Source organism: Gordonia sp. JH63 (genome assembly GCF_009856645.1).
Lineage (GTDB): Bacteria > Actinomycetota > Actinomycetes > Mycobacteriales > Mycobacteriaceae > Gordonia > Gordonia hongkongensis.
Genome location: NZ_CP047235.1, coordinates 4,718,284 through 4,833,626 on the forward strand (window position 1 = coordinate 4,718,284; position 115,343 = coordinate 4,833,626).

The 115,343-nt window shown below is 68.0% G+C and carries 106 protein-coding genes (1 of these 106 running past the window's edge); 41 read left to right on the top strand and 65 right to left on the bottom strand.

All coding sequences use genetic code 11. The features are described 5' to 3' along the window. A protein-coding gene (locus GR168_RS20905; RefSeq protein WP_058252230.1) for a CoA ester lyase crosses the window boundary here: on the top strand, positions 1-248 show its final stretch. Its footprint begins 691 nt before the window's first position; 248 of the gene's 939 nt are visible here — the last part of the coding sequence; its start codon lies beyond the left edge, outside the window; the stop codon is at positions 246-248. A gap of 13 nt (positions 249-261) precedes the next feature. Next, positions 262-2,193, top strand: coding sequence for a hypothetical protein (locus tag GR168_RS20910; protein WP_159371604.1), 1,932 nt, complete (start codon positions 262-264; stop codon positions 2,191-2,193). Here the strand turns inward: GR168_RS20910 and GR168_RS20915 are convergent. After that, positions 2,150-3,310, bottom strand: a complete 1,161-nt coding sequence (locus GR168_RS20915; protein WP_159371605.1) for a glycosyltransferase family 4 protein — start codon at positions 3,308-3,310, stop codon at positions 2,150-2,152. The genes GR168_RS20910 and GR168_RS20915 overlap by 44 nt on opposite strands. Before the next feature lie 103 nt (positions 3,311-3,413). Between GR168_RS20915 and GR168_RS20920 the strand changes: the two genes are divergently transcribed. After that, positions 3,414-4,181, top strand: coding sequence for a class I SAM-dependent methyltransferase (locus GR168_RS20920; RefSeq protein WP_159371606.1), 768 nt, complete (start codon positions 3,414-3,416; stop codon positions 4,179-4,181). Positions 4,182-4,286: 105 nt separating this feature from the next. Here GR168_RS20920 and GR168_RS20925 read toward each other — a convergent pair whose 3' ends face one another. From GR168_RS20925 to GR168_RS20960, 8 genes are all read right to left on the bottom strand, one after another. Continuing rightward, complete coding sequence (locus GR168_RS20925) at positions 4,287-5,108, bottom strand: hypothetical protein (RefSeq protein WP_159371607.1); 822 nt, start codon at positions 5,106-5,108, stop codon at positions 4,287-4,289. Between the two features lie 55 nt (positions 5,109-5,163). Next, positions 5,164-7,710, bottom strand: a complete 2,547-nt coding sequence (locus GR168_RS20930) for an ABC transporter permease (protein ID WP_159371992.1) — start codon at positions 7,708-7,710, stop codon at positions 5,164-5,166. A gap of 21 nt (positions 7,711-7,731) precedes the next feature. Next, positions 7,732-8,547, bottom strand: a complete 816-nt coding sequence (locus tag GR168_RS20935) for an ABC transporter ATP-binding protein (RefSeq protein ID WP_058252235.1) — start codon at positions 8,545-8,547, stop codon at positions 7,732-7,734. Positions 8,548-8,686: 139 nt separating this feature from the next. Further along, the gene (locus GR168_RS20940) at positions 8,687-9,694 is read right to left on the bottom strand and encodes an esterase-like activity of phytase family protein (RefSeq protein ID WP_159371608.1); all 1,008 of its coding nucleotides are present in this window, start codon (positions 9,692-9,694) and stop codon (positions 8,687-8,689) included. A gap of 75 nt (positions 9,695-9,769) precedes the next feature. Further along, complete coding sequence (locus tag GR168_RS20945; RefSeq protein ID WP_078113257.1) at positions 9,770-11,596, bottom strand: phosphoenolpyruvate carboxykinase (GTP); 1,827 nt, start codon at positions 11,594-11,596, stop codon at positions 9,770-9,772. A 211-nt stretch (positions 11,597-11,807) separates the two neighbouring features. After that, positions 11,808-12,203 carry a DUF6802 family protein gene (locus GR168_RS20950; protein WP_078113301.1) on the bottom strand — a complete coding sequence of 132 codons (396 nt, stop codon included), beginning with the start codon at positions 12,201-12,203 and terminating at the stop codon, positions 11,808-11,810. Positions 12,204-12,208: 5 nt separating this feature from the next. Beyond that, complete coding sequence (locus GR168_RS20955) at positions 12,209-13,756, bottom strand: hypothetical protein (RefSeq protein ID WP_159371609.1); 1,548 nt, start codon at positions 13,754-13,756, stop codon at positions 12,209-12,211. Then, positions 13,753-14,631: a hypothetical protein gene (locus GR168_RS20960; RefSeq protein ID WP_159371610.1), complete on the bottom strand. Its 879-nt coding sequence runs from the start codon at positions 14,629-14,631 to the stop codon at positions 13,753-13,755. Before GR168_RS20960 ends, GR168_RS20955 begins: the two co-directional genes overlap by 4 nt. A gap of 223 nt (positions 14,632-14,854) precedes the next feature. Between GR168_RS20960 and trmB the strand changes: the two genes are divergently transcribed. From trmB to GR168_RS20975, 3 genes are all read left to right on the top strand, one after another. Next, positions 14,855-15,646, top strand: a complete 792-nt coding sequence (gene trmB / locus GR168_RS20965; protein WP_058252240.1) for a tRNA (guanosine(46)-N7)-methyltransferase TrmB — start codon at positions 14,855-14,857, stop codon at positions 15,644-15,646. After that, positions 15,639-16,310, top strand: coding sequence for an NYN domain-containing protein (locus GR168_RS20970; protein ID WP_058252241.1), 672 nt, complete (start codon positions 15,639-15,641; stop codon positions 16,308-16,310). The genes trmB and GR168_RS20970 overlap by 8 nt, the downstream gene beginning before the upstream one ends. A 219-nt stretch (positions 16,311-16,529) precedes the next feature. Next, a complete protein-coding gene (locus GR168_RS20975; RefSeq protein ID WP_058252242.1) occupies positions 16,530-19,790 on the top strand; it encodes an MMPL family transporter in 3,261 nt (1,086 codons plus the stop codon). Positions 19,791-19,969: 179 nt separating this feature from the next. Here GR168_RS20975 and GR168_RS20980 read toward each other — a convergent pair whose 3' ends face one another. The 3 genes from GR168_RS20980 to GR168_RS20990 are packed head-to-tail and all read right to left on the bottom strand — an operon-like array spanning position 19,970 to position 23,203. Further along, entirely contained in the window at positions 19,970-20,647 is a 678-nt protein-coding gene (locus GR168_RS20980) for a response regulator transcription factor (RefSeq protein ID WP_058252243.1), read from the bottom strand. 22 nt (positions 20,648-20,669) lie between these two features. Beyond that, the gene (locus GR168_RS20985; protein WP_159371611.1) at positions 20,670-21,881 is read right to left on the bottom strand and encodes an ATP-binding protein; all 1,212 of its coding nucleotides are present in this window, start codon (positions 21,879-21,881) and stop codon (positions 20,670-20,672) included. Beyond that, positions 21,878-23,203 carry an AI-2E family transporter gene (locus tag GR168_RS20990; protein WP_078113260.1) on the bottom strand — a complete coding sequence of 442 codons (1,326 nt, stop codon included), beginning with the start codon at positions 23,201-23,203 and terminating at the stop codon, positions 21,878-21,880. The genes GR168_RS20985 and GR168_RS20990 overlap by 4 nt, the downstream gene beginning before the upstream one ends. 115 nt (positions 23,204-23,318) lie before the next feature. Between GR168_RS20990 and GR168_RS20995 the strand changes: the two genes are divergently transcribed. Beyond that, positions 23,319-24,584: a YbhN family protein gene (locus GR168_RS20995; RefSeq protein WP_159371612.1), complete on the top strand. Its 1,266-nt coding sequence runs from the start codon at positions 23,319-23,321 to the stop codon at positions 24,582-24,584. A 6-nt stretch (positions 24,585-24,590) separates the two neighbouring features. Continuing rightward, entirely contained in the window at positions 24,591-25,058 is a 468-nt protein-coding gene (locus tag GR168_RS21000) for a DUF3054 domain-containing protein (RefSeq protein WP_058252246.1), read from the top strand. Between the two features lie 27 nt (positions 25,059-25,085). On the opposite strand, the gene GR168_RS21005 is transcribed toward GR168_RS21000, so the two are convergent. Next, positions 25,086-26,723 carry an NTF2-like N-terminal transpeptidase domain-containing protein gene (locus GR168_RS21005; RefSeq protein WP_058252247.1) on the bottom strand — a complete coding sequence of 546 codons (1,638 nt, stop codon included), beginning with the start codon at positions 26,721-26,723 and terminating at the stop codon, positions 25,086-25,088. 203 nt (positions 26,724-26,926) lie between these two features. Between GR168_RS21005 and GR168_RS21010 the strand changes: the two genes are divergently transcribed. Both GR168_RS21010 and GR168_RS21015 read left to right on the top strand, forming a co-directional pair. Next, positions 26,927-27,691, top strand: a complete 765-nt coding sequence (locus GR168_RS21010; RefSeq protein WP_159371613.1) for a pirin-like bicupin family protein — start codon at positions 26,927-26,929, stop codon at positions 27,689-27,691. Positions 27,692-27,800: 109 nt separating this feature from the next. After that, on the top strand, positions 27,801-28,370 hold the full coding sequence (locus tag GR168_RS21015) for a hypothetical protein (protein WP_238994960.1): 570 nt from the start codon (positions 27,801-27,803) through the stop codon (positions 28,368-28,370). Here the strand turns inward: GR168_RS21015 and GR168_RS21020 are convergent, their stop codons facing one another. The 3 genes from GR168_RS21020 to GR168_RS21030 all read right to left on the bottom strand — a co-directional run bounded on the left by GR168_RS21020 (position 28,371) and on the right by GR168_RS21030 (position 30,848). Next, entirely contained in the window at positions 28,371-29,294 is a 924-nt protein-coding gene (locus GR168_RS21020; RefSeq protein WP_159371614.1) for an NAD(P)-dependent oxidoreductase, read from the bottom strand. Positions 29,295-29,369: 75 nt separating this feature from the next. Next, positions 29,370-30,089, bottom strand: a complete 720-nt coding sequence (locus tag GR168_RS21025; RefSeq protein WP_159371993.1) for a sterol desaturase family protein — start codon at positions 30,087-30,089, stop codon at positions 29,370-29,372. 15 nt (positions 30,090-30,104) lie between these two features. Beyond that, the gene (locus tag GR168_RS21030; RefSeq protein ID WP_159371615.1) at positions 30,105-30,848 is read right to left on the bottom strand and encodes a GntR family transcriptional regulator; all 744 of its coding nucleotides are present in this window, start codon (positions 30,846-30,848) and stop codon (positions 30,105-30,107) included. Positions 30,849-30,941: 93 nt separating this feature from the next. Here GR168_RS21030 and GR168_RS21035 point away from each other — a divergent pair, with 93 nt between their 5' ends. Then, a complete protein-coding gene (locus GR168_RS21035; RefSeq protein ID WP_058252251.1) occupies positions 30,942-31,388 on the top strand; it encodes a pyridoxamine 5'-phosphate oxidase family protein in 447 nt (148 codons plus the stop codon). Positions 31,389-31,424: 36 nt separating this feature from the next. Here GR168_RS21035 and GR168_RS21040 read toward each other — a convergent pair whose 3' ends face one another. After that, entirely contained in the window at positions 31,425-32,876 is a 1,452-nt protein-coding gene (locus tag GR168_RS21040; RefSeq protein WP_159371616.1) for an NAD(P)/FAD-dependent oxidoreductase, read from the bottom strand. Between the two features lie 400 nt (positions 32,877-33,276). Here GR168_RS21040 and GR168_RS21045 point away from each other — a divergent pair, with 400 nt between their 5' ends. Continuing rightward, positions 33,277-35,274 carry a M13 family metallopeptidase gene (locus GR168_RS21045; protein ID WP_058252253.1) on the top strand — a complete coding sequence of 666 codons (1,998 nt, stop codon included), beginning with the start codon at positions 33,277-33,279 and terminating at the stop codon, positions 35,272-35,274. After that, the gene (locus GR168_RS21050; RefSeq protein ID WP_058252254.1) at positions 35,271-35,840 is read left to right on the top strand and encodes a potassium channel family protein; all 570 of its coding nucleotides are present in this window, start codon (positions 35,271-35,273) and stop codon (positions 35,838-35,840) included. The genes GR168_RS21045 and GR168_RS21050 overlap by 4 nt, the downstream gene beginning before the upstream one ends. Positions 35,841-35,864: 24 nt before the next feature. On the opposite strand, the gene GR168_RS21055 is transcribed toward GR168_RS21050, so the two are convergent. Further along, positions 35,865-36,992: an NDMA-dependent alcohol dehydrogenase gene (locus GR168_RS21055; protein ID WP_058252255.1), complete on the bottom strand. Its 1,128-nt coding sequence runs from the start codon at positions 36,990-36,992 to the stop codon at positions 35,865-35,867. A 402-nt stretch (positions 36,993-37,394) separates the two neighbouring features. Between GR168_RS21055 and GR168_RS21060 the strand changes: the two genes are divergently transcribed. After that, complete coding sequence (locus GR168_RS21060) at positions 37,395-38,351, top strand: R2-like ligand-binding oxidase (protein ID WP_159371617.1); 957 nt, start codon at positions 37,395-37,397, stop codon at positions 38,349-38,351. Between the two features lie 150 nt (positions 38,352-38,501). Here the strand turns inward: GR168_RS21060 and GR168_RS21065 are convergent, their stop codons facing one another. From GR168_RS21065 to GR168_RS21085, 5 genes are all read right to left on the bottom strand, one after another. Continuing rightward, positions 38,502-39,119 (bottom strand): ATP-binding cassette domain-containing protein, encoded by a 618-nt coding sequence (locus GR168_RS21065; RefSeq protein ID WP_159371618.1) that lies wholly within the window; start codon positions 39,117-39,119, stop codon positions 38,502-38,504. Then, complete coding sequence (locus GR168_RS21070; RefSeq protein WP_159371619.1) at positions 39,116-39,892, bottom strand: ATP-binding cassette domain-containing protein; 777 nt, start codon at positions 39,890-39,892, stop codon at positions 39,116-39,118. Before GR168_RS21070 ends, GR168_RS21065 begins: the two co-directional genes overlap by 4 nt. After that, positions 39,889-40,656, bottom strand: a complete 768-nt coding sequence (locus GR168_RS21075) for an ABC transporter permease (protein ID WP_238995107.1) — start codon at positions 40,654-40,656, stop codon at positions 39,889-39,891. Before GR168_RS21075 ends, GR168_RS21070 begins: the two co-directional genes overlap by 4 nt. A gap of 95 nt (positions 40,657-40,751) precedes the next feature. Further along, complete coding sequence (locus GR168_RS21080) at positions 40,752-41,681, bottom strand: ABC transporter permease (RefSeq protein ID WP_238994961.1); 930 nt, start codon at positions 41,679-41,681, stop codon at positions 40,752-40,754. A 211-nt stretch (positions 41,682-41,892) separates the two neighbouring features. Next, positions 41,893-43,524, bottom strand: coding sequence for an ABC transporter substrate-binding protein (locus GR168_RS21085; RefSeq protein ID WP_082652944.1), 1,632 nt, complete (start codon positions 43,522-43,524; stop codon positions 41,893-41,895). Positions 43,525-43,619: 95 nt separating this feature from the next. On the opposite strand from GR168_RS21085, the gene GR168_RS21090 reads away from it, so the two are divergent. The 4 genes from GR168_RS21090 (at position 43,620) to GR168_RS21105 (ending at position 46,339) form a co-directional block, all read left to right on the top strand. After that, positions 43,620-43,952 (top strand): metalloregulator ArsR/SmtB family transcription factor, encoded by a 333-nt coding sequence (locus GR168_RS21090; RefSeq protein ID WP_058252260.1) that lies wholly within the window; start codon positions 43,620-43,622, stop codon positions 43,950-43,952. 22 nt (positions 43,953-43,974) lie between these two features. Then, positions 43,975-44,832: an alpha/beta fold hydrolase gene (locus tag GR168_RS21095; protein ID WP_159371622.1), complete on the top strand. Its 858-nt coding sequence runs from the start codon at positions 43,975-43,977 to the stop codon at positions 44,830-44,832. A gap of 99 nt (positions 44,833-44,931) precedes the next feature. Next, complete coding sequence (locus GR168_RS21100) at positions 44,932-45,117, top strand: hypothetical protein (protein WP_159371623.1); 186 nt, start codon at positions 44,932-44,934, stop codon at positions 45,115-45,117. A 547-nt stretch (positions 45,118-45,664) separates the two neighbouring features. Further along, positions 45,665-46,339, top strand: coding sequence for a slipin family protein (locus GR168_RS21105; RefSeq protein ID WP_159371624.1), 675 nt, complete (start codon positions 45,665-45,667; stop codon positions 46,337-46,339). A 150-nt stretch (positions 46,340-46,489) separates the two neighbouring features. On the opposite strand, the gene GR168_RS21110 is transcribed toward GR168_RS21105, so the two are convergent. After that, positions 46,490-48,691, bottom strand: a complete 2,202-nt coding sequence (locus tag GR168_RS21110) for a 3-hydroxyacyl-CoA dehydrogenase NAD-binding domain-containing protein (RefSeq protein WP_159371625.1) — start codon at positions 48,689-48,691, stop codon at positions 46,490-46,492. 47 nt (positions 48,692-48,738) lie between these two features. Continuing rightward, a complete protein-coding gene (locus GR168_RS21115) occupies positions 48,739-49,950 on the bottom strand; it encodes an acetyl-CoA C-acetyltransferase (protein ID WP_058252264.1) in 1,212 nt (403 codons plus the stop codon). A gap of 129 nt (positions 49,951-50,079) precedes the next feature. Here GR168_RS21115 and GR168_RS21120 point away from each other — a divergent pair, with 129 nt between their 5' ends. The 6 genes from GR168_RS21120 (at position 50,080) to GR168_RS21145 (ending at position 55,414) form a co-directional block, all read left to right on the top strand. Then, entirely contained in the window at positions 50,080-51,252 is a 1,173-nt protein-coding gene (locus GR168_RS21120) for a TetR/AcrR family transcriptional regulator (RefSeq protein ID WP_159371626.1), read from the top strand. A 90-nt stretch (positions 51,253-51,342) separates the two neighbouring features. After that, positions 51,343-51,996, top strand: coding sequence for a TetR/AcrR family transcriptional regulator (locus GR168_RS21125; protein WP_065630311.1), 654 nt, complete (start codon positions 51,343-51,345; stop codon positions 51,994-51,996). 29 nt (positions 51,997-52,025) lie between these two features. Beyond that, the gene (locus tag GR168_RS21130) at positions 52,026-52,949 is read left to right on the top strand and encodes an adenylate/guanylate cyclase domain-containing protein (RefSeq protein ID WP_137810911.1); all 924 of its coding nucleotides are present in this window, start codon (positions 52,026-52,028) and stop codon (positions 52,947-52,949) included. A 183-nt stretch (positions 52,950-53,132) separates the two neighbouring features. Then, on the top strand, positions 53,133-53,519 hold the full coding sequence (locus GR168_RS21135) for a hypothetical protein (protein WP_238994962.1): 387 nt from the start codon (positions 53,133-53,135) through the stop codon (positions 53,517-53,519). A 27-nt stretch (positions 53,520-53,546) separates the two neighbouring features. After that, a complete protein-coding gene (locus GR168_RS21140; RefSeq protein WP_238994963.1) occupies positions 53,547-54,689 on the top strand; it encodes a hypothetical protein in 1,143 nt (380 codons plus the stop codon). Positions 54,690-54,880: 191 nt separating this feature from the next. Further along, entirely contained in the window at positions 54,881-55,414 is a 534-nt protein-coding gene (locus GR168_RS21145) for an acetyltransferase (protein WP_137810908.1), read from the top strand. Positions 55,415-55,828: 414 nt separating this feature from the next. Here GR168_RS21145 and GR168_RS21150 read toward each other — a convergent pair whose 3' ends face one another. From GR168_RS21150 to GR168_RS21165, 4 genes are read right to left on the bottom strand one after another with little or no spacing between them, the layout of a single operon-like run. Beyond that, positions 55,829-56,917, bottom strand: a complete 1,089-nt coding sequence (locus GR168_RS21150) for an ATP-binding cassette domain-containing protein (protein WP_058252268.1) — start codon at positions 56,915-56,917, stop codon at positions 55,829-55,831. Further along, positions 56,914-57,729, bottom strand: a complete 816-nt coding sequence (locus tag GR168_RS21155; RefSeq protein WP_082652945.1) for an ABC transporter permease — start codon at positions 57,727-57,729, stop codon at positions 56,914-56,916. Before GR168_RS21155 ends, GR168_RS21150 begins: the two co-directional genes overlap by 4 nt. Continuing rightward, positions 57,726-58,481, bottom strand: a complete 756-nt coding sequence (modA, locus tag GR168_RS21160) for a molybdate ABC transporter substrate-binding protein (protein WP_058252270.1) — start codon at positions 58,479-58,481, stop codon at positions 57,726-57,728. The genes GR168_RS21155 and modA overlap by 4 nt, the downstream gene beginning before the upstream one ends. After that, on the bottom strand, positions 58,478-58,879 hold the full coding sequence (locus tag GR168_RS21165; RefSeq protein WP_137810905.1) for a TOBE domain-containing protein: 402 nt from the start codon (positions 58,877-58,879) through the stop codon (positions 58,478-58,480). Before GR168_RS21165 ends, modA begins: the two co-directional genes overlap by 4 nt. A 281-nt stretch (positions 58,880-59,160) precedes the next feature. Between GR168_RS21165 and GR168_RS21170 the strand changes: the two genes are divergently transcribed. Beyond that, positions 59,161-60,195 (top strand): ATP-binding cassette domain-containing protein, encoded by a 1,035-nt coding sequence (locus GR168_RS21170; protein ID WP_058252272.1) that lies wholly within the window; start codon positions 59,161-59,163, stop codon positions 60,193-60,195. Further along, a complete protein-coding gene (locus GR168_RS21175) occupies positions 60,195-61,040 on the top strand; it encodes an ABC transporter permease (RefSeq protein WP_058252273.1) in 846 nt (281 codons plus the stop codon). Before GR168_RS21170 ends, GR168_RS21175 begins: the two co-directional genes overlap by 1 nt. A gap of 36 nt (positions 61,041-61,076) precedes the next feature. On the opposite strand, the gene GR168_RS21180 is transcribed toward GR168_RS21175, so the two are convergent. Next, positions 61,077-62,240 (bottom strand): ROK family protein, encoded by a 1,164-nt coding sequence (locus GR168_RS21180; RefSeq protein ID WP_058252323.1) that lies wholly within the window; start codon positions 62,238-62,240, stop codon positions 61,077-61,079. A gap of 678 nt (positions 62,241-62,918) precedes the next feature. On the opposite strand from GR168_RS21180, the gene GR168_RS21185 reads away from it, so the two are divergent. After that, complete coding sequence (locus GR168_RS21185; RefSeq protein ID WP_058252274.1) at positions 62,919-63,995, top strand: sigma-70 family RNA polymerase sigma factor; 1,077 nt, start codon at positions 62,919-62,921, stop codon at positions 63,993-63,995. Positions 63,996-64,020: 25 nt separating this feature from the next. Here GR168_RS21185 and GR168_RS21190 read toward each other — a convergent pair whose 3' ends face one another. Continuing rightward, a complete protein-coding gene (locus tag GR168_RS21190) occupies positions 64,021-64,437 on the bottom strand; it encodes a VOC family protein (protein WP_058252275.1) in 417 nt (138 codons plus the stop codon). 83 nt (positions 64,438-64,520) lie between these two features. Between GR168_RS21190 and GR168_RS21195 the strand changes: the two genes are divergently transcribed. Further along, positions 64,521-65,231 carry a histidine phosphatase family protein gene (locus tag GR168_RS21195; RefSeq protein ID WP_058252276.1) on the top strand — a complete coding sequence of 237 codons (711 nt, stop codon included), beginning with the start codon at positions 64,521-64,523 and terminating at the stop codon, positions 65,229-65,231. A gap of 51 nt (positions 65,232-65,282) precedes the next feature. Here the strand turns inward: GR168_RS21195 and GR168_RS21200 are convergent, their stop codons facing one another. The 5 genes from GR168_RS21200 to GR168_RS21220 form a co-directional block, all read right to left on the bottom strand. Then, on the bottom strand, positions 65,283-66,029 hold the full coding sequence (locus GR168_RS21200) for an SDR family oxidoreductase (RefSeq protein WP_058252277.1): 747 nt from the start codon (positions 66,027-66,029) through the stop codon (positions 65,283-65,285). Positions 66,030-66,088: 59 nt separating this feature from the next. Then, the gene (locus GR168_RS21205) at positions 66,089-67,105 is read right to left on the bottom strand and encodes a phosphotransferase family protein (RefSeq protein ID WP_058252278.1); all 1,017 of its coding nucleotides are present in this window, start codon (positions 67,103-67,105) and stop codon (positions 66,089-66,091) included. Further along, positions 67,102-68,334, bottom strand: a complete 1,233-nt coding sequence (locus tag GR168_RS21210) for an acyl-CoA dehydrogenase family protein (protein WP_058252279.1) — start codon at positions 68,332-68,334, stop codon at positions 67,102-67,104. The genes GR168_RS21205 and GR168_RS21210 overlap by 4 nt, the downstream gene beginning before the upstream one ends. Positions 68,335-68,467: 133 nt before the next feature. Further along, a complete protein-coding gene (locus GR168_RS21215; RefSeq protein WP_171011686.1) occupies positions 68,468-69,115 on the bottom strand; it encodes a TetR/AcrR family transcriptional regulator in 648 nt (215 codons plus the stop codon). 28 nt (positions 69,116-69,143) lie between these two features. Then, the gene (locus tag GR168_RS21220; RefSeq protein WP_058252281.1) at positions 69,144-69,845 is read right to left on the bottom strand and encodes a TetR/AcrR family transcriptional regulator; all 702 of its coding nucleotides are present in this window, start codon (positions 69,843-69,845) and stop codon (positions 69,144-69,146) included. 86 nt (positions 69,846-69,931) lie between these two features. Here GR168_RS21220 and GR168_RS21225 point away from each other — a divergent pair, with 86 nt between their 5' ends. Then, positions 69,932-70,885 (top strand): oxygenase MpaB family protein, encoded by a 954-nt coding sequence (locus tag GR168_RS21225; RefSeq protein ID WP_058252282.1) that lies wholly within the window; start codon positions 69,932-69,934, stop codon positions 70,883-70,885. An 80-nt stretch (positions 70,886-70,965) separates the two neighbouring features. Here the strand turns inward: GR168_RS21225 and GR168_RS21230 are convergent, their stop codons facing one another. Both GR168_RS21230 and GR168_RS21235 read right to left on the bottom strand, forming a co-directional pair. Further along, the gene (locus GR168_RS21230) at positions 70,966-72,252 is read right to left on the bottom strand and encodes an alpha-hydroxy-acid oxidizing protein (protein WP_159371627.1); all 1,287 of its coding nucleotides are present in this window, start codon (positions 72,250-72,252) and stop codon (positions 70,966-70,968) included. 59 nt (positions 72,253-72,311) lie between these two features. Further along, positions 72,312-72,605, bottom strand: coding sequence for a hypothetical protein (locus tag GR168_RS21235; protein WP_171011687.1), 294 nt, complete (start codon positions 72,603-72,605; stop codon positions 72,312-72,314). Between the two features lie 104 nt (positions 72,606-72,709). On the opposite strand from GR168_RS21235, the gene GR168_RS21240 reads away from it, so the two are divergent. Genes GR168_RS21240 through crtI (GR168_RS21260) form a run of 5 tightly spaced genes read left to right on the top strand, consistent with a single transcriptional unit; the run spans position 72,710 to position 78,050 of the window. Continuing rightward, positions 72,710-73,846, top strand: a complete 1,137-nt coding sequence (locus tag GR168_RS21240) for a polyprenyl synthetase family protein (protein ID WP_159371628.1) — start codon at positions 72,710-72,712, stop codon at positions 73,844-73,846. Next, the gene (locus GR168_RS21245) at positions 73,843-74,559 is read left to right on the top strand and encodes a monooxygenase (protein ID WP_078113307.1); all 717 of its coding nucleotides are present in this window, start codon (positions 73,843-73,845) and stop codon (positions 74,557-74,559) included. The genes GR168_RS21240 and GR168_RS21245 overlap by 4 nt, the downstream gene beginning before the upstream one ends. Continuing rightward, a complete protein-coding gene (locus GR168_RS21250) occupies positions 74,556-75,437 on the top strand; it encodes a carotenoid biosynthesis protein (RefSeq protein WP_058252286.1) in 882 nt (293 codons plus the stop codon). The genes GR168_RS21245 and GR168_RS21250 overlap by 4 nt, the downstream gene beginning before the upstream one ends. Continuing rightward, positions 75,424-76,557 carry a glycosyltransferase gene (locus GR168_RS21255; RefSeq protein ID WP_058252287.1) on the top strand — a complete coding sequence of 378 codons (1,134 nt, stop codon included), beginning with the start codon at positions 75,424-75,426 and terminating at the stop codon, positions 76,555-76,557. The genes GR168_RS21250 and GR168_RS21255 overlap by 14 nt, the downstream gene beginning before the upstream one ends. After that, positions 76,554-78,050, top strand: coding sequence for a phytoene desaturase family protein (crtI, locus tag GR168_RS21260; RefSeq protein WP_058252288.1), 1,497 nt, complete (start codon positions 76,554-76,556; stop codon positions 78,048-78,050). The genes GR168_RS21255 and crtI (GR168_RS21260) overlap by 4 nt, the downstream gene beginning before the upstream one ends. Before the next feature lie 26 nt (positions 78,051-78,076). Here the strand turns inward: crtI (GR168_RS21260) and GR168_RS21265 are convergent, their stop codons facing one another. From GR168_RS21265 to GR168_RS21305, 9 genes are all read right to left on the bottom strand, one after another. Then, a complete protein-coding gene (locus GR168_RS21265; RefSeq protein WP_231742446.1) occupies positions 78,077-78,379 on the bottom strand; it encodes a hypothetical protein in 303 nt (100 codons plus the stop codon). Positions 78,380-78,436: 57 nt separating this feature from the next. Next, complete coding sequence (locus GR168_RS21270; protein ID WP_156422435.1) at positions 78,437-78,604, bottom strand: hypothetical protein; 168 nt, start codon at positions 78,602-78,604, stop codon at positions 78,437-78,439. Between the two features lie 87 nt (positions 78,605-78,691). Beyond that, complete coding sequence (gene crtI / locus GR168_RS21275; protein ID WP_058252289.1) at positions 78,692-80,296, bottom strand: phytoene desaturase family protein; 1,605 nt, start codon at positions 80,294-80,296, stop codon at positions 78,692-78,694. Then, positions 80,293-81,231, bottom strand: a complete 939-nt coding sequence (locus GR168_RS21280) for a squalene/phytoene synthase family protein (RefSeq protein ID WP_058252290.1) — start codon at positions 81,229-81,231, stop codon at positions 80,293-80,295. The genes crtI (GR168_RS21275) and GR168_RS21280 overlap by 4 nt, the downstream gene beginning before the upstream one ends. Before the next feature lie 44 nt (positions 81,232-81,275). Further along, complete coding sequence (gene idi / locus GR168_RS21285) at positions 81,276-81,845, bottom strand: isopentenyl-diphosphate Delta-isomerase (protein ID WP_058252326.1); 570 nt, start codon at positions 81,843-81,845, stop codon at positions 81,276-81,278. A 98-nt stretch (positions 81,846-81,943) separates the two neighbouring features. Continuing rightward, positions 81,944-82,687, bottom strand: a complete 744-nt coding sequence (locus GR168_RS21290; RefSeq protein ID WP_058252291.1) for a CDP-alcohol phosphatidyltransferase family protein — start codon at positions 82,685-82,687, stop codon at positions 81,944-81,946. Next, complete coding sequence (locus tag GR168_RS21295) at positions 82,671-83,537, bottom strand: YhjD/YihY/BrkB family envelope integrity protein (protein ID WP_058252292.1); 867 nt, start codon at positions 83,535-83,537, stop codon at positions 82,671-82,673. Before GR168_RS21295 ends, GR168_RS21290 begins: the two co-directional genes overlap by 17 nt. Before the next feature lie 208 nt (positions 83,538-83,745). After that, positions 83,746-84,369: a LysE/ArgO family amino acid transporter gene (locus tag GR168_RS21300; RefSeq protein ID WP_058252293.1), complete on the bottom strand. Its 624-nt coding sequence runs from the start codon at positions 84,367-84,369 to the stop codon at positions 83,746-83,748. A 69-nt stretch (positions 84,370-84,438) separates the two neighbouring features. After that, a complete protein-coding gene (locus GR168_RS21305) occupies positions 84,439-85,062 on the bottom strand; it encodes a TetR/AcrR family transcriptional regulator (RefSeq protein WP_058252294.1) in 624 nt (207 codons plus the stop codon). Positions 85,063-85,155: 93 nt separating this feature from the next. On the opposite strand from GR168_RS21305, the gene GR168_RS21310 reads away from it, so the two are divergent. Then, entirely contained in the window at positions 85,156-86,217 is a 1,062-nt protein-coding gene (locus GR168_RS21310) for an ABC transporter permease (RefSeq protein WP_058252327.1), read from the top strand. Positions 86,218-86,275: 58 nt separating this feature from the next. Beyond that, positions 86,276-87,187, top strand: coding sequence for a LysR family transcriptional regulator ArgP (locus GR168_RS21315; protein ID WP_058252295.1), 912 nt, complete (start codon positions 86,276-86,278; stop codon positions 87,185-87,187). A 61-nt stretch (positions 87,188-87,248) separates the two neighbouring features. Here the strand turns inward: GR168_RS21315 and GR168_RS21320 are convergent, their stop codons facing one another. From GR168_RS21320 to GR168_RS21330, 3 genes are all read right to left on the bottom strand, one after another. Beyond that, the gene (locus GR168_RS21320) at positions 87,249-88,496 is read right to left on the bottom strand and encodes a hypothetical protein (RefSeq protein WP_159371629.1); all 1,248 of its coding nucleotides are present in this window, start codon (positions 88,494-88,496) and stop codon (positions 87,249-87,251) included. Positions 88,497-88,602: 106 nt separating this feature from the next. After that, a complete protein-coding gene (locus GR168_RS21325) occupies positions 88,603-89,937 on the bottom strand; it encodes an MFS transporter (RefSeq protein WP_159371630.1) in 1,335 nt (444 codons plus the stop codon). Positions 89,938-90,008: 71 nt separating this feature from the next. Further along, positions 90,009-91,025, bottom strand: coding sequence for a Ku protein (locus tag GR168_RS21330; RefSeq protein ID WP_159371631.1), 1,017 nt, complete (start codon positions 91,023-91,025; stop codon positions 90,009-90,011). A 72-nt stretch (positions 91,026-91,097) separates the two neighbouring features. Between GR168_RS21330 and GR168_RS21335 the strand changes: the two genes are divergently transcribed. The 3 genes from GR168_RS21335 to GR168_RS21345 are packed head-to-tail and all read left to right on the top strand — an operon-like array spanning position 91,098 to position 95,085. Then, on the top strand, positions 91,098-93,467 hold the full coding sequence (locus tag GR168_RS21335) for an ATP-dependent DNA ligase (RefSeq protein ID WP_159371632.1): 2,370 nt from the start codon (positions 91,098-91,100) through the stop codon (positions 93,465-93,467). Positions 93,468-93,500: 33 nt separating this feature from the next. Then, positions 93,501-94,256, top strand: coding sequence for a dienelactone hydrolase family protein (locus GR168_RS21340; protein WP_159371633.1), 756 nt, complete (start codon positions 93,501-93,503; stop codon positions 94,254-94,256). A gap of 22 nt (positions 94,257-94,278) precedes the next feature. Continuing rightward, positions 94,279-95,085: a hemerythrin domain-containing protein gene (locus GR168_RS21345; protein ID WP_238994964.1), complete on the top strand. Its 807-nt coding sequence runs from the start codon at positions 94,279-94,281 to the stop codon at positions 95,083-95,085. Here GR168_RS21345 and GR168_RS21350 read toward each other — a convergent pair. From GR168_RS21350 to GR168_RS21365, 4 genes are read right to left on the bottom strand one after another with little or no spacing between them, the layout of a single operon-like run. Next, entirely contained in the window at positions 95,063-98,377 is a 3,315-nt protein-coding gene (locus tag GR168_RS21350; RefSeq protein WP_159371634.1) for a BTAD domain-containing putative transcriptional regulator, read from the bottom strand. The two genes, GR168_RS21345 and GR168_RS21350, sit on opposite strands and share 23 nt — an antisense overlap. Positions 98,378-98,409: 32 nt before the next feature. Beyond that, positions 98,410-99,279 (bottom strand): DUF998 domain-containing protein, encoded by an 870-nt coding sequence (locus GR168_RS21355; RefSeq protein WP_159371635.1) that lies wholly within the window; start codon positions 99,277-99,279, stop codon positions 98,410-98,412. Further along, entirely contained in the window at positions 99,276-100,979 is a 1,704-nt protein-coding gene (locus GR168_RS21360) for an MDR family MFS transporter (RefSeq protein WP_159371636.1), read from the bottom strand. Before GR168_RS21360 ends, GR168_RS21355 begins: the two co-directional genes overlap by 4 nt. Beyond that, positions 100,976-101,476 carry a MarR family transcriptional regulator gene (locus GR168_RS21365; protein ID WP_058252302.1) on the bottom strand — a complete coding sequence of 167 codons (501 nt, stop codon included), beginning with the start codon at positions 101,474-101,476 and terminating at the stop codon, positions 100,976-100,978. Before GR168_RS21365 ends, GR168_RS21360 begins: the two co-directional genes overlap by 4 nt. Positions 101,477-101,835: 359 nt before the next feature. Here GR168_RS21365 and GR168_RS21370 point away from each other — a divergent pair, with 359 nt between their 5' ends. Next, on the top strand, positions 101,836-102,588 hold the full coding sequence (locus tag GR168_RS21370; protein ID WP_058252303.1) for a metallophosphoesterase: 753 nt from the start codon (positions 101,836-101,838) through the stop codon (positions 102,586-102,588). A gap of 123 nt (positions 102,589-102,711) precedes the next feature. Here the strand turns inward: GR168_RS21370 and GR168_RS21375 are convergent, their stop codons facing one another. Beyond that, positions 102,712-103,536: an alpha/beta hydrolase gene (locus tag GR168_RS21375; protein WP_058252304.1), complete on the bottom strand. Its 825-nt coding sequence runs from the start codon at positions 103,534-103,536 to the stop codon at positions 102,712-102,714. 78 nt (positions 103,537-103,614) lie between these two features. On the opposite strand from GR168_RS21375, the gene GR168_RS21380 reads away from it, so the two are divergent. After that, the gene (locus GR168_RS21380) at positions 103,615-104,190 is read left to right on the top strand and encodes a TetR/AcrR family transcriptional regulator (protein WP_058252305.1); all 576 of its coding nucleotides are present in this window, start codon (positions 103,615-103,617) and stop codon (positions 104,188-104,190) included. Between the two features lie 67 nt (positions 104,191-104,257). On the opposite strand, the gene GR168_RS21385 is transcribed toward GR168_RS21380, so the two are convergent. The 10 genes from GR168_RS21385 to GR168_RS24165 form a co-directional block, all read right to left on the bottom strand. After that, positions 104,258-106,507, bottom strand: a complete 2,250-nt coding sequence (locus GR168_RS21385; RefSeq protein WP_078113292.1) for a bifunctional SulP family inorganic anion transporter/carbonic anhydrase — start codon at positions 106,505-106,507, stop codon at positions 104,258-104,260. A gap of 135 nt (positions 106,508-106,642) precedes the next feature. Next, a complete protein-coding gene (locus GR168_RS21390) occupies positions 106,643-107,650 on the bottom strand; it encodes a YdcF family protein (RefSeq protein WP_058252307.1) in 1,008 nt (335 codons plus the stop codon). 97 nt (positions 107,651-107,747) lie between these two features. Further along, positions 107,748-108,212, bottom strand: a complete 465-nt coding sequence (locus GR168_RS21395) for a DoxX family protein (protein ID WP_058252328.1) — start codon at positions 108,210-108,212, stop codon at positions 107,748-107,750. Between the two features lie 208 nt (positions 108,213-108,420). Further along, positions 108,421-109,806 (bottom strand): IS256 family transposase, encoded by a 1,386-nt coding sequence (locus GR168_RS21400; protein WP_159371637.1) that lies wholly within the window; start codon positions 109,804-109,806, stop codon positions 108,421-108,423. Further along, positions 109,754-111,232 (bottom strand): HNH endonuclease signature motif containing protein, encoded by a 1,479-nt coding sequence (locus GR168_RS21405; RefSeq protein WP_238994965.1) that lies wholly within the window; start codon positions 111,230-111,232, stop codon positions 109,754-109,756. Before GR168_RS21405 ends, GR168_RS21400 begins: the two co-directional genes overlap by 53 nt. A gap of 220 nt (positions 111,233-111,452) precedes the next feature. After that, positions 111,453-111,887 (bottom strand): nitroreductase family deazaflavin-dependent oxidoreductase, encoded by a 435-nt coding sequence (locus tag GR168_RS21410; protein ID WP_058253811.1) that lies wholly within the window; start codon positions 111,885-111,887, stop codon positions 111,453-111,455. A 96-nt stretch (positions 111,888-111,983) separates the two neighbouring features. Next, positions 111,984-113,183 carry an aminotransferase class I/II-fold pyridoxal phosphate-dependent enzyme gene (locus tag GR168_RS21415; protein ID WP_058253810.1) on the bottom strand — a complete coding sequence of 400 codons (1,200 nt, stop codon included), beginning with the start codon at positions 113,181-113,183 and terminating at the stop codon, positions 111,984-111,986. Next, positions 113,180-113,650: a DinB family protein gene (locus GR168_RS21420; protein WP_058253809.1), complete on the bottom strand. Its 471-nt coding sequence runs from the start codon at positions 113,648-113,650 to the stop codon at positions 113,180-113,182. The genes GR168_RS21415 and GR168_RS21420 overlap by 4 nt, the downstream gene beginning before the upstream one ends. Positions 113,651-113,685: 35 nt before the next feature. Then, positions 113,686-114,237, bottom strand: a complete 552-nt coding sequence (locus GR168_RS24160; RefSeq protein WP_254661964.1) for an MFS transporter — start codon at positions 114,235-114,237, stop codon at positions 113,686-113,688. A 2-nt stretch (positions 114,238-114,239) separates the two neighbouring features. After that, positions 114,240-115,064 (bottom strand): MFS transporter, encoded by an 825-nt coding sequence (locus tag GR168_RS24165; RefSeq protein WP_254661963.1) that lies wholly within the window; start codon positions 115,062-115,064, stop codon positions 114,240-114,242. Between the last annotated feature and the right edge of the window lie 279 nt (positions 115,065-115,343).

A 115,343-nucleotide genomic window follows, 5' to 3' on the forward strand; every position in this document is an offset into this window, starting at 1 on the left:
TCACCCCGGGCCAGTGCGCGCAGGTCAACGAAGGACTGTCCCCCTCTCAGGACGAGATCACCTGGGCGCGCGAGTTCTTCGCCGAGTTCGAGCGCGACGGCGGCGAGATCCGCAACGGCTCCGACCTGCCGCGGATCGCGCGGGCGACCAAGATCCTCGACCTGGCGCGGTCGTACGGCATCACCGAGTCCGACTACGACGACGACCCGGTGCACGCCCCCGCACCATCGGACACCCACCACTTCTGATCGGCTCGCCGCGGTGACCCCCCGACGACTGTTGCCGGTTCTGTACGGCACCGGTGTCGCTGCGGCCGCGGTGATCCTGGCGCCGCTGCTGCCCGGCCTGATCGGGGCCGGCGACCGGTACCTGCTGTACCGCGATGCGGTGTCCACGCCGCGCACCCATGTCACGGACACCACGCTCGGGATCGGTGACCTGCCGCCCCGCGCCGTACCGCAGGACTGGTTCCTCGCGATGGTGAGCACCGTCGTCGACGGCGGGATCGTCGTGCTGGCGGTCCTCGCCGCCTCGCTGGTGTGCGCAGGCGTCGGGTACGGACGTCTGGCAGCTCGCCTGGTCCCGGGCGCCGGGCGCACCGGTGCCGCGGCGGCCACGCTCGTCTCGGTGTGGAATCCGTTTGTCGCCGAACGTCTTCTCCAGGGTCACTGGAGCCTGCTGGCGGGTTATGGGGCGCTGGGGTGGATTCTCGTCGCGGTCATGGATCTGCGTGGGCGCCCCCCGCTGGTTGAGCCGGCACCGAGCGAAGCCGCCGGGTCGAGTAAGCGACGAAGGAGCGCATCGAGATCGAGGAGCCGAGTCCCCCCGCTGGTTGAGCCGGCACCGAGCGAAGCGAGGAGCCGAGTCCCCCCGCTGGTTGAGCCGGCACCGAGCGAAGCGAGGAGCCGAGTCGAAGCCACCCGGCGACCGGACCCCCGAGCAAGCACCGTCCAACTTCTTCAACTGGGCGGACTGTTCGCGGTCGCAGGCTTGACCCCCACTGGTTCTGTCCTCGCCGCAATCACTCTGGCGACGGCGCTCGTGGCCCGTCCGATCGGTCTGCGACCCACGATGGCCGTCGTTGCGCTCTGGCTCCTCAGCACACTGCCGTGGTTGCTGACGGCTTCCATCTCCGACGCCCCGACCACGTCCGCGGCCGCCGGGGTGGAGGCATTCGGTCTGCGGTCCGAGCCGTGGCTCGGCCCCGTGGGTACGGCCCTGTCGCTGGGCGGAATCTGGAACGCCGACGCGGTGCCGGCGAGTCGGACCATCGGGTGGGCCGCGGTGGCCACCCTCGGCCTGCTCCTCGTCGTCGCGGTCGGCGCCGGTCACCTGTGGCGTCGTCGTACGGAGTCGGACCCGCTGGTGCGCGCCATCGCCATGCTCGCGGCGGTGACCGCGATCGCGTTGATGCTGAGCACTTTCGGACCGGTCCGCATTGGCCTGGGGTTCGTCGTCGAGCACGTCGGTGGCGGCGGGCTCCTGCGCGATACGCAGAAGTTCGCCGCACTTCTCGTCCCGGCGGTCGCGGTGTGTGTGGCCGCGGCCGTGGCAGCGGCGAGGCGGCGGGTCCCGTCGGGTTTCGCGTTCGCCGCGGTCGCACTGCTCGCGGTCGCGCCGCTCCCCGACCTGGCGTGGGGGGTCGGCGGTGCGGTGCGCGCGATCGACTATCCCGACGAGTGGCGGCAGGTTGTTGAGATCGTGCCGCCGGACCGGGGTTCGGTCGCCCTGTGGCCTCCCGGCACGGTGCGCGAGTACCCCTTCGCGCGCGATCCGTCGCTCGATCCCGCCGCACGGATGCTGCGGGCGCCGGTCGTCGAATCCGGCGAACTCCGAGTGGACGGCGAGGTGATCGACCCGGCCGGGGAACATGCCGCAGCGGTGACGCGGGTGCTGGAGTCCGGCGGGTCACCGGTAGCGCTCGCCGAGCTCGGCGTCGGGTGGGTGCTGGTCGAGAACGGTTCTCCGCCTGGCCAACTCGCGGATGCCGGACGACTCGTGTTCGACGGGTCGGATCTGAGGCTGTATCAGGTGGGCGATGCGGCGGATCGGTCCGCGGACGCCACCGACCGTGCGATCGCCATCGGTGCGCACCTCGTGTGGGCCGCGCTGCTCATCGCCGGCCTCGTCGGCCTCGGCGTCGGTGTGGTCAGCGGCGCGCGTCGGACAGCACGGCGTCGAACGTCGCCATGAACCCGTCGCAGGTCGCCGACCACGAGTAGCGGCTGGCCGTGGTCTGCGCGTTGCGGCCGAGTCGAAGCGCCTCGTCCGGGTTGTCGATGAGTTTCCTTGTTGCGCTGGCCAGTTCGTCGACACCGTCGACGAGGAGCCCGGTACGCCCGTCGTCGATGGAGTCGGCGAGTCCGGCGGCACTGCGGTAACCGATCGTCGGGACACCGTGCTGGGCGGCTTCGACGACCGCGAGGCCCCATCCCTCCTTGCGCGACGGCATGAGGTGGACCCGGGCTAGGGCGAGCAGTTCGTGCTTGCGGCGCTCGTCGACGTGGCCGTGGAAGGTGACCGCGTCGGTCACCGCGAGTTCGGCTGCTGCACGGTGCAATTCGTCCGACCACCAGCCACCGCCGATGACATCGAGACGGGCGTCGACACCGTCGCGACGCAGCCGGGCGAGTACGGTCAACGCGTCCTCGACCTGCTTGTGGGGCACCAGCCGCGACAGTACGCAGAGTCGTACCGGCACACCGGGAGTCGACGCCCCGGTGCGCGCGGGCGCCTCGATACCGTGAGGTACCGGATCGATCCCGTTGCGCACGACCGCGATCCGCCCGGCATCGACCCCCAGCGCGACGAGTTCGGACTTCGACGGCGTCGAGACCGTGACGTATCGGTTGCGCCGATGGACGCGCGGCGAGACCCGCGACTCGAGGAACCACCCGATGTGGCCGAGCAGACGGCCGGCGACCGGCCACTGCTCGCGATGACAGTGATGGACGAGGACGACCGTCGGAGCCGGTGAGACGAGCGACGAGAAGAACGGGACACCGTTCTGGGTGTCCACGACGACGTCGGGGCGGCACCCCGACAGCGGGCCGAACCCGAGCCGGCCCGCGACGATGGTTGCGAGCATGAGCGGATACACGCTGATCCGTCCGCCGGCGCGGAAGAACCGCATGCCGTCCCGGTGCTCGTGGCGCAGCGACCCCGGGTACGCGGACGTGAGGAAGGTGACGTTCGCGCCGCGTCGAGCCAGTTCGGCGCCCACCCGTTCCAGGTAGGTCTCGCTGCCGCCGCCCTGAGGGTGGCGGGTGTCCCGCCAGCACAGGAGCAGGATGTTCGACGGTGTGCGCATGTTGTCCGTCAGCCTACCGACCAGGCCATGAGCGCCGGAATCCGCCGCGCGACCGCCCGGTGAGGAACCTGTCGCCGAGACACCCCACTAGAGTGACCCGACGATGACGACTTCACTTCCCGGCGGCGCGCGGATGGCCCGGCTCGCCACCCTGCGACGCGCCGCGGGACTGCTGAACGACTTCCGCTACGAACAATCCGATCCCGCGCGCTTCTACGGCGCGCTCGCCGGCGACACCGCGGACATGGTCGAGGCGTTCGTCCCCGACATGGGCGGATCGGTGGTCCTCGACGTGGGCGGCGGTCCCGGATACTTCGCCGACGCCTTCCGGGCCCGCGGCGCGCACTACGTCTCCGTCGAACCCGATCCCGCCGAGATGCACGCCGGTGGGCTCGAGCATCGCGGATCGGTCCGCGGCTCCGGCCAGGCCCTGCCTTTCGCCGACGGATGCGTCGATGTCTGCCTGTCGTCGAACGTCGTCGAGCACACACCGACGCCGTGGGAGATGGCCGACGAGATGCTGCGGGTGACGCGTCCCGGCGGCGTCGTCATCATCAGCTACACACTGTGGTGGGGACCGTTCGGTGGTCACGAGATGGGGCTGACGCACTATCTCGGCGGCCATCGGGCGGCTCGGCTGTACACCCGACGCCACGGTCATCCGCCCAAGAACCTTTACGGCACATCGCTGTTCGCGGTCTCCGCCGCCGACGGGCTGCGCTGGGCCCGATCGGCGACCGGTGCCGGGCGCGCCGACCTCGTCGCGGCATTCCCCCGCTACATCCCGCGCTGGATGTGGTGGGTCATGCGCGTGCCGGTGCTCCGGGACGTCCTCGGCACCAACCTCGTGCTCGTCCTGCGTCGACGCTGACGTGCTCAGAGTCCGGTTGCGTCTGGCTGAGCCCACTGCTGGTTGAGCCGGGACTGAGCGAAGCGAAGCCCCGAGTCGAAGCCACCTCCGCACCCAGCGGCTGAACTACTCGGCGGCGAGGTCCGCGGTGCAGTTGAGGGTGCCGCCCTGACTGGTCGCGGCGGCCAACTGTTCACCGTCGGCGAGGATGGCGCACGACACCGGTCCGCGGATCACGATGGCCGACATACTCGCGCGGGTTCCCTCGAGCTGCACCCGCTGGGACCACGGCGAGCCGATCGCCGGGATCACCGTCGGCGATCCCTGGCCTCGGGTGAACGTCAGCGCGACGACGTCCCCGTTGCCGGTCAGCTGGTAGGTGATGGTTCCGGAGCGCTGAGTCGTCGTCGTGGTCGACGTCGTCTCCTCGGTGGTCGTGGTGCTCGACGACGTCGTCTCGCTGGTCGTCGCCGGATCACTCGATTCGGTGGTTGACGATGACGCCGCGCTGGTGGAGTCGCCGTCGCCGGAGCGGGTGACCAGCACGACGACGAGACCCAGGACCACGAGTGCGATCAGGGCGACCAGCGCCAGCCCGATGGTCCGGCCCTTCGACCCGGAACCGCGGGGCGGTTCACCACCGGCCGGCGCGTCGTAGGGCGAGGCACCGTAGGGCGACCCGCCGGTGTACTGAGGGTCGGCGTACTGGGGTTCGGTGTAGGGACCCGGATATGGCTGTCCCGCCTGATGCGGTTCGGTGTACGGCCCCGGATAGGGCTGACCGGCCTGGTGCGGTTCCGTGTACGGACCCGGATACGGCTGCCCGGGCTGCTGCTCGGTGTATGCCTGCGACGGCGGCGCCGACGGGTCGAAGTCCGGATCGAACTGACGGGTCTCCGGCGGATCGTTCCGCGGATCGTTGGGATCGCCCTCTGGTGGTCGGGTCATGCGGACGATTCTGTCATCCCGGACCGATCCCCGACCCGACCACCACGAACCTGCGTCAGATGTCGGCGATCGCCTCGAGCGGTCCGGTGCGCGCCGCGCGGACGGCCGGCCACAACGCGGCCAGCACCCCTACCACCGCCGACGCGATCAGCGTGATCGCGATGAGCGACCACGGGATCACCGGCGCGCCCAGGCCCCACTCGGCGAGCGTGCGGACCAACGCGACGCCGATGACGGTCCCGAGGAGCACACCCAGCACTGCGCCGAAGATCGAGATCAGCACCGACTCGAGGTAGATCGAGCGGCGCACCTGGGCTCGGATCATGCCGATCGCCCGCAACATCCCGATCTCGCGTTTGCGTTCGACCACCGACAGCGCAAGCGTGTTGATGATGCCGAGGACGGCGATCAGCAGTGCCAGCCCGAGCATCGCGTACAGCGTGCCGAGCATCTGATCGATCTGCGACGAGATCTGGCCCTTGAACTGATCCCGGTCCTGGATCTGCACCGTCAGGTAGTCCGACGTCGCATTCTCCAGATCGGTGCGCAGGGTCTCGAGGTCGGTGCCCGGCGCGGCGTTCACGAAGAGCGTGACATTGACCCGCGCGAAGGGCGGGACCAGCTTCTCGTAGACGTCCGGACCCACGACCCACGGCTGCAGCGCCTCGTTGTCCGCGTAGACGCCGGCGATCGGGACCTGGACCTGCTCGCCCGTCGCGGACGTGAACGTGACCACATCGCCACGCTGCCAGCCGTTCGCCTTGCCGGTCCGCTCGCTGATCAGCATCCCGTCAGCGGGCAGATCCGACGACGCGCCGTCCTGCATGTCCATCACGGTCACGCTGTTCAGCGGACCGCCGAGCGCCGAGAACCCGGTCTCCGACTTGTCCTCGACCTTGGCCTGGACGATGCCGAACGACACCACCTCGGCGACGCCGGGCACACCGTCGATCGCGCCGGTCACCGCGGGCGGCAGCGGCGACTGGTTGGTTCCGGCCACGATGTAGTCGGCCGTGATGCCGGCGTCGACGGCGTCGTCGACCGTGCCCTTGAACGACTGTCCGAGGGTGCCGATGATCGCGACCAGCATCAGCCCGAGGGTGAGCGCGAACGCCGTCGCGGCCGAACGCCGCGGGTTGCGGACCGCGTTGGTCCGGGCGAGGCGCCCGATCATGCCGAAGGGCGCACCGATGACCCGGCCGAGCACGCTGACGAACGGACGCGCGATCGCCGGGCCGATGAGGACGGCCGACAGGACCGCGCCCGCGGCGCCGGCACCCACCGTGATCGCCGGGCCGGCACCGTCACCCATCGCGCCGACCACGATCGCGACGATCGACGCGACACCGATGACCGCGCCGATGATCGTGCGGTTGCGCAACGAGGCCGACCCCTCGGCGGCCGATGCGCGCATCGCCTCCACGGGCGGCACCCGGGCGGCTCGCGCCGCCGGCACCCAGGCACTGACCATCGTCACCACGACGCCGACCAGGATGCCGGCGAGGATGGCATCCGGACCGATCGCCAACTCACCGTCCGGCAGGCCCGACGTCGCACTGGTGATGGCCTTCAAGGCGGCCGCCAGCCCGATGCCGATGGCGAGACCGAGCGCGCCGCCGAGGACACCGACGACGAAGGCCTCGAACAGCACCGAGCGCGAGACCTGGCGCTGGCTCGCGCCGACCGCCCGGAGCAGCGCGAACTCCCGATTCCGTTGCGCAACGATCATCGAGAAGGTGTTGTAGATGATGAACGTGCCGACGACCAAACCGATCGCGGCGAACGCCAGCAGGATGTACTGGAAGATCTGCAGAAACTCGTTGACCTGCGCCTTCTGGTCCTCGCGGACCTGGTCGCCGGTGCGGACGTCGTAGAGATCGGCGTCGGCGCCGAGCGCGGAGATGATCCGTTCCTGCAACTGTTCCGGGGTGACCCCGGCAACGGCCGACATGTCGACGACGCCGACGTGCTCACCGTCGGTGAACAGGCGGGCCGACGTCGCGGCGTCGAACTGGGCGTTCACGTAACCACCCGTCGAGCTGGGCGCGTCGACGAGGCCGACGACGGTGACCTCGAGCGGCTCCGAGTTGCCCTGCCCGACGACGATCTTCGTCTTCGACCCGACCTTCAGCCCCGCGGCCTCGGCCGCCGAGGTGTTCAAGACGATCTCGCCGGCGTTCTCGGGCCCGCGTCCACCCGGCAGGATCCGCGACTCGTCCGGGTCGAGCGCCTCCGCCGGCGGGATGTAGGTGCTGCCCACGCTCGGGGCGCCACCGGTCTGGATGGCCTTGCCGTCGGAGTCGGCGACCGTGACCAGGCCATTGTTGTTGACGACGAGTTTGTCGATGCCGAACTGGGCACGCTGGTCGCGGAGCTGGTCCACGATCGTGTTCGGCACACCCGGCGACTGCCGGTCGGCCGGGGTCACCTCGACCGCGACACCCTGCGCCGCACTGTCGAAGATGTCGTTGAAAGCCTTCGAGATGGACCCGGTGAACACGATGGACCCGGCCACGAACGAGGTGCCGAGGACGATCGAGAAGAGGGTGAGGAACAGCCGGAGCTTGTGGGCGCGCAGGTTCCGTAGCGAGACCCGGCGCATCACCGTGGAGGACGCCACGGCTCAGAGCGCTTCGGCGGTGTCGGGCGCAGGCACGTTGTCGAGGTTCTTCATGACCTCGAAGACATCGTCGGCCGACGGCCGGGACAGCTCCTGCACGATCTGGCCGTCGGCCAGGAACACCACTCGATCGGCGTACGACGCCGCGCGCGGATCGTGCGTCACGATGACGACGGTCTGCTTGAACTCGTCGGTCGCCGCCCGCAGGATCGACAGCACCTCGCCCGAGGAGCGGGAGTCCAGGTTGCCCGTCGGCTCGTCACCGAAGATGATCGACGGCTTGCCGATCAGCGCACGAGCACAGGCCACGCGCTGCTGCTGACCACCGGACAGTTCACTCGGCAGATGTCCGAGCCGGTCGGTGATCCCGAGCCGGGCCACCACGGCGTCGAACCACTCGGTGTCGACGGTGCGGCCGGCGATGTCGACCGGCAGTGTGATGTTCTCCTTGGCCGTCAGCGTCGGCACGAGGTTGAACGCCTGGAACACGAAACCGATGCGGTCGCGACGCAGCATCGTCATCGCCTTGTCCGACAACGCCGTCAGATCGGTGTCGCCGATGAACACCTTGCCGTCGCTCGCGACGTCGAGACCGGCGAGGCAGTGCATCAGGGTGGATTTACCCGACCCCGACGGCCCCATGATGGCGGTGAACTCGCCCTCCCGGAACGAGATGGAGACGCTCTTCAGGGCCTCGACGGCGGTGTCGCCGACGCCGTACCGCTTGGAAAGGTTGTCTGCCCCGGCAGCAACCGCGTGCTTCGGCGTCCCAAAATCATCGCCACCGTCGTCTCGAGCGGCCACATCAGTCGTCGTCATGCCCTCAACGGTGCCAAATCCTGCGCCGGTTGGCCATCAGGTAACACCCTGACCCCACCCTGACGGCAGTGACGTGGGGCACTGCTGACCCTTCGAGACGTGTCCTCCGCAAGCTCCGGACACTCCTCAGGGAGCGGGGTTACTTCGGGATCTGGACCTCGAAGGAGTGGAGGCGATTGGGCGATCCGACGTTGTCCGACACCACGAGAAGGGTGCGGGTGCGGGTCTTCGCGAACGGGTTGTCGGGGTGCCAGTTGCCCCAGGCGAGTCCCGACATGTTGCCGGTGAGCAAGTGGGGCGTCGCGGTGGTCGAGAAGATGCGGCGCTTGGTCATCGCCTTCTCGCGTCCGCTCAGCTTCTTCTTGTTCGTCACCGAGGTGGCGCCCCGGGTCGTCGTCCAGAAGATGTTCGACAGCTTGCCCGGGCCACGTTCGAGCACGAGGAAGTCCGTCGAGTTGATGGCCAGCACATCGGCGGCCACCTTGTTGGCGTCGGTGCGATAGACGAACTCGCGATTGGTCTTGCCGAAGGTCAGCAGACGGGCCGATCGTGCGGCGTCCTGCCGGAGTCCGCCGGCGGTCAGGACGCTGACCTGACCCTGGGGTCCGACGGCCACGCCGGTGAGTCCGCGCTGGCCTGCCAGACCCGACTTCGACGACGGGCGCCACACCGACGGGAGCGGAAGGTCGCGGAGGACCTGTCCAATGGGCCCGATCTGCCGGACGAACTGGTTGTTGCCGCCGCTGACGACGGTGTAACCGCCCGCGGACTGGCGGATGCCCTCGAACTGGGCCTGTCCGGGCAGCAACGGGAGGAACCACGGGCCGAGGACCGTGCCGCCGCCGTTGATCCGCGGCTGCCCGGTGAAGGACGCGGTCACCGAGGTGTACCCGATCGACGCCGTGAAGAAGCGAGCCGGGAGCACGTCCTCGGCGATCATCACGTAGTTGCCGTAACCGGTCCGATCGATACCGGAGATCCGGTTGACGGTGGGAAGCCCGCTCCCGATCGTCGTCGAATCCGTGAAGAACGCCGTGACCCCGGCCCCGGAAGACGGTGTCGCCGAAGCCGGTTGGACCGCGACCGACGACGCCAGTCCCAGCACGCAGGCAGCGGCGACCGAGGCGCCCCACAGACGTAGTTTCATGAGGGGCACGATACCTCAACCGTCACTTCAGACCCATCCGTACGTTCAGCCCCGGAACCGCGCAGCAAGGCCGCGTCAGGCCAGGCGCTGCTTCAGACCGTCGAGCTCGTCGCGCAACGAGCTCGGCAGCTTCTCGCCGACGAAGTCGAACAGCTCCTCGATGGACGGGATCTCCTCGCGCCACTCGTCGGGATTGAAGGCGAGCGCCTCCGCGACGTCCTCCGCAGGCACGTCCAGACCACTGACGTCGATCGACTCCGGCTTCGCGACAATGCCGATGGGGGTCTCGACACCCTCGGCCTCACCCTCGATGCGCTCGATGATCCACTTCAGCACGCGGCTGTTCTCGCCGAATCCGGGCCACAGGAAGCGCTTGTCGTCGCCCCGACGGAACCAGTTGACGTAGAACACCTTCGGCAGCTTCGACTCGTCGGCGTTCTTGCCGATGTTCACCCAGTGCTGCAGGTAGTCCCCGACGTGGTAGCCCATGAACGGCAGCATCGCCATCGGGTCGCGGCGCACGGTGCCGACCTTGCCCTCGGCCGCGGCGGTCTGCTCGGAGCCGACGGTGGCGCCCATGAAGACACCGGTCTGCCAGTCGCGGGCCTCGGTCACCAGCGGCACCGTGGTCTTGCGGCGGCCGCCGAACAGGATCGCCGAGATCGGCACGCCCTTCGGGTCATCCCACTCGTCGGCCAGCGACGGGCACTGCGAGATCGGGGTGCAGTAGCGCGAATTCGGGTGCGCAGCCTTGTGATCGGACTCCGGCGTCCAGTCGTTGCCGAGCCAGTCGGTGAGGTGCGCGGGCGCCGGGCCGTCGATGTCCTCCCACCAGATGTCGCCATCGTCGGTGCGAGCGACGTTGGTGTAGAGGGTGTTTCCGGCCTCGATGGTCTTCATCGCGTTCGGGTTCGAGTCGTAGCTGGTGCCGGGAGCGACACCGAAGAAACCGAATTCGGGGTTGATCGCGTAGAGACGCCCGTCCTCGCCGAAGCGCATCCAGGCGATGTCGTCGCCCACGGTCTCGGCCTTCCAGCCGGGGATCGTCGGCTGGAGCATCGCGAGGTTGGTCTTGCCACAGGCACTCGGGAACGCCGCGGCGATGTAGTACACCTTGTTCGCCGGGCTGGTCAGCTTGAGGATCAGCATGTGCTCGGCCATCCACCCCTCGTCGCGGGCGATGACCGAGGCGATGCGCAGGGCGTAGCACTTCTTGCCGAGCAGCGCGTTGCCGCCGTAACCCGATCCGAACGACCAGATCTCGCGGGTCTCGGGGAAGTGGGTGATGTACTTCTCGGTGTTGCAGGGCCACGGCACGTCGGCCTGGCCGTCCTCGAGCGGCGCACCGACGGAGTGCAGCGCCTTCACGAAGAAGCCGTCCTCGCCCAGGATCTCCAGGACGCGGGGGCCGACGCGGGTCATGATCTTCATCGACAGCACGACGTACTCGGAGTCGGTGATCTCGACACCGAGCTTGGGATCGTCGGAGTCCAGCGGGCCCATGCAGAACGGGATGACGAACATCGTGCGACCGCGCATGCTGCCCCGGTAGAGCTCGGTCATCGTCGAACGCATCTCGGCGGGATCGACCCAGTTGTTGGTCGGGCCGGCGTCCTCTTCCTTCTCCGAGCAGATGTAGGTCCGCGACTCCACGCGGGCCACGTCGGCGGGGTCGGAGTTGGCGAGGAAGGAGTTCGGCTTCTTCTCCTCGTTCAGCTTCACCAGGGTGCCGGCCTTCACGAGGTCGGCGGTCAGGCGCTCCCACTCCTCGTCACTGCCGTCGGACCACACCACCCGGTCGGGCTGGGTCAGCTCGGCGACCTCGGCCACCCAGGCCAGCAGTCCCGCGTGCTTCGTCGGAGCGCTACTCGGGTCCAGTCCGGGAATGGTGGCTGCGGTCATCGTTGGGGCCTCCTCCGAGGTGGTGGCCGCTTGAATGGCCACCTGTCAGGTCGTCTCGCGGTCAAGGATACGTCCACCGAGCGGGCGTTAGGTCACGGGGTTCGCCAGGTGCGGTCTATCCCACACCCGACGGACAGGTGACGAAAGTCCCTGGTGATCGCGCGCGCTCGGTCTCGGCGCGGAGCAGTCCGGGTCGGGCGCCGGTCACGTGTCAGCCGATTCGTCCCGATCCGCCGGAGATCCACTGGCCGGTGTCCGGGTCGAGAACCGCGGAACGGAACTCGCCGTCCGCACCGATCTCGGTGATCTTGTCGACCTGCCCGTCCCGATCGCTGTCCGTGTACACCGTAAAGCCGTCGGGCCCGTTGCGGGTGAGCGAATCGTTGATGCCGTCGTTGTCGGTGTCCACCTCGGCGGGTCCGAGATCCCAGATCCGGCCGTCGTCGTGCATCCACAGGTGATCGTCGAGATCGTCGGACGCCGGTGTCTCGTGCAGTGCGGCCACCGAGTCGACCGAGTGCGGGTCGGCGCCCTCGGCCGCGCCGAACAGCGAGTCCTCCTCCGGGCGGGCCGGGTCCGGAAGGTCGTCGGGGAACATCGGGTCCATCGAGATCACTGCTTCCCGTCGTCGTGGCCGGCCCGGGCGACCCCGGCCGTTCCGTCGTCATGCCCTCGGTCACCCCGACGTCCCGCCGGATCATCGGATTCCTCACCCGGGTCGTCGGTGCGGGAGGCGTCCGCCCAGAGCGATTCCGACCGCGCCACCAACTCACGGCGGATCTCCGCCGCGCGCTCGCGACGGGTTCGAGCGTCGCGGACCCCGACCCCGCTGCGCAGTCGGCGGATCTCCTCGTCGAGGCGCGCGACCTCGGCCGCCACCTCTCGGTTCCGGCGTTCGTGCGCCCGGGCGATCTGGCCGGCGATCCGGGTCTCGGCCGCGGTGACGCGCAGGGCGAGCTGGTGATCGAGCGTCGCCCGCGCCTCGGCGAGGAGCTCGGCGGTGCGCGCCTCGCGATCGGAACGCTCCGCAGCACTGCGCCGGACACGGATCACCCACGCCGCCACCGCGACTCCGAGGATCAGGGCGAGCGGCATGCTGACCCACTGCAACGTCTGGACCGACTCCATCGGTGCGACGACGAGGCGTCCCACACCCAGACCGGTCGAGGCCCCGAGGACGACCACCAACGCGTCTTCGGCGCCTGCGCGCCGCGCCCGGCCGCGCGACCGCTCGGTGTGGAGGGGTACCGCGGGCCAGTTCTCGTCGGCCGACGGCTCCGCGTCCAGGCCCACCAGGGCGGTCGACCGGACCGCGTCGACGCGCTCGTCGGCGCGACGACGGACGCCGTCGGCGAGGGCGGCCCAGCCGGTACGGGCCCATGCGCCGTACGCAGAATCCGCGGCGGGAGCGTGGCCGGCGGCGGACGCCGCCAGATCGCGCACCCCGGCGTGCAGTTCCGCCGACGTCTGCGAACGGACGCGCGCGAGTCCGGCGCGTACCGCCGCCAACCGGTCCGGGCGTCCGCGGTCCCGTGCGGCGACCAGTTCGCGACGCGTGGCCAGGAGATCGTCGACGGCAGCCTGTGCGGACGCCGCTTCGTCGACGCCGCCCGTCGGCGCGCCGAGGAGATGCTCGACCGCCCCGAGGCCCGCCGCGAGCCTTGCCCGCTCGGCGCGGAGCACGCCCGGCGCGTCAGTCGTCTCACGCAGCCACTCCACGAGGGCGTCGATCCCCGACTCGTCCACCGCACCCTCGAGGGCCGCGACCGACGACACCCCGAACAACGGCAGCGTCGCGAACGGGTCGAGGACGGCCCGGTGGGCGCGCACGGTCCGCGGCCACTCCCAGAACGCGTCGATCTTCGTGCACACGATCGCCACGATCCCGACCTGCGCGCGCAACTGCTCGACGAGGAGACGTTCCTCCTCACCGACCGACGACGACGGGTCGACGACCACGACCGCCGCACCGGCCGACGCACGCGAGCGCCCGCCGCGGGCGACGATGTCGAGGTCCGGGGCGAGCGCCCGGCAGGCCTCGACCAGCGTGCGGACGCCCACGCCGTCGGTCCCGACGACCAGCACGTCGGTGCCCGCGTCGACCCCGACGGCGTCGAAGCCGGTCAGCTCCCGCGCGGCGGCGAGTGCCGTGTCGGTCATGCGCCCGCTCCTGCCCCGGCCAGAAGTCGCTCGGCACCGGCGCGGTCGACGCCCGCCGCGGCCGCCTCCTCCAACCGGGCACGCAACTCGACCTCACGCCACTGTCGAATCCGGTCGACCCGCTCCCCGATCGGTCCCGCGAGATCAGGAACGCCGCTGGCGTCGCGGAGCGCCCGGCTCAGGGCCTCGGCGTTCGCGGCCACGGCGGAACGGGACTCGATGAGCGCGAGCGCGGTGTCGATGCCGAAGGCGTCGAGCCGGCGCAGCAACCCCTGCCGCATCAGCCGTTCGTCGGAACCCGGACGTCCCACGAGGAATCGGCCGGCCATCGACGGCATGCCGACGCCCGCGGCCGCCATCGTCGCCAGCGCGGCGAACTCGGCATCGTCGAGGTCGGCGCAGGCCAGCAACTGCGAGACCGGGTACACCGGCGTGTCCAGACGCCCTGCACACGACGCCGCCACCGCGACCGCCGCATCCCAGTCGCCGTGCGTGTCGGCCTTCCCGAGCACCACGAGCAGCCGGTGGGCCGGGAGGGACGCGAAGAGTTCGCGGTCGGCGCGCCGCGGCGGCCCCGCCAGGACCAGAATCCACAGATCGGTGTCGGCGGCCCCCTGCTCGTCCTCACCGGGCCCGATCACGGTGAGCGACAGCCGTTCTCGCAGCGCACGGGCCATCGTGTCCCGACCGGTCCCGGGCCGGCCGACGACCTGGACGTGCAACGGACGGAGGAAACGCCGGCCCGCACCGGCCAGGACGGGCACGAGCGGCGACACCGGGTCGACGAGGTCGACGAGTCGTCCCTGCTCGGCGGCCGTCCACAACTCGCTCCCGGCGGGCACGCCACGCCGGCCACCGTTCACCGGTGCCCCCACCCCAGCCTCCTCGCCATCCGACCCCTGCGCCTCCCACGACCCGCGTCCACCGCACCGCCACCCCGGGCATCGGCGCACGTGAACCGCGACAGGGCCGAGAATAATCGGGATCCGGGCGAACGGCGGAGACGGCTCCACATCCCCTCGCGGGGCCGGACGGGTCCGCGTCCGCACCGCTGCCGTCCGGGCCGCCGTTCCCCCGCGACTTCGCCGCAACGACACGATGCGCAACGATGGACGCGTGAACAACAGCCCCGACAGGTCCCGGTTGTACCCCCGCGTGACGAGCTTCCGCTTCCGCCGCGGCACGCTGACGACCGGTCAGCAGCGCAACTGGGAGACCCTGTGGCCGGTGCTGGGCCGCGACCTCGAGATCGGGCCGGAGCGGGTCCCCGAGCCGCAACTCGACCTCACCGAACTGTTCGGGCGCGAGGCCCCCAAGGTCCTCGAGATCGGCAGCGGTACCGGCATCTCGACCGCCGCGATGGCCGAGGCCGAACCGGATGTCGACGTCGTGGCCGTCGAGGTCTACAAGCCGGGCCTGGCCCAGCTCCTCGGCCTCGTCGACCGCAACGGCCTGACCAACGTCCGCCTGATCCGCGGCGACGCGGCCATCGTCCTCACCGAGCTCATCCCGTCGTCGAGCCTCACCGGTGTGCGGCTGTTCTTCCCCGACCCGTGGCCCAAATCGCGTCACCACAAGCGACGCTTCGTCCAGACCGGCACACTGGAACTGATCGCGGACCGGCTCGTCCCGGGCGGGGTGCTGCACATCGCGACCGATCACGCCGGTTATGCGGAGTGGATCGCGGAGGCGCTCGCCACCCAGGACGCCGACCGCCCCCACGTCGTGCAGTTGACGCGGGAGTCGCCGATCTCGCTGCAGCGGCCGACGACGAAGTTCGAGGGACGCGCGGAACGCGAGGGCCGCTACGTCAGCGAGTTCGTCTACACGCGGCCCATCCCGCCGGCCACCTCGACCGGCGACACCCCGACGGGAGCCCGCCATGAGTGACCACAGCCCGACCGGCTTCGCCGACACCATCTCCGGCCAAACGGGGACGCGCCGCATGCTGCTGGTGTGGGACGCACCCAACATGGACATGGGCCTCGGCGCCCTGCTCGGTGGACGCCCCACCGCCGCGCACCGTCCCCGGTTCGACGCCCTGGGCCGGTGGCTGCTGCAGCGGACCGCAGATGTGTCCGCTCTCACCGACGGAGGCGGCGCGGTCGAGCCCGAGGCCACCGTGTTCACCAACATCGCCCCTGGTAGCGCCGACGTCGTCCGGCCGTGGGTGGACGCTCTCCGTAATGTCGGTTTCGCCGTGTTCGCCAAGCCGAAACTGTCCGACGACAGCGACGTCGACTCCGACATGCTCGACCACATCGAACTTCGCAGGCACACTGTTGGACTAGCCGGCGTGATAGTGGCGTCCGCCGACGGTCAGGCATTCCGCGAACCGCTGCTCGAGGTGGTCGGCGACGGGGTGCCCGTCACCGTCATCGGGTTCCGCGAGCACGCCAGCTGGGCACTGAGCACCGAAGAACTGGAGTTCATCGATCTCGAGGACATCCCCGGCGTGTTCCGCGAGCCGCTGCCACGCATCGGCCTGGACTCCCTGCCGGACGAGGGCGCCTGGCTCACACCCTTCCGCCCGCTCAGCGCACTATTGCGCTGACTGCGGCGTCGCGGCCCTGCCGGGGTCGTCGGGCGGCGGTCCGCGACCCGGCATCCGACGCCGACACGGGTGTGCCCGCACGTGCCCCCGAGGCCCACGCCTCAGGGATCACTCAGGCAGCACTGTCAGGATCTTCCGGGAAACTGACAGAATCGCCACCGGCGCCCCGAAACGACGGCGCCGAACAGGCCCGACCAGTCGTACACGAAAGGACATCGCGTGTTCCGGTTCATCGGCACATTCGTCTACCGAATGCGCTTCCTCGTCATCGCGGTGCTCATCGCGATGATGGCCGGACTCGGGCTGTACGGTCTCGATCTCGGCAAGCACCTCAGTCAGAGCGGCTGGTTCGATCCGACGTCGGAGTCCGATACCGGTGCGCGCTACGCCGACCAGGCGCTGGGGCGCGACCACACGTCCGACATCATCCTGCTGGTCACCCCGCCGGAGGGCACCCGCGTCGACGACAAGGCGTTCGGCGCGAAGGTCGAGACGTTCGTCGAGGACCTCATCGCGACGCACCCCGACATCGTCGGACGCGCCGATCCCGGTCTGTACGACCCGTTCCTCGTCCAGCCCGCGCAGAGCACGCTGCAGGAGCGGCTGTTCACCGAGGACGGCAGACACGCCTTCATCAGCATCGGCGTCGCCGGCAACGACGACACGACGGTCCTCAACAACTACAAGACCATCGAACCGTTCTTCGAGGACATCCCCGAACGCTTCGATCTACCCGGTACGACCTTCGAACTCGCCGGCCTGCAACCGGTCGCCGGATCGATGGCCGAGGGCATGGACAAGGACATCCACCGCGCCGAGGTCCTCGCGCTGCCGCTGGTGGCGATCATGTTGTTCTTCGTGTTCGGCGGCGTCGTCGCCGCCTGCCTGCCCGTCCTCATCGGTGGTCTGACCATCGCCGGTTCGCTGGGCATCATGAAGATCCTCGCGCTCACCACCGAGCTCAACATCTTCGCGCAGTCGGTGGTCACGCTGATCGGTCTCGGCATCGCGATCGACTACGGCCTGTTCATCGTGTCGCGTTTCCGCGAAGAACTCGGTGAAGGCTATTCGACCAAGGCCGCGGTCCGAAGAACCGTGATGACCGCCGGTCAGACGGTGGTCTTCTCCGCGACGATCATCGTCGCCGCCCTGGCGTGTCTGCTGATCATGCCGCAGGGGTTCCTCAAATCCGTCGCCTACGGCGCGATCGCGTCGGTCTCGCTGGCCGCGATCCTGTCGATCACCGTCCTCCCGGCGATCCTGGGCATCCTCGGACCCCGCGTGAACATGCTGTCGATCAGCACGGTCATGAAGTACACCGCGGTTCCGCTGGCCCGGCGCTTCTCCGGCGAGGAACGCGCAGCGGCCATCCAGAACCGCTTCAGCGGTCGCATGAAGACCAGCCAGGAAGTCGAGAACGGCTTCTGGGGCCGACTCGCGACGTGGGTGATGAAGCACCCGGTCAAGACCGCGGTTCCCACCGTGCTCCTGTTGCTCGCGCTGATCATCCCGTTCGGCAGCATCCAGTTCGGCGGGATCAGCGAGAAGTTCCTGCCGCCGGACAACCCCAACCGGGTCGCGCAGGAGAAGTTCGACGAATACTTCCCGAGCGAGCGAACCGAGGCCATCAAGCTCGTCATCATCTACGACGAGTCGAGCCAGGCCGACCAGAACAAGCTCGACGCCATCGCGCAACGCGCCGACGCGGTGCCCGGCTTCACCAACAAGTTCAGCGACGCCGACAAGTCCGACTTCGGGTCGTTCGACGCCGAGCGGTACCCGAACGTGGGCGTCTACCAGGTGTCGGCTGGTCTGGTGGACCGGAACACCGCCGCCCAGGCGATCGAGCAATTACGCGCGATCGACACCGAGGGCCTCACGATGTACGTCTCGGGTACCCCGGCCCTCACCCAGGACTCGATCGACGCGCTGATGCAACGGCTCCCGCTGATGGCGGTCATGCTCGTCCTCATCACCGGCCTGCTGATGTTCCTGCAGTTCGGTTCGATCGTCCTGCCGATCAAGGCCGCGCTCATGACGGCCCTGGGTCTCGGTGCCACGCTCGGCATCCTGACGTGGATCTTCGTCGACGGTCACGGCGCCGAGCTGGCCAACTTCACCCCCGGCCCGCTGTTCGCAGCGGTGCTCGTGCTGATCATCGCCATCGTGTTCGGCCTCTCGACCGACTACGAGGTGTTCCTGCTCTCCCGCATGGTCGAGGCCAGACAGAAGGGCGCGAGCACCACCGAGGCGATCCGCAGCGGCACCGCGCACACCGGCGGCATCATCACCGCGGCCGCCGCGATCCTGGTCGTGGTCACCGGCGCGTTCAGCCTGTCCGAGATCGTGATGATGAAGTACATCGCGTTCGGCATGATCGCCGCGCTGATCCTGGACGCCACGGTGATCCGCATGTTGCTCGTCCCGTCGGTGATGAAGCTGCTCGGGGACGACTGCTGGTGGGCACCGCGGTGGATGCGCGTGGTCCAGCGCAAGATCGGCCTCGGCGAGACCGTCCTCGACGACGAACCCGACGAACAGCGCGACGCCGGTGCCGGCGCCCGCCCGATGAGTGCGGGCACCGTGGTGGCCGAGGCGCCGACCTCGGTGATGGCCGCGGCACGCAGGCAACCGGTCGCCGCCGGCGCGGTCCCCGCCCGAGGTCGTGTCCCGGGCGCCGTCGGTCGCCCCGCCGCACCGGCACGGCCCGCCCCGGACCGACCGCTCACCAACGGTCGCCCGACGGGTCAGGCCCCCGACCAGCGCACAGGTCCCGGTCCCACCCCGACTCCGCCGTCCCCCTCGGGTCCGCCGCCGACCACCACCGGCCGCCCGGGTACTGCGCCGACCCCGCCGCGCACTCCGCCGGCGCGCGTCGGACCGACGCCCGTGCCCGGTGCCCGGGCCCCCGAACCGGCCGGACGCCGTCCCGCGACGCCCTACCGCCGCTCCACCGTGTCGAAGGGTGATCGTCCCGACACCGGCGGCTGGAGCCTCGGCGAGGGTGGCATCCGACTCGGTGACCCCGCACCTCGCTCGGAGAACGGGGACCGTCCGGCGGTCACTCCCCCGTCCGCCCCGCCACGGGTGCCGGAGACCGGGCGGCCGAATCCCGGAACCGCCCGGCCGACGCCGGAGCCGACCGGCCAGCGCTCACCGCTCGGACGCCGGCCCACCCTCGACGAGACCGGTCGTCGCCCCCTGGCCGCCTCGGTCAGCCCCGAGACCTCGACCCCGTCGTCTCGGAGTCGTCGCAGCAACGGTCCGTCGCCGATGGAGCGCGGACTCAGCGCCGATGCGACCCCGGCCGCCGCGCGGTCCGACGCCGGTCCCGCCTCGGGTGAGCAGGATCGCCCGGCCGACGAGTCGAACCGCCGCCGTCGCCCGCGTACCGACCGGCACGCCCGGTCCGACGAGACCGGTGACGACGGCCAGATCAGCGTCCAGGAACTGCTGAAGCGGAGTCGCTCACAGAAGTGACCGCTCGGACCCCCGTTCGCGGCCACGGGTCTCGTAAGCGGATTGATCGCGAGTCATGCTGGTCAAGTCACCCAAGCCGGCAGACGCGCCCGCGAGCGGTTCGCTGACGACCTCGGGGCTCGCCGTCAGCGAGTGACCCGGCGGCACCCGCCACCGTCGAACACGGCCTGGCCGAGGACTCAGTCCTCGTCCAGGCCGTGTTCGATCACGTAGCGGGTCAGTTCCACGCGGTTGCCGAGCTGGAGTTTGCGCAGCGTCGCCTGGACGTGGTTCTCGACGGTCCGGTGACTCAGGTCGAGGCGCCGCGCGATCTGCTTGGCGCTCAGTCCTTTTGCGACCAAACGCAGCACCTCGGTCTCACGCTCGGTGAGCGCGGGCGCGGCGGGTGCGGCGTCGGGCTGCTGGGACATGCGCCGGTACTCGCCCAGCACCAGCCCCGCGAGACCCGGGGTGAAGACCGCCTGGCCGTCGGCCGTCGCCCGGACCGCGTCCACCAGTTCTTCGCGTGACGACGACTTCACCAGATAGCCGCTGGCCCCGGCCTTCACGGCCTCGAGAACGTCGTCGCGCTCACCCGATGCGGACAGCACGAGGATGCGGGTCTTCGGCGAGACCTCCAGGACCGCCGTCGTCGCCTCCGTACCGGTCCCGTCGGTCAGCTGCATGTCCATCAGGACCACATCGGGGGTGACGGCGGCCGCACGTCGACCGGCACTGCCCACGCCGTCCGCGGTGGCGACGACGTCGAATCCCTCGTCGGCGAGATCGCGGGCCACCGCCTCTCGCCAGATCGGGTGGTCGTCGACGACCATGATCCGCAGCGGCGCCCGCCCCTCGTCACTCCGGCCTGCACTCATACTCGATGCTCCCCTTCGCCTTTCAGCTCTCGTACCGCGGGACGGTGAACTCCCATTCCGTACCCGCACCCGGTTCGGTGTCGAGGCGCGCGGCGCCGCCGAGGGATTCGATCCGTCCGACGATCGACTTCGACACCCCGACGCGTCCCTGCGCAACCGCCTCGGCGAGCCGGCCGTCCGGGATGCCGATCCCGTCGTCCCGCACACTCACCACGATGTCCCGCCCCAGATCCTCCACCAGGATGTACGCACGCGCACCGGGACCGGCGTGGTTCACGACGTTGTCGAGCGCGTTGACCACCGCCGCGCGGATCTCCGCGCCCCTCTGCGCTGACACCATGACCGGGTCCGCGGGAGCACTCACCGACACCCGCGCGTCGGCGAAGACGCGCAGGGCGGCGGCGAGATCAACGCTGCATTGCGCATCGGTATCGGCGGCGACGGGTTCGTCCGTGTCGGAGATCAGCCGACGCAGCGTACGCTCCTGCTCCGCCGCGAGGGTGGCGAGTTCACCTGTCGGACCGCCGATCTCGCGTCCGCGACGCGCGATCAGCGCGAGCACCTGGAGTACCCCGTCGTGCACCTCACGGGAGAGCCGTTCGCGTTCCTCGGCAGCCGCAGCGATCCGCGCCGCCCGGGACAGCTGGTCCTGGACCCGACGCGCGTTCGCAGCCGCGAGCCCGACCGCCATACCGGTCGCCACGATGACGATGATGGTGGCGTTCCGACCGAAGTCGAGGTTCAGTTCGCCTTTCACGAAGGTGCTGGTGCCGCCGATGACGAGCCCCGACACGATCCCCCCGACCGGGCCGGTGAGGATCGCAACCGAGATGACCGCGTTGGTGGCCCACAGCGTCGTCGGCCAGGTCTGGTTGTTCCACGCCCACTCCGCGCCGGCGACATACGACGTCGACAACATCAGCGCGCAGACGACAAGCACCTCGGCACCGACCCACACCCGGTTGCGCGCGAACCCGACGAAGTAGCCGATCCCGCTGACCAGCGTCCACGCGGAGAGCAGACCGAAGAGCACCCAGGCGACGCCGCCGCGGTCGAGGTCGGGGTTGACGGCGATGTGGAAGCCGAGTGCGTACAGATAGGACAGCAGCCGGAAGATCTGGGCGCCCCGCCACAGCGGACCGACCGGGTCGTCGTCGACGACACGTGCCAGACGATCCGGATCGGTGTCCCGGTCCGGCGGGCCGACCGCGAGCCCCGGCCACCGGCGCGTCACGTTCCCGCGCCCCGGCCGTCCCCGTCCCGGTCCCTGCCCTCGCGGTCGGTCTCGACCTCGTCCCGGCGACCATTCGCCGGGCGTTCGGATCCTGGGTTCCCGGCCTTCGAGGGGGTGCCAGGGGCCTCGTGCGCGAGCGTCTCGGCCGCGGCGTCGGGATCGTCGGTGTCCCACGCCGGTGAATCCGGCTCGGCGACGACCCCCGGGCGCCCGTCCACGGGCTCGGTCGAGTCCCCCTTCAGGCGTCGGATCGCGGTGTTGAAGAACGCGATCAGGGGCACCGCGAGCAGACCACCGATGATGCCGGCCGACACCAGGCCGGCCGCGATCCCGAGCACCACCGCAACCGGATGCAGGCGCACCGACCGCCCAAGCAGGAACGGTTGCAGCACATGGCTTTCGAGCTGCATGACACCGACGACGATGGCGAGGGCGACGACCGCGGCGATCCAGCCCTGGGTCACCAGGGCGACGAGCACCGCCAGCGTGCCGGTGACCAGGGCACCGACGATCGGGATGAAGGCGCCCAGGAAGACCAGCGAGGCCAGCGGAAGCGCCAGGGGCACTTGCAGGATGGCGAGTCCGATCCCGATACCGCAGGCGTCGACGAAGGCCACCGCGACGGTCGCCCGGACGTACCCGACGAGTGTGCCGAAACCGGCGATACCCGCCTCCCACACCCGATTCCGATTGGTCTGTGGGATGAGCTTGACCGAGAACTGCCAGATCTGACCACCGCCGTAGAGGAAGAAGATCAACAGGAACAACGTCAGCAGGGCGCCGGTGATGATCTCGCTGGCCGTGGTGGCGGTGGCCAGCGCACCGCTGGTGACACGGTCCTGGTTGTGCTGGATGAAGTCGAGGGTGTCGGTGCCGAAGTTGCGCACCTGGTCGCGATCGAGCCCGAGGGGCCCGTTGATGAGCCATTCCCTGGTCTTCTCGACGGTCACGGTGACCTGCTCGGCGAGTTCGGGAACACCGTCGATGAACTCGCGGACCACGAAGGTCATGACGGCGGCGAGCAACCCGATCGCGACGACGAGGTTGACGATCACCGCCAGCGAACGCGGCAGACCGCGCCGGTCGAGTGCGTCGACCCCGGGAACCAGCATCGCCGAGATCAGGATGGCGAGGGCGACCGGCACGAGGACTTCCTCGAACTCCCGGAACAGCCTGGTCGCGACGTAAGCGGCCGCGACCAGGAGCAGTAGCCGCCACGCCCACTCCGCCGCCGCGCGTACCTGCGGATGAACCTTCGCCCGGTCGATGGACGCGAGGTCCCGGACGTCGCGCGGCCGGTCGGCTCGTTCGGCTTCGGTCACGAGAGTCACACTAGTGCTGCACCGCGGGGACAGGACGCCGTACACACCCCCGATTGCGCAGGTCGCCGACGGGGGTCGTCACCGACACCGGCCCCCCTACCCTAGGGTGGCACGTATGTCGTCGGAGGATGTTGGCTCGCCGGGGGGCGCGGCAGCCCCGGTGACCCGTCCTCGGTTCTGGTGGGTCCGATGGGTCCTGCTCACCGTCGTCCTGGTCATCCTCGCCGTCGAAGTCGTTCTCATCTGGCCCGAACTGCGGGGCGCCTGGCTGCGTATCGGTGAGATCGAGTGGCACTGGGTCGCGGCGTGTCTCGTCGCCGCGATGCTGTCGATGGACAGTTTCGCCCAGGTCCAGCGCGCACTGTTGCGCTCGGCGGGCCTGCGGGTCACGCAGTGGAAGTCCCTGTCGGTCATCCTCGCGGCCAACTCGCTGAGCCAGACGATGCCGGGCGGCCAGGTCCTCGCCCCCGCGTTCACCTATCGGGAAACCCGCAAGTGGGGTGCGACACCGGTCATCGCGTCGTGGCAGGTCGTCATGTCGGGCCTGCTCGCCGGCATCGGTCTCGCGGTGCTCGGGTTCGGCGGCGCCCTCCTGGCCGGAGCGAAGACCAGCCCGTTCTCGGTCGTCTTCTCCGTTGCCGGGTTCCTCGCGGTCGCGGTGGTCCTGCAGTACCTGGCCAGTCATCCGGAATCGTTGAAGAGCACCGGGATTCGAGTCCTGGGTTGGGTGAATCAACTCCGGAACAAGCCGGAGGACCACGGCACCGAGAAGTTGTTCGAGACCCTCGAACAGCTCCGGGCGGTGCAACTCACCAAGCGCGACACCTCGGTCGCATTCGGCTGGAGCCTGTTCAACTGGGTCGCCGACGTCGGGTGTCTGATGTTCGCCTGCTGGGCGGTCGACGCCCACCCGAGCATCTCCGGACTGATGGTCGCCTACGCGGCGGGCAAGGCGGTCGGCTCGGCGATCCCCCTGCTGCCGGGCGGCATCGGCGTCGTCGACGCGGTGCTCGTCCCCGCGCTGACCAGCGCCGGGATGCCCGCCGCCGACGCCATCACGGCGGTCCTCATCTACCGGCTGATCAGCTATGTGATCGTGTCGGGCATCGGCTGGGTGGTCATCGGTCTCATGTTCCGTAACCGCATCAAGCGCGACGACACGTTCATCGACGAGGTCGAGCGGGACGCCGACGCCCTCGAACGCTCGGCCGACGACCCGTCGCCCACGACGCCCGACGGTACGGCGCTTCCCATCCCGCCGCCGGATGGTGTCGAACCGCCGCGCCCGGGGGCACCGCCCACGGACGGACCCGACAACCCGCAACGAGGGGACTCCGCACGAACGTCCGACACCGATCCGCCGTCGGACCCGGTACGGTAATCCACCATGCTGAGCTCGAAGACGGACCGGGGCTCCGACGCGACGGCGGAGACGGGGTCCTCGCCGGCGCGCGGAACGGCGACGGGTCCCGTCGCCGCCCTGTTCGACGCCGTGGCGATCACGGTCTTCGTCCTCATCGGCCGGGCCAGTCACGAAGAGGGCTATGCGCTGACCTCGGTGCTGCACACGCTGTGGCCGTTCCTCGCCGGCTGTGCGGCCGGCTGGTCGATCACCTACGTCTACGCGCATGTGCGGTCGAGCGACTTCTTCGGTCACGACTTCCGGCCGGACCGGGTCGTCCCGGTCGGTCTCGTCATCTGGTTCTGCACGGTGACCGTCGCGATGATCCTGCGCTTCATCCTCAGCCAGGGCGTGGCGGTCAGCTTCGTCATCGTCGCGGCCGTGGTGCTCGCGCTCTTCCTGCTCGGCTGGCGAGCCGTCTTCGCCTACCTCGGTCGTCGCGCCGCCGCCTGACGACGAGGGCCGCGAGCGTTCGCGGACCTACTTGATCGTGAAGTACTTCTGCGCGACCTGGAGTGCGGCGGTCCCCGACTTGGGTCCCTCGGTGTAGATGACGACGACCTGACCGCCCTGGAGCCCCACGAACCAGCCGGGCCCCTCGGGGCCGTTGGTGCCGACGAGGGCACGCAGTCCCGGCGCGCGGGTGAGGTCACTGGCGTCGCCGGTGGCGGCAGTGGCGGTCATCGCCTGCAGCACCGGCCGGACGACGGCCGGATCGAGCCCGCCGAGCTCGCCGCCCGCGATCTTCGTCGGCACGTTTTTCAGCACGAACGGCGGCACCGACGAGGATTGCCCGGAGGCGCTACGCGCCATGGCGACACCGAAGGCGGCCATGTTGGTCATCGACATCATGCTCGAGCCGGGACGGTAGTCGATGGTCGCGATCCCGGGACGGTCAGCGGTCGGAACGCTCGCGCCGGGCACCGTGAACTGGACGCCGAGCCCGAGCCGGTCGAGCAGTTCGTCGCCACGCTGCTGGTCCGACCCGACGGCTCGCCCGATCGCACCGAAGACGGGATTGAGGGTGGTGCCGACCGGATAGGGCTGGTCGAGGTCGACGCCGCTGTCGATCGCATACGAGTTCTGCGCCATCCCGGTGATCGCACCGGTCTGCGCGTCGAGGGTCATGATCGTCGCGGGTTGACCGACCTCGACGGCCGCGTCGCCCAGGGACAGCTGGACGCCCTGGTCCATGGTGGTCGGGACGTCGGGTCCGGGAGGACCCTGCTCGCCGGCCAACTTGCGGGGCGCGGCACCCGGACCGAGCATCTCGACCTGCCACCCGGCGGTGGCGTCGCGGATGGCCTGCCAGTAGTTGGTCAGCCCGTCCTCGAGGGGGGAGGACAGGCGCCGGTCCGCCATCACCAGCTGGTCGGACCGGTTGACCACGACACCGGGGACTCGACGCGGGTCGCCGGCCAGCACCTCCATGTCGGAGTCGCGCAGACCCACCGCGGTGATGGCCCTGCCCGGCGCCGCGTCGAGCTTCTCGCGGATCACCTGGCCGGTGATCAGGGGTGCGATCGGCGCGATCACCCTGGCGAGGGCCCGGACCGAGGCGTTCAGGTCGGAGGTGCGGGCTGGGTCGAGCACGATCTCGTTGACCGGCTGGGCATACATGAAGATCCGGCCGGTCCGGCTGCGCACGGTCGGCGCCGGCTTCGCGTCGGTGCGGATCTCGCGCAGCGTGCCACCGGCGGCGAGGCCGGCGTGCAGGATGGCGGGGTCCCAGGTGACCTTCCACCCCGACGACAGCTTCCGCGCGGTACCACCGCTGGTCGATTCGAACACGCGGCCCTTGTCCCAGTTCCACGTGGTCGTGACGGAGAAGGTCGCGGTCCCGTCGCTGTATTCGACCGGATTCTCGACGTCGACGTCGACGCGTTGGGCATCCATCTGTCTCAGAGTGGTGGTGAGACTGTCACCGGCTTGTCCCGGTGCGGTGGTGAACGTGGCGGCCCCGCCGGCGTCCTGGCGGCTGAGGGCGTCGGCGAATGCGTCGATGGCGGCAGCGGCGCCCGTGTCGGTCGAACCGGCGAACCCACAGGAACTCACCATGACCGCGCACGTGACCGCGGCACAAGCGGCTGTCGTCGCGCGCTTGACCCAGATCTTCATGACGACAATTTTCACTCGTGTAACACTCGAAATCGACGTCGCCAGCTTCCATTCGGGGATCAAGCCGGTCACGAACTCATCTCGCCCACGGGACTTTTGACACTCCGCGGCGTGCGCGATCGCCGTCCGAGACCGACGTCGACAGATCCCGGACCCGGCCGTCCCCGACCGCCCTCACCTTGCCGCACTGCGACAATGGCCGCATGGTTTTCACCGTCTTCCGTGGCGACGATCGTCCGGTCACCGCCACCGGCTGGCTGACCTCACGACACTGCTTCTCCTTCGGCGACCACTACGACCCGTCGAACACGCACTTCGGCGCGCTGCTCGCCGTCAACGACGAGGTCGTCGCACCCGGCGCGGGCTTCGATCTCCACACCCATCAGGAGAGCGAGATCGTGACATGGGTGGTCACGGGGACGCTGGTCCACCGCGACTCGGCCGGGCGCTCCGGTGTCCTGTACCCCGGCCTGGTACAGCGGATGAGCGCGGGCACCGGCGTCGAACACTCCGAGCGCAACGACTCATGGCCCGACCTGCCCGACGCCGGCACCGAGCCCGTCCGCTACGTCCAGATGTGGCTGATGCCCGACCGCCACGGCCTCGCGCCGTCGTACGCGCAGGCCGATGTCCGCGACCGACTCGCCGCGGGCGGACTCGTACCGATCGCGTCGGGCGTCGCCGATGTCGACGCCGCGGTCTCCGTCGCCAACTCGGGCGCCACCCTGTTCGCGGCGCGACTCCGCCCCGGCGAGACCGTCGAGGTACCCGCTTCCCGGTTCACCCACCTGTTAGTCGTGCACGGACAGATCGAGGTCGACGGGGTCGGCGTCCGGGAGATCGGCGTTCTGGGCCCGGGTGACGCCCTCCGAGGCGTCGACTCCGCGTCGTTCCCGATCCGCGCCGGCGACGACTCCGACGCCGAGGTGCTGGTGTGGTCGATGGCCGCCGGGCTGGGTGGGGCGTGAACCGAGGGAACCAACAGATCAACGCGTGCAGGTCACAACCGCGTCGAGCCCGGTCACGCCGCGCTGCGCCGGCGGGTGGACTCCGCCCTCCCGGCCTATCCTGAGTCGCGTGACGCCGGAAGCAGACACGACCGACCCGACCCCGGTCCTGACGATCGACCAGGCCACACCGGTCGACGGTGCGACGGTGCGACCGGCGACGAGGGACGCGATCGCCACGGCCATCCGCGACGACGTGCTCGACGGCAGGCTCTCGCCGGGTGATCGGCTCCCCGAGCCACAGCCACTCGAAGCCGAACTCACCGGGCGCGGGGCCCGCTACCTGGGCGGGGCCTCCACGTCGCCGTCGTACCGGTTGTACGCCCTGGACACCGCCCCGCCCAAACCCGGTCTCGTGCACACGCACACCGGCGGCGCCGAGATCGCCGGCGGGGTCTGGCGGGTGCCGGCCGCCGGACTCGCATCGTTCGTCCGGGCACTCCCGTCGCCGATGACGTTGGGGCAGGTCGAGTTGTCCGACGGTGGGAGCATGACCGGTTTCGGTTGCGCCACCTCGGCTCTCGACTCCGCGGTCGACATCACGGAGTACGGCGGCTGGTTGCGGTACCTCGGGCGGGAGGTGTCACCGGGCACGAGTTCCGTCAAACCGGGCGGGCTCGCTGTCGAGATCACCGGTTGATCACCCCGACCCGGTGTCGAGGTCCCGTGCCATCTGCGCGTACCCCTCCCACACCGAGGCGTACCGCGGTCGCCAACCTGCCGCCGACCGAAACCGTCTGTTGGACACCCGAAGCGAACGTGTCAGCGACGTGGTTCGTTCGCCGAGCAGGAGGGCGGCCCGACCGGGCAAGGTCACGTAGGGGTGCTTGCCGACCGCACCCGCCAGGGCCGCCGTGTGATGCTTCTTGGTGACCGGCAGATCGTCGACGATGTTGTTAATGCCGGAAGCGATTTCGAGTGCGGACACCACGGCGTCGGCGGCATCGGCGAGGTGGATCGAGGAGACGTAGGCACCAGGTCGGCCGGCCCGGAAACCGATCCGTCGTCGGGCGAGCGCCATGAGCTGCTCGCTGTGGGCGGCGCCGACGCCGTAGAACAACCCGAACCGGAGCACCACGCCGACCCCACCCGAATCGGTGAACCGGCGGGCCGAGGCCTCGGCGGCGTGGTTGCCCACCGCGATCGGATAGTGGTCGACCGGCGACTCCTCGTCGATCCACCGGTCACCGGCGTCGGTGTACACCATGGCAACCGATTCCTGCACCACCCGCGGCACGCCGGCGGCGAGTGCGGCGTCGACCACCGCGGCCGAGCCCTCCCGCCGGATGCGATGACAGTCCGCCCAGGCCGACTTCCGGACGAATGAGGCGGTCCCCGGAAGGGAGGACGCGAGATTGACGACCGCGCCGCAGCCGTCGAAGTACTGGGCGAGTCCGTGTCGATCGAACAGCGACACCCGAATCGGGGCGGCGCCGTGGGCACGCAGCGCGGAAGCGGCGGCATCCGAGCGCGCCAGCGCACGCACGTCGTGTCCCGCGGCGACCAATGCGGGCACCGCGTATCCCCCGATGGCCCCAGTACCGCCGGTGACGAATACCCGCATGCGGGCGAGTATCCCGGATCGCGTTGCGGTTTGTCCCGGTTACCGGGACAAACCGCACCGACATGTGGTTCGCCGTCAGTCCCCCGTCTGCGATAGAGCGTGCAGATTCTTTGCGGTGGGCGACTTCTCGATCGTGTCGGGATCAGGATAGGTGTGCAGCAACCGGTCCGCGGTGCCCGCGGTGGTGACCGCGAACCAATAGTGCTCGTTGCGGTAGTGGTGGAATCGATGGTTGCGCCACAACCGGCGATAGTAGGCGTGGCGCGGCCGGTAATCGGAGTGGATCAGATAGTGCGTCCATTCATAGACCAGTCCGATCGCCGCGAGCGTCGCCATGAACGTGAGACCGCGCTCGGCACTGGCGAAGACGAGGAGCCCCACCGCGACGGCCGCGAGGACGACCGTGACCAGCACCTGCCACGGGATGAACACCAGGGGGATGTTCCGCGGGTCCGAGTGGTGCTCGCGGTGCTTACGCGCCACCAGCGGATCGATGGTGACCGGTCCCAGGCGCTTCGGCCGCCAGTGCAACACGACGACGTGGATCAGCCATTCGGCCAGCGGGAAGCTCGCGATCATCACGACCGGGACGACCAGATCGGCGATTCCCCACCCGCCCAGCCAAATTCGCGCCGCCGACGAGGTCACCAGGAACGCGGCGATCATCCAGGGCGACGGGTGCCGGAGGAACTCGGCGAATGCGGCACGCAGGGTCGTCGACCGCCGTGATCGCATTCGCCGTTCCTCCGCCGCCACCTGCCGGCGCGCTCTGTGGTCGATGTGGTCGGCGTCGATGCTCTCGGCAGACATTCAGTTCCCCTCTCCGATGTCAGACTCCGCACCCTCGAGTGCCTGACAGAGTTCGAGCAATGCCGCAGTCGCGGGCGCGAGCAGTTCACGGGCAGCGGCCTCGGCGCGGCCGGGTTCGCGAGACGTGATCGCGTCGACGAGCGCGCGATAGCCGTCGATGTTGCCGACCTCCGGCTCCAGCATCGACGCGAGCGCGGGAAGCGCCGGTTCGTACGCGGCGCGGAGCGAGTTGTACATGAGACGGAATGCGATCGAGTCGGCCGCGTCGACGATCGCGCTCCAGAACTCGAGTGCCGCGACCTGCTGTCCGACCGGGTCCGGTTCGGCGGCGAGATCGGCGAGCAGCGCTGTCAGCCTGGCGATCTGGTCGTCGGTCACCCGCCTCGCCGCCAGCCCGGCGACATCCGGGCCGACCGCGGCACGTGCCTCGACGATCGAGCGAGCGACACTCGGCACGAGCGCGCCGCCCCGGATCAGGAGTCGCGGCAACAGATCGAGGCCACCCGTCCGCGCGATGTCCTGGACCCGTGCGCCGTCGCCCTGCCGAATGGAGACCAGACCGGCCGCGGCCACCCGCTTCAACGCTTCCCGCACGGTGGGCCGCGAGACGCCGAGGATGCGGGCCAATTCCCGTTCGCTTGGAAGGGCCTCGCCGGCCGGTAGGTCACCCGACAGCACGCCCTCGACGATCTGGTCGAACACGATCTCGGGGGCGCTCTGCTGGGACACGGGCTCGAACGGCATGCACCGACCGTAGAACCAGGAGGACTGGTGGTCAAGTGGTAAGACCAATCGTCCACCGAGGAATGTTCGGTGGGCGCTCGGGTTGTACCCACCATGAGTGACATCGCCGCGCCTTCGTCCAACACCTTGACCGCCGACGATCTGGACTTTCTCAGCCGCCCACTCCTCGGCTTCTTCTCGACGGCGACCGGCCCGACGCCGCCGCAGCCTCGGCCGGTGTGGTTCGAGGCGACCGCGGACGGCGAGATCCAGCTCTTCACCGGTCCCGATTCGCTGAAGGTGCGTCGCCTCAAGGCAGATCCACGCGCCTCGATCGTGGTCGCGACCCCGGTCGAGGAACGCGAGCGCTGGATCTCCGTTTCCGGCGCCACGCGCATCGAGACCGACGGTGCGGCCGCGCGCGAACTCGCAGCACGACTGGCCGACCGCTACTGGGACCTCGACGATCCCACCCGCGCACAGGATCTCGCGGAGATCCTCGCCGACGACTGGGTGCGGATCGTCATCCGGCCGGACAAGATCCGGCGACTGAGCTTCTGAGCGGGGCCTTCGACTCGGCGACCGCCGGGCCGCGGCTCATCGCAGCTGATCGAGCAACCGCAACCAGACCTCGCTGATGGTCGGGTACGACGGAACCGCATGCCATAGCCGCGAGAGCGGGACCTCGCCGACGATGGCGACCGTCGCCGAATGGACGAGTTCCGCGGTCTGCGGCCCCGCGAAGGTCGCCCCGACGAGGATGTCGCGGCTCGCATCGACGACGAGACAGGCGTGACCCGAGTACTCGGGATCGGTCAGGTAGGACCCCGCCACGGAGATGTCCCCGTCGGCGATCCGTACATCGATGCCGGCGTCCTTCGCCTGCTTCGCGGTCAGCCCGACAGATGCGATCTCCGGCCGGGTGAACACCACCTGCGGCACGGCACCGTGGTCGGAGCTCGCGACGTACCGCGGACCGTCGAGGTCCCGACCCTCCACGCGTGCCGCGATCACGTCCCCGGCCACCCGCGCCTGATACTTGCCCATGTGTGTCAACGCATTACGGCCGTTGACATCTCCCACCGCGTACAGCCACGGGTGGTCGGCCACCGTCAGATGGTCATCGGCGCGCAGCGGGCCGCCCGCCTCGAGTCCCACCGACTCCAGACCGAGATCCCGCGTCGCGGGCGAGCGTCCCGCCGCCACCAGGATCTCGTCGACGACGAGCTCGCCTGCGCCGTCACCGTCGAGCCGGACGGTGACGGGGCCGCCGTGGATGCGTCCGTAGCCGGTGTCGGCGGCGCCGGGCCGGTCGACCGACTCGATCGTCGTCCCGAACCGGATGTCCGCGCCGCGGGCAGTCAGCGAGTCAGCGATCCGCTCTGAGACGAACGACTCCATCTTGGGCAGCAACCGGTCACCGCGGATGGCCATGACGACCTCCGCACCGAGGTCGAGCAACCAGGTCACCGCTTCGCACGCCACGACGCCACCGCCGACGACGAGAATCCGATCCGGCACCTCCACGAGATTCGTCGCGTCGCGGGAGGTCCACGGGTGCGCCTCGGCCAGACCCGGTGTCGGCGGGATCGACGCAGTGCTCCCCGTCGCCACCACGACCGCCTCACGCGCCGTCACCACCGTGTCGCCGACAGTCACCTGCCGCTCACCCGACAACCGCCCATGCCCGCGGATCACCGTCATCCCGGCGCCTTCGGCCCATTTCACCTGCCCGGAGTCGTCGTGGGTCGCCCCGGGCCCGTCCCGTCGGTCGTTCACTGTGTCGCGCCACGCCAGGAGGGCGTCGGCGTCCGGACGATCGCCGCTCACCCGTTCACGCGCACCCGCCAGGGCACGGGCTTCCTCGAGCGCGGACCCCGGACCCAACAACGCCTTGCTCGGCATGCATGCCCAGTACGAGCACTCACCCCCCATGAGCTCGTGCTCGATGACGACAGCAGTTCGATCGCTGCCCCGTATCGCATAGTCGGCGACATTCTCGCCCACCGGACCGCCACCGATTACGACGACGTCGAAGGTTGCATCCATGGGTTCAGCGTAGGTCGGATTCGAAACCGGGTAGGCGAGTGCACAGATTGCCTCGAGGCTCCCACCGGCTCGAGGGACATGATCCACTCTCTCGCAGCGGATTTCAGATTGCAGCGGGCGCCGCATCGAGTCCGGGGCAGTCTGATCCGCTCAGCGGCTCACAATGCCCCCGGACTCGTCGTACCCCCCCGCTCCCCGAGGAGGCCCGAAGCTTGCGGAGGACAGCACCTCCCGCTCCCTGAGGAGGCCCGGAGCTTGCGGAGGACAGCACCTCCCGCTCCCTGAGGAGGCCCGGAGCTTGCGGAGGGCCGTCACGAAGGGTCTCCAGCAGCATCGACCAGCGGTTCTCCGATTTCGCCCACGGCGGAGGCGGCTGACGAATGGACGATCCGGTGACAGGATGGAGCGCGTGACTGCATCGAATACCGACCTCAGCTCCGGACTCGACCTCGAGTGGGTCGACGATTCCGTCCGCGTTCAGGACGACCTGTTCGCTCACGTCAACGGCAAGTGGCTCGAGTCGCACGTCATCCCCGACGACCGTTCCGTCGACGGCGCCTTCCACGTGCTGCGCGACAACTCCGAGGAGAACGTGCGCGACATCATCACCGACTGCGCTTCGTCGAACCCGGAAAGCGGTTCCGACGAGCAGAAGATCGGCGACCTGTACGCGTCGTTCATGGACACCGACCACATCGAGGCCCTCGGGATCGGCCCGATCACCGGCGAACTGGAGAAGATCGCGGCCATCGACTCGCTCGAGGCGCTCGCCCGGCGGATCGGACGGTTGCAGCGCCACGGCACCGGTGGCCTGTTCGGTTACTACGTCGACACGGATGCGAAGCAGTCCGACCGATACCTCGTGCACCTGACGCAGTCCGGTCTCGGACTTCCCGACGAGTCCTACTACCGGGAGGACAAGCACGCCGAGACCAGGACGGCGTATGTCGCGCACGTCGAGCGCATGTTCGCGCTCGCCGGCTTCGACGACGCCGCCGCCCGGGCCGCGACGGTCCTCGACCTCGAGACGGCTATCGCCGCTCAGCACTGGGATGTGGTCCGACGCCGCGATGCCGAGCTCACCTACAACCTCATGTCCCTCGACGAGTTGAGCACCACCGCAGACGGTTTCCCGTTTTCGGAGTGGTTCGGCGGCCTGGGCACGAGCGGTGACGCGACCTTCGCCGAGGTCGTCGTCGCGCAGCCGTCGTTCCTGTCGGGCGTCGCCGGCCTCCTCACGGATCGCCCCCTGGACGAGTGGAAGACCTGGCTGACCTGGCGGCTCGTGCATTCGGCCGCGTCGTACCTGTCCGCACCGTTCGTCGACGAGAACTTCGACTTCTACGGCCGCATCCTGACCGGCGCGGAGGCCAACCGCGACCGGTGGAAGCGGGGCGTCGGGTTCGTCGAGGCCGCGATGGGATTCGCGGTCGGCAAACTCTATGTGGCCAAGCACTTCCCGCCCGAGGCCAAGGCACGGATGGACGAGCTGATCGCCAACCTGGTCGAGGCCTACCGCCGCAACATCTCCGACCTGCCGTGGATGACCCCGGAGACCCGGGAGAAGGCGCTGGTCAAGCTCGGCAAGTTCACCCCCAAGATCGGCTATCCGGCCAAGTGGCGCGACTACAGTTCGTTAAGCGTCGATCGCGGCGACCTCATCGGGAACGTCGCCCGGTCCGCGTCGTTCGAGCAGGACCGCGAGTTCGCCAAGATCGGCTCACCGGTCGACCACGACGAATGGTTCATGACGCCGCAGACGGTCAACGCCTACTACAACCCCGGCATGAACGAGATCGTGTTCCCCGCCGCGATCCTGCAGCCACCGTTCTTCGACCCCGACGCCGACGACGCGGTCAACTACGGCGGCATCGGCGCGGTCATCGGTCACGAGATCGGGCACGGATTCGACGATCAGGGCGCGAAGTACGACGGCGACGGCAACCTCGTCGACTGGTGGACCGACACCGACCGGACCGAGTTCTCCTCGCGGACACGCAAACTCATCGACCAGTACGGTGAGTTCACCCCGACCGGACTCGATCCCGAGCACAAGGTCAACGGCGACTTCACCATCGGTGAGAACATCGGTGACCTCGGCGGGTTGTCGATCGGACTCGTCGCGTACCAGATCGCGAACGAGGCGAGCGGGGCCCAACCGCCGATCATCGACGGCCTGACCGGAACACAGCGCGTGTTCTACAGCTGGGCGCAGATCTGGCGGACCAAGACCCGAGATGCCGAAGCCATCCGACGCCTCTCGATCGACCCGCATTCGCCGCCGGAGTTCCGGTGCAACGGCGTCGTCCGCAACATGGACGCGTTCTACGAGGCCTTCGACGTCAAGCCCGGGGACTCGCTGTACCTGGACCCCGCCGAACGCGTGCGGATCTGGTGAACGACGTGCCCGGCGGACCCGATCCGCGCGACGAGGGTCCGCCGGGTACGGCCGCATCACTGGGTCTGGTGCGGGGACGCGAACTCACGGTCGCTCTGCTGCGACCGATCGGAGCCGCCGTCGTCCTGCTCGCCGGATACTTCCTGCTGCCCATCGACAAAGAGAGCGATCTGAACTATCTCGGGCTCGTCGTCGGGGCCGCGTTGCTGATCGCGTTCTGTGTCTGGGAGGTCCGCAAGTTCGCCGGTTCCGACCGGCCCGTCGCGACCGCGATGGAGATGCTGGTGGCGCTGGCCGGGTTCTACATCGTCGCATTCGCGACGACGTATTTCCTGTTCTCCGAATACGATCCCGGCAGTTTCAACGAGTCGCTCACCCGGGTCGACGCGCTGTACTTCTGCCTCACCGTGTTCACCACGACGGGTTTCGGCGACATCGCGCCGGATTCGCAGGGTGCGCGCGTCGCGGTGTCGATCCAGATGGCGAGCACCCTGCTGCTCCTCGGTCTGGGCGTGCGCTTCCTCAACCTGCTGGTGAACCAGCGACGCCAGGCCACCGGACGGTGACCTGGCGTCGCTACTGGCTCAGTCTCAGTAGTCGTCGTCCCCGTAGACGATCATGCCGCGGATGTTGTTGCCCGCCAGCATGTCGTCGTAGGCCTCGTTGATCTGGTCGAGTCGGTAGGTGTTGGTCACCAGGCCGTCGAGGTTGAGCTTGCCGGCCCGATACTCGTTCAGGAGCGCCGGAACCTGGGTGCGGGGGCTCGCACCGCCGAAGATGGCGCCCTGCACGCGCTTCTGCATGAGGGTGAGATCGAAGAGGTTCATCTGGGCGTCCATGGACGCGAAGTTGCCCATGCCCACGACGACGACCTGTCCCGCCTTGCCGGTGAGAGCCAGAGCCGGGGCGATCATCGACCCGTCGATCTCACCCACCGTGAGGATGGTCGTGTTGGCCATCTTGCCCCAGGTGATGTCACCGATCGCCTCGAGCGCCGCCTCCATCGACGGGAACGTGTGTGTCGCACCCAGCTTTTCGGCCATCTGCAACTTGAACGGCACCGGATCGACGGCGATGACGTTGCGCGCACCGGCCGCCGCGGCACCCTGCACCGAGTTGATACCGACACCACCGATGCCCACGACCACCACGGTGTCACCGGCATGCGTGCCGCCGATCTCGACGGCCGAACCCCAGCCGGTCGCCACACCGCAACCGAGCAGCGCAGCCGTCTGGAGGGGGATGTCGTCCTCGATCTTGACCAGCGACGCCTGATTGACCGTGATGTACGGGGCGAAGGTGCCGAGCATGCACATCTGCACCAGTGGCACCCCGTCGTGGGTGTACGCGCGGTTCGTGTCGTCTGCGATGGACAGGCCGGTCAGGAGCCGCGCGCCCTCGTCGCAGATGTTCTGCTGACCGCGTGAGCACGGCTCGCACGTGCCGCACGCGGGGATGAAGGCGGTGACGACGTGGTCACCCTCCTTGAGGCGGGTGACACCCGGGCCCACCTTGGTGACGATGCCGGCGCCCTCGTGTCCGCCGAGCACCGGCATGGGTGCCGGGCTGTCGCCGGTCCGCAGGTGGTGATCCGAGTGGCACAGACCCGAGCTGACGAGTTTGACCTGGACTTCGCCCGCGACCGGATCGCCGAGTTCGAACTCCTCGATCTTCCACTCTTCGCCCGGATTGCGCAGAACTGCACCTTTGGTCTTCATTCGTGCTCCTCGCTCGTGCTACCCCGAATCGGGGCGTCAGATATCGCCGTCTGCTTATGCGACGTAGATCACATGGTGATCCACCGATGACACCTTCGCAGGCGTTTCACGCAATCCATGGCACAGGATTGGGGGTGACGTTCCAGCCGAGGATTTCGTGGCGGGCGCGACCGCTGTCCCGGCGGCCAGAAACCGCTGCACAGTCGACGGCAAAGGCGCACAGTCGACGAACGAGGCGCACCGTCGACGACGACGGGTCCGAAGCGACGACGGCGCCGGCCGGTCGGCATCACACCGCAAAGTACCTCGGCGACAACAGAGTTGGCCGATCTCATGTCTGCGGATCGAGGAACGGGTTAGCGTCGGGGTATCCCACTTCCGAAGTGTCTGGCTGGTGATCTCATGACTCTCATCGAACACAAAGCGGAGGGCCGGCAGGACTTCTCGTCATTGCGACAAGGCGGTCTCAACTGGGACTCGTTTCCGTTGCGGCTCTTCGTGAAAGGCAATGCCCGGTTCTGGGACCCGGTCGCCATCGACTTCGCGCAGGACGCTCAGGACTGGGCCGAGCTCACCGACGAGCAGCGCCGGAGCGCCACCTATCTGGTGAGTCAGTTCATCGCCGGCGAGGAGGCGGTCACCCAGGACATCCAGCCGTTCATGAAGGCGATGGCGACCGAGGGCCGCTTCGGCGACGAGATGTACCTGTCGCAGTTCTGCTTCGAGGAGGCCAAGCACACCCAGGTGTTCCGGCGATGGATGGACGCCGTCGGCCTCACCGGCGACCTCCAGCACTTCGTCAGCGCGAATCCGTACTACCACCAGCTGTTCTACGAGGAGCTGCCGGCGTCCCTGCACATCCTCGACCACGACCCGTCGCCGCGGAACCAGATCCGCGCCAGCGTCACCTACAACCACGTGATCGAGGGCAGCCTGGCACTCACCGGCTACCACGCGTGGCAGAAGGTCTGCACCCAGCACGGGATCTTCCCCGGGATGCAGAAGCTGATCCGGTTCATCGGCGACGACGAGCGCCGGCACATGGCGTGGGGAACCTTCACGTGCCGCCGGCACGTGGCCGCCGATGACTCGCTCTGGGACGCCGTCGGCGAACGCATGAACGAGCTGCTGCCGCTCGCCCTGGGCATGATCGAGTGGGTCAACCAGCAGTTCGAGGTCCAACCCTTCGGCCTCGACAACGACGAGTTCCTGGCCTATGCCGCCGACCGCGCCCAGCGCCGGCTGTCGGCCATCGAGTCCGCCCGGGGCCGCCCGGTCGCCGAGATCGACCTCGACTACTCCCCCGAGGTCCTCGAAGACCAGTTCGGCGAGGACGACGCCATCCGCCTGCAGATGTGACAGTCCCTCCGCCCACCGCTGGTCGAGCCCCCCACCGCTGGTTGAGCCGGCACCGAGCGCAGCCGCCGGGCCTTGCAAGCGACGAAGGAGCGCGTCGAGGTCGAGGCGCCGAGTCGAAGCCACAAGGCGACCCGCACGCCGGCCGGACCGTCAGCGCAGATCGAGGTCGATGACGTCCCGGCTGCGGGATTCCACGAGCCGTCGGTCGTGGCTCACCAGCAGCAGCCCTGCCCCGTCGGCGACGAGGTCGTCGAGCAGCGCCGTCACCGAGCGCGTCGCCATGGGGTCCAGCATCGCGGTCGGTTCGTCGCACAGCACGATCCGCGGCCCCTGCACCACGAGCCGCCCGATGCATGCCCGCTGCAACTGGCCGTCGCTCACCTGCGCGGGGTAACGGTCGAGCAGCGAACTGTCGAGCCCGACCCGGGTCGCCACCGACTCGATGTCGCAGGTACGTCCGGCAATCGTCGCGGGCTCGGCGACGATCCGGCGCAGCGTCCACCGCGGGTTGGTCACCAGCCGCGGATGTTGGGCGAGCAGGCCGACATCCCCGGGCCGCCGCCGGTCCCCGCACCACTCGACCGATCCCTCGGCTGGTGCGGTGAGCCCGGCGAGGATGCGCAGCAGCGTCGTCTTGCCGCTCCCCGATCGTCCGACGACCCCGGTCACCGCCCCGGGTACGACGGCGACGTCGAGGCCGTCGAACACGACCGTGTCTCCGAAGCGAGCGCTCAACCCCGTGCCGACTAGGAGCTCGCCGGCGATCACGGCGCAGCCTCGAAGAACCCGGCGACATAGGCGTCGTCGGAGTCCGCGATCTGATCGAGCCTGCGCTGGTCGACGATCCGCCCCGCGCGCATGACGGCCACCGAATCGCACCCGAGCCGCATCGTCTCGACGTCGTGTGTGATGACCAGGACCGCAGCGCCTTCCCGAGCGGCGGAGGCGAGGAGTTCCCAGACGGAGGCGGCGAGCTGCGAGTCGAGCGCCGAGGTCGGCTCGTCGGCGACGATCATGTCCGGGTTCCCGGCCAGGGCCGCGGCGATCGCGGCGCGCTGCGCCATCCCGCCGGACAGTTCGTGGGGATACGCCCGGAGCGCATCGGGGTCGAGGTGCACGCGCCGACACAACTCGACAGCATCGGATGTGCCGCTCAAGTGTGCGATGACCTCGTCGAGCTGGGCGCCGATCGTGCGCACCGGGGTGAAGGACGTGGCCGCGGACTGCGAGACGAACCCGATGCGATGTCCGCGCAGTCTCCGCCAGCGCGGATCGTCGACCAGCGCATCGTCGCGGAACTGCTCGTCGTCGATCCGCAGACTTCCGCTCGCGGTCGACCCGGGAGGCAGGAGTCCGGTCAGCACGGAGGCGATCATCGATTTTCCGCAACCGGACTCGCCCACGAGCGCGGTCATCGATCCGGCGGGTACTTCGAGGGTCACCGCGTCGAGGACCCGCACCGACGACCGGCGCCAGCGGTCACAAGTGGCGATGTCGACGGTGACGTTCTCGACCGCGATACCCCTGAGGCCGATACTCATCGCCACACCCCACTCGCGGGCGGCAGGGTGGCCCGGCGCAGAGTCGACGCCGCGGCCGCACACGCCAGCGCGGTGACCATCAGTGCGACTCCTGGCACCACCAGCGTCCACCACGCACCGGTCAGGACGTCGCCGCGTGCCTGTCCGAGAAGGGTGCCCAGACTCGCGGCATCGGGGGAGAGGCCGACGCCCAGGAACGACAGGGTCGTCTCATGCCACACCGCGTGCGGCAGCAGCACGGTCATCGCCACCAGCACCTGACCGCTGACGGCCGGGAGGAGGTGCCGGGTGGCCACGAATGTCCGCGACGCCCCGGCAAGCCGCGACGCCTCCACCCATCCGGCAGAGGTGACCTCAAGCAGTTCGGCCCGCACGACGCGAGCCACCGCAGGCCAATGCGTCAACGCGATGGAGGCGATGATCGCGACCGGCTCACCCCGCCACATCGCCGCGATGACCACGCCCACCACGAGGTGCGGAAGTGCGTTGACGCCGTCGACGACCCGCATCACGATCGCGTCGACCCAACCGCCCGCGGTGACCGAACCAATGCCGATCATCAGTCCGAGCGCAGTCGCGAGAACCGCGCAGGCAGCTGCGATCAGCAACGAGATGCGCAGCCCCTCCGCTGTTCTGACCCCGAGGTCGTACCCCGAGTGGTCGGTGCCGAGCAGCGACTCGCCACCGGGAGCCTGGAGGGACCTCGCGAAATCGGCGGTCTGTTCACCGGCGATCAGCGGCCAGCCGACTGCGACGAGGACCATCACCGCGATCACGATCCAGGGGGCGAGGAACCGTAGTCGGAACGCGAACTCGGCGCGGCGGCTCGATGCGGAAGGCTGATGCGCCGCCAGTGCCGTCATGCGACCATGCCGATCCGCGGGTCCACCCACACCGCGGCCGCATCGGAGAGTGCGGAGCCGAGCAGTACGAGCAGAGCTGATCCCACCGCCAACGCGGCGAGTAACGAGAAATCGAGCGCGACAGCGGAATCCACGAGTGACTGCGCCAGACCCGGCCAGCCGAACACCGTTTCGACGATGGCCGCCCCGGCGATCAATTCCGGCAGGCGAGTGCCGAGGAGTGCCAGCGTCGGCAGCACCGACACCGGGACAACGTGGCCTCGCAACAGTGCCCAGCCACTGACACCGCGCGCGCGAGCACCGTGCACGGCGTCGGATGCCGCCGCGTCGACGACCGCGGATCTCATGGTGAGCAGCAACCACGGGATCATCGACAACGTCAGCGCGACGTACGGCAGGACCGCGTGGGTCAGCAGGCCGTCGAGCGAATAGTCGTCGCCGGGACGACGGGCACCCGAGGTGGGCAACCACCCCAGACCGACCGCGAACACGCTGACCAGGACGAGCGACACCACGAAGGGCGGGGTCGCGGCGAGGAGTGCGGCCGTTGCCGTGCACGCGCGATCGAGGATTCCGCCCCGGCGCATCCCGATGACAGCCCCGCCCAGGACAGCGATCACCGCCGCCGACACGAGCGCCGCGAGTGACATCCCGAGCGTGAACGGCCAGCGCTCGGCGATGACGTCGGCGACAGGTTGACCTCGTGTCGACGACCAGCCCAGATCGCCGTGCAGCAGTGCGCCCCACCAGTTCCACCACGCCTGCAGCCAGTGCTGGTCGAGGTCGTAGGCGGCCGTGACCGCGTCGCGCTGAGACTGGGTAGCGGACTGGTAGTTGTCACCGAGATGGGCGGTCAGGGGGTCGAAGGGCGACGCCGCGGCGATGGCGAAGATGCCCAGCGACACCAGAATTGCGGTGGGAACCATCAGCGCGACACGACGCGCCAGCAGCCGGCCGACAGCCCGCACCCGCGAGCGGCGACGCGATGGCCTCTCGCCCAGCGGTTTCCCGGGTGTCTTCGCCACATCCGGGCGTCGGGCTCCGGCCGCTGCGGTTACACCCGTCCCCAGCAGCGCCGCATCCCGTGTGCCTGACCGTGTCATGAGGTTCCGCTCGGGCGGGGCCCACCCGACGGGGTCACCCCTGCTGACGCCACGACGGCATGTTCCACCACGGCCCCCACGAGACGCCGTGCGAGTGCGGTTCGAGAATCGGGGCGTCATGCTGCCAGCCCGCGCTTCGCGATGCGTACGTGTGGTGCAGGAAGGCCAGGAAGACATACGACGGCTGCTGCTCGTAGATCTGCTGGATCCGCTTGTACCGGGCATCGTTCTCGGGGCCGGGCGCACTCTCGCGTGCCTCGTCGAGCAGCGCGTCGAGTCCAGGCGCGGTGAAGTTGCCCGGGTTGGAGTACGGCGAGGAATCGGGCACGCGGGTGTGCAGGGTGTCGTACACCTGGGAGTCGATGCTGTACGGCGTCGCCCCGCCACCGAGCAACACACCGGCGGAGGTCATCTTCGTCTCGATCTCGTCCCACGACGTTCCCCGGGTCAGGACTTCGACCCCGATGGCCTTCATCTGCGCCGCGAACGCCACCGCGAGGTCGCGCCGCAGCGTGTCCTCGGCGTTGTAGAGCAGCGGGAACGACGCACGATCGGCGCCTCGAGCGCGGACGCCGTCGTCGCCGATGCGCCATCCCGCGGCATCGAGGGCCGCCGCAGCCGCGTCGGTGTCGAACGGGAACTGCGCGCCCTGGTCGTAGACCTCCTCACCGTAGACCGACGCGATCGGCGTGCTGGCCGCTTCTCCTTTGCCGATCAGGACGTCGTCGACGACGGCGCGCCGGTCCACACCCAGGTTCATCGCCCGTCGTGCGGCGGGGTCGGCGGTGAACGCGTTGGCGCTGGGCAACGAGACACCGCGCCAGTCAGCGGATTTCACCGCGACGACGTCGATACCATCGCGGCCGGCCAGGCTCTCGGCCGCTCGGGGTGGCAGATTGGCGCCGTCGATCTCGCCGGTGGTGATGCGCTGTGCCCGTGTGTTGTCATCGGGCACATGGGAATACACCAGGCGTGTCACCGACGGCTGCTCACCCCAGTAGCCCTCACGCGCCACAAGGACGGCCTGATCGGGTTCGAGCGAGTCCAGTACGTAGGCGCCCGTACCGACCGGTGCCGTGTTCAGCGCCCACTCGGCGGCAGGCTTCGCTTCCACCTTCTCCGAGGGCACGATCCCGAGGAGCAGATACGGCGACGGGTCGGCCTCGGTGTTCATCCGCACCGTGACGGCCTGCGGCCCATCTGCTTCGATCGCGACGATCGGGGCGAAATCGGTCGAGATGTCGGACGCGACCTGCGGATCGACGACCGCGCCGTACGTCGCCACGACGTCGGCGGAGTCGAACGCGGTGCCATCGGAGAACGTCACACCCGATCGCAGCGGTACCCGCCAGGTGCGCGGCCCGACTCGTTCGGGCTCCGACTCGGCGAGCGATGCCACAAGATCGGGCACCCGGTCGTCACCGTCGGCCGCCGGGCTCAGCAAACCGTCGTAGATCGGCGAGACGCCGAGTTGTCCATACCCGAGCATGGGGTTGAAGTCGCCGAGGTCCTGACCTTCGCCGAGGACGATCTGATCTGTCGCCGTTGTCCCATCCGACGAGGAACAGCCGGCGAGCGCGGCGGTCGCGATCAGCGCGGCCGCGCCTGCGATGGCGATCCCGCGGATCGTCGACGTCGTTCTCCCAACACCTGTGCGCACAGACATATGTTCTCTCAGACACACGTTTGCCGCCACCCGACAGGGCGGTGAACGATCGGCGTACAACTATTGCTATGTCGCCGGAACCATCAGGAGGCCCGATGACCGATTTCGACGCGGATTCCTGGGCCGCGCGGTTCATGCTGCTCAGCGACCCGAACCGGCTCCGTCTCGTCGCCGAGATGCACGCGCGCCCGGGTTCCACGGTCGCCGAACTGGCCTCCCGCATCGGCGTCACCGAGAACGCCGCGTCGCAGTCGATCCGCAAGCTGCGCGACCAGGGGTGGGTCCGCTCGGAGAAATCCGGACGGGCGGTCCACTACGAGGTCGTCGGCGACGCGATCGTGCACCGCATCCTGCACGACATCATCGGGGTCGGGCATCTGACCTCAGCGGATCGGCCGGATCACGCCCACCCGGTGACAACGGATTAGAACACGTTCTAGTCTGGTCGACGTGGATGTCACCTTCGATGCGACCAAACGGGAACTGACGACCGACCAGGGCACGCTGCGCTATCACGAGGCCGGTGACGCCGACGCGCCGCCGTTGATCCTGTTGCACGGGTCCGGCCCCGGCGTGACCGGCTGGCGCAACTACCGCGGGAACCTCGGACACTTCGCACAGACGCACCATTGTTTCGTTCTCGAGTTCCCCGGCTTCGGCGTCAGCGACGCCGTCGAAGGCCACCCGGTGCTGACCGCCGGCGGTTCGGTCATCCGGTTCATGGACGCGCTCGGCATCGACAAGGCCGCGATGATCGGCAACTCGATGGGCGGCGTCGTCGGCGTCAACCTGGCGATCAAGAAGCCCGAGCGCGTCGAGAAGCTCGTGACCATCGGCGGCGTCGGCCCGAATGTGTTCAGCCCCAGCCCCAGTGAGGGCCTCCGACTCCTGCAGGAGTTCACCGACGCCCCGGACAAGGACAAGCTCGTCCGCTGGCTCACCTCGATGGTCTTCGACCGCGCCCTGGTCACCGAGGAACTGATCGCCGAGCGCTGGGAGGCCGCCATCAATCCCGACGCGCAGAAGACGGCGCAGATGATGTACGGCTCGGCCGCATTCGAGATGCAGCAGCAGTTCATGGCCGCGTCCGACAACCCGCCGTACTGGGCGTCGATGCACAAGGTCGCCTGCCCGACGCTGCTGACCTGGGGCCGCGACGACCGTGTCAGCCCACCCGACATGGCGATGGTCCCGATGCGCCTGATCCCCGACGCCGAACTGCACGTCTTCCCGAGATGCGGACACTGGGTGATGATCGAGGCGAAGGCCGCCTTCGAGGCGACGGTGGGAGCCTTCCTCGCCCGATGACCGCTTGTGGTCGAGTCGCGCCGCCGGGCGTCGTCACCCCCGCGACCACAACAGGTACCCGACCGCAATGGCGAACACGCCAGGACCCAGACACACCAGGTGATCGCGGGTCACTGCCTCGTCGAGGTCGGCTTCGGAGAAACCGGCACGCACGGCGTGCTCGCGCAGGATGAGGCCGGAACGATCGGTGGGTATCGGGATCACGAACAGTTGGACGTGCCTCGGCGCCCATCGGTTCCATCGGGATTCGTGACGGCCGACATTCCGTTGCATCCGGGCGCGTGACGACCTACCCAGGGGCCGACGCCGAGGATGCGCCCCGAGTAAGCGGTCGGGCCCGCGACCGGCAGACTTCAACTCGACCGACAGACTTCAATCGAGTCTGGACGTCGAGTTGAGGTCTGTCGGTCACGGACGGAGCAGGTGCGGCGCGGTCCCTCCGCTCCCTGAGGAGCGCCCGGAGCTTGCGGAGGGCGCATCACGAAGGGTCACCCCCGCACTCGCCGTTATTCCGTTGCGCCCCAGCGCACGACGCTGGCATAGTTCCCGTTCGGCACGAGGACCAGCAGACCGGAGCGGGGTACCGCAAAGTGTTTCTGCGCGTCGGAATCCTCGTCCGCCTTCAGATGGCAAGGGATACATCCCGAGCAGGTTCGAGTCCTGACACGGCACCGCTCCCGGGAGCACGGGCCGGGCCGGTCTTGTGGTCGTCGTCCGAGTCGTCCGCGACTCCGCGGCGAACCCCACCGGCTGGTCCACCCGCGAGCGGTGTCGCCATCCGAACCCACACCCGACCCGACAAGCATTGCGACGCAACGGAAGGAGGATCGCCATGCTGTTCCACAACCGAATCACTGTCTCGCCAGGTCACACCGTGCTGGCCTACCGGGGTACTGCCGTCCAGGCACTGCCCGCCGGCCGCCACCGTGTGCGCAAGCCTGACGCCACGTTCGACGTCGACCTGCGCGAGCGACTGATCCCCGTCGCGCCGCAGGAGATACTCACCGCCGACTCCATGTCGGTCCGTGTCTCGATGACGTTGCGCGCCTGCGTGATCGACGCGGTAGCCTTCGTCGAGCGGTCTGCCGACCCGATCGGCGCGGTCTACCTGGCCGCGCAGGTCGCGCTGCGCGAGGTCTGCGCCGGCGTGGGTTCGGACGACCTCATCCGTCGCGGCGACACCGTCGACGTCACGCCGATCCGCGCCGCGGCTGCCGAGGTAGCCGGCACCGTAGGTCTGGAGGTTCTCGAGGTCGTCTGTCACGACGTCATCGTCCCGGCCGAGGTCCGCACCGCGGCCCTCGAGGTGATCACGGCGAAGACCCGCGGTCAGGCCAAGCTCGAGGCGGCACGCGCGGAGACCGCCGCGCTGCGCGCGCTGGCCAACGCGGGCCGGTTGCTCGATGCCCACCCGGCACTGGCCCAGCTGCGCCTCGTCGAGTCGGTGCCGTATGGCGCCCGCGTCGTCCTCAGCGTCGGCGGTGCCGAGGTGGCGACCGAGGACTGAGCCTTCCCGCGGTCCCGTCTCCGTCCCGCTGATCGGATCAGATCAGCGGGATGGAAATGGCCACGCGGGAACGGTTTTGGCACAACAAAGCCCCGGCCGGAACGAATCCGGCCGGGGCCCTTGTTGTCTGCTGGTCACCCAGCGAAATCCCTACTTCGCAGCGAGGTTTTCGTTGGTCAGCTTGGTGACACCCTGCTCGGCCTTCTCGACCAGCGAGGCCGGCGGCTCGAAGTGCTTGCCGTACTTGCCCGCGAGTTCCTTGGCACGCGCGACGAAGCCGGGCACGCCACCCTCGTAACCGTTGATGTACTGGATGACACCACCGGTCCAGGCGGGGAAGCCGATGCCGAAGATAGAACCGATGTTGGCGTCCTCGACCGAGGTGAGCACACCTTCGTCGAAACACTTGACGGTCTCGAGGGACTCGGCGAAGAGCATGCGCTCCTTCATGTCCTCGAGCGGGATCTCCGTGGTGCCCGACTTGAAGTGCTCACGCAGACCCGGCCAGAGCTGGGTGCGCTTGCCGTTCTCGTCGTAGTCGTAGAAGCCCTTGCCGTCCTTCTTGGCGGTGCGGCCGTTCTCGACCATCCAGTCGACGACCGCGTTCGAGCCGTGCTGCGGAAGTTCCTTGCCCTCGGCCTTGGCCGCTGCCTCGGTCTCCTTGCGGATCTTCTGCGGCAGGGTCAGGGTCAGCTCGTCCATGAGCTGCAGCGGCGCGGCCGGGTAGCCGGCCTGGGTGCCCGCATGCTCGATGAACGCCGGCTCGACGCCCTCGCCGACGGCCGCGATGGCCTCGTTGACGAAGGTGCCGATGACGCGGCTGGTGAAGAAGCCACGGCTGTCGTTGACGACGATCGGGGTCTTGCGGATCGCCAGCGTGTAGTCGATGACCTTGGCCAGCACGGCATCCGAGGTCTTCTCACCCTTGATGATCTCGACCAGCGGCATCTTGTCGACCGGCGAGAAGAAGTGGATTCCGATGAAGTCCTCGGAACGCTTCACACCCTCGGCGAGGATGGTGATCGGCAGCGTCGAGGTGTTGGAACCCAGGACGGCGTCGGGCTCGACGATGTCCTCGATCTCCTGGAACACCTTGTGCTTGACCTCGACCGACTCGAAGGCGGCCTCGATGACGAGGTCGACGCCCTTGAAGTCGGCGGCGTCGACGGTCGGGTGGATACGGGCGAGCAGCGCGTCGCTCTTCTCCTGGGTGGTCTTGCCCTTGGCGAGAGCCTTCTCCTCGAGCTTCTCCGAGTAGCCCTTGCCACGCTTGGCGGCGTCGAGGTCGATGTCCTTGAGGACGACCTCGATGCCGGCCTTCGCCGACACGTAAGCGATTGCCGCGCCCATCATTCCGGCGCCGATGACGCCGACCTTCTTGGCGGTGAACTTGTCGTAACCCTCGGGGCGCGAGCCGCCGCCGTTGATGTGCTGCAGGTCGAAGAAGAACGCCTTGATCATGTTCTGCGCGACCTGGCCGGTGACCAGCGAGACGAAGTAGCGGGTCTCGATGATGTCGGCGGTGTCGACGTCGACGTAGGCGCCCTCGACCGCGGCGGCCAGGATGGCGCGCGGAGCCGGCATGTTGGCGCCCTTGATCTGCTTGCGCAGCAATGCCGGCAGAGCCGGGAGGTTCGCGGCGAACGCCGGGTTGGTGGGGGCACCGCCCGGGATCTTGTAACCCTTGACGTCGAACGGCTGCTGAGCCTCGGGGTTCTCCTTGATCCATGCCTTCGCGGCGGGGATCAGTTCCTCGATGGAGCCGACGACCTCGTTGACCAGGCCGGTCTCCTTGGCCTTGGTCGGGTTGAAGCGCTGGCCCTGGAGCAGGACACCCATGAGGGCGTTCTGGATACCGAGCAGACGGACGGTACGCACGACGCCACCGCCGCCGGGCAGCAGGCCGAGGGTCGCCTCGGGCAGGCCGATCTGAACACCCTTGACGTCCGCGGCGATGCGGTAGTGGGTGTGCAGCGCGATCTCCAGGCCGCCGCCGAGCGCGGCACCGTTGATGGCCGCGACGACCGGCTTGCCCAGGGTCTCGAGACGACGCAGCACCTTCTTCATGGCGTTGGTGGTCTCGGTGATCTGCGTGGCGATCTCCTCCTTGGAGACACCGCTGCGATCGCTCGTCATGTCCTTGAGGTCGCCGCCGGCGAAGAAGGTCTTCTTCGCGGAGGTGAGGACGACACCGGTGATGTCGTCCTTCTCGGCCTCCAGGCGATCGACGGTCGCGGCCATCGACTCCTGGTAGAGCGCGTTCATCGTGTTGGCGCCCTGGTTGGGGTCGTCCATGGTCAGGATGACGACGCCGTCGGCGTCCTTCTCCCAGTTGATCATGTTGTCACTCATGGTGATTCGCAGAGTTCTTTCTCGTGAAGTGGTGGTCGCCGGGAGAGTCAGAGACGCTCGATGACGGTCGCGACGCCCATGCCGCCACCGATGCAGAGGGTGATCAGGCCGTAGCGGCCGCCGGTGCGCTCGAGCTCGTCGAGGCAGGTGCCGTAGATCATCGCGCCGGTTGCACCGAGCGGGTGACCCATGGCGATCGCGCCACCGTTCACGTTGACCTTCTCGTGCGGGATCTTCAGATCCTTCATCCACTTCATGACGACCGAGGCGAAGGCCTCGTTCAGCTCGAACACGTCGATGTCGTCGACGGTCAGGCCGGCCTTCTTCAGCGCCAGCTCGGTGGCCGGAGTCGGGCCGGTGAGCATGATGGTGGGCTCGCTGCCGATCTCGGCGAAGGACACGACGCGGGCGCGCGGGGTCAGGCCGTTGCGCTTGCCCGCCTCCTCGCTGCCGACGAGCACGAGGCCCGAACCGTCGACGATGCCGGAGCTGTTGCCACCGGTGTGGACGTGGTTGATCTTCTCGACGCTCGGGTACTTCTGCAGCGCGACGTCGTCGAAGCCGGCCATGTCGGCGAGAGCTGCGAAGGCGGCCTTCAGCTTGCCGAGGCTCTCGACGGTCGAGCCGGGACGACGGTGCTCGTCGTGATCGAGGACGGTGACGCCGTTGATGTCCTTGACCGGAACCACGGACTTGGTGAAGTAGCCGCTGTTCCATGCCTTTTCGGCACGAGCCTGCGACTCGGCCGCGTAGGCGTCGACATCCTCGCGCGAGAAGCCCTCGATGGTGGCGATCAGGTCGGCACCGATACCCTGCGGGACGATGTAGTGGTCGTATGCAGTGGCCGGGTCGGTGAACAGCGCACCGCCGTCGCTGCCCATCGGGACGCGCGACATCGACTCGACGCCACCGGCGAGAACCAGGTCGTCGAAGCCGGAGGCGACCTTGGCCGAGGCCAGGTTGACGGCCTCCAGACCCGAGGCGCAGAAGCGGTTGATCTGGGTTCCCGGGACGGTCTCGGGGAGACCGCTGTTGAGGGCGGCGGTGCGCGAGATGACCGCGCCCTGCTCGCCGACCGGGGAGACGACACCGAGGATGACGTCGTTGACGTCGGCCGGATCGAGGCCGCCGTGACGCGACAGGACCTCGTTGATGAGACCGGAGACCAGGTCGACCGGCTTCACGCTGTGCAGCGAACCGCCGCGCTGCTTGCCACGAGGCGTACGGATCGCCTCGTAGATGAATGCTTGATCAGGCACGAAAGTGTTCCTTTCACACGAACCACTGGTTGGTTACCCACCGAGGCTAACGCGGAATAACTAGTTTGGCTATACCCGGTGGTCAAGAGGTCTGGCGTTCTGTCGAATGTGCGCTATGGTCTGTTCACCATGCCTGACCCCAAACCCGCCACCCGCACCAGGGGCGCCGACCGCAAACGACAGCTCGTCGACTCCGCGGCCGCGCTCTTCCTCCAGCGTGGGTATGCGCAGGTCTCGCTGGCCGACATCGCGCGCTCGGCGGGCGTCACCGCGCCATCGGTGTACCGGCATTTCGACGACAAGCAGTCGCTGCTGGCCGCGGCGGTCCTGGCCGGCGTCGACGATCTCGAGTCCTGCACCGACCGGGCGCTCGCCGACGGCGTCGACGCGAACTCGCTGATCTCGACGGTCTGCGACCTGGCCGTCCAGCGTCCCCAAGCGGCATCGCTGTGGCGGTGGACCAGCAACTACCTCACCACCGAACAGAACAAACTGGTGGCAGTCCGCACCCGCGAGGTGATCGGCCACTGGGCGTCGGCGCTCGCCGCCCGGCGCACGGATCTGACCGACCGTGAGGCCGTGCAGCTGGCGTGGGCGGTGCTGAGCGTCAGCGGCAGCCTCACCGTGCACCACACCCGCATGTCCGGGGCGCGTGCACGAGGCGAGATCGAGAAGCTCATCCGTCGGATTCTCGCCCTGAGCCCCACCGCGGCACCGCCGTTCGCGACGTCGCCGACGGTCACCTCTGTGCCCGGTTCGCGGCGTGACGAGATCCTCGACGCCGCCGCCGAGTTGTTCGCCGACCGCGGTTACACCGACGTCGGCGTCGACGAGATCGGCGGCGCCGTCGGCATCGCGGGTCCCAGTGTCTACAAACATTTCTCGTCGAAGCTGGCCATCCTCGTCGCCATCGGACAGCGCAGCGGCGCGCGCCTGGAGGCGGGGGTGATGGCGGCCTACGGCGCCACCTCGGACCCCGCGAAATTGCTTGCCTCGCTCGTCGATTCGTATGTCGACGTGATCACCAGCACCCCGGATCTGTCGGTGAGCTTCAACAACTCCCCCGCGCTCGCCGGACAAGCGAGCGCCACCGATCTCGTCGACGTGCAGCGACGTTATGTGGCGCGCTGGGTGGATCTGCTCATGCAAGTCGATCCGGAGATCAAGCGCGATCAAGGCGCGGTCGCCGTGCACGCGGCGCTCTCGATCGTCAACGACGCCGTGCGCATGCGACGCGGCTCGGAGAGTCCGCAGTTCGCCGCGCGGATGGCGTACCTCATGAAGGGCGTGCTCGCGCTCTGATCCGCGCGAGGGAGTGCGCTGAATCGGGTCGCGGCTCAGATGAACCCGACGCTGTCCACGTTGTAACGTCCGGCACAAGGGAGGGTCACGATGTCGGTAACTGTGGATGACGGTCCCAGATCCAAGCGCGCGCAGATCCTGACCGTCGCGACAGAGCACTTCGGCACAGTCGGTTACGAACACACGAAGTGGGCATCCATCGCCGACGAGGTCGGCATCGGACAGACAGCGCTCTACCACTATTTCGAGTCGAAGGCACACTGTCTTCTGACCATCATGCGCAACCAACTCGGCGATTCGATTGAGCGATTCCGAGCAGGGACCGCCGGTATTCCTGACCCGGTTGAAGCCCTCCGCTCAGCGGTCGCAACATCGCTGCGCGGCGAACCCGTAGACGTCCTGCAGCGGCGAATAGTGCAGAACCAGATGGTCATCCTGGGTACTCCTCGCCGGTCGAACGGAGAAGAGGCCGAACGTGTCCGGTCGCGCGAACTGGTCGCCGAGATCGAGAGCAACTGGGCAGACCTGATCAAGCGTGGAATGGACGCCCGCGATTTCGTCGACGGAGACGCCATGCTCCAGGCGCGTCTCGTACTGGGCGTCCTGGGGAGTGTGTGGCGCTGGTACCGCCCGGGTGGCCCGTTGTCTCTCGACGACGTGATCGGCACGGTATCGGACGCGACGATGCGGATGCTCTCCGCGCGTCAGACCGACCCTGCCGCACCGGCCCGCCCGCTATGCTGAGCCGACGCCGAAGATGGGACTCGGATCGGATGAACGACGCCTCGGAAGCGCGGGACCGCCCCCGCTACACTCGCGACGAACTGGTCGCCGAACTCGGACTGTCCGCTGATTTCGCCGAGAAAGCTTGGAATGCATTCGGTTTCGTGCGTCAACCGTCCTCGGACAAGGTTTTCTCCGATCGCGACCTCGCCGCGCTCCGGATGTTCGCATCCTCCTCGGCGGCGATGCCGGATACCAGCCAGATCGCGATGGCCCGGGCCATCGGACAGACGATGTCCCGACTCGCGGAGTGGGAGGCCGACCTGCTGCGTGACATCGTCGACGACCCCGCGGTGCCGTGGGACTTCGACCAGATGAGCCTCGCGCTCGGCCAGATCCAGCAACTCATCTGGCGTCGGCACATGGCGCAGGCGATCGAGCGTCACACCGATCACTCCGACGACGAAGAGATCGACCTGATCGTCGGCTTCGCCGACATCGTCGGCTATACAAGCCTTTCCCGGCGCATCGATCTGAATGACCTGGAGTCCCTGCTCGGTTCGTTCGAAGACGACACGTTCGACGTGGTCGTAAATCATGGTGGCCGCGTTATCAAGACCCTCGGCGACGCGGTGATGTTCACCTTCGACGACGCCCCCGCCGCCGCGAGTGCCGCGCTCGAGATCCATCAGCTCTCCACGGACGACAGTCTTCCGCCGTTGCGGGTCGGCATGGCGCGCGGCTCCGTCCTCGCCCGGCTCGGAGACGTCTTCGGCGAGCCGGTGAACATCGCTTCCCGCCTCGCCGGATCCGCCCGTCCCGGAACCACACTCATCGACGACGCGATCGCCGATCAGCTCGGCGGTGATGACCGCTTCTACCTCAAATCGATACCGACACTGCGCGTTCGGGGATACAAACACCTCAAGGCCCGTGTCCTCGAAGCACACCGCAACGGTCCGCTGAGCGACTGACCCACTGGCGAACCTCATTTCGACCCCTGGACTTCGATCGAAGTCCATCGGTCGAGTTGAGGTTCGCCGGTCACAGCGACTCGTGGCTGTGGACGGTGGCGAGCTGTTTGCGCCCTGCCCGGCTATCGTCATCGTCGAACATTTATGGTGGTTCGCGAAGTCAAAGGGGGAATTTTGTCGGACATGATCGTCGATCCAGCGGCTGTCGGGGCGTCAGCGACGGAGATCTCGAGATGCGCATCCCGTCTGATGGCGTTGGAGCTCACCTCCCATGCCGGACTGGACGGTACGACAGCGACCTTCAGCCAGCTCGCCGGACAGTTCCGCGGGGCTTCGAGCGACATGTCCGCGGTGGCGGCGGGTGCCGACGAACGGATCGCATCCGCGCTGGCCAATGTGTCCGGCACGGTTTCCTCGTTCTCCGAACTGGTGCTCGGTGCCAAAGACACCACCGTCGAGACCGATCAGGCGAGTGCGAGCACGATCAAGGACGCCGTGGCGTACCCCGCCCGCGGGGGTCAGCAGACAGATCACGTGGTCCCGCTGAGCGTCCTGCTTTCGGTCCAGTAGACCGTGCCACCCAGCTACAACGACGTCATGTCCTGGAACCCCGAGGTCATGACGTCGATCGCGAACGGGATCACTCGACTGCAGGCACACCTGGAAGTCGAGGCACCAAAGGCCGGAGAACCCGTTCTCAACCTGACGCGTGCTCAGTGGACCGGGATGGCTCGAGGTCCTGCCGATCATCGCGCCGAGGGCCTCACCCGGTGGATTCGCGGTGTGGCCGACGAGTTCGGTGATCTGGCTTCCGTACTCACGAACGGACAGAGCAACATCCGCGACGCGATGAAGGCTCTCGAGACCCGAACCAGCCTTGCCGACTCCGACGGTTACATCCTCGATCGTGGAAGCCGCGAATACACGGTCAACTTCGACAAGTCTCGAGCCCCCGACGATGCGGAGTTCGACGCCGGAAAGGCTTTCGAGCACCACTCGGCTCTGCTCGGTCTCGGCACCGCGGCCGACAACGCCGTCACCGCCACCCGCGACGGGATCAACTCAGCACTCGGCGAACTCGGCGGAATGACACCCGCCGCCAACGCCGTCAACCGCGGGCTCGTCGACTCGAGTCTCGCAGCGAGTGACGCCGCCGCCGTGCGCGCCGGCACGGCGACTCCTGAACAGCGTGGGCGATTCCTTCGCGCGATGAACCTGACCCCGGAGCAATTGGAAAAGTTGAAAACCGGGCAACCCTCGGACCTGGAGCCATCACGCCTCCAGTACGTCCTCAACGCCTTGGGACTTGCGGGCATGGACCCCAGGAGCGCCGCTGTAACTGGCGCCCTCGGTGCTTTGGAACGTCGCGGGTCAGACATCGAGAATGCGTACGCGAGACAACGGCGGTCCGTGGGGCAAGCCGGGATGAGTGCGGACGATGTCGCGCGGTTGAACTCAGTCGGTAGAAACCTGGCTCGGGGCGCATTCTGGGCCGGGATCGGGTACACCGTCGTGGACGAAGGACTCAAGTACGCCCGTGACGAACAGGACGGCGGCGACGCCACAGCGGCCGTCGTCGGCGCAGTAGGTGGCGGGTATGTTGGCGGCGCCTTGGCGGGTGCGGCCATCGGATCATTCGCGGGCCCCGTAGGAACTGCCGTCGGAGCGGGTATCGGCGCTGCACTCGGAAGTCACTATGGCGCAAGTTTCGGCAAATGGGTGAAAGGTAGGTTCGACTAAATGCAGGCTCAAAACTCCCCTAGCCGCCGACACGCACCTCGGCACCGAGCAGAGTCATTCCCACGCGGGTTCGGCTACTGGCTCGGCGGCCTGGAGACCTACACCAGGAACTTTTTGGTGGTGTTGCCATCTGCCTCGGCATTCGGCGTGGGTGTGTTCACGAGTATCAACATATTCTCCTGAGGCCGTCGATGATCTCTGCCATCGAATACGCGATCGTGAATCTCGGCAGTACGGCGACCCTCCGAGCGTCCACGCCGGCGCTGGATTTTCTTCCGCCCGCTGCCTGGTACGACCTGGACAGCGACGAGGCACACAAGTCGATGGCGAGCCGTGTCCTCCTACGCTCGGAGAGTCCGATACCTGCCTTCGCGTCGAACGTGGTCATCCAGTACTTCGATCTCGGCCAGTGCGAAGTCGTACGACTCTCCGAAATCGACACCACCCTCGACATCTCCGCACTGGAGCAGTCAGTCGTCCTCGATCACACTGTCGATCTCGATGGATACCTGTGTGTCGACGACGGCACATACCGGACGGGAGGGTTCGATCTCCGAGTTCGTCGAGCTCAGCTCGCCTATCCCACCGCACAGGGCAATTCGACGCTGGCGATCTTCACCGCAACCACCTCCGAGTCGGCCTGGGATAGCACCCAATCGGAGATCACAGAAATGGAAACACGTTGGCTGCAGAAAACCACGAGCCGAACAAGTGGCGGGATATGAAGACCTACTTCAGTGGTCGATTCTCGATGTTCATCACGTACCCGATCGCGCTGTTCCTGGTCGGATTGCTCGTCGGCTACCTGATGTCGAGATGACGAACTGGTGTCGGCTGCAGGTCTCGTCCCGGAGCCACCGGCGTAGATACCGGCCTCGCCACCGAGCATCGTCGACCTCCACTTCGTGGAGCGCGGTGCACTCCCCGCCTGGCCGTCGATATCGGACGTACCTCTCGGATTCGATCATCGACACGCTCAAGTTCGAGCTCGCCTGTATACCGTCCGCCGCCACTTTCGCGCTCGGTCTCGTTGTCGGCGGTGGATTGTCGTAGCGTCGCGTTCCCGAACCCCACCCCCAGACCGCAACTCGACCCCCAGACCTCGATCGCAGTCTGCCGGTCGAGTTCAGGTCTACCGGTCACAGCGAACCGGGCCCTACGCCGCTGATCCGCACCTCGCTCGCCTTGACCACCAGGTAGACCGCTAGTCCGGTGACGAGTCCGAGGTCGGCGACCGCCGCCCAGGTCACCTCAGCGGCGACGATCTGCTCGCCCACCTCGGCGGTCATCACGGCGTGGTCACCCCGGGGCGCGACGTCACGGACGGTCGCGGCCAGCGTCGTACGCGGACTGCCATGCGGCGCTTCGAGATAGACGGCGACGGCGCGCGGCGAGAACGTGGCCGCTGCCCCGGCCCCCGGTGAGGGTCCATCGACCTCGACACCGCCGACGACCCGATTGCCGGAGGCGTCGACGACGGCGTCGCCCGCGTCCATGCGTCCCACGAACAGGTTGAGCCCGGACAGCGACGCCGCGAAACGACTGGTGGGTCGTGCCAGAACCGCACGCGTCGGACCGGATTCGACGACGCGACCGTCCTCGAGGACCAGGATGTCGTCGGCCAACCCGAGAGCGTCCACCGAGTCGTGGGTGACCATGATCGTCGTGCGGTCCCGATCGGCGAGAAGTGTGCGCAACAGCGCCCGCAATCGGCTCGCGACGTCGACGTCCAGGGCCCGAAACGGTTCATCCAGCAGCAGGATTCGGGGCTGCGCCGCCAGCGCTCGGGCGATAGCAACCCGCTGCGACTGGCCGCCGGAGAGCTGGTGCGGTTTACGGTCGGCGAGGTCGGTGACCTCCGTTGCCGTCAGCCAGCGTTCCACTCGTGCCCTGATCTCCGACCTCGAGAGACGCTGCGCCGAGGGCGCGAACGCCACGTTGTCGGCGACCGTCAGATGTGGGAACAGCCGCGCGTCCTGTGACAGTAATGCGATTCCGCGCCGGCTGGGCGGCACGAAGGTCGTCGCGTCACAGAACACCCTGTCGCCGAGCACTATCCGGGACCGATCGTCGCCGCGCACCAGTCCGGCGATCGCGCGCAGCATCGTCGACTTGCCGGCGCCGTTGGGCCCGACGACCGCGGTGGTCGCGCCCGCGGCGAACCGGTGCTCGACCCGCAACGCGGGCACCTCGAGGTCGATGATCACCTCCAGATCCGCGCCGGTCACAAACCACCCCCGACGCGCGAACGGCGGCTGTGCACTCCGACGACCACGATCAGGGATACGACAACCAGGATGAGCGACAACGGGATCGCGGCCTGTGGGTCGTCGATGGCCGACACATAGATCGCAAGTGGCGCGGTCTGGGTCACCCCGGGCGCGTTGCCGGCGAACGTGATCGTCGCACCGAACTCGCCCAGCGCCCGCGCGAACGCGAGCACGAGACCCGCGAACAGAGACGGCAGGACCAACGGGAGCGTGACCCGCCAGAGCGTCCGAGTCGGCCCCGCACCCAGGGTCGCGGCGACCTCCTCGTATCGCGTCCCGACGACGCGCACCGCGCCCTCGACGCTGATCACGAGGAAGGGCAGTGCGACGAAACTCTGCGCCAGTACCACCGCCGTTGTCGTGAAAGCGATGTCGATGCCGGCCGCATGCAGATGTTCACCGACGACCCCGAGCCGGCCGAAGGTGTACAGCAGGGCAAGACCACCGACCACGGGCGGTAAGACCAAGGGCAACAACACGAGTGCGCGGAGCACCCGGATCACCGGACCGTCGTATCGCGCGAACACCAGTGCCATCGGCACCCCGACCATCAGGCAGATGGCGGTGCTGCACGCGGCGGTGATCAGTGACAACCGCAGCGCGTCGAGCGACGAGGGCGACGAGATCTGGTCGACGAAGGTGCCCCACGGCGAACGGAAGAGCAGCGCCAGCGGAGGTAGCACGATCAACACGACGCCGATCAGTGCCAAGCCGTACGTCCAACCGGGCAACCCCGCCGGGTCCCGTCGGGAACGAAGGACCGTGCTCAAGGCGCCCCGAACCCGGCGTCGCGCAGGAAGCGCTGACCGTCCGCGCCCAGGACGAGGTCGACGAACTGCGTGGCGAGTTCGCCATCCCCGGCGCCGGCGAGCGCCGCGATCGGATAGGAGTTGACCACGGCGGCGAATGCCGGATCGGTCACGGTGGCCACCCTGTCGCCGGCTCCGCGCGCGTCGGTCACATACACCACGCCCGCATCCGCTTGGCCGGTCGTCACCTTGGTCAGCACCGCGCTCACCGACTGTTCCTCCGAGGCGGCGTCGATGGTGACACCGGTGTTGCGCTCGACGGTCTCGGTCGCGGCGCCGCACGGTTGAGCCGACTGGCAGATGACCGTCGTGACGTCAGGCTTGTTCAGATCGGAGAATGACCGGATCCCGCGGGGATTGCCCGGCGCCGTGACGATCACGAGTGTGTTGGTGGCGAAGACCGCCGGGTCGACGGCGAGATCACCCAGCTTGCGCATGTTCTTCTCGTCGGCGCTCGCGAACACATCGGCCGGCGCCCCCTGCTGGATCTGGTTGGCCAGCGTCGACGATCCGTCGAACGAGAGTCGTACCGTGACGCCGTCGTGCTGTGCCTCGAACTCATCGGCGATCGCCGTGAACGTCGTCTTCAGCGACGCCGCCGCCGAGATGTCGAGGGTCGAGGCCGCAGACCCGCCGGCATCTGAGCCACCGGACGAGGACCCTGCCACGATCAGCAGTCCGGCCGCGGCGACCGCGACGATGGACCTCCTCATCTGGCCTCCCTGTTGGTCTCGACGATCACCGTCGTCGCCTTGACGACGGCCGTGGCCACGACGCCGGGCCGTAGATCGAGTTCGTGAACTGCGTCCGCACTCATCAACGACGTCACCTCGAACGGACCGCATTGCAGGGTCACCTGAGCCATCACCGCGTCCGTGCGGACATCGGTGACGAGACCGGTGAACCGATTACGCGCCGAGCGTCCGACCGATGCCCCGTCGTCCGGTGCCACCGCGCGCTCGCGGGCCAGCGCGGCGAGCCGTGCGCCATCAACGGTGGCGACCGGTCCGCCATCGGACTGTTCCAAGACGCCGGTGGCCACCCACCGTCGAACCGTGTCGTCACTGACGCCGAGCAGAGTGGCTGCGTCTTTGATCCGAATAGCGGTCACGACGACATCTTATCCGCATATGCGGAGATATCGGTCTCCGGCATCCGCAGGCACGGATCTCAAAAAGGTTGACTTCAACTCAACTTGAAGTCTTACGCTCGGTTTCGGTCCGACCGTCGGATTCGCAGCCCCGCAACCGATGAATTCGGTGCGGGCAGACGGTCTGACTTCGAGTACGAGATCGCCACACCCCGAACATGCCCTGAATTGTTCCCTGACGTCACCCGCGCGCCACGTAATTCGGTCGCGGCTGTCACACCCCCTCTATACCGTGGAGAAACATGAGCTCAGTCACAGTTCCCACCACCGCGCCGGGAGAAGTCGCGACGGCCGATGTCGCCATCGAGGCCATCGACCTCGTAAAACGCTTCGGCGATTTCACGGCGGTCGACGGCGTCAGTTTCACCGTGCCGCGGGGTTCCGTGCTCGGCCTGCTGGGCCCCAACGGCGCCGGCAAGACCACCACTGTCCGAATGATGACCACCCTGTCGCCGCCCACGAGCGGGACAGCCCGCATCGCCGGCTACGACGTCCGGGAACAGCCCGGGATGGTCCGCCAGAACATGGGCCTCACCGGCCAGGCGGCCACGGTCGACGAGATCCTGACCGGCCGCGAGAACCTCCGCATGATCGGCGGTCTGTACGGCATCGGACGCAAGACCCTCGCGCGTCGATCGGAGGAACTCCTCGAGCAGTTCTCCCTCTCAGAGGCCGGTGACAAACAGGTCAAGTCCTATTCCGGCGGAATGCGCCGCCGACTCGACCTCGCGGTCAGCCTGCTGGCCACGCCACCGGTGCTCTTCCTCGACGAGCCGACCACCGGCCTCGACCCGCGCAGCCGTTCCGAACTCTGGGACGTCCTGCGCGATCTGGTCGCCGACGGAACCACGTTGCTGCTCACCACGCAGTATCTGGAGGAGGCCGACCAACTCGCCGACGACATCGTCGTCATCGACAAGGGCACCATCATCGCGCACGGCACGTCACTGCAGCTCAAGGAGCAGGCCGGTTCGGCCAGCCTGGTGCTGACCGTCTCGCACGCCGACGACCTGACGACCGCCGAGTCGCTGTTGCGCAAGAACGGGGCGGAGGTGTTCGTCGACGTGGCGGCCCGCCGGCTCACGACAGCCGCAGCCGGCCTGGGCGACCTGCCCCGCGTCGCCGCCTGGTTCGACGAGAGTGGCATCTCCGTCGACGACTTCGGACTCTCCCGGCCGAGCCTCGACGACGTCTTCCTCTCCCTCACCGGCCACCGCGCCGAGGAGTCGAGCAACACCGACGACACCGACAACACCACCGACGAGGAGCGTTCCTGATGACCACCACGGCACAGACCCACGCTGTGGTCGCGGACAAGCCGCGGATCCACCCCACCACGATCTGGCAACAGGCGTGGATCATGGTGAAGCGCAACATGATCCACACCAAACGGATGCCGGAGATGCTCTCCGACGTGACCATTCAGCCGATCATGTTCGTGCTGCTGTTCGCGTACGTGTTCGGCGCGTCGATCCAGACCGACTCGGCGTCGTACAAGGAGTTCCTGCTCCCGGGCATCATGGGTCAGACGATCGTGTTCACCGCGTTCATCGTGTCCACGGGCATCACCGCCGACCTTGAGAAGGGCATCATCGACCGGTTCCGGTCACTGCCCATCCAACGGTCGTCGGTGTTGATCGGACGCAGTATCGCCAGCCTGCTCCACAGTTCGATCGGCATCGTCGTCATGGCCGTGACCGGCCTGGCCATCGGCTGGCGGATCCGGGGCTCGTTCGGTGAGGCGGTCCTCGCATTCGCGCTGCTCCTGCTCTTCGGCTTCGCGATGATCTGGTTCGGCATCCTCATCGGTTCGTGGCTGCGGACGGTCGAGGCCGTCAACGGCTTCATGTTCTCGGTCCTGTTCCCGATCACGTTCCTGTCGAACGCGTTCGTCCCGACCGAGCCGATGCCCACCTGGCTCCGGACGATCGCCGAATGGAACCCGATGTCGTCACTGGTCCAGGCATTGCGTGTGCTGTGGGGTAACGGCCCGGCATTCGGTCCGGATGCGGCTCTCCCGCTGCAATATCCGGTCCTCGCCACCCTGATCTGGACGGTCGCGCTGACGCTCATCTTCGCGCCGTTCGCGCTGCGCGCCTACAACAAGCGAACCTCGGATTAGACCACCACCCGACCGAGGTTCGTCGACGCGACCCGCTCAGGCAGTCAACGTGATTGCTTGCAGCGGGTCGCTGTATATCGCGTCGAGAGACACCGCGCCGGCGGCCTGCTGCTGCACGGTCGCTCCCGAATGTGACACGCGCACATCCCGTTTGCTCACGATCGAGGTCTTGCGCACGGCCTTCGCGACCGTCGGCAGGCCGGCCGCGTAATCGGTGAACGCCTGTCCGCCGAGGATGATGTGATCGGGATTGAAGATGTCGGCGATCAGCCCGACCGTACGTCCGAGCACCTCCGCCCGCTCTTCGAGCAGACGACGTGCCGTGAGGTCACCGCTGCGGGCCAGGGCGTGGACATCTTCCACATCGGCTACCGAGAGGCCGAGTGCGCGTGCAGCTTCCACGACACCGGTGTCGCTCACCGCGGGCTCCAGGCGCCCCGTCCGGTTCGGGTCGAGCAACGTGGTCGATCCGGTCGGGAAGTGACCGATCACCGGCGGTCCCGCGGTCGGCGTGTGCACGGTCCCGCCGACGCTGAACGCGATGCCGAGCATCTCGCGCGCGTAGAAGTACAGGAAGCTCGACTGCTGGTCGTCGGGGTTGAGCACGAGTTCGGCGGCTGCCATGGCCTCGACGTGGGACGCAACCGACACCGGCAGTCCGACGGCCTCGGCGATCGTCCGGCCGACCTGTGCGCCCTCCCAGCCGAGCCGGGGATGGTCGACGATCCCGCCGTCGGCCACGCGCCCACCGAGCGCGACACCGACCCACAGCACCCGCCGGCCCGTCCAGCGCTCGGCGAAACGCCGTGCGCTGACACCGATGGCGGTGAGTGCTTCTTCCGGTGAATCGGCATGCGGGGTAGGGATCTGGATGGCCCCGACGACGCGATGCAGCAGGTCATGGGTGGTGATCGCGGTGACCTTGTATCCGATGTGGATACCGAGGGTGAGGAACTCGGAGATGTTGACCTCGAAGGGCAACCGCGGCCGCCCGATGGCGCCCGAGGGCGCAAGGTCGGCCCGTTCGCGGATCAATCCCGCCTTCAACAGCGCACTGACCTGGCGATTGACCGTGGAGATGCTGAGCCCGGTGCGCTCGGCCGCATCGTCGCGGAACAGCGGGCCGGACAACCGGGCGGCCCGGAGGACGAGCGCCGCGGGTTTGGTCGACAACTCCAGGCGCGGCGTTGCGACGTGCACCCGCTGGTCCCCCTTCACTGGTCCGCGTCGGTCGGCGACCGGACCCGGGGTCCGAGTCGGCGGTACGGAAGTCAACGGTACGGGCTGGCGCGTGCCCTGAGGAGCACGACGCACCGCGCGGGTGACCGGCTGACGCCGGACAGGAGAGGCGGGGGCGTTGCGCAAAGTACGGGTGGAGAGTTCGGGCAGTGTGGCGGTCATGATCGTCCTCGTCGAAAGACCCCGCGCATCGCGGGGCGGAAGCCGGAAGCTGGTGCTCTGAGAAGAGACTCGAGAAGCGACGCCCCGGGGAGGAGATTGACTCGGCGGGGGTCGGTCAGCGCATTCGACGACTACAACAGAGAACGCGTGCAAGCGGCAGACGACAGCCCAGCGCGGTGGTCACGTAGGTGACCTCCGTGAGCCTGTGGTCGGCACTTGTCATGCGGATCAAGCTAGCAACGCGGCCCCGTACCGGCAAGCCCGTCCCACCCCTGGTCACGGGCACCGACGACCGGTCGCACACGCGTCCACCGGCGAGAATAGGCCCGTGGCGCGACGCGGACAGGGGTTGCACTCAGCCTGATCCGAACTCGTCCGGCGTCCGGTCACTCGACCTGCGAACCGATGGAGAAGCGGACCGTGGTCGGCTTGGCCACTCGGGTCGAGCCTGTCGGTGCACCCCGGTAAATTGTGAGCATGACCACAACCAGCCCCGCGGCTGAGTCCAGCGTCGCGACCGACACCGAGTTTCTCGAGGTCAGCGAGCCGTTCCGCCGCGAGATCATCGCGCACTGCTACCGGATGACGGGGTCCCACCACGACGCCGAGGATCTAGCCCAGGAGACCTTCCTCCGCGCATGGAAGGGCTACGGGAAGTTCGACCATCGGGCGTCCGTGCGCACGTGGTTGCACAAGATCGCTACCAACACGTGTCTGACCGCTCTGCAGAGTTCACAACGACGCCCCCTCCCCTCCGGCCTCGGTGGCGACGCCTTCGACCCGACCGACGACCTGCTGCAGAACCACGAGGTGCCCTGGCTCGAGCCGTATGCCGGCACGGCCGACGAGATCGCGCCCGGCGACGACGCGGACCCCGCGTACGTGGTCGGCGCCCGCGAGTCGGTACGGCTGGCGTTCATCGCGGCACTGCAGCATCTACCCGAACGGCAGCGCGCAGTCCTCGTCCTCCGCGACGTGCTGCAGTGGCGCGCCGCCGAGGTCGCCGACACCATCGGTGTCACCACCGCCACCGTGAACAGTTTGCTGCAGCGGGCCCGCGAGCAGGTCAAGACCGCACACCCGCAGCAGGATTCGGTCGGAGTCGACGCCGCGACGACACTCGACGACGCCGCCAAGCGCGAGCTGCTGGCCCGCTACGTGTCGGCCTTCGAACGCTACGACGTCGACGCGATGGTGGAGCTCTTCACCGACAAGGCGATCTGGGAGATGCCGCCCTTCACCGGCTGGTACCAGGGCGCAGAGAGCATCGGAACCCTCATCCGTTGCAACTGTCCGGCCGAGAAGGCGGGCGATCAGATCATGCTGCCCACGACAGCCAACGGGCAGCCGGCCTACGGGCTGTACATGCGCGAACCGGACGGCGTCCACCGACCGTTCCAGCTCCAGGTGCTCGAGATCGACCCGCAGACAGCCAAGGTCAGCCATGTCGTCGCCTTCTTCAGCGACGACATGGAGAGCGATTTCGCACGCTTCGGTCTGCCGGCGACCCCGTACGACGCACCGGCACGCACGTCGCCGAGCCCCTGGCACTGAGACCGTCCGGTTCGCGCGGCGCCGATCAGTCGTCAGCGGTCTTCGGGATCTGCGAGGGGTCCATCCACACGATCTCCCAGGCATGACCGTCCGGGTCACAGAAACTGCGGCAGTACATGAAGCCCAGGTCCTCGGCTGCGCGGAGTTCCCGGCCGCCGCAACCGAGTGCCGCTTCGGCGAGCCGGTCGGCGTGTGCGCGGCTGTCAGCGGAAATGGCCAGCAACGACTCGCGGCCCTGCAGTGGGTCGGCGACTGCGGTGGCCGCGTAGCCGGCGAATCGTCGTCGCTGCATGAGCACGACCATCGCCGAGTCGTTGATCATCATGCACGCGCTCCCGGCATCGCAGAAGATCTCGTCGAAGTGGAAGCCGAGCGATCCGAAGAACCGACGAGACCGCGCGACGTCTACGACGGGCAGGTTGACGAACAGCATCGGCGTCACGGGCGCACTCCAGACATCTCGGGGTCGCTGATACTGACCGGCCCGACGCCTCGAACTCATCGAAGCCGACATAGGGTGCAGGAATGGGTGTGATCTATCTGGTTCGTCATGGTCAGGCGAACGCATTGGCGTATGGCATCGCCGACGCCACCGACGATCTGAGCAACGGACCCGGCGGTCTCACCACGGCCGGGGCCACACAGGCCGCGCTGTCCGGTGGATTCCTCGCCGGGCAGATCGGCACCTTCACCGCAGCCGCCAGTGGCGACCTCCCGCGCCAGCAGCAGACGCTGAGCGGCGTGCTGGGGGCTTTCGACACCGGTCGACCTCAGCCGCACGTCGACCCGGGGTGGAACGAGTACTCACTGCCCGCACTGGTCGGCGAGGCCACGCCGGAGATGTATCGCGACGGCCGCAGCTACCAGGAACAGCTCGACAAGGGGCTCGCGGCCTGGATAGCGGCCGGCGAGCACGACGCAGCTCCTGGCCTCGACGGCGGCCCCGCCGAGAGCTACCCCCAGTTCAAGGCGCGCGTCTCCGACGCGGCCGCCCGCGCCACCGAGCTCGCCGGGTCGGGTCAGACGGTGCTCGTGGTGTCCTCGGCCGGCACCATCACCCAGTGGATCGCCCAGTTGTGGGGCATCCCCGACGAGACCTGGCCGGCGATGGCCCGCACGATGGTCAACGCGTCGATCAGCAAACTGATCGTCGGACGCAGCGGCGTCTCGGTGGTGTCGTTCAACGAGCACGGTCACCTGTCGGACCGCGACGGCGGGATCGCGACCTTCCGGTGACCCTTCGAGGCTCGCTCCGCTCACACCTCAGGGAGCAGTGCGGCTCAAAACCTACGCCCGGTGCAGGTTCTCGCCGGGTCGGGTGATGACAACGTTCGGAAGCACCGCGTACCGCGACAGCTGGGTGATCGAGTGGGCGATCACCGCGATGTCGTCGGCCGTGATCATCTCGTCGGCAGGAATGCGGTCTTTGAGCCAGTCGGTCATGTCGGTGTTGACGTAGCCCGGTGCGATCGTCGTCGCGCTGACCCCGCTGCGTGACTCCTCGAGATTGAACGTCTCGCACAACGAGATGAGCGCCGCCTTGGTGGCACCGTAGGCGGACAGCTCCGGCTCCGGATAGACGCCGGTGATCGACGCCACGGCAATGACTTTCGCGGCCCCATGGGCCTCTGCGGTGGCGCGCAGGGCGGGCAGCGCGGACTGAAGGAGGATGTAGGGAGCGCGGACATTCACTTCATACAGCCGGTCGAATCGCTTCACCGGGAGGTCGGCGATCGCCCCCTTCGAGCCCATCCCGGCGTTGACGATCAGCGCGTCGAACCGCCCGAATGCCTCCGCATGAGCCGTACCGAGCGCGCTGATGGCGTCGGCGTCGGTCATGTCGGCGGGGACGACCTCCACCCGCCCGGCGCCACGCTCGAGAAGCTCGGCCGCCTTCTTCTCCAACGCTTCTCGACCACGGGCACTGATGGTCAGGTCCCAGCCGTCGGCGGCGAACCGGTCGGCGATGGCCGCACCGATCCCCCTCGACGCCCCGGTCACCAGCGCAGAACGATTGTTGTCCGATTCACTCATTGCCTACCCCCTTCGGTGCGCGCACCGCGCGACTGTGTTCTGTTGACGCCGTTGCTCGATCAGCTGATGTGGCCTAGGCCGTCGGCGATGAACGCCGCCGTCGCCTCGGCAGCCTTTTCGGCGCCGTCGCCCGACGACGCCCCCGAGAGTGCGCGGTAGGTGATCCCCTCGGCGATCACGCCGAGCTTCAGGTTCGCCAACCCCAGGTAGAAGTCCCAGTCACCCAGGTCGACACCCGTTGCGGTCGAATACTTCTGAGCGATCTCGTCGACCGACGCATAACGGTCACTGGTCCAGGCCGCGGAGAAGCCGAGAACCTGGTCGAAGGCGCCGGTGCGGTAGACGCACATCAGCGCGACATCGGTGAGCGGATCTCCGAGGGTCGACATCTCCCAGTCGACGACCGCCGCGATCCGGGCCGGGTCGTCGGCGTCGATGATCGTGTTGTCGACCCGGAAGTCACCGTGCACCACCGACTCTCGCGCCTGCTTCGGAACTCGCGCGGCGAGCGCGTCGACGAGACGCTCGACGTCGGGGAGTTCACGCGTCTTCACGTGCCCCCACTGCCGCGCCCACAGTTTCACCTGGCGGGCGGCGAAACCCGCGGGCCGACCGAACTCGCCAAGCCCGACCTCGCGATAGTCCACCGCGTGCAGGTCGGCCAACGTCTGCACCAAGGCGTCGAGATTGCGGGCGACCTCGTCGTCTGAGTAGGCGTCGAGGTCTTCCGCGGTCCGGACGACGCGGCCGTCCACGAACTCCACCACGGTGCACGGCGCACCAATGACCGAGCCGTCGGCGTCGAAAGCGACGGTCCGCGCAACCGGGACCGACGTCGACTGCAGCGCACTGGTGACCGCCCATTCACGGCCCATGTCGTGAGCCGACGGCGTCAGTCCGCCGGTCGGCGGTCGGCGCGCCACCCACGTGGTCACGCCGTCGGTGACCGTGTAGGTGAGATTGGACTTGCCGCCGCTGATGAGGTCGATGGTCAGCTCACCTGCGGGCTCGACTCCGTTGTCGATCAGCAACCGGCGCAGGCGATCCTGGTCGAGTGCTGCGTCCGTGGCGGTCATCGGGCACCCGCCGATGCCTTCGCCTCGAGCGCCTGCTGGGCCTTCTTCGCACGCCCGACGGCGCGACGGGCGATCGCCCACCGGTGGACCTCGGACGGGCCGTCGTAGATGCGGAACGGCCGGAGTTCCTGCGACAGGCGGGCCAGCGGGAGGTCGGCGGACACACCGAGCCCGCCACACATCTGGATGCTGCGATCGGCGATCCGCGAATACGCCTCGGCAGCAAAGGTCTTCGCGATCGATGTCTCGTCCGACGCGTGGTTGCCCAGATCGAGCTCGTGGCAGGCCTTCAGCAGCAACGCGCGAGTCGCGGCGAGGTCGATCTCGTTGTCGGCGACGAGTTGTTGGATCATGCCCAGATCTCCGAGGCGGCCACCGAATCCCTCACGGCGTGAGACATAGTCGACGGCGACGTCCTGGCAGCGCTTCGCCGAGCCGAGCCAGCGCATCACGTGGGTCATCCGAGCCGGCCCGAGCCGGACCTGGGCGTAGCGATAACCCTCGTTCACCTCGCCGAGGATGTCCTCGTCGGGAACGAAGAGGTCGGTGAAGGTCACCTCGCAGTGACCGCCGATCATCGCCTTGTCGATAGTGTTGATGTGGCGCCCGACGGTCAACCCGGGCGCATCGGCGGGCGCGAGGAACATGGTTGCGCCGCCGCGGTCACCGGGCGCGCCCGAGGTCCGCGCCATGATGATGAAGAAGCCCGCACCGTCGGCGCCGGTGATGAAGTGCTTGTCGCCGTTGATCTTCCAGCCGCCGTCCACACGGACGGCCTCCGTGCGCAGCGCGTTGGGATCCGAACCGGCGCCCGGAGCCGGTTCGGTCATCGCGAACGCCGAACGGACATCTCCAGCGGCCAGCGGGGCGAGGTACTTCTGCCGCTGATCCTCGCTCGCGATGTGCGCGAGCATGTGCACGTTGCCCTCGTCCGGCGCACCGATGTGCAGCGCGATCGGACCGAACGTCGAATACCCGGCCGCCTCGAACACCGGCGCGCGGTCACACATGTTGAGACCGAGTCCGCCGTACTCGACCGGGGCATGCGGGCCGAAGACCCCTGCCTCCTTGGCCTTGGCGTTCATCTCGCGACGGATGTCGTCACCACCGGCCGCCGTGATGTCACCGGCCGCCTCGTCCTCGATGGGCAGGACGTAGTCGCGGACGAAGGCCTCGGTCTTCGCGACGACGTCGAGCACGTCGTCGTCGTGCCGCAGGTCTATGGGCATGGTGACTCCTTAACGCATGAGCAGGGTGGGGATCCCCGAACACCGACCGATCGATCGCTCGGCGTTGCATACCTTGCCAGGCGATACCCGCCGGGTCAAGCGGCCCAGCAGACGGCGCCCTGCGCGACGGCCGTCAGGGTGTGCGATACCCGACCAGCGCGCGGGCCATCTGGAGATTGCGCGCGATGAGTTCGTCCGGACCCAGCAGACCGTCGAGCTTGAACCAGGTGGACACCCCGACGCACATGGTGGCCACGGCACGCGCCGCATCTTTCGGATACTCGGTGGTGAACTCACCCGTTTCGACGCCGGCGAAGACGATCACGTCGACCATCCGCTGCTGGCGGTCCCGGTGTCCGATGTAGGTGGGCCGGTAGTTGTCGTCGAGGCTGCGGATCTCGGTGGAACCGACGAACGCCTGCTCGCGGCGATACATGTGGAACCGCAGAAGCGACTCGACGACGGCGTCGAACTGCCGGATCGGCTCGGGACCCGCCTCGACGATCGCGGCCTCCGAGCGTGCCAGGAGGTCGGTCATCGTGCGTTCGAGGAGCCCCTGCAGCAACGACTGCTTCGACGGGTAGTGGTGATAGAGCCCTGGCACCGACAAATTGGCCCGCGCGGCGATCTCCCGGACCGAGGTCCCGTGGTAGCCCTGTTCGGCGAACGCCGCCAGCGCCGCCGCCAACGGGACCGGCAGTTCGGGCTCGCCGTAATCCCGCCAGCCGCCCAGTGGCCGCGTCGCCGGACGGATGTCTGCTTCGCCGGTTCCGCCACTCATGCCATCAAACATATCCCGACATGCGGACCTACTCCGCATCGCCGGTGCGACGCGAGAGACTCTTCTCGAGCATCTCGGCGGGTGAGACGAGCAGCGCGATGCTCAGATCCACCACGTCGGCCTTGCCGAGTTCGACCTCGCCCTCGAGCCACGCCGCGAGCAACCGGCTCAGACCGCCGACCTGATAGTGCGCAACGCCGACCGCTGCCGCCGGCCCGACGTGGACGTCGAGAATGGCCGACGTGCTCTGCAGGGTGAGGCCGGCGAACAACGTCGTCGACTCCATGCGCTTGGCCGCGATGACCGGACTCAGAAGCGCCTGCGAGAAGAGCAGCCTGCCTTTGCGGCGGTCCGCGTCGATGACGTCGACGATCGCCGACACCGCACCGGCGACCTTCGCACGCATGCTGGCCCCCTCGGAGAAGGCTGCCAGACTGGCTTGCGCGATCTCTTCGATGACCTCGTCGTACATGACGCCGACCAGCTGATCGACGGATTCGAAGCTCTCGTAGAAGTAACGGGCGGTGAGTCCGGCCTGCCGGCACACGCCGCGCACGGTCACCGCGCCCACGTCATCGGCGCCGAGCAGATCCAGTCCTGCATCGATGAGGGCGGATCGACGCCGCGCGACCCGGGTGTCGCCGCCCTCGCCGCCATAGGCCCGAAGCGTGCCGGCCGCGTCGGAGTCCGCACCGGAACGGCTGTCCGGGGTCGATGGTGCTCGTCCCATGATTCCTATCTTGACACCCCGGTAAGTTAGGTGTGTCATAAAACGGGAAACAGACGTTTCCAGAATTCGAGCAGGAGGGGTGTTCGATGGCAACGGAGCCTATCACCAGTGGAAGTTCGGCACTGTCAGCACAACCGGTGACGGATGTGACCGCCGAAGTGCAGGAGTTTCTCACCGCGGAGCGCCCCGACACCGAGTTCCTCCCCTCCTCCGCCCGTATGTCCCGCGCAGAGCTCGATGCACTCCCCACCAGCGACCTCGACCCGCTCGGCATCGGTGTGATCGCGGGCGCGGCGAACGTGATCATGCAGCTCAGCCTCCCCGCGGTCGGTTACGGCGTGTACGAGAGCCGCGTCGACTCGGGAAACCTGTTCAAGCATCCGATGAAGCGCGGCCGCACCACGTTGAGCTACCTCGCCGTCGCCGGACTCGGTAGCGCCAAAGACCGGAAGGCCTACCGCAAGGCCATCGGCAAGGCCCATGCGCAGGTCCGTTCGACCGCCAACAGCCCGGTGAAGTACAACGCCTTTGATCCGAAGCTGCAGTTGTGGGTCGCCGCGTGTCTGTACCGAGGCACCGAGGACGTCCATCGCATCTTCGGCGGGGTCACCGAGGTGACCGACGAGCGCTATCAGGCCGGCGCCGTTCTGGGCACGACGCTGCAGGTCCCCCGCGAGATGTGGCCCGCCACCCGCGAGGACTTCGAGACCTACTGGAACGACACGGTCGAGACGCTCGAGATCGACGACACCATCCGCGAGTACCTGATGTCGATCGCGCGCGCCGAGTTCCTCGGCCCGGTGATCTCGCGGCTCTTCGGCTGGCATTTCGAGATCATGGCCATCGGCTTCCTGCCGGAGAACTTCCGCCGCAAGATGCGCGTCCAGCTCTCGCCGTGGCAGGAGCTGTACTTCGACAAGCACAACGCGGTCCTGCGCGCGATCATCACGCGGGCCCCGCGGTGGGTGCGCGGCTTTCCGTTCAACGTCCTGCTCGCCGACGTCCGGTGGCGCATGCGCACCGGGCGGCCGCTGGTCTGACCCTTCGCGACGCACCCTCCGCAAGCTCCGGGCGCTCCTCAGGGAGCAGTGGGCATGCTTCGCCTACGCCTCAGGGAGCATCAAGAGGTCAGCCGGCGCAGCGCCTCGCGGTCGAGGTCGGCGACGTCGGTGTGCCCGGACAGTCCGAGGGTGAGGTCCAGTTCGGCGATGATGTCGGCGACCGCGTCGCGGGCACCGTCGGCTCCCGCGAGCGCCAGGCCGTACATGTGCGGTCGTCCGATGCAGGCGGCGTCGGCCCCGAGGGCGAGCGCCTTGAACACGTCGGAACCGGTGTAGATCCCGGAGTCGATGAGGACCTTGATGCGACCGTCGACGACCGGCGCGATGGCGTCGAGGGCGTCGATCGTGCTGATCGCGCCGTCGACCTGCCGACCGCCGTGGTTGGAGACGATGATGCCGTCCACCCCGGCGTCCACGGCACGACGCGCATCGTCGGGGTGCAGCACGCCCTTCAGCACGATCGGAAGAGCGGTGCGGCCGCGCAGGCCGGCAAGATCGTCCCAGTTCAGCGACGGTCGCGAGTAGATGTCGAGGAAGGTCTGCACGGCGGCACGCGGTTGCGGCGACCGCAGGTTCTGCAGAAACCGGCCCGGGGCGTTGCGGGTGATGGAGAGGAGGGTGGCGATCGCGCCGAGGGAGATCTCCGGACGTTCGTCAGCAGCGCCACGTAGCCGTTCGGCGACGATGTCGACGAACCTGCGGTCGGACGTGTACTGGGCGATGCCCTCACCCTGCGCGAACGGCAGCGAACCCAGGTTCAGGTCCTGCGGCCGCCACCCGAGCATCGTCGTGTCCAGGGTGACGACGACGGCTTCGGCGCGGATGGCCGCCGCGCGCTCCAGGAGGCTGTCGACGAGGTCGTCGTCGGTGGACCAGTACAGCTGGAACCAGCGCGGCGCCCCGGCGCTCGTGTCGTCCATCGCGGCCGCGACGTCTTCCATCGAGACGCTCGCCTGATTCGACAAGATGTAGGGGACACCGAGTTCCGCGGCCGCACGCCCGATGAGCGCGTCGGCGTCGGGCGCGGCGAGCGAACCGGCGCCGACCGGCGCGAACAGCACCGGCGCCGGGATGCGGCGACCGAACAGTTCGACCTCGAGGTTGCGCTGCGAGACATCCCGCAGGATGCGCGGCACGATCGCCCAGCGGTCGAGTGCCGCGCGGTTGGCGGCCATGGTGCGTCCCTCACCGGCGCCACCGCCGATGTACGCCCACGCACGCGCCGACATCGCACGTCGCGCACGTCGCTCGAGCTCGGCGAAATCCGTTGGCACACGCGGCTTTCGCCGGTGCACCCCGGCCGTGTAGATCTCGTTCTGCCGTGCGCGCCCGTAACCTGCGGTCATGGGTGGAGATGGTAGTGCCGCCATCGGGGCGTCCGGCCGGTATTGCCGGGGCGCGCCGCTCAGCGTGTGGCGACGGCGGTGGCGCCCGCCGCGGCGACGGTCACGGCCGCCACCGACGGCCACGCGCCGATCTTCTTCGCCAGGGGGTGCGAGCCGCCGAACGCCGCCAGGTAACCGGCCAGCAGACCGCCCGCGACCGCGGGGCCCTTCGTCGACGCCCACCGGCGAGTGCACCAGGCGCCGGCTGCGCCGAGCACCACACCACCGAGTTCGCGCCGGCCGCTGTACCGCGCGACCGCGAAACCACCGACGAGACCGACTGCCACCACGGGCACCGTTGCATCCACAGCCATGGGTCTCACGCTACCGGCACCGCGGCCGTCACCCATCCGCTCGCGATCGCGGCTCCGAAGACGGGGTAACCGACCGCTCCCCCGGACTTTCGAAGGGCTCCGTCATGACACCGACCGCCGAGATGACCGACTCGCCGCCTGCACAGTCGGCATCCCCGGCTCCCGATCTGCACCCGATCAGCGCCTCGACGACGGATCTCGAACTCGTCGAAGAGGTGCTGGCAGGGCACTTTCGCCGCCACGCCACCACCTTGCAGCAGGTCGGCGGGGAATTGACGCCGGCGATCGACGTCCTCTCGGCGCGGATTGGCGGAGGTAAACGCCTGCGCGCGTCGTTCTGCCTCTGGGGCGCCCGAGGCGCCGCCGGGGGCCGGAGCGTCGCGGGCATCGTCGAGATGGCGGCCGCCATCGAACTGTTCCATCTCGCCGCCCTCGTGCACGACGACGTGATGGACGACAGCGATGTCCGGCGCGGCCTGCCCACCGTGCATCGGCATTTCGCCGACGATCATCTGCGCGCGCGACGCCGTGGGGACGCCGAGCGCCATGGCACCGCCGTCGCGATCCTCGTCGGCGACATGTGCCTGTCCTGGTCCGACGACCTCGCCGCTGCCGCGGTGGACGACGTGTCCGCGGACATCCGACGCGCGGTCCGCGACACCTGGTCGGTGATGCGCGACGAGGCCTACGCGGGCCAGTACCTGGACATGCTGAGTCAGACCGAGGACACCACCGACGCCGATCGCACGGCACGGGTCCTGCGCTACAAGAGTGCGCGGTACACGATCGGTCAGCCGCTGCGTCTGGGCGGCACGCTCGCGGGTGCCCCGTCGGCGCTTCTCGAGGCATACGATCGGATCGGCATCACCGCCGGCGAGGCCTTCCAGCTCCGCGACGACATCCTGGGCGTCTTCGGCGACGAGAAGGTCACCGGCAAACCCGCCATCGACGACCTACGGGAAGGCAAGCGCACGATGCTCATCGCGGCGGCCGAGGAATCGGCGGGACGGATGGAGCGCCGCGTGCTCGCCGACGGTCTTGGCAATCCGGACCTCGACGCCGACGGTGCCGCGCGGATGCGTGAGGTCCTGTACTCCACCGGCGCCGTCGAACGAGTGGAACAGCGTATCGCCGACCTGCACGCGGAAGCGCTCGGCATCGTCGACGCCGCTCCGATGGACCCGGCGAGCCGGCACGCACTGACCGCCCTCATCGAACGTTGCGTGTGGCGGCGCGCATGACCGCTCCCGCCGGGCCGACGGTCGAACTCCGCGTCTGGGGTGTCGACCGCGTGCTACCGGCGCTCGGCCGGATGTCGTCGGGTCGACGGGTGCTGCGCCGTACTCCCGGTCTGCGTTTCGCCAAACTGCTGGGCACCGGCACCGCACGCACGTTCACCCTCGAGAGCGCCGACCTGAGACACTGGGCCGCGTTGACGGTATGGCACGACGCCGACGCTGCTTCGGCCGCAAGCGATTCCGTCGTGTTCCGCCGATGGCGAGAGTCCAGCACGGAGGAACTCCGGATCACCATGCGACCACTCCGGTCGAAGGGCCGTTGGTCGCGCGTCGACCCGTTCGAGACGGTGCGATCGTCGACCGACCACGACGCGTCCGGACCGGATTGGGCGGGCCCGGTCGCCGCGTTGACCCGGGCACGCCTCCGGCCCACGAAGATGGCATCGTTCTGGCGTGCCGTCCCGCCGGTGGCGACCGAACTCGCCGGGGCACAGGGCAATCGATTGGCCCTCGGCGTCGGCGAACTCCCGCTCGGGGTGCAGGGCACGTTCTCGATCTGGAATTCGGCGCAGGACCTCACCGGCTTCGCCTACCGCTCCCCCGCACATCTGTCGGCGGTTCGGCGGACCGCACCGTCGCGCTGGTATGCCGAGGAATTGTTCGCCCGTTTCGCCGTCACCGAGGTCGTCGGCACATATGAGGGGAGACCGGCGTGAGTCTCCTGGACGGCTCCACTTCGCACCGATCGGACCAATCGTCGCGATCGCGGCGTACCGACGGCACCGCGCCCTGGAACCGCGGCCTGGTCACCCTGGCGTGGATCCTGCTGGCGGCGACGATCGGCGTCCAGATCGCGTTTCCGCTGACCGGTGGCGGCACCCTGCCGCTGACCGTCGCGAGCGTGCTGCTCCTGGCGTCGGCCTCGCTCGTCCACGTTGCCGCAACCCGCGGCGCCGCCGCCGCGGTCGCCCTCGCGGTGGTGGCCGGTGGTGGCGGGCTGATCGCCGAATCCGTCGGTGTGAGCACCGGGTTCCCGTTCGGCACATACGAGTACACCGACGGGCTGGGACTGAAGGTCCTCGGCGTCCCGGTCCTGGTCCCGCTGGCCTGGATCATGATGTCGTGGCCCGCGCTGGTCGTGACCCGACGACTCGTCCGTGCGATGGGCATCGCCGGACGGTGGGTTGGGCCCGCCACCGCCGTCGTGGGTGCTTATGCACTCACGGCGTGGGATGTGTTCCTCGATCCGCAGATGGTCGACCAGGGCAACTGGGTGTGGCGGTACCCGACGCCGTCGCTGCCCGGGGTCGCCGACATCCCGCTGACGAATTTCGCGGGCTGGCTGCTGGTCTCGTTTCTCATCGTCGGCATGCTCGACCTCCTCATCCGCCGCGACGATCCCGACGCGACCGGGTCTTCCGGGATGGACGCCGTGCCCGTCACCGCGTACCTGTGGACCTACTTCTCCTCGGTGATGGCGCACGCGGTGTTCTTCGGCCGTCCGTCCGTCGCCCTCACAGGGGGTCTCCTCATGGGTGTCATCGCCATCCCGCTGCTCGTCGTCGAGATCAGGGGTCGCCGTGCGGGTGTCTGACCTGCTGCGGCCGCTGGTCGCGACGGGAACCGCTATGTCGCTGGCGTCGCTGGCCCTGACCCTCGACAACGCCCGCCGGGTCCGTCGGCCCGGTCTCGCCGACATCCCGGCGCCGGAACCACTGTCGGTTCTCATCCCGATGCGCGACGAGGCGCACAACGCCGAACGCTGCCTACTGGCCGTCCTCGAGGCGGCGGATCGCTGGCCAGGACCGGCCCGGATCCACGTGCTCGACGACGGCTCGGCGGATGGAACCGACGCCGTGCTCGCCCGCCTGGCCTCGATGGACGACCGGGTTCGTGTCCACCCCGGCTCGGCGCCTCCTCCCGGGTGGCTCGGAAAGACCTGGGCCTGCGCCCAACTCGCGGAGAAGGCGTTCCCCGGCGGGGTCCACGTCTTCCTCGACGCCGACGTCGTGGTCGAGCCCCACGCGTTCACCTCATCGTTCGCCTTGCTCCGCAACGCCGGACTCGATCTGGTGAGCCCGTACCCCCGGCAGGTCGCGGTCGGCGCGGGCGAGCGACTGGTGCAACCGCTGCTGCAGTGGTCCTGGCTGAGCACCCTGCCCCTCGGTCTCGCCGAGCGCTCACCGCGCGAATCTCTCACCGCCGCAAACGGTCAGTTCCTGGTCGTCGATGCCGCGATGTACCGTCGTGCCGGCGGTCACGAGGCGGTGCACGACGTGGTCCTCGAGGACATCGCCCTGTTGCGCGCCGTCAAGGCGGCCGGCGGTCGCGGCGTCGTGGCCGAGGGAAGCGACGTCGCCACCTGCCGTATGTACCGCGGCTGGGACGAGGTCCGCGCGGGTTACCGCAAGTCGCTGTGGTCGGCCTTCGGGTCTCCGGGCGGGACGCTGGGCGTCACCGGTCTGCTGTGCCTGATGTACGTACTCCCCGCGGCAGCAGCACTGTTCGGCTCCCGGACGGGTCTCGTCGGATACCTGGCCGGGGTGGCCTCACGGGTGGTGTCCGCACGCTGCACCGGCGGACGCGGATGGCCGGACGCCTTCGCCCATCCGCTCTCCATCCTCGTCTTCACCGGTCTCGCAGTCGATTCGACGCTGGCCCGACAGCGCGGCGACCTGCACTGGAAGGGACGCCCCATCGAGGTCCGTCGATGACGCGGGTCGTGGTGATCGGCGCGGGCGTCGGCGGACTCTCCGTCGCGATGCGCCTCGCCGCGACCGGTCACGATGTCACCGTTCTCGAGCAATTCGACGATGTCGGCGGCAAACTCGGGGTCATCGAGCACGACGGGTTCATCTTCGACACCGGGCCGTCGCTCGTCACGATGCCGCACGTCTTCGAAGAACTCTTCGACGCCACGGGCGCGTCGATCCACGACCACCTGACCCTCGAACGGCTCCCCGTCGCCGCGCGCTACCGCTTCCCGGACGGCACCGAACTGGACATGCCCGGAACGCTCGACGACATCCCCGCTGCCCTCGACGCCGCACTGGGGCGTGGGCGAGGCGCTCAGTGGTCATCGTTTCTGGAACGCGCACAACGTGTCTGGGACGTCACGCACGAACCCTTCCTGGAATCGCCGATGAGCATCCGCACGATGATCGGCGGGATCGCCACGCCGACGGATGTGCGGACCGTCGCGCCATGGAGAACGCTGCGTGGACTCGGCGAGGATTACCTCGACGACCCGCGCCTGCGGATGCTGCTGGACCGCTACGCGACCTACACCGGTTCCGACCCGCGCCGCGCGCCGGCGGCGCTCGCGTCCGTGCCGTGGTCCGAGCAGGCATTCGGATCATGGTATGTACGAGGCGGATTGGGCCGCATCGCCACCGCGATGCACGACCGTCTCATCGAACTCGGCGGGCGGGTCGAGCTCGGTGTCGAGGTCGACCGGATCTCCGTGGACCACACCGGTCGGGCCGATGGCGTGGTGCTGTCCGACGGAAGCCGGCGCCCAGCCGATCTGGTCGTCGCGAACGCCGACGCCCAGCAGGTCTACGACCGTCTCGTACCGCGTCGCGCCGCGCGTCGGCCCGCGGCGCTGCTGCGACGGACGACGCCGTCGCTGTCCGGGTTCGTCCTCCTCCTCGCCCTCGACCATCCGCCCGCTGCGCCGCACCACCAGGTGCTGTTCGCCGAGGACTACGACGAGGAGTTCGACGCGGTCTTCGGATTCCGCGGCTCACCGCGTCCGGTCGCTCGACCGACCGTGTACATCTCGGCTCCCGCCGATCCCGAGATCGTGCCCGCCCCGAGAACCGGCGCGTGGTTCGTGCTGGTGAACGCACCCCGCCACGACCCCGAGCACGGCGTCGACTGGGACGCCAAGGGCTTGGCGGACTCTTACGCCGACCAGATTCTCGAGGTGATGGCCGATCGTGGACTCGACGTGACCGGCCACGTGCGCCACCGTCTGATCGTCTCGCCCGCCGACCTCGAACGTCGGACCAGGACACCGGGCGGCTCCATCTACGGGTCGTCGTCGAATGGACCCCGCTCGGCGTTCCTCCGGCCGTCGAACACCTCCCCGGTGCCGGGCCTCTACCTCGTCGGCGGATCGTCGCATCCCGGCGGCGGTCTGCCGCTCGTGGTCATGTCGGCGAAGATCGTGGCGGAGCTGATCGGTCCGGCCGTGAGTCACTGACCGATGGGCCTTGCTCATCGGAGCCTTTAGCGCGGATCGATACGGAACACGGCGCATCGGCCCGCCGCGGCAGCAAAGGCTTCCGGGGTCACGTCGTCGACGACTCCCGCGTCCTTCATCATCTTCGGGCCGTCGGTGCCCGCCAGCTCCGGCCAGGCGCGTAGCACCGGAACGGCCTGATCGGCCGAGAGTTCGACGAGGCGGACATCGCTCATCTCCCCTCCCACCGACAGCTGGGCACGTCCCTCGGCCGCACGGACGTTGCGTGCCCAGTCCGCCCCGGGAAATCCCTCGAGCAGGTAGCGCTCGCCCGTACGGTGATCGAGCACCTGCCTCAACCATCGCCACGATGCGATCAGCGAGTCGTGGGACCTCGAAGCGTCAGATCAGACCCGGTCGCGATAGCTGTACGCATGTCCACCCAGCGACGCCGTCACGACCGCCACCGGAACACGGGAGGCCTGGAGGTTCCGGCGCTCTTCGGGGGTCAGGTGCTGACGAGACCACGTCCATCGCGGGCCGCGCCACCACGCATTCGTCCGTGCCTTCTCCATGTCACCGGTACCTTTCGCGCCGCTCGCTGTGAGCCCTGTCACGCGACCGTACCCGGATGATCTGCGTTCCAAACCTTCCGGCGCAGGTCAGCGTGTCGCGACCGGCATCGGCCCCACCGACCGGTCGCCGCGGAGCTTCTTCCGGATGAGTTCGGCGCTGATCAGGCACATCGGCAGGCCGATGCCGGGACGCGTGCTCGACCCGGCGTAGAAGAGGCCGTCGACCTTGCGTGACCGGTTCGTCGAGCGCAGAAACGCGCTCTGCCGCAGCGTGTGCGCCGGGCCGAGGGCTCCGCCGCACCACGAGTTGACCGAGTCGACGAAGTCCGCGGGGCCGATGGTGCGGCGGACGACGACACGATCGGCGAGGTCGGGAACACCTGCCCACTGTCCGATCATCGCAATGGCCCGGTCGGTCACCTTCTCGATGTCGGGGTCGCCGCCGCCGTCCACGCCGCCGCGGCCGAGACCCGGGTCGGGCGGGACGGGCACCAGGATGAAGAGGTTCTCCGAGTCCGACGGCGCGACCGACGGGTCGGTGGCCGACGGCTTGCACACATAGAGCGACGCCGGGTCCGGTACGCGCGTGGGACTCTCGAAGATGGCGTCGAAGTTGGTCTTCCAGTCCTCGGTGAAGAACAGGGAGTGATGCGCCAACTCGGGAATCTCACCGCGTACGCCGAGGAGTGCGAGCACCGCCCCCGGGCCGGAGGTGGCGCGGTCCCAGTACCGTTCGGGGAAGGTCTGGAGTTCCCGGGGCAGCAACCGAGTCTCGAGATGGTGCAGATCGGTGGCACCGATCACGATGTCCGCGACCAGTTCTCGCGGTGTGCCGTCGGCTCCTTCGACGCGGACGCCGGCCACCTCGGCGCGACGACGCGACGGCGTGGACCGCTTCCCAGCGCGTTCCCGCGTGAGGATGGCGGTCGCGGCCGTGCCGGTGGAGATGCGTACGCCCCGTTCCCGCGCAACCCGCTCCAGCGCGTCGACCAGGGTGGTGAAGCCGCCGTTGGGGTACCGCACACCGTCGGCGAGGTCGAGCCAGCTCATCAGGTGATACATCGCAGGGGTGCGCTCGGGCGAGGAACCGAGGAACACCGCCGGATACCCGAGGACCTGGCGGAGCCGGCGGTCGGTGAAGCGGGCCGCGATGTAGGACTGCAGCGAGGTCGTCAGCAGCGTGACAAGCGTTTTCGCGTGCCGCAACACCGGCAGGCCGAGGAAGGCACGTGGCGAGTCGAAGCTGGTGTACAGGAACCGTTCCACGGCAAGGTCATACGCTTGCCTGCCGGTGCGCAGATAGTCGTCGAGTGCGGCTCCCGCGCCGGGCTCGATCTCGTCGAAGAGCGCACGGTTCCGGTCCTGGTCACCGAACACGTCGATCGGCTTCTCGTCGGACCCGTTGTCGTCGAAGAACACTCGGTAACCGGGGTCGAGGCGGACGAGATCGAGCTGCTCGGCGGTCGACGTCCCGAGCATCTCGAAGAAATGGTCGAACACCTCCGGCATCAACCACCACGACGGACCGGTGTCGAAGCGGAACCCGTCGCGATCCCAGGTACCGGCCCGACCACCGAGGTCGTCGTTCTTCTCCACGAGTTCGACGTCGTGCCCGTCGTGGGCGAGGAGGGCGGCGGTGGCCAGGCCGGCGACTCCGCCACCGATGACGACGACGCGTCGGGACTCGCTCATACGTTGCTCTTCCTTCTGTTCAGACCGGCGGCGTCGGCACGTGCGGGTCGCGGCATACCGCGGCGGGCGACGGCGGCCGCCGCGATCTTCGCCTTCCCGGCGTTCGGGACGCGGACGCGGGTACGGCGGGCCTCGGTGGCCGACGACTCGCGAAGGCGGGCCGTCAGCTCGGCGAACAGGTCGTGCGCGGTGCACACCGCGACGCGGCTGCTCGCCGGCAGGTGCGGGATGGCGGCCGCAGCGGCGGTCAGGTCGAGGTCGATGTCGTCCAGCCAGAGCGACCAGGCGGAGTCCGCCGGATCGTCGGGATCGAGGCCGACCAGGTAGCGCCGCCCCAGCCCGTCGCTGTCCTCGCCGAAGTCGCGGAGGAAGTTGATCTTCTGGAAGGCCGCGCCCAGCCGTTGGGCGCCGGGTGCGAGGTGGTCGTACTGGGCGGCGGATTTCGGCTCGTCGGCGAGGAACGCCCGCAGGCACATCAGACCGACCACCTCGGCCGAGCCGTAGATGTAGGTGGCCAGCGACTCGAAGTCGTGCTGGACCTGGGTCAGATCGCTGCGCATCGAGTCGAAGAACGGGCCGACCAGATCAAGATCGATGCCGACCCGGCGGGCGGTCTGCGCGAAGGCGTGGACGACGAGGTTGCTGCTCGACCCGGTGACGAGCGCGACGCTGGTCTGCTCCTCGAGCTGGTCGAGTTCATTGCTGCGGTCAACGAGCCCCTGCTCCGGGCGCGGGGCGTCGACGATCTCGTCGGCCACCCGCACGAGCGCGTAGATGTTCTGGACGTCGCGCCGAATCCGCGGCGTGAGCAGACGCGAAGCGAGTCCGAACGAACTCGAGTACGACCTGATCACCATCGCCGCACAGGCTTCCGCGACCTCGTCGTATCGCCGGTGCGGTGGGATCACCTGAGTGTGACCGGGAATGTGCATCATCCGACCGCTCCTCGACCTGGTGACTGAACGCCAATTGCCTGACGTCATGAATTCGACGCCCGGGACATCACCGGATGGGTGTCGTAGACCGAACCGGGGTCGTCGGTCGGCAGCTGCCGCACCTGCTCGACGAACCACGGACTGACCGCCCACGGGGTGTTCGCGACGAGCGACCACACGTCGGCGACGTCGGCCCAGGCGTGCTCGGCGACCTCATCGGGATCCGGTCGAAGTGTTCCCAGCGGACGTGCGACGAACACCGGGCAGATCTCGTTCTCCACGATGCCGCTCGCGTCGACCGCCCGGTACCGGAAGTCCGGCAGGATGCAGCGGACATCGGCCACCTCGATACCGAGCTCGCGCCGGGCATACCGGTGCACGGCGTCGACGACGTCCTCGCCGGGGCGCGGATGACCGCAGAACGAGTTGGTCCACACCCCGGGCCAGCTGCGCTTGGACAACGCCCGGCGTGTCATGAGGATGCGGCCGTCGACGACGAGATGGCACGAAAAGGCGAAGTGCAGCGGGGTGTCCGGTCCGTGCACCCCCTCGCGGTCGGCGGTGCCGCACGGGCGGCCGTCGGCGTCGGCGAGAACCACCGAGTCGTTCGTCATCGACATTTCCTCATCGCATCGAGATCGGGCGAGCTGCTCTTCGCACCATTGTTCGTCACCGGAGCGCGAACCGGATGGGAGCCGCCCGCGACGAGAACTCATCCGAGCCGTCGGGTCTGCCTCCGCACCGCGATCCCCAACTGGACCGTCCCGATCAACGCCAGTGCCGCGCCGATTGCCGCGATGAATAGAGCCAGGCCGGACGCGACGGCTGAGCTCAGTCCCGAGCACCACCACGAACCCGCACTCACAGTGGCGACGACCGCCAGTATCACCCGCGACGGCCGCTCCCACACGGTGACCGTCCCTGGCCCCTTCATGCCCACCGCCTGGGCCGTGGCGCGGGTGATCTCGAGGATGAGGGTGAGCACCGCGATCGTCGCGCCGAGCCATGGCGGTGCACCCACGACCACCACGATGCCGACGAGCATCACGTCCGAGAACCGGTCCGCCACCGAGTCGTTGATACGCCCCCACCGCGAGGCCGTTCCGGTCTGGGCCGCGATGGCACCATCGATCCCGTCGAGGAGCGCCGCCAGGACGATGACGAGTGCGGCGAGCAGCGGCCACCAGTCGCCGAGAATGGTCAGGCACAGCGCGATCGCGGTGGCGATGACTCCGAGAGCTGTCACGGTGTTCGGCGTGAGGCCCAGTCGGGCCAACGGTCGCGCGCAGGCGTGGCTGACGAGCACCCAGTTCCGGACCCAGAAACTCGCGCGCGGATCGAGCCCTCCGTGGAGCTTCGACCACGAGTCGAGTGCCTCGTCCCGGGCGCTCGTCGTCCGCTCCGCACCCGACGCCGCCGTGAGGCTCCGGCCCGCTCGCTCAGGCTCCGCGGACACGTCCCCTCCTCTGCTTCTCGATCGCCTGCCCGAACGCCCATCCGATGATGACGATGACGTGCGCGACGTACAGCCACAAACCGACGGCGACCACCCCGCCGATCACCCGGAGACCCCCGTACGGGATCCCGACATCGATCGGCAGGGACAGGAACAGCAGGAAGCCCTGGGTGAATCCGGCGATGAACGACGCGGTGCCGAGAGCGCTGGCCGCCGCCACCCCGAGTGATGGCTCACCGGGCGTCACCTTCCAGTACACCCAGGTCAGGGCCACCGTGACCAGCATCCACACGACGATGAACTCGACCACAATCCGGACCACGAGGTCGCCGAAACCACCCGTTCCGCCTCCCTCGGGCGCAAACGTCGTGAGTGTGCCCGCGACGCCGACGACCACATACGCCAGTGGCGGCACGACGACCACCAATCCCAGCACCCAGATCCGAGACCGCCATCCCGTGAACCGGTCCTCGCGCGGATACAACGTCATACACGCGCGGCGAAGACCCTCGCCGTAGAACGACGCCGGGAACAGCAACACCAGTGCGCCCATCAGCGTCAGTCCGGTACCGACCGCGACGGCCTCGTCGAACACGCCACGGCCGCCCATGGCCGGTGGGATGAGGACGCGCAGCTCCGCCAGGGACTCCTCGGCGGACGGGCCGCGGAGCCAGGTCGTCGACCAGATCCCCAGCAGCGCCCACGGCACGACGGCGATCGCCGCGAAGTAGGTGAGGGTGGCAGCAGCCGCGGCGAGGTCGCCGCGGCCCAGTACATGGCGCACATCGGTCACCAACGCACGCACGTCGAACGTCGTCGTCTGCTCGCGGATCGTGGTGTCGCGAGTCACCGTCGGGGCCGATCGGCGCGGTGTCACCCCTCCGGGATACCCGAAACACCCCACTCGCGCCGCAGCAGTGTCCGATCTGAGTCCTCGGTGACTCCAGCGTGATCACACTGTCGCCTCCACCGCTGTCCTGCACCCGTCCGGCTGCCGGGGGAACCCGGGTGACGACACCGGTCACCGACGAGCGCCCCGCACATGCTCGGAATGCGTGTCAGATCGACGCGAACAGCGCGATCGCCATCCCCAGCATGATGACCGCGACCACCGCGTCGAGCATCTTCCACGCCCGCGGACTCGCGAAGAATCCGGACAGTCTCCGAGCTCCGCCGCCGAGCGCGGTGAACCAGAGGACACTCGCGATGCAGGCACCGAAGGCGAACGCCCACTTGCCGTTTCCGTGGCCGTTGGCGATGGCACCCATGGTGATGACCGTGTCGAGGTAGACGTGCGGGTTGAGCCAGGTCAGAGCCAGGGCCGTACCCACCGCCACCCAGCGGCCGGTGGACTCGGCCCCGATCTCGTCAGCGGCTGCGATGGCCTCGTCACTGCGCACACAGCGTCTGGCGGCCATGACGCCCAACGCCCCGACATACAGTCCGCCGGCCGCTTTCGCGAACGTCACCACCTCCGGGTGCGCGGCGACGAGCGCGCCGAGGCCGGCCACCCCTGCCACGATGAGTACGACGTCGGAGAGGGCGCAGACCGCCACGATCTGACCGGTGTGCCTGCGGGCGACGCCCTGACGCAGCACGAAAACGTTCTGGGGTCCGATGGCGATGATCAGACCGGCGCCGGTGAGAAGCCCGGCAAGTGTCGGTACGAGGTAGGCGGTCACCGGGACGACGCTAGGGCGACACGCCCCGGTCAGTACAGCGAAACTTTTTCACGAATAAACAGTTGAACTTCAGATTGTGGACGCATCGTCGCCCAGTCCGATGCCGCGTAGAACCGCGCACAAGGCCTCGATGTAGTCGGTGACGTCCACGTCGCCGACCAGGCCCTGCTGAACGACCACCCCCTGCATCGCCGAGACCATCACCTGCGCGAGCACCGCAGGCTCCGCGGGCAATTCGTGGCCCGCGGCCCGCCAGGCCGTCAGCACGCGTTCGAAGACGCCCCGCAGCCCACGGATGATGTCGCGCACGGTCTCGCGCAGCTCCGGGTTGTTGGCGGCCTCACCCCATACCGTCAGGACCATCCGGAAGCCGTCGGTCATCGGCGCGATCTCCAGCAGGACCCGTTCGGCCAGCGCGCGTACAACCGCCTCAGGCGACGGGGGTTGCTCTACCGGGTCGTCGAAGCTGCTGATCCCCGACTCGTAGGCGGCGAAGATCGACCGCGCAACGGCGGCGATCAGTTCTTCTTTCGACGAGTAGTACGAGTAGACGGCACCCGCACTGAGCCCGGATTCCCGGATCACGTCAGACATCGACGCACGGTGGAACCCCTTGTCGACGAAGCATCGGCGAGCGGCGGCGAGGATCTGCCGGCTTCTTTCGAGCTTGCGTTCGTCGCTGATCTTGGGCATGCCGACAGTCTAAAACGAATATTCGTTCTTGATTCCTCGCGGCCCTCCGCGCATACTCAGAAAAACGAAGATTCGTTCTTTTTAGGAGTGGTCATGAGCACTGAACTGCACTCGACAGATTCGCGCGATCGGGCGCCCGTTGCGACCGCGGAGGCCGACGGTGCGCCCCCGACCGGGCGGGCACCCAGTTGGCGCCTCGTGGCGGTGATGGCGCTGCTGATCCCGACGTTCGTGATCGCGATCGCCGCGACGTTCGTGTCACTGGCCGTCGATCCCGAGCCGCATCAAGCCCCACTGGGTCTCGTCGCACCGCCGCCCGCGGCACAGGCGATCGAGACGGCGCTCGCCGACCGGGCCGGTGAAGACGCCTTCGCCGTCGAACGATTCGCCGACACCGAGGACGCGCGTGCCGCCATCGAACGGCGCGACCTGGTCGGCGCGATCGCGGTCGGGCCCGGCGGGGTCACGGTGCTGACCGCGGAGGCGGGTTCGCCGGTGCTGGCGCAGGTCGTCGCCGGGGTCGGGAACGGCATCGCCACCGCCCAGCGTGTACCGGTCGCCGTCGAATCCGTGGTCCCCACTCCCGAGACTGATACACGCGGAACGGGTTTCGCCGCCGGACTGTTGCCGTTGCTGATCGCCGGCATGGCACTCGGCGGAGCCGCCGCGATCGGGCTGCGCGGCCCAGTCGCCATGCAGGCGACACTGGCGGTCCTGGGGCCGCTCGTGGCCGGGTTCGGTTTCGCGGCGACGTGGTCATGGTTGGGCGTCATCGACGGCGGTATCGGCCCCGTCGGACTCGCCGCAGCCCTGATGATCGGAGCGATCACCTGGTTCACGGTTGGTGCGGGCAGCCTGCTCGGACCCGCCGGGGTCGGGGTGTCCGCGCTGGTGATGGTGCTGATCTCCAACCCGCTGTCGGGGCTGGCATCGTCGCCGTACCTGTTGCCCGCGCCGTGGGGAACGATCGGCCAGTGGTTGCCGCCCGGCGCCGGCGGCACGCTGCTCCGTTCGGTCGCGTATTTCCCGGCGGCGAGCATCACCGGACAGGTCGCCGTTCTCCTCGGGTGGATTGCCGTCGGCGCCGCGCTCCTCGCACTCGGCATGGTGCGCGGACGGCGGGCCGACTCCGCGGGCGACACCGTCCCCGCCTGATCCGGCCGGCGGTGGTGTGTCTCGACTGTCCGGCGGGACACACCACTAACCTCGGCTCGTGGACATCAGTCAGGAAGGCCTGCGCACGCTGGCCGCGGTCCTGCGCGAGGGCACCTTCGACGCCGCGGCCACCGCCCTGCACATCACCCCGTCGGCGGTGAGCCAGCGGATCAAGGCGCTGGAGTCCGCTGCCGGGCGGGTACTCCTCCGGCGGACCAAGCCGGCGACGGCCACACCCGATGGCGAGGTGCTGGTGCGGTTGGCCAAGCAGTGGGAACTACTGCTCGCCGAGACCCGCGCCGAGTTCGTGGGCGCGCCCGACGACGACGATCTGCCGCTGGTCGAACGTCCCCGTGTCCATCTCCCGGTCGCGACGAATGCCGACTCGCTCGCGACCTGGTTACTGCCCGTGCTCGCGCGATTCCACCGGGAGCACGCAGTGGCGGTCGAGGTCTTCCGAGACGACGAAACCCGCAGCAGCACCCTGCTCCGCACCGGCGACGTGCTCGCCGCGGTGACCTCGGAACCACTGGCGATCCGCGGGTGCGCACTGCAGTCGCTCGGCACGATGCGCTATCTGCCGGTCGCCACACCGGAATTCATCGACACATGGCTACCCGACGGGCCCGATGCCGATGCACTGGCCCGGGCCCCGATGGTGCAGTTCGACCGCAACGATCACATCCAGCGGAACATCTCGGCCGCCCTCGCCGGCCGGCCCGTCGACCCGCCCGCGGTCTACATCCCGGCGTCGACCGAATACCACCGCGCCGTCGCGCTCGGCATCGGCTGGGGCGCCGTCCCGGTCGTCCAGATCGCGGACGCCCTCGACACCGGTCGCGTCCGCCTCATCGCCGACCACCACATCGACGTCCCGCTGTACTGGCAGCACTGGAAGCTGAGTTCGCCTCTGCTGCAGACACTCACGACGAGCGTCGTCGACGGCGCCGCGCGGGTTCTCCAGCACTGATCGCGCTCGACTCGTCGCCGTCCACGACGGGCAGACCCAGCTGTGGACGAATCGGACGTTGTCATACGCCTGAGGTCGACGGTGTTCCCGCGACCGCCGGGCTGTCGTCGACCGTGCGCCGGCCCCGAACGACCGCGACGCCGAGAACGCCCACAGCGACCACGAGGCAGGCGATCACGTAGGGGAGACTCCCGATCGGTGTGTTGTCGGCGGTGATTCCGTCCTCGGCGTCGAGGTAGGCGGGCAACGCGGTGCACCACAGTACGAGGTGCACCCCGAGGAACAGGACCGGGAACACGACGAGGAAGGGCCGAGCGCTGCGAGCGTCGTCGACGCCCAGCGTCGGGTCGCTGCGCATGCGTCGCCATTGCATGTACAGAAGGGTCAGTCCGATCCCCCACACCAGGGCCATCTCCACCCAGTACACGACGGTCTGCGCGTCGTGATTCGCGTTCTCGTCACGGCCGAACAGCGCCGTCGGAATGGACAGCAGGGGCATGCTGACGACGGCCAGAACTCCGGACACGACGACGCGCCATGTCAACGACCATCCGCGCGGGGCGCGTCCGTGGGAGGTCGGGATCTGCACCAAGCGCACCGCGACGTAGACGAGCACGGCGAACGAGACGGTCGCGAAAAGCCAGACGCTCCCCCACGGCACCGCGGCCAGTGTGGGCTCCGCGGCGGGATTGCCGAACTCGTCGGGGGCGACGCCCTGGGCTCGGAGCTGGGCGAGGGTGTCGCGATAGTACGGCGCGTCGACGTTCCACGCCCACCACTTGAGCTGCGGGCCGAGCTGGTCGAAGATCTCGTAGAAGGTCTGGAACACCAGGGCCAGAACGAGCGAGCCGCGCAGCGCCGAGCGCTTCGACCCGTCGAAGAAGCCCCACGCCCGCACGAGCTCGTAGGCGACCTGGCTCACGGCCGGATAGAACGCGACAATGTACAACGGCAGCCGGTCGTACATGAACATGACCGTGAACACGTTGTGGGAGAACATGAATCCTATCGCTTCTTCGGCGTGGAACCAGTTCGGGAAGTACAGCGGCGGCTCGATCACGAACAGGTAGACCAACGATCCGATCCACACCGTCAGGTTGGTGGGGTCGCCGTCGCGACGCAGTCGGCGGATCGCGTGGATCAGCGCGAGGACGGCACCGAGGATGATCGTGACCTCGAGGACCGGTTGCGTCCAGTGCTCGGGGTCGGCCGGATTCCGGATCGTGACAATCGGATTCGCGCCCTCGCACTCGAACCCCAGGTAGCCGGTGATGATCGACGGGACGTCACCCGGCGTGCAGACCGCCATCGTCTCCGCCTCCTGCAATGGCTGCGCTCCGGCGCCGAGCCCACTCCGCTACGTCACGTCATGCTCTGTGAATGATGTGTCACCGTAGTATGTGCTCCAGGTCACGTCAACGGACCGCGGCGGAGTCGACCAACTTCGGATTCGACTCGTCGACAAGGGGGTTCTCGATCTCGTCGCGCCACATGCCGGCCGCGAAGTAGAACGCCCACGCGATCGGCACCGGGAGCAACCCGGCCAGCACGAACGTGGCGGTCAGGCCGATCGCCGACGAGACCGGGGCGGCGATCGCCATCGACACCGGCATCAGCGCAACCGATACGAAGAAGTCGAGACTGGCGATGCGACCCAACAGTGCCGGCGGCACCCGACGCTGTAAGAGCGTTCCCCACAGCACCATCGGGCCGTCGAACAGGACGCCCATGGTCACACCGGCGGCGACGAACATCCACGTCGAATCGGCGAGACCCATCAGTACCAGCGGCAGGCTGGAGAAGGCCCACAGCGAGAACATGACGGTCAGGTACCGACGCGGCATCGGGATCGAGGCGAAGACCAGTGACGCCGCGGCCGCGCCGAGTCCGAATCCAGCGAGCACCCAGGCGTGCTGGGTCGCGCCGCCGTCGATGCGCTCACGTAATGCGAACGGGACGAGCACCTCGATCGGACCGAGCGTCGCCAGTACCAGGACACACGCGAAGAGCAGCGTCCCCCACAGCCACGGGGTCCGGGCCATGTAGACGAACCCCTCGGCCAGGTCGCCGACGATCCGGCGGGCACCCGCACCCTCGACGACCGCCGACTCCTTCTCGGCCGTCTCGCCGAACCGGCGCGCGGTGACCGGTGCCATCCCGAGATAGCAGACACTCGACAGGATCGCGGCGACCGCCGCCATCAACACCGCGGGTCCCGGGGCCCAGGCACCGATGACCGCGCCGGCGACCATCGGCCCGACCGCCTGGAACACCACGGGGCGGAAGAAGCCCTCGATACCGTTGGCCGCCTGTAGCTCCGTCGGCGCGACGACACCGGGGAGCAGCGCCGAGTAGGCGGGGTAGTACATCCCGGTGGTGATGCCGCCCAGCAGGGACGCCACCACCACGTGCCAGAGCTGCAGCACGCCGGCGATCGACGCCAGACCAATCGCGCCGAACGCGACCATCTTCGCGACCTCGAGGCCGATCATGATGTGGCGCTGCGAAATACGGTCAGCGAGCACACCACCGGCCAACGTGGAGAACAGCATTCCCACCGCGGCCACGCCAGTTGCCAGCGACACCTGACCCGGCCCGCCGCCGAGCGCGATGATCTGCCAGATCACCGCGATCGTCCACACGCCATCGGCGAACATGGCGAGGATCAGTCCGGACGCGAGCAGCCGGTACTGCCGACGCGCGAACGGCAGCAGCGCGCGGGGCAGACGGGAGTCGGCGGCGGAAGTCACCCTTCGAGCTTGCCCGAACCCGCGGGCGTGGTGCCAACCCTTTTCGGACCGCCGTTGTCCGGCGGTGCGGGTCAGCTCGCCTTGCGCGAGGACTTCTTGGCGGGCGCCTTCTTGGCCGTGGACTTGCTCCCGGACTCGCCGGACCCCGAGCTGCCCGAGGAGGCCTTCTTCGCCGTCGACCTGGAAGCGGTCTTCTTGGCCGGCGCCTTCTTCGCGGCCGTCTTCGCCGCAGCCTTCTTGGCCGGTGCCTTCTTCGCCGCGGTGTCCTTCGAGTCCGAATCCGAATCCTTCGAATCGGAACCCCCGCGGTCCTTCACCGATGCGCGCAGCGCGGCGAGGAGATCGGCAACGTCGGAGTCTTCGGTGTCCTTGTCTTCGTCGTCGGATTCGGGGAACGCCTCGCCGCCCTCGGACTTCGCCTCGATGAGCTTTGTCAGCTCGTTCTGATAGGTGTCCTCGAACTCGGAGGGGTCGTAGTCCGATGCCATCGACTCGATCAGCGAGGCCGCCATCTGCAGTTCCTGATCGCGGATCTCGGTGTCGTCGTCGAGGAAGCCGAAGTCGGGTTTGCGGACCTCGTCGGGCCACAGCAGCGTCTGCAGCGTCATCACCCCGTCGACGACGCGCAGCGCGGCCACGCGTGTCCGGTTGCGCAGGGTGAAGGAGGCGATCGCGAGCCGGTCCGTCTCCTCCAGCGCCTTGGCCAGCAGGACGTAGGCCTTCGGCGACTTCGACGACGGTTCGAGGTAGTAGGGCTTGTCGAAGTAGATCGGATCGACCTGCTCGGCGGGTACGAACTCCAGGATCGAGATCTCGGGACTCTTCTGCACCGGCAGCGAGGCGAGGTCTTCTTTGGTGAGGATCACGGTCTCGCCGGACTCGGATTCGTAGGCGTTGGCGATGTCGCCGTAGTCGACTTCGGTGTCGGTGCCCTCGCGCACGCGGCGATAACGGATGCGGGTTCCGTCCGACGAGTCGACCTGATACGACTTCCGGTCGTGACTCTCGGTCGCGGAATAGACCTTGACCGGCACGTTGACCAGGCCAAAGCTGAGGTCGCCCTTCCAGATCGAGCGCATGAGGGCCATTCTGCCAGGGATCCGGGCCGGATGGCGGCAAGCTGCGCGACGTTCTGACCGGCGTTGTGGACAATGGGACGCATGGCAGGCGGCGAGACACTGGAGGTCGACGGTCGGCGGATCTCGATCACCAATCTCTCGAAGGTGCTCTATCCGGCGACGGGGACGCGGAAGTTCGAGGTCATCGACTACTACTCGCGGATCGCCGATGTCCTCCTCCCCCACGTACGCAACCGCCTCATCACCCGTAAGAGGTGGCCCAACGGTGTCGAGTCGACCCCGTTCTTCGAGAAGAACGTTCCCGAGAGCGCACCCGACTGGATCCGACGCCACGGCATCCAGCACAGCGAGCGGGTCATCAACTATGCGATGGCCGACGATCGGGCCACGCTGGTCTGGCTCGCGCAGATGGCCGTGCTCGAGATCCACACGCCGCAGTGGCGGCTTCCCATGGGGCCCGACGGCGCACCGATGGCCAACCGCATCGTGTTCGACCTCGATCCCGGCCCGCGGGTGCCGCTGCACCGGACCGCGGAGGTGGCGTGCGAGATCCGCAACTGGCTCGGCGGTGCGACGACGTACCCGGTGACCAGCGGCGGCAAGGGCATCCACCTCTACGCGCGGCTCCCGAAGCCCGTGACGTCGGATGCGGCGCGCAAGGTGGCGCAGGAGGTCGCCAACGAGTTCGCCCGTCAGCACAGTGATTTCATCACCGCCAAGATGTCCAAATCGCTGCGCGACGACAAGGTCTTCATCGACTGGAGCCAGAACACCGCCGCCAAGACCACTCTCGCGCCGTACTCGATGCGGGGCCGCGAGCAGCCGTGGGTGGCCGCGCCGCGCACCTGGGAGGAGATGGAGGACCCCGGACTCTCCCAACTGCTCTACACCGAGGTGCTGGACCGCGTCGAGGAGTTCGGCGATCTCCTCGACGGCCTGGACGCCCCCTACGACGACGAGCCGGAGGTCGTCGTCGAGCCCGCGGCGGGACAGGTCATCAACCTGAAGGAGTACCGGCGCAAGCGCGACCAGTCGAAGACACCCGAACCCTTCGGCGACGAAGCGCATCGACAGCGCATCGAAGCCGAGAGCTCTGCTGCAGAACCTGATTCCTCGGATACGCAGACCGAGAGGGCACCGATCTTCGTGATCCAGGAGCACCACGCCCGTCGGTTGCACTACGACTTCCGACTGGAACACGACGGGGTCCTGGTGTCGTGGGCCGTACCGAAGAACCTGCCCACCGACCCCGACCAGAACCGGCTCGCAGTGCAGACCGAGGACCACCCGATGGACTACGCCGACTTCGAGGGCGACATCCCGGCGGGCGAATACGGCGGCGGTCACGTGTCCATCTGGGACAGGGGCACATTCGAGCTCGAGAAGTGGCGGGACAAAGAGGTCATCGTCCGCCTCCATGGCGAGCGCGTGCAGGGACGGTACGCCTTGATCCGGACCGGCGAGAAGAACTGGCTCGCCCACCTGATGAGCGACGAACCGCGTCCGATCGTCCCCGACAGCCTCACCGACCCGCGCCCGATGCTCGCGACCGACGAGTCGATCGACGGACTCAACGGTCGAGACTGGGCATTCGAGGGCAAATGGGACGGATATCGGCTCCTCATCCGTTCGGTCGGCGGCGAGTTCCGGCTCACCTCCCGATCGGGTATCGACATGACCGCCGACTTCCCCGAACTCGCCGGCCTCGCAGATGATCTCGGTCTGATGGACGTGGTGCTCGACGGTGAGGTCGTCGCGATCGACTCGTCGGGCCGCACCAATTTCACGCTGCTGACCTCGCGTCGGCACACCGACGAGCCGTATTCGTTGCGGTTACACCTGTTCGACATCCTGTTCCTGAACGGCTCGTCGTTACTGCGCAAGCCGTGGTCGGTTCGACGCGAACTCCTCGAGGAGCTGGCGCCCGCGTTCCGCAACTCCGCCTTCGTCGAAGTGCCGCCGCTGCTCCCCGGACCGGGATCGGCCGCCGTCGAATACAGCCGTGACCACAACCTGGAAGGTGTTGTCGCCAAACGCCGCAACTCGGTGTATCAGCAGGGACGTCGGTCGACCACCTGGCTGAAACACAAGAACTGGAGCGACATCGAGGTCGTGGTCGGCGGATATCGGCCGGGCCGCGGCAACCGCGCCCACACCATCGGTTCCCTGCTGATCGGTCTGCCCGAGGAGACCGGACTCCGCTACGTCGGTCGCGTGGGAACCGGCTTCACCGACGCACAGTTGCGTTCGCTTGCAGAGGAACTCGGACCGTTGGAGATCTCGCGGTCACCCTTCCTGGACAAACTCGAACGGCCCGTCGAGTCCAGCGCGGTGTGGGTCCTGCCGAAGATCGTCGGCGAGGTCCGGTTCATGGACTGGACGACGGCCGGGCATCTGCGGCATCCCAGCTGGCGGGGGATCCGGAGGGACAAACTGCCCGGTGATCTGTGACCCGGGGCGTGAACCGAGCAGAGGAGCGTGGACATGACGGGTGAGACGATCACCATCTCGGCGGCCGACGGAGAGACCGAAGCCTATGTGGCGCGGCCCGATTCATCCGGGACGTCACCGGGAGTCCTGTTCTTCACCGACGTGATCGGCCTACGACCTCGCATCGAGGCCATGGCCGACCGCATTGCGTCCTGGGGTTACGTCGTGCTCGTGCCACACCTGTTCCACCGGTACGGGTCCGCGGCCGAGTGGGCGCCCACCGAGGATCTGCTGCTGCCCGAGGCGCGGACCGCATTCTTCCGATCCGCGATGCCGCGGGCACGGACCCTCACGCCCGACGCGGTACGGCCCGACCTCGTCGCCTACCTGGATGCGCTGCAGTCGCTGCCGGGCGTCGCACCCGGACGTGTCGGTGTCACGGGCTACTGCATGGGTGGCCGGCTTGCGCTGAACATCGCCGCCGCCCGGCCCGACGACGTCGCCGCGGTCGGCATGTTCCACACCGGCGGCCTCGTCACCGACGACCACGACAGTCCGCACCTGCATCTCGTCGGCATCGACGCGTTCGTCCTCGCCATCCACGCCGACAAGGACTCATCACTGCCCGCGATGGCGGTCGCGCAGTTCGAGCACGCCCTGACCGGTGGGGGCGTGGCGCACTCGGCGACCGTCTATCCCGGTGCGCCGCACGGGTATACGATGTCCGATCTGGCGGCGTATCACCACGAGGCCTGCGAACATCACTTCGATGAGCTCATGGCTCTCTTCCGGCGGATGTTGTCGGGGTGAGGTGGGTCCGCTCCGACCCCCGGTGAGTCCGATCGTCGGACAGGTACCGCGGGCCCAGCAAGGCGACTACAAGTCGCTTATAAGTCGAGAGGCGCACAGTGGCCGCAATCAGCCACCACGAGCCTTCAGGAGACACCCCGTGACCAGCCGTCCTTCCGCCCGCACCGATGCCACCGCGCCGACCACCCCCGATCTCACCGGTATGAAACTCGCCCACCGCGGCATGCTCGACGACACACGTCGCTTCGCCGACATCCTCGGCCGCATCGGAGGTGGTGAACTGTGCGATGGGCGCCGCCGCAAAGCCATCGGCGACTATCTCGACCAGTTGTGCGCGTCCATCCATCATCACCACACCATCGAGGACGAGGTGGTGTGGCCGATCCTCACCGCATCCGCCGGCGCGGCCGTCGACGTCCACGATCTGAAAGATGATCACACCCAGCTCGATGCGCTGCTCGCAGCACTGCAGGCTCGCACAGCAGCCTTCACATCCGCGCAAGCCGACCACCGCGTCGCAGCGAACGAGCTCGCCGCGACCCTCGGCGACGTTCACCAGCTACTCGGTGAGCACATCGCCGACGAAGAAAGGGTCGTGTTCCCGATCGTCGACCGCTACGTGAGTGTGGCGGATTGGGACCGAGTGGAGAAGGCTGCCCGAAGCGGCGCGAGCATGCGGTTCGAGGCACCGAGAATGATGCGGCACGCAGATGAGCGCGAGCTGGCGAAGATGAAGCGCGAGGCGGGACCGGTCATCCGGGCCGTGCTCACACTGCTCGTTCGCAGCTTCGACAAGCGCGAGGCCATCATCGCCGGCCCAGTTCGGTGAGGCCGGCTCGCACCGTGTTCTGCACCTCCACGGCCATTCGACGGTGGGCGGTCGCGGCGGCCGTGTCACCGAGGAGGTCGGCGAGCTCGGCGAGCACCGCGTCCATCGGACCGAATGCGACAGATCCCGAGTTCAGGCCGGCAATCGTGCCCGACCAACGCCGCAGTTCGTCGTAGAGTACGGCCGCGGCCTCGGTCATCTCGAGCCGGACGAGGGCGCGGGCGTGGAAGACCGACATCGCGGTCCAGTAGAAGTCGCGGCTGATCGGAGGCGCAGTGCGGACGACGTGGCGCGCCTGCTCGACATGACCGGCGTCCAGCAGCGCGACCACGTACACCCAGGAGATCATCTGCGGGGCAACATTGTTGATCGCGGCGAGGGGTTCGGTGAGATGTGCGAGCGAACCGCGGAACCACCCGACCACCATCTCGCCGACCAGACCGATCTCCGCCGCGTTGATCGCGCCCGCCGCATGCAGTCGCGCGGTGAGGTCGCGGTACTCGCGCTCTGCCTGGTCGATGTCGTCACCGAGCACCTCTAGAACCGCCGAGAACGCCGACAAGACGACGACGAGTTCGCCCGCGCGCCCGCTGGAGGCCGACCGTAGACCTTGTTGGGCTCGCGCGACGGCGCCGGGCAGGTCGACCCGCGCGGCCCGCGCCAGGAACGAGAAGAAGTGTGCGGCCGCCTGATAGGCCAGCACTCCGGACTCGTCTGCCACTCGGTCGAATTCGTCGGTGAACGCCGGCAGTTCTGCGCTGAGATCCGGCCCGAGGGCGGTGTACACACGCGCATTCCACGCCGCGCAACGGACTTCGGGGTCCTCGTGCCCGTTCGCGGCCTCCACGGCCTGGGCGGCCAGTTCGATGGCGCGGAGGTCGTCGATGCCCTCGAGTTCGAAGACCAGAGATACCAACAGGTAGACCCGGTCCTCACCGGTGGCGCGACCCAGCGCGCTCGTCATCGCGGCGATCAACTCCGTGTCGGCGATCCGCTGACGGCGTGTCGTCCAGATGACCGGCGCCCGCCAACACGTCAGCGCGGCCATGACCAGATCGTCGTCACCCAGTTCTCGGGCTGTCGCGATCGCCTGACCACGGCGCGCGCGGGCCTCACCGGTGTCGTCGCCGCGGAACGCCAGTGCCGTCACCAGGTGGGTCAACGCCACGACGAACGCGGACCGATCGGCCGCGTCGGCGGTCGCCGCGGCATGTCCGGCCATCTCATGCAGACGCACGGCGGACCCCCACAGGTCTGCCGAGTCCGCCTTGAATTCGGTGCCGAACCTCGCGACGGCAGCGACCGTCACCAGCTCGAGGGCGCGTTCGACCGTGTCGGGGACGGCGCCGAGAGCCGCGTGGTGTGCCAGCTCGTCCGGATCGACGCCTGGGGTCTGCTCGAGATACAGCACGATCTGCCAGTGCGATCGCCGCTTCCGCAGCGCGGGGATGCTGTCGTATAGGGCGTCGCGCACGAGAACGTGGTTGAAGTGCACCGCTTCGATGTCTGCGGTCAGCAATCCGGCGGCGACGGCCGTGTCGATCGCGTCGAGCACGAGTTCCTCGGCGGTGGCGTCGGGATTCCTGTTCCACAGGGTGAGTACGCCATCGATCGGCGCACGGCGCCCGAAAAGCGCGGCCAGGCGTAAGACGGTCGCGACTTCGGCAGGTAGCCGTTCGATCCGCTGCATCAGCACGCTGGTGACGCCACGGGGGATCGCGGCGGCAGCCGCCGAGAATCCGCGGGAGGCGACGAGCTTGGCCAGCTCACGCACGAAGAGCGGATTGCCGTCGGTCCTCGTGCGCAACAGCTCGAGCAGCGGGGTGTCCACGGATTCCAGTCCCACCGACGCCGCGAGTTCGCGGATACCGTTCTCCGACAGACCCTTCAGCTCGATGTGTTCGGCGGTCACCGCAGCGAGAGATGCCGTGGTCGCGAGCAGGTCCACACCGGCTTCCGATGCCCGGTAGGTGACCACCACGAGCACCGGAGACCGGGCCATCCAGGTCACCAGTTGCCGAAGGACCTGCAGCGTGGCGCCATCGGCGCGGTGTGCGTCGTCGAGCACGAGGACCGTCCCCGGTGCGTCGGAGTGCGAACCGCAGGCTTCCATCACCCGCCGGGCGATGTCGAACGAATTGTCCAATCCCTCGTCCGACGTCAGATCGCCACGAAACTTCGCCTGCTGCAGTATCTCTCGCCACGCCCAGGCTGTCGGGGCGCCGTCGACCTCGGGGCAGTGTCCAATCGCCCCGGCCCAGCCGGCGGCGCCCAGACGGTCGACGAGTGAATCCGCGAACGTGCTTTTGCCGCCGCCGGCCTCCGCGCTCACCCATACGACGCGCAGACCGGTCGCGCTCGCGGCCTCGGCGTGACCGAGCAGTGCCGCGAGTTCGTTCTCCCGTCCGGCGGGTTCGCGACGACCCGCCGACGCGGTGACGGGCGGCACGCTCGGCGGTTTCGGCGTCTCCGACACCGGCGGTGCGACCGGCGCCGCCAGGGTGGGCGCCTGCTGCAGGATGTCGCGTTCGAGCAGTTGGATCGGCGGTCCTGGATCCACTCCGAGTTGGTCGGCGAGGTACGTCCGCAGCCGGCGCAGCGTCGCCAGGGCGTCTGCCTGCCGCCCCAGTCGGTACTGCGCCAGCGCGAGCAACCGGAAGTACTCTTCGCGGGCCGGTTGGTCGTCGCACTCCGCAGCCAGCACCTGCGCCACCTCCGCCGCGCGTCCGTGGTCGACCGCCAGTGAGGCCCACTGCTCGATCGCCGACCGGCGTACATCGTGGAGTCGGGCGACTTCGGGCTGTGCCCAGCTCTCACCCGAACAGGCGCCGTAGGGATCGCCGCGCCACATCCGCAGCGCGCCATCCAGCTCGCGGAGCCTCGAGGCGGGATCGTCCGCGTCGCCGCCGACGGTGACGACGGCCTCGAATTCCCAGACGTCGACGCTCGGACGGGGTAGCCGTAACGCATAACCCGGTTGCTCACTGACGAGCACGGTCGCCGGAGCGCGGGGTGGGCGAGACGGTTCGATGACGCGTCGCAGATTGGACACCTGCACCTGGAGGCCTGCCAGTGCCTTCGGCGGTGGTTCCCCGTTCCACAGATCGTCGATCAACCGATCCGTGGACACCACCCGACCGCGGCCGGCCACCAAGCGGGCCAAGACCGCCCGTTGCCGGCGCGGGCCCAGGTCGACCACCTCGGAATCGAGTTCGCAGGAGATGGGACCCAGCACCGAGATCCGGAGCGTCGAACCGGCACCACCGGCCGGACGCCCATCCCGAACCCCCATACCCACCCGATCCTCTCGTCGTCGACGTCAGACTATCGCTGCTGCTGGTCTCGCGTGCCGTTCACGGCGCCCCACTCCGTGCCGGTGAACCCACCCGGCGCAACGTCGACGTGTTCCGGCTCCCGGGTCCGATCCCCGCCCCGCGAACCGACCACGGCCCACCCCCAGAGCACCATCCACACACTCATGCCGCCGACCTGGATGCGCTGGGCGAGTCCGAGCCGGTAGTCGCCGACCAGGTTGTCCGCCAACAGCATCCAGACCGTGGCGAGCGCGACGATGACGCTCACCGCGTTCCCGACCCACCGGAGGACCGGCCATACGGGACCGTCCGGTGTGGTGCGTACCGCCGAGACGCCGGCGGCGACCATGACGGTGAAGATGGCGAACACCGCGACCGTACTGGTGAGCGCGTGGATGTGATGCAGCTGCGGGAGCAGTCCGCTCGGTTCGCGCGGGCACCCGGGGTCGACTCCCGGAATGCACTCGATCGGGAGCAGGGCGTCGGCGATGGTCGCCGCGCCGAACACCGCCAGTGCGAGAACGGCGGTGGTCGCTGTCCAACCCCGGAACACCGACGTCGCGTCCCCCTCCCGCTGGCCGAGCCTGTCGAGGTCACCAGGTGGCTTCGACTCGGCGCCTCGCTCCGCTCGGTGCCGGCTCAACCAGCGGGGGAAAGGCGGTCGCGGGACGAGCAACAGCAGTGCCGCGACGAGTGCGCAGGCCCCGGTGGTCACGTCCCCGACCACGTAGATGTCGCGGTGGGGACGGTTCGCGGCGTCCAGCTCGCTGAGGAACGTGCGCATCGGGTCCAGCGAGTCCGCCCACGCGAACTCCAGGACCCACGACGAATAGCACAGGCCCGCAACGGCGATCAGGATGCCCGTGAGCGATCTCCTCACGACGCGGGTGACGACTCCGGTGCGCCGATCGGCCGTCCCTGACGCAGCGGGAGTTCCTTCCAGGTGACCGTTCCGATGATCGCGAGCAGCGCGACGATCGACACCGCCAGGAACACCCGGTCCATCGAGTCGGCGAACCCCTCCTTGATGGGTTGGGCCAGTTCGGCCGGCAGCTTCTCGATGACCGAGGTGTCACTCATGACACTGTCCGACGATCCGGTTGCAACGCCGGGATTCTGAGCGGCCGCGATGAGCGAGTGCCCGAATGCGCTGACCTGCGGGTCGCTGCTCTGCGAGGCCTCTACGACCGCGGCCCGGTATTCGGGTTGGGCTGCCGCCGCGACCATCTCGTCCTTGATGTTCGGCCCCATGAAGGAGAACAACAGCGAGAAGAAGACCGCGACACCGAGCGTTCCACCGATCTGACGGAAGAAGGTGGCGGTGCCGGTGGAGAGTCCCATGTCCTTGGGCGGCAGGATGTTCTGCATCGCCAGGGTGATCGGCTGCATCAGATTGCCGAGCCCGAAGCCGAGCAGCGCGGCCATCAGCATGACCAGGTAGAGCGGCGTCTCGGTGCCCACCAGGTGCAGCAGGAAAGTGCCCGCGGTGATCAGCACGGCGCCGACGACCGTGAAGATCTTGTAGCGTCCGGTGCGCGAGATCAGCTGGCCCGACAGGATCGAACCGGCCATCAGGCCGAGCACCATCGGCAGCATCTGGAGGCCGGCGATCATGGGGCTCGATCCGCGGAGGACCTGGAAGTACTGCGGCAGCATCGAGATTCCACCGAACATGACGGCGCCGATGATGACCGAGATGATGATGCCCTGGCTGAATACCCGGTTGGTGAACACGCGCAACGGGATGAGGGCGTCGTCGCCCATGCGGTGCTCGATCCAGATGAACGCGGCGATGCCGACGACGCCGATCCCGTAGCAGAGGAACGACAGTCCGGAGGTCCATCCCCACTGGCGCCCCTGTTCGGCGACGATGAGCAGCGGAGCCACGGCGACGGCGAGTGCCGTCGCCCCCCAGTAGTCGGTGCGCCCGCCGACGCCCTTCTGCTGGTCGTAGTTGAGCACCTTGTAGACCACGAACAGCGCGACGAGTCCGATCGGCACGTTGACCAGGAACACCCAACGCCAACCGGACACCCAGAGGATCGTCTCCTGGCCGGCGAACAGACCGCCGAGGACCGGGCCGAGGACGCTGGAGGTGCCGAATACGGCGAGGAAGTAGCCCTGGTATTTGGCGCGTTCCCGCGGCGGGACGATGTCGCCGATGGTCGTCAGTGCGAGCGTCATCAAGCCGCCCGCGCCGAGCCCCTGGAAGGCGCGGAACGCGGCGAGTTGATACATCGACGACGCGATCGTGCACAGCAGCGAACCGACGATGAAGATCGAGATCGCCAGCAGGAAGAACGGTTTCCGGCCGTGGAGATCGGACAGCTTGCCGTACAAGGGGGTCACGATCGTCGCGGTGACGAGGTAGGCCGTGGTCACCCAGGCCTGCAGGTCATACCCCTGCAGATCGTCGGCGATGGTCCGGATCGCCGTCGACACGATGGTCTGGTCGAGGGCGGCGAGGAACATGCCCAGCATGAGTCCGGCCAGGATGGTCAGGATCTGGCGATGGGTCAGTCCGGCGCCGGCGACCTCCTCGTCGTGGTTCACCGTGTCGGCGGCCGAAGAGTCTGTCACTGTCGTCCTTTCGGGTCATTCGCATCTGTGTCCGGGCTGCGGTCCGGGCACGCCGGGTGCAGGGCTGCGTCGGCGGCATCGACGAACCGCCCGAGAAGTGTCACGAGGGTGTGGAGTTCGTCGTCGGTCCAGTCGGCCATGACATCGGCCATGGCGGCGCGACGCATCTCGCGCATGGCCACGACGCGATCCCGTCCGGCGGCGGTGATGACGAGCATGGTGGCGCGCCCGTCGTCCGGGTCCGCCTCGCGGCGGATCAGGCCGTGCTCCACGAGCTGAGCCACGTGCCGACTCACCGTCGACGGGTCGGCATTCATCGTCTCGGCGAGGTCGCGCGATCGCATCGACCGTCGCGCGAGCGGGAAGAGCGCCTTGAACGCCGCGGCCTCGAACTCGCCCTCACGCGTACGGAACGTCGTGTGGACCGCCCGTTCGCGGATGCGGACGAAGCGCAGAAGGGTCTCGAAGAGGTCGTCGATCGCGTGTTGATCGAGCACTGTCCTCACCGCCTACCCGAGAAGTTTTACTTGCTCTTTGCAATTAGTTGCAGAGCGCAACTAACACCGCTCGCCAGTGTGCGCGCGAACTCGGGAGAATGCAAACAGCGCCGAAGTCTTGCATCGACGGAGACAAAAGACGGTCGCCGACCTGCCAGGTCGGGGGTTGGCAGGTCGGCGACTCATCGTCGATGTCGCTCGCCGGCCGCTGTGCGTTACAGGGGAGCCGGCACCCGAGCGGGCTGAACCACACCGACGTCATGGGAGTGCGTTGCGCCTCGCGGCCCTGAGGCGATGCGTCGTCGGACCCTGCCTGCGGTTAGCCTCGTGGGAGCCAGGAACCGTGACAGGAGCTCTTCGTGTTCGTTGTCGCCCACATCAGCGACCTGCATTTCAACGGGACGCGGTTCAATCGGGCCCGTATCCAGTCGACGTTGAGCTATATCAACGCCCGCGCCGCCGGGATCGACGTCCTGCTGGTCACCGGTGACATCGCCGATGAAGGTGCCGCGAGCGAGTACCGCGAGGCGTACGGGGTGCTCGAGAGTCCGCTGCCGATGCTCATCACCGCCGGCAACCACGATGTCCGGGAACCGTTCAGCGCGGCCCTGATCGGCACCGAGACCTCTGGTCCGATCAATCACGCGCGGACGGTGCGCGGGCGCGACGGCTCCGACGTCCTCTTCCTGATGTGCGACAGCTCGATGCCCGGACGCAACGACGGTCGTCTCGACGACGCGACCATCTCCTGGCTGTCGGACCGGCTCACCGCGACGTCCGTGGCGACACCGGTGTTCATCGCCTTTCACCATCCGCCGGTCGACCTGCTGATGCCGTTCATGGACTCGATCCGCCAGCGCGACGAGGGCCGCCTCGCCGCCCTGGTGGATCAGCACCCGAACATCGTCGCGTTCCTGTGTGGACACGCCCACACCCCGGCGGTGACCACGTTCGCCGACCGCCCGCTGTGCATCGCACCGGGTGTGTCGTCGACACTGAACCTGCCGTTCGAAGGCCGGGAGGTCGTCAACCGCGGTCAGCCGCCGGGGATCGCGTTCCATCTCTACGACGACGAGCGGTTCGTCACCCACTTCCGATCGGTGATGTTCTGACATTCAGGACGGTGCCGGCAATCGGCCGTTGCGCTTCGGCGCTCGGCATCGAAAGGCAGGCGAGCTACATCGTCGGCGACACGGCACACTCGGTACCGCCCCCGGCGGGGCGACGACGACGCGTCATCTGACGAACCCGCGCAGCAGGTCGGCCATCGCCTCCGGCTGGTCTTCCGGGATGAGAGTCCACGAATCGTCGACGACGACCTTGGATGCGTCCGGGAAGAGCTCGACGAGGCGGTCCGCATGCTCCAGGGGCATCATCCGGTCTTCGATTGCCCAGACCACGAGCACCGGGCGATCGAACCGCCGCATCATGTCCGACAGTTCGAGCAGCCTCCGGCGGGAGGGCGCGCCTGTGGCGAATTTGACCAGATCCCTTCTGATCGATGCGTTTTCGACAGCGGGGCGGAACCACTCGTCGAACAGCGAGTCCGGGATCCCCGACTTCGTCAGCGCGCCATACGCCCGCGTGCTGTGCCGGAAGAATCGAGTGCCCAGCATCCGGGTGAGAATCCACCCGCCGCCGGGCACTCGGCACAACAGCGCCGCGGGACGCGCCGGCTCGGGAGGATAGTTGTCGAAAGCCGTGCACGATGCCAACACCAATCTCCCAACGCGTTTGTCCCGGCCTTGGGAGATCACGAACTGACCACCGCCCCAGTCGTTCAGGACGAGCGTCACGTCATCGAGGTCGAGGGCATCGAGGAAGTCGGCAAGGATCGATGCCACACCCGTCTCAGTGAGGTCCGCGTCGGCGTGCATCGGCTCCGTGTGCGCCCCCATCGGGAGCGTCGGTGTGATGCAACGAAATTCGGGAAGCAGCGGGATCACCTTGCGCCACTGCCGCCCGTCCATCAGCAACCCGTGGCCGAGTACCAGGATCGGCCCGGGACCGCCGGTGTCTTCGTAGGAGATGGAGCCGGCCGGCACGTCGACTGTGGGCACGTCGCCTCCTAGATAGATCGTTCTACTTAGAAGCAAGATAGGCTGGCATCGGCACGATGCGCAAGGGATGGAGACGTCATGGCAGATTCCGCTACTCGCGACCGGATCCTGGAGGCAGCCGCAGAGCTGTACCGGCGGCAGGGCATGCCGGCCACCGGCATCAAACAGATCTCGGCGGCGGCCGAAGCGCCCTACGGTTCGATCTACCATCACTTCCCCGGCGGCAAGGAAGCGATCAGCGTCGAGGTCATCCGACGCGAAGGGTTGCGCTACGGCGCGTTCGTCGGCGCCCAGCTGGAGACGACCGACCCCCTGACCGGCATCCCGACGCTGTTCGAGAACGCCGGAAAACTGTTGGAGTCGCAGGACTACAGCGAGGCCTGCTCCATCGAGACCATCGCACTGGAGGTCGCGAGTACCAACGAGCGTCTCAGGCTGGAATCGGCCGAGGTTTTCGAGAGCTGGTTGACCGGCCTCGCAACGTGGTTCGGACAACTCGAGATCACCGAGCCGGAGCGTCGTCGGCTGGCGTTGATCACGCTGACCGCGCTGGAAGGTGCGTTCGTGTTGTGCCGCACCCTGCGCTCCATCGAACCGATCGTCGTTGCCGGCCACGGCGTGCAGGCGGCCGTGCAGGCGGCCGTCGGCTCGTAGCAACAGACCGTCGACACCGGCGCCTCAGCCCACACTCGTCCACGGACGGCGCCTTTCCGACCGGCGTTCACGGTCGCGCGGCTGCCGCCTCGACGACCGGTGCGATGCTCTGCTGGGTGACCTCGTAGACCCGCGCGGTGGCGATGTCGAAGTACAGACCGACGATGCGTAGCCGCGCTTCTGCTGCGGCGCGCCCGACGAGCGGGTGCCGCGCCAGGGTCTCGATCTGCTTGGCCACGTTCACGACGGCCAGCTGGTCGACCTCGGCCAGTCCCAGCTCGGCCGCGGCGCGCCCGGCGGGGTGTCCGTGCCGAAAGGCCACCCGGCTGGGGATCGCGTGCTTGAGCCATCGCTGGATCGGCGTGCTCTCGGATCCGGCCGGGAGGTCGGATACATCGACCTGTTCGCTGTCGAGCAGCGCATGCATGGCCCCGCACGACGAGTGGCCGCAGACCACGATCGACGACACACCCAACTCGCCGATGGCGAATTCGAGTGCGGCCTCCACGGATACGTCGTCGTCGCTGTCGGTCGGTATCAGATTGCCCACGTTGCGCACCGTGAAGAGGTCCCCCGGGCCGCTCGCCGTGATGATGTTCGGCATCAATCGCGAATCGGCACACGTCACGAAGAACGAGTCGGGATCCTGAGACTCGGTGACATCGGCGAGCATGGCGCGGAGGGCGTCGGCGTGCTCGTTCTCGTACTCGTCGACGCCGCCGAGAACCGATCTGAGTGCGGCCGGGCGGTCCGGGGACGCGGACGCCTGCGACCCGGTTCGGTTACGCCACGGCGTCAGACCGGCGAATCCGGACGTGTGGCGCCGCGGTGGCCGTCGAGGGGCGTCGACGAGCCGAGCGCGACCCTTCTCCACCAGGAGGACCGTGCCGCCGCCGGCCTCGTGCGCCCAACGGAAGTCCTCGAGCATCTCCATCGCCGCGTGATCGAGGAAGTCGGTGTCGAGTTCCAGTGTCAGGTGCGCCTCGTCCGGCACCTGCGACAACGCCTTGTTCAGTTTCGGCAGCGACAGGAAGCTCAGTGAGCCGCGAACACGTACGGTCCACTGACGCTTGTCGTCGGTACTGCCTGCCTGCGAGGTGATCTCGGCGCGAACCACCCGCCATACGACGAGTCCGATCGCCACTGCCAGACCGATCGCGACGCCTTCGAGCAGGTTGAGGAAGACGACCGCGAGCACCGTGATGACGTACACCCACAGGTCGCCCGTCCGCAGCGCGATCTTCATGTGCGCCAGCTTGACCAGCTGGATACCGATGACCACTAGCAGGCCGGCCAGCGCGGCCATGGGGATCTGCTCGACGAGACCAGTGAGCAGTGCCGCGAAGACGAGCACCCACACGCCGTGCATCACCGCCGAGGCCGACGTTCGCGCCCCGGAGTTGACGTTGGTGGTGCTGCGCACGATCACTCCGGTGACGGGCAACCCGCCGAGCATCCCGGAGGTGATGTTCGCACTGCCCTGACCGAGCAGCTCCCGGTTGAGATCGCTGCGTGGGCCGGTGTGCATCTTGTCCACCGCGACCGCTGACAGCAGGGACTCGACACTCGCGATCAGGGCGACCGTCAACACTCCGAGAAGCACTGCGCCCCAACTGCTGTCCGGTAGTTCCGGAAGCGTAATCGCTTCGAAGAAGTTGCCGTCGATACTGATCCGTTCGACGTCCAGGCCGAAGACGATGGTCAGTGCCGTCGCCCCGACGATACCGACGAGCGGTCCCGGCACCTTGCGCACCGCCGAGGGCATCAGTGGCCAGATGAGGAGAAGCGCGATCACGGTGCCTCCCACGAGCGCGTCCGACGTCTCGATGTCGGCGATCCCGGCCGGCAGCGACGTCACGTTCTCCCATGCACTGCTGGCCGAGCTGCCGCCGAGGAGCACGTGAATCTGCTGCAACGCGATCGTGATGCCGATCCCGGCGAGCATCGCGTGGACGACCACGGGAGCGATGGCCAGCGCGGCACCTGCGACCCGGCTCAGGCCGAACAGGATCTGCAACGCACCCGCACCGACGGTGATGAAACATGTAACGCGCCAACCGAAATTGGCGACCATGTCGGCGACCACCACGGTCAGGCCCGCGGCCGGTCCTGAAACCTGGAGTGCGCTACCGCCTATCAGACCGGCGACGATCCCGCCGACGACCGCGGCGATGAGACCGGCGAGCACGGGGGCATCCGATGCGATCGCGATGCCCAATGACAATGGCAGGGCCACAAGGAAAACGACGAGAGATGCCGGTAGGTCGTACCGCACCACCTCGCGAATTCGGGGGCCCCGACTCCCCTTTGTTCGCATATGTCCGAACTTACCGACGGTTTGTTGACTCCAGATGAACTCTGCCATCGGGAAGCTGTGAAACCGCAGGGCAGCAGCGCAACACTGTGATTCACTTCACCGGACTCGGCCGCCCGGTGCGAGGAGATCGGCCCGTCAGGCCGACGATCCCGCCTTCAGGAGCTCTTGGAGGATCCGGCCGCCGATTTCCGGGATCAATCCGGGGCCGGTCTCGGGTAGGTTCTGCGGCAGGAGCCCGGGCTCATGGGTAGCCGGGATACGCGCGGTCCGGGTGGCCTCCACACGTATGCCGGTCTGCTGCGCCTTGGCCAGCGGTGTCCGGTACTTCTCCAGGTCCGTCGCGGTGGTGAGTGTCCCGACGACGCGCAGACCCATGGCACCGAAGTCTGCCGCCCCGCGCCGGATGTGGTTGGGCGACGTGACGAGAACGATGTCCCGGATTCCCTGTGCGCGCAGGATCTCGGCGGTGTTCTGTGCATTGGCGACCGTCGACCCGGACTTGTCCTCGACGAGGATCCGGTCCGCACTGACACCGTTGTCCACGAGCCAGGTCCGCATCGCGGCTGCTTCGGTGATGCCCTTCTTCGGCACCCCTCCGGTGACGACGATCGGTGTGTTGGTGGTCAGTTCCGCCTGTGCCTTCGCCGCGGAGACGCGATTGACGAGCTCCGGCGCCATCTTTCCGTTCGCGTTCAGGCCGTACCCGAGCACGACGATCGCCGGGCGTCCCGACACCGCCTTGGGAGTGGTGTCGGGGACGATCTGCGCGGCGGTCGCGACGCCCGAGATGATGTTGCGGGCCGTTGTCGCCAGGGACGGATTCATCATCGACAACCGGTTCAGGGCCGAGCGTCCTGCGACGACGTCGTCGACCTGGTCCGACCAGATCGCCTGGAGTGCAAGCGCGTCGGTATCGGCCGGCGCCACCGCAAGGACTTGCTGGAGGAGTTCGAGTCCGCCCGCGACGTCACCTCCGGCGAACTTCGACTGCGCGCTGTTGTACAGGCCGGCCGGGTCGATCGCGGAGGCCGTCGTCACAACCGAGGCGTCCGGTCCGGGCAACGTCCCGACCGCCACCCCGCCGAGGGCGGCGACCGCGATCGTCGCTGCCGCCGCCAGTTTCCTGCGCTTCACTCTGGTCACACCAGTCACTCGCGTAACGGTACGAGAGATGCACAACGACCCCGCACCCGTCCGATCCCAGATCAGTAACGGGTGCGGGGCCGGGCAGCGGCGACGCTCAGCGCTTCAGGCCGGCCACCTTCAGCAACTCAGGGCGGCGCAGGACCAGCCCGATCCACATCAGCACGCCGGTGTAGACCGCGAACAAGACCGTGTCGAACAGCGGTGCCTCGATTCGCATGTTGGCGGTGACCGCGCCTCCGAGGTAAGCCGTGATCCCCAGGGCGCCGAGGACTGCGGTGCGCGGGATTGCGAACACGACGAGACAGACCAGCAGGACGATACCCATGACAAGCGCCTGGTCGATCGGGAAACCGAGTTTCGCCATGGAATCGACCACCTCCTGCGGACGCGTCAGCTTGATCACGATGTCGAAGACCAAGAAGGCGCCGATCAGCACACTGATGACGATTCCCGTTGTGCGACGCCAGTTCCTGCGGGTCGGTTGCGCCTCATCGGAGGCGGTGGTGTCAGTTGCGCCCGCCGGGTCGGCGGTGCCTGCGGTGACGGTGTTGCGGCTCATCATGTTCTCCTGGCGAGTGGTGCGAGTGTGTTGTGCAGGGATAGACATGCCTGCTCGTCAGAACTCATCGCGGGGCCGCGCATCTGGCTTCAGAAGTAGCGCGACGACGATCGACGACTATGCCGCCGACCTGGCTGGGTCGGCGGAGCTTGTCAAGATGTCTGTGTAAGAACGTGACTCCTGGGTTTCCTGTGGTTGCTGGTTGGGTCTAGTTGAGGTGGGGTTCGATGCGGTCGGGGTAGGCCAGGGCTAGTTGCCCGAGGGCCTGTTTCCAGTTCGTCACGACTTGGCCCTCGACGAGCCTGCCGGGGGCTCTGCGCGTGGCGGCGGGCTTGCCGCGTTCCTTCTCGCGTTGCCGGGCCCGTTTGTCCTCGATGTCGCAGATCGCCAGCCACAGCAGTTTGCGCGCCGCGAGATCGTTGGGGAAGTGTCCCCGATTCTTGATGACCTTGCGGAGCTGGTAGTTCAGCGACTCGATCGAGTTGGTGGTGTAGATGACTTTGCGGAGCTCGGGCGGGAACGCCAAGAACGGAATGAACCGGTCCCACGCTCGATCGAAAGCTGCTGCGGCACTCGGATATTTGGTCCCCAGTTCCGAGTCTCGGAAGGCTTCCCATTCGCGGCGGGCGGTCTCGGCGTCGGGGGCGGTGTAGATCGGTGTGATCGCCCGCGCGACGTCTTTGCGGTCCTTGTAGTTCACGAACCGCATCGAGTTGCGAATCAGATGCACCACACACGTTTGCGCCGTGGCCAATGGCCAGGTCGCCTCGATCGCTTCGGGGAACCCGGTCAACCCGTCGCAGCACACGATGAGCACGTCCTTGACGCCGCGGTTGGCCAGATTCGCACACACCCCGGCCCAGAACTTCGCGCCTTCCTCGGCTTGTATCCAGATGCCCAGCACATGCTTGACGCCGGCCATGTCGACACCAATAGCGATGTGGGCGTGCCTGTTTCGGACATGACCGCCGTCTTTGACCTTCACCACCAGGGCGTCGAGGTAGATGACGGGATACAAGGCCTCCAGCGGCCGGTTCTGCCATTCATCGACCGCGTCGAGGACCTCGTCGCAGATCTTCGAGATCGTCTCATGCGACAGATCGGTGCCGATCGTCGAGGCCAGATGATGCTGAATGTCGCGCAACGTCATGCCGCCGGCATATAGCGAGATGATCATGTCGTCGAGGCCGCCGAGCCGGCGGGAACCCTTGGGTACCAGGCGTGGGGTGAACGTGCCCTCACGGTCACGAGGAACGTTCAACTCGACCGGCCCGGCCGCGGAGTCCACCGTTTTCGGGCTCGACCCGTTGCGGGCGTTGGGCAGTTGCCGACCGGCCGGATCGCCCTTGGCATAACCGAGGTGATCGGTCAGCTCGGCCTTCAGGCCGCGTTCGAGAGCGAGTTTGATCAGACCCGGGATCAGGCCGCCGTCGCCGGTGATCTGGACCTGGCCGGTATCGATCTGGGCCAACAACTCATCGACCATGCCCGAGGCCTCCAGCGCCTCGGCCACCTCCGCGGTCGAACGCGGCTCAGCCAGCTCAGGCAGCTGCTGACCGTCGTCGTGCTGCTTGTCGTCTAACGCCATGCTCATAGATTGTCCTCTCACTGATGAGCACCGGACTTACACAGACCATCTGACACCCCCGGTCGGCGGCAGAAGACTGGCTTTCCTTCCACTCCCAGACGGCGTAGAGCACCTCGGTGGTGTACCCCAGGTCCATCCGACCCCCACCGATCGGCACCGTCGCGTCGATACCTATGGCAGGGTTTGGTTGCCACCCAGTCGGTGTCGACGTCGGTGGCGCCACCTCGATCTCCGTCCCGTCTGGCCGATGAAAGCTGAACCGCTGCAACCCGTGCGCGGTGATCGCGAACTCGCCCCGATGCAACGACCGATGACACGACCCACACAACAAGATCAGATTGTCCGGATCGGTCCGCCCACCCGCCGACCAGAACACCACATGATGGGCATGCAGATGACGCGTCCGCCCACACCCCGGCACCTGACAACACCGATCCCGCACGAACAACGACCGCACCAACGCCTTGTTCGGCGCACGCTTCCGACGCCCCACCCCCAACAACGCCAGCTTCCCCGGCTGACCGGGAACCCGGCGGCTCACCACCTCCCGAGTCGACGCCCCGCACCGGGCTTCGTCCACCTCAGCCTCCGACAACGCCGGACCGTCATCGAGATGAGCATGCTCCACCCCGTCACCGGCATGGATCAGGATCTCCGCACCCGGAGCAAGATCGGGCATCGCCATCCCGTCATGCACCATGTCGGCCATCGCCACCACCGCCGGCGCCACATTCGACGGCACCTGCCGCCACAGATCGCGACGCCGCGACGGAACCACCTCCGAATCCTCTGCTTCTGAAGCCGATTCAGTGTTCCGCGGAACACTCCCAGCGGTAGGCAGATCCGGATCATCGCAGGTCCGGGTGCGTTCATACTCCGCCCGCACCGACCCCGCCAGGAACCGCGCACCATCCAACGGACTCAACGTCAGCGACACCGACAACGACCCGTCATCGTTCCACTTCCACCGGCCCGTCGACTCCACCGGCGGCCGGCTTTCGTCTTCGACGCCACGGTTGCGGTCGATCTGGCCCATCGCCCGTACCGCCCGATCCAACTGACTCGCCGTCGATGACAACGCCAGATTCACCAACTCCGCCTCACGCTCCGGCGTGGCCACCCGTGTCAGGGCGCGGACCTTGGAATACGTCAGCCGACCTTCGCGAAACGCCGTGCGGATCACCGGCAATTCTCGGATCGCCTTGGCGACCCTCAACTGCTCATGCGCCGTTCGCGGTGCGATGCCGGCCTTCCACGACAACCAGTGCGCCAGCGAATGAATCCCCGGCCCCCGCCACGACTCCCGCTCATCCAGTTCTGCCACCAGTTCAAGGAAGTCCGCTGTCAGCGCCGTGATCTGAGCGGCGTAACCCAGCACCCGACCCTCGAGCACCTCATCAGACAACGACGCCGGATCCGCACCGTCGAACATCGACGACACATCTCCACCGCAACGAAAAGCACCGACCCCACCGCAACCCCCAGAATCGAGCGATAAGAACAAGAACAAGATATCGCCCGGCACCGACAGTCTTTCGGGGCTCAACCCGAGGTCGAGAGTGTTCCGCGGAGCACTCCGGGGTTACTCCATCAACCCCGCCGCGGCTGTCGCACCCCAGCTCCCACCCGGCCCCCGTCTCGGACCACGAATGTCACCGACCGGCGACAAGTCGGACGAGCGGGTACTCACGCGACGACTTCTTTTGATACTTCGCGTATCGCGGCTGCGCCTCGACCACCGTGTTCCACGCGATCTGCCGCTCAGCAGCGTCGAGGACCACCGGCGTCACCGGCACCGGAGCCTCCCCATGCCGCTCGACCGACACGCCATCGGGATGGGCGGTCAAGTTGGCGAACCAGTCCGGATTGCGCTTGCCGCCACCCGAGGCGACGACCAGCCAGTCGTCACCGTCGGGGAACCAGCTCAGCGGTGTCTCGCGCACGAGACCCGAGCGTCGACCGGTCGTGCGCAGGATGAGCATCTCCATCCCCCACATCGATCCGGACTTCTTGCGGATGCGAGCGACGGTGCGCTCGTTGGTCCTTCGCTGGTACCAGAGCGACAGTGACCGAAGTGACAGGGACATGACTTCCTCCGTTGCGGTCGGGCGATGTGCCGACAGTACGGCGTCGACGGGACCAACGGCTTCTCGATTCCTGACCGGTCCTCATCTCGACGAGAGTCACCGGATGAGTCCGGCAGCTACTCCTTCCAGGATCTGCTCCAGGATCGACGCCGAGGTGGCGAAGTTGATGCGAATGTGGTCCGCACTCGATCCCCCGAATCCCCGACCACCGTCCACGAGGACACGGCCTCGGCGCCGGATCGCATCGACGGGGTCGTCGAGCCCGAATGCCGAGACGTCCACCCAGCTCAGGTACGTGGCCTCGGGAAGGTGATGGACAACTTCGGGCAGCGTCGCCCCGAGGAAGTCGTGCACCCGCCTGCGGTTACGATCCAGCACCCGGATCAGCTCGCCGTGCCAATCCGATGCCTTCTGCCATGCCGCAACATGACCGATCACGCCGAGCACCGAAACCGTGCCGTAGAGGTCCGGCGGCTCGGCGTCCCGTCGTCGTAGGAGGTCCCGGGAGCCGTAGTGAACCACTGCGCAACGCAATCCGGCCAGATTGAAGGCCTTCCCCGCAGACGTGATCGTCACGGTTCGTGCCGCCGCGGACTCATTGATCGAGCCGAACGGAATGTGGCGGTGCGGGCGGTAGACCAATTCGGCGTGGATCTCGTCACTGATCACCAGGAGGTCGAACTGGTCGGCCAGTTCGGCGATCCGATTGAGTTCTGCACGGGTGTGCACCCGACCGGTGGGGTTGTGAGGATTGACGAGAACCAGAACCTTCGGCCGATGGAGCCGGAGCAACTGCTCGAACTCGTCGAAGTCGAGGCACCATCCCGACGATGTCCGCCGGAAGGGCACCTCGACACTCCGCAGTCGCATCGTCTCGAGGGTCGCGAGGAACGGCGGGTAGTTCGGTGTCTGGATCGCCACCGCGTCGCCGGGCGCGGTGCTCAACCGCAAGAGCAGTTGCAGCGCTTGGATGAGATCGGTCTGTTCCCGGACGTGTGCGGGGTTCACGTTCCATCCGTACTTGTCGAGCATGCGCCGCGCGAAAGCACTGCGGAGGGGTGTGCCGCTCAACCAATCGGGATACCCCAGGTCCCCCCGTGCGACGAACTCGACCAGCTCGTCGTTGATCTCCGGCGCGAGCGGGAAGTCCATATCGGCCACCCACGCCGGTATCACCCCGTCGGTGCGCACCCGCGCCCATTTGGCACCAGATCGCTGCGAGAGTCGGGTGAGCTCCAGATCGTCGAAACCCGTTCGCCCCGCCCATGTTCGATTATCCGGGGACACGATGCTCATCGCCGATCACCGGCCAGCGCGAGAAGCGCGTCCCGGGACAGCTCGATCTGCCCGTGGTGCTGGGCGAGTTCTTCCAGTACGTGCAGAAGGACCCCACACGGCGACAGCTCTCGGGCGGGTCCCTCATAGGCGCTCGGCGGGCTGTTCAGCAGCGGCGCGGTCGGATCGAAGCCCGCGAGGTCGTCGACCAGTCGGGACTGCAGTGCGGTCACCCGGCCACGTAGGTCGGCGACCGACCCCCTGGCCGTGAACTCCGCCGCGCGGTTACGCCGACTCGGCCGGTCGGCGATGAGATGCCCGATCCAATAGTCGACCACCTCGGTGCAGTGATATGCGATCGCCCACGGCGGGTTGGCCCCGGCAAGGGGCGGCGCCTCGTTGGCGTGCTCGTCACCGAGTAGCTCGAGTGCATCGAGCATTCCGTCGAAGGCACGGCGCACGAAGTACAGATACTCGTCGATGTTCATGTGATGTGGTCACGTCCTCTGCGTTGTGGTTCTGACTAGTCGATCTGCTCGAGTACGGCATTCTTGGTCTCGGGGAGCATGGTCAGGACGACGCCCGCGCCGATAGCGAAAAGCACCGCACTGGTCGTGAATACGAGTCCGGTTCCGCCGAAGCCGAGCAGTGCCGGGACGGCGAGCGGACCGAACACGGAGCCGAGGCGACCCATCGCCGTGGCTGATCCGACGCCGGTGCCTCGGCTGTTGGTGGCGAACAGCTCCGGCGTGTAGGCGAAAATGGAGGAGAACATGCCGAAGAAGAAGAACTGCAGGAAGGAGCCGGCAACGATGAGCTCGACGGTGCCCGAGCTCTGGCCGTAGAAGAAGGCGGCGATTCCGGAACCTACGGTGTATCCCGCCAGGCAGTATCGACGCCCGAGACGCTCGATGAGATAGGCGGCCGACAAGAACCCGGGAATCCCCCAGAGCCCCATGGCCAGAACGAATCCGATGCTCTTCGCGACATCCAGACCGCTGTCGGTGAGGAGCTTACCGATCCAGGTGGTCAACCCGTAGTAACCGGTCATCAGGCAGAACCACACCGCCCACACGGTCAAAGTGCGTGCTCTGTTGCGGACGTCGAGAAGCGCTCGCCACCCGCCGTGCCGGGGCCGACGTCCGGAATCGGCGTGTAGTCGGGAAGTGGTTCGGCGGTGGCCTCCCGCACCCGCTGCTCGAAGGCGCTGAGCGTTCGTTCGGCGTCCGCCTCATGGCCCCTGGCGATCTGCCACCGCGGTGACTCAGGCAAGTTCCTGCGGACGATCAACGCGATCACGGCGAGCCCGGCCTGCATGAGAAAGAAGCCCCGCCAGCCGAATTGCGAGGCGACCAGGAGATAGGAGAGCGCGCCGGCAGAGATGAATCCGAGCGGCCACGCTCCCTCCAGCAGGGCCGCATACCGGCCACGTTTCGACGACGGCATGAATTCGGCGAGAATTGCTGCAGCGACCGGGAATTCAGCCCCCATACCGATTCCCAGCACGAACCGGAAGGCCAGCATCGATTCGTACGACCAAGCGAACGAGAGGCCGACGCTGGCGAGCCCCCAGATCACGATGCTGTACTTGAAGACACGCAGGCGACCGAACCGGTCGGCCAGCGCTCCTGCACCGATGGCACCGAAGAACATCCCGGCGAAACTCGCACTCCCCAGTACGCCGGTCTGCGCCGGGCTGAGATCGAAGTGGTCGCTGATGGGTGAGAGCAAGAAGGTCATCGCCCCCAGGTCGATGGAATCAAAGAACCACGCAGTTGCGATGACCAGGAACAGGTTTCGCTGCACGGGCGACCAGGGCAGTCGCTCCAGGCGACCGGCGACTTCGGCTGGGGTGAGGGTCGTGGGCGCGGTCGTCGAGGCCGCGAGTGGTGGTTTCGTCAATGGAGTTCGATCTCTCTCGACAGAAGGAGACGGCGCAGCGGCGCACCGTAGATGACTTCCCGGGACTCCGTCACCGGCTTAACCGGTTACGGATTGCACCGAGTGCGTACCTTCGATTCGTCACCTGTCAAGGGGGTTACTCAAATTCGGATACGCGGCACTACCAGGTATTTCCGTCGTTTCAGAGCCGTCATGACGCCGTAACACGGCTGCGCGGCCACCCGCGCCCGACGACCGTCCGGGCGCAGGATCGTGCGGACCCGGCACCGGCGATGATCG

Coding starts and splice junctions, on each gene's coding strand:
- GR168_RS20915 (WP_159371605.1), bottom strand. CDS start 3,310: ATGCGCACACCGTCGAACATCCTGCTCCTGTGCTGGCGGGACACCCGC.
- GR168_RS20920 (WP_159371606.1), top strand. CDS start 3,414: ATGACGACTTCACTTCCCGGCGGCGCGCGGATGGCCCGGCTCGCCACC.
- GR168_RS20925 (WP_159371607.1), bottom strand. CDS start 5,108: ATGACCCGACCACCAGAGGGCGATCCCAACGATCCGCGGAACGATCCG.
- GR168_RS20930 (WP_159371992.1), bottom strand. CDS start 7,710: ATGCGCCGGGTCTCGCTACGGAACCTGCGCGCCCACAAGCTCCGGCTG.
- GR168_RS20935 (WP_058252235.1), bottom strand. CDS start 8,547: ATGACGACGACTGATGTGGCCGCTCGAGACGACGGTGGCGATGATTTT.
- GR168_RS20940 (WP_159371608.1), bottom strand. CDS start 9,694: ATGAAACTACGTCTGTGGGGCGCCTCGGTCGCCGCTGCCTGCGTGCTG.
- GR168_RS20945 (WP_078113257.1), bottom strand. CDS start 11,596: ATGACCGCAGCCACCATTCCCGGACTGGACCCGAGTAGCGCTCCGACG.
- GR168_RS20950 (WP_078113301.1), bottom strand. CDS start 12,203: ATGGACCCGATGTTCCCCGACGACCTTCCGGACCCGGCCCGCCCGGAG.
- GR168_RS20955 (WP_159371609.1), bottom strand. CDS start 13,756: ATGACCGACACGGCACTCGCCGCCGCGCGGGAGCTGACCGGCTTCGAC.
- trmB (WP_058252240.1), top strand. CDS start 14,855: ATGCGCAACGATGGACGCGTGAACAACAGCCCCGACAGGTCCCGGTTG.
- GR168_RS20970 (WP_058252241.1), top strand. CDS start 15,639: ATGAGTGACCACAGCCCGACCGGCTTCGCCGACACCATCTCCGGCCAA.
- GR168_RS20980 (WP_058252243.1), bottom strand. CDS start 20,647: ATGAGTGCAGGCCGGAGTGACGAGGGGCGGGCGCCGCTGCGGATCATG.
- GR168_RS20995 (WP_159371612.1), top strand. CDS start 23,319: ATGTCGTCGGAGGATGTTGGCTCGCCGGGGGGCGCGGCAGCCCCGGTG.
- GR168_RS21000 (WP_058252246.1), top strand. CDS start 24,591: ATGCTGAGCTCGAAGACGGACCGGGGCTCCGACGCGACGGCGGAGACG.
- GR168_RS21005 (WP_058252247.1), bottom strand. CDS start 26,723: ATGAAGATCTGGGTCAAGCGCGCGACGACAGCCGCTTGTGCCGCGGTC.
- GR168_RS21010 (WP_159371613.1), top strand. CDS start 26,927: ATGGTTTTCACCGTCTTCCGTGGCGACGATCGTCCGGTCACCGCCACC.
- GR168_RS21020 (WP_159371614.1), bottom strand. CDS start 29,294: ATGCGGGTATTCGTCACCGGCGGTACTGGGGCCATCGGGGGATACGCG.
- GR168_RS21030 (WP_159371615.1), bottom strand. CDS start 30,848: ATGCCGTTCGAGCCCGTGTCCCAGCAGAGCGCCCCCGAGATCGTGTTC.
- GR168_RS21035 (WP_058252251.1), top strand. CDS start 30,942: ATGAGTGACATCGCCGCGCCTTCGTCCAACACCTTGACCGCCGACGAT.
- GR168_RS21040 (WP_159371616.1), bottom strand. CDS start 32,876: ATGGATGCAACCTTCGACGTCGTCGTAATCGGTGGCGGTCCGGTGGGC.
- GR168_RS21045 (WP_058252253.1), top strand. CDS start 33,277: ATGGAGCGCGTGACTGCATCGAATACCGACCTCAGCTCCGGACTCGAC.
- GR168_RS21055 (WP_058252255.1), bottom strand. CDS start 36,992: ATGAAGACCAAAGGTGCAGTTCTGCGCAATCCGGGCGAAGAGTGGAAG.
- GR168_RS21060 (WP_159371617.1), top strand. CDS start 37,395: ATGACTCTCATCGAACACAAAGCGGAGGGCCGGCAGGACTTCTCGTCA.
- GR168_RS21070 (WP_159371619.1), bottom strand. CDS start 39,892: ATGAGTATCGGCCTCAGGGGTATCGCGGTCGAGAACGTCACCGTCGAC.
- GR168_RS21075 (WP_238995107.1), bottom strand. CDS start 40,656: ATGGTCCTCGTCGCAGTCGGCTGGCCGCTGATCGCCGGTGAACAGACC.
- GR168_RS21080 (WP_238994961.1), bottom strand. CDS start 41,681: ATGGTTCCCACCGCAATTCTGGTGTCGCTGGGCATCTTCGCCATCGCC.
- GR168_RS21085 (WP_082652944.1), bottom strand. CDS start 43,524: ATGTCTGTGCGCACAGGTGTTGGGAGAACGACGTCGACGATCCGCGGG.
- GR168_RS21090 (WP_058252260.1), top strand. CDS start 43,620: ATGACCGATTTCGACGCGGATTCCTGGGCCGCGCGGTTCATGCTGCTC.
- GR168_RS21105 (WP_159371624.1), top strand. CDS start 45,665: ATGCTGTTCCACAACCGAATCACTGTCTCGCCAGGTCACACCGTGCTG.
- GR168_RS21110 (WP_159371625.1), bottom strand. CDS start 48,691: ATGAGTGACAACATGATCAACTGGGAGAAGGACGCCGACGGCGTCGTC.
- GR168_RS21120 (WP_159371626.1), top strand. CDS start 50,080: ATGCCTGACCCCAAACCCGCCACCCGCACCAGGGGCGCCGACCGCAAA.
- GR168_RS21125 (WP_065630311.1), top strand. CDS start 51,343: ATGTCGGTAACTGTGGATGACGGTCCCAGATCCAAGCGCGCGCAGATC.
- GR168_RS21130 (WP_137810911.1), top strand. CDS start 52,026: ATGAACGACGCCTCGGAAGCGCGGGACCGCCCCCGCTACACTCGCGAC.
- GR168_RS21135 (WP_238994962.1), top strand. CDS start 53,133: ATGATCGTCGATCCAGCGGCTGTCGGGGCGTCAGCGACGGAGATCTCG.
- GR168_RS21140 (WP_238994963.1), top strand. CDS start 53,547: ATGTCCTGGAACCCCGAGGTCATGACGTCGATCGCGAACGGGATCACT.
- GR168_RS21145 (WP_137810908.1), top strand. CDS start 54,881: ATGATCTCTGCCATCGAATACGCGATCGTGAATCTCGGCAGTACGGCG.
- modA (WP_058252270.1), bottom strand. CDS start 58,481: ATGAGGAGGTCCATCGTCGCGGTCGCCGCGGCCGGACTGCTGATCGTG.
- GR168_RS21170 (WP_058252272.1), top strand. CDS start 59,161: ATGAGCTCAGTCACAGTTCCCACCACCGCGCCGGGAGAAGTCGCGACG.
- GR168_RS21175 (WP_058252273.1), top strand. CDS start 60,195: ATGACCACCACGGCACAGACCCACGCTGTGGTCGCGGACAAGCCGCGG.
- GR168_RS21185 (WP_058252274.1), top strand. CDS start 62,919: ATGACCACAACCAGCCCCGCGGCTGAGTCCAGCGTCGCGACCGACACC.
- GR168_RS21195 (WP_058252276.1), top strand. CDS start 64,521: ATGGGTGTGATCTATCTGGTTCGTCATGGTCAGGCGAACGCATTGGCG.
- GR168_RS21200 (WP_058252277.1), bottom strand. CDS start 66,029: ATGAGTGAATCGGACAACAATCGTTCTGCGCTGGTGACCGGGGCGTCG.
- GR168_RS21205 (WP_058252278.1), bottom strand. CDS start 67,105: ATGACCGCCACGGACGCAGCACTCGACCAGGATCGCCTGCGCCGGTTG.
- GR168_RS21210 (WP_058252279.1), bottom strand. CDS start 68,334: ATGCCCATAGACCTGCGGCACGACGACGACGTGCTCGACGTCGTCGCG.
- GR168_RS21215 (WP_171011686.1), bottom strand. CDS start 69,115: ATGAGTGGCGGAACCGGCGAAGCAGACATCCGTCCGGCGACGCGGCCA.
- GR168_RS21220 (WP_058252281.1), bottom strand. CDS start 69,845: ATGGGACGAGCACCATCGACCCCGGACAGCCGTTCCGGTGCGGACTCC.
- GR168_RS21225 (WP_058252282.1), top strand. CDS start 69,932: ATGGCAACGGAGCCTATCACCAGTGGAAGTTCGGCACTGTCAGCACAA.
- GR168_RS21230 (WP_159371627.1), bottom strand. CDS start 72,252: ATGACCGCAGGTTACGGGCGCGCACGGCAGAACGAGATCTACACGGCC.
- GR168_RS21235 (WP_171011687.1), bottom strand. CDS start 72,605: ATGGCTGTGGATGCAACGGTGCCCGTGGTGGCAGTCGGTCTCGTCGGT.
- GR168_RS21240 (WP_159371628.1), top strand. CDS start 72,710: ATGACACCGACCGCCGAGATGACCGACTCGCCGCCTGCACAGTCGGCA.
- GR168_RS21245 (WP_078113307.1), top strand. CDS start 73,843: ATGACCGCTCCCGCCGGGCCGACGGTCGAACTCCGCGTCTGGGGTGTC.
- crtI (WP_058252288.1), top strand. CDS start 76,554: ATGACGCGGGTCGTGGTGATCGGCGCGGGCGTCGGCGGACTCTCCGTC.
- GR168_RS21270 (WP_156422435.1), bottom strand. CDS start 78,604: ATGGAGAAGGCACGGACGAATGCGTGGTGGCGCGGCCCGCGATGGACG.
- crtI (WP_058252289.1), bottom strand. CDS start 80,296: ATGAGCGAGTCCCGACGCGTCGTCGTCATCGGTGGCGGAGTCGCCGGC.
- GR168_RS21280 (WP_058252290.1), bottom strand. CDS start 81,231: ATGATGCACATTCCCGGTCACACTCAGGTGATCCCACCGCACCGGCGA.
- idi (WP_058252326.1), bottom strand. CDS start 81,845: ATGACGAACGACTCGGTGGTTCTCGCCGACGCCGACGGCCGCCCGTGC.
- GR168_RS21305 (WP_058252294.1), bottom strand. CDS start 85,062: ATGCCCAAGATCAGCGACGAACGCAAGCTCGAAAGAAGCCGGCAGATC.
- GR168_RS21310 (WP_058252327.1), top strand. CDS start 85,156: ATGAGCACTGAACTGCACTCGACAGATTCGCGCGATCGGGCGCCCGTT.
- GR168_RS21320 (WP_159371629.1), bottom strand. CDS start 88,496: ATGGCGGTCTGCACGCCGGGTGACGTCCCGTCGATCATCACCGGCTAC.
- GR168_RS21330 (WP_159371631.1), bottom strand. CDS start 91,025: ATGGCCCTCATGCGCTCGATCTGGAAGGGCGACCTCAGCTTTGGCCTG.
- GR168_RS21335 (WP_159371632.1), top strand. CDS start 91,098: ATGGCAGGCGGCGAGACACTGGAGGTCGACGGTCGGCGGATCTCGATC.
- GR168_RS21340 (WP_159371633.1), top strand. CDS start 93,501: ATGACGGGTGAGACGATCACCATCTCGGCGGCCGACGGAGAGACCGAA.
- GR168_RS21350 (WP_159371634.1), bottom strand. CDS start 98,377: ATGGGGGTTCGGGATGGGCGTCCGGCCGGTGGTGCCGGTTCGACGCTC.
- GR168_RS21380 (WP_058252305.1), top strand. CDS start 103,615: ATGGCAGATTCCGCTACTCGCGACCGGATCCTGGAGGCAGCCGCAGAG.
- GR168_RS21385 (WP_078113292.1), bottom strand. CDS start 106,507: ATGCGAACAAAGGGGAGTCGGGGCCCCCGAATTCGCGAGGTGGTGCGG.
- GR168_RS21395 (WP_058252328.1), bottom strand. CDS start 108,212: ATGAGCCGCAACACCGTCACCGCAGGCACCGCCGACCCGGCGGGCGCA.
- GR168_RS21400 (WP_159371637.1), bottom strand. CDS start 109,806: ATGAGCATGGCGTTAGACGACAAGCAGCACGACGACGGTCAGCAGCTG.
- GR168_RS21405 (WP_238994965.1), bottom strand. CDS start 111,232: ATGTTCGACGGTGCGGATCCGGCGTCGTTGTCTGATGAGGTGCTCGAG.
- GR168_RS21410 (WP_058253811.1), bottom strand. CDS start 111,887: ATGTCCCTGTCACTTCGGTCACTGTCGCTCTGGTACCAGCGAAGGACC.
- GR168_RS21415 (WP_058253810.1), bottom strand. CDS start 113,183: ATGAGCATCGTGTCCCCGGATAATCGAACATGGGCGGGGCGAACGGGT.
- GR168_RS21420 (WP_058253809.1), bottom strand. CDS start 113,650: ATGAACATCGACGAGTATCTGTACTTCGTGCGCCGTGCCTTCGACGGA.